Here is a 114695-nt window from a genome sequence, read left to right on the forward strand (position 1 = left end):
GGGTGGGCGGCGTGGTGGCCACAGCGGGGGCACCGGCATCCAGGGGGGCGTGGGCCACGCTGGCGGCGTCGGCGTCCAGGTCGAGCAGCGCGGGCTCCAGCGTCACGATGTCGGCGCGGTTCACGCCCCGGCTCAGGGCCTTGAGGGCGGCGCGGCTGACCACATGCTCCAGCTCGCGGATGTTGCCCGGCCAGGGGTAGCGGCGCAGTGCATCCTGCGCGCTGGCCGACAGCCGCAGGCTGCGCAGGCCCAGGCGGGCACGGTTCAGTTCCAGAAAGCGGCCTGCCAGCAGCAGCACATCGTTGCCCCGTTCGCGCAGCGGCGGGATGGGCACGGGGTACACCGACAGCCGGTGGTACAGGTCGGCGCGGAACGCGCCGTCGCGCACCTGCTCGCGCAGGTTGCGGTTGGTGGCGGCGATCACGCGCACGTCCACGCGGCGCGGTCGGTCGGCGCCCAGGCGCTGGATCTCGCCGTTCTGCAGCGTGCGCAGCAGCTTGGCCTGCACGGCCAGCGGCAACTCGCCCACCTCATCAAGGAACAGCGTGCCGCCCTCGGCCGCTTCAAAGCGCCCCGGCCGGTCGGCCACTGCGCCGGAGAACGCACCGCGCACGTGGCCGAAGAGCTCGCTCTCGGCCAGCGACTCAGGCAGCGCCGCGCAGTTCACGTGCACCAGCGGGCGGGCAGCGCGCGTGGACTGGCGGTGCAGCAGGCGTGCAAACAGCTCCTTGCCCACACCGGTTTCGCCCAGCAACAACACGGGCAGGTCCGAGCCCGCCACCACCGTGAGCTCGTGCAGCAGCCGCAGCAGGGGCTCGCTCTGGCCGACGATCTCCATGTCGCCATCGCCCGCGCGGGTGGTGCGCTCGTCGTCGGCGCTGCGGGTGTGGGGGGCGCTGCGCAGCGCCTGCACCTCGCGCTCCAGCCGCGAGATGCGCACGGCCGCCTCCACCAGCACCTTGCAGTCGGCCAGGGCGGCGCGTGCGGCATCGCCGAAGGTGCCGGTCTGCAGCGCGTCCAGCGTCAGCACGCCCCAGGCCTTGCCGTCCACCCACAGGCTCACGCCCATGCAGTCGTGCACGGGCAGGGGCTCGCCCACCAGGGTGTCGAGCAGGCCGTCGTAGGGGTCGGGCAGGGTGCTGTCGTGGTCGAAGCAGGTCACCTCGCGCCGCGCCAGGATGGCCGCGAGCCGGGGGTGCTGGCTGACCACAAAGCGCCGGCCCAGCGACTCGCGCACCAGACCCTCCACGGCCACGGGGCGCAGGTGGTCTTCTTCCAGCTGCAGCAGGGCCACGGCGCCGCAGTGAAAGCGGGTGCGCAGGTGGTCGGCCAGCCGCTGCAGGCGCACGGCCTGGGGCAGGTCGGTGGCCAAGTCGGCCAGCAGGAGGCTATGGTCCATGGTGATATTTACCTTCAGTGGGTGAATTAAACCCCATTTGGGAAGGGTCACAAAAACCATGGCCGGTGTAAGTGGTTGATTTGACAGGCCTGCAGCCCTGGCCCGGCGCTTGCGATGTGGGCAGGGACATCGATTCACTCGTTCAGAAAAGCCATGACCACAAGACCCCGACCCCACGCCGCCAGCGCACGCTGGCGCAGCCCCTTCGTTGTTGTTCTGTTGAAGCAGGAGGCCCGCCATGGGTAACTACCGCAAGCTCTGGTTCACGCTGATTGGCGTGCTCATCGTCACCTTCAGCCTGCTGGGCTACTACGGCGCCGAGGTCTACCGCACCGCGCCGCCCATCCCCGCGAAGATCGCCACGGCAGGGGGTGAAGTGCTTTTCACCCATGACAGCATCCTCGACGGACAGACCGCCTGGCAGTCGGTGGGCGGCATGCAGCTGGGTTCCATCTGGGGCCACGGCGCCTACCAGGCGCCCGACTGGACAGCCGACTGGCTGCACCGCGAGCTGCTCAACTGGCTTGACGTGGCCGCTGAGCGTGCGCACGGCAAGCCCTTTGCCGAGCTCGACGCCGCCGCCCAGGCTGTGCTGCGCGACCGCATGAAGACCGAGTACCGCACCAACACCTACAGCCCCGAGACGGGCGTGGCCACGGTGTCCTCGGTGCGGGCCGACGCGATCGCGATGACCGCGCTGTACTACGACCAGCTCTTCAGCGACGTGCCCGCGCTGCACAAGACCCGCGAGCACTTCGCCATGAAGGAGAACACCCTGCCCAGCCCCGAGCGGCGCGCGCAGATGACGGGTTTCTTCTTCTGGACGGCCTGGGCCGCCGCCACCGAGCGCCCTGGAACCACGGCAACGTACACCAACAACTGGCCCCACGAGCCGCTGGTCGGCAACAAGCCCACGGCCGAGAACATGGTCTGGTCGGTGATGAGCGTGGTCGTGATGATGGCGGGCGTGGGCTTCCTCGTGTGGGGCTGGGCCTTCCTGCGCAAACACGAAGAGGTAGAGCCGACACCACCCCAGCACGACCCGCTCTCGCGCGTGCCGCTCACGCCCTCGCAGCGCGGGCTGGGCAAATACCTGTTCCTCATCGTTGCGCTGTTCAGCTTCCAGGTGCTGCTGGGCGGCTTCACCGCGCATTACACGGTGGAAGGCCAGCAGTTCTACGGCATCAACGTGTCGCAGTGGTTCCCGTATTCGCTGGTGCGCACCTGGCACATCCAGAGCGCGCTGTTCTGGATCGCCACGGGCTTCCTGGCTGCCGGCCTGTTCCTCGCGCCGCTCATCAATGGGGGCAAGGACCCGGCCTACCAGAAGCTCGGTGTGGACATCCTGTTCTGGGCGCTGGTCGTGGTGGTAGTGGGCTCGTTCGTCGGCAACTACCTGGCCATCGCGCAGATCATGCCGCCCGAGTGGAACTTCTGGCTGGGCCACCAGGGCTATGAATACGTGGACCTGGGCCGCCTGTGGCAGATCGGCAAGTTCACCGGCATCGCCTTCTGGCTGGTGCTCATGCTGCGCGGCATCGTTCCGGCGCTGCGCACCCCCGGCGGCGACAAGAACCTGCTGGCGCTGCTGACGGCGTCGGTGGTGGCCATCGGCCTGTTCTACGGCGCGGGCTTCTTCTACGGCGAGCGTACCCACCTGTCGGTGATGGAGTACTGGCGCTGGTGGGTGGTGCACCTGTGGGTCGAGGGCTTCTTTGAAGTGTTCGCCACCACGGCGCTGGCCTTCATCTTCTCGACGCTCGGCCTCGTGTCGCCACGCATGGCCACGGCCGCCAGCCTGGCCTCGGCCTCGCTGTTCATGCTGGGCGGCGTGCCCGGCACTTTCCACCACCTGTACTTCAGCGGCACCACCACGCCGGTGATGGCCGTGGGCGCATCGTTCAGCGCGCTGGAAGTGGTGCCCCTGGTGGTGCTGGGTCATGAGGCCTGGGAACACTGGCGCCTGCAGCACCGCGCGAAGTGGATGGCCAACCTCAAGTGGCCCCTCATGTGCTTCGTGGCCGTGGCCTTCTGGAACATGCTGGGCGCGGGCGTCTTCGGCTTCATGATCAACCCGCCAATTGCGCTGTATTACCTGCAGGGCCTCAACACCACGCCGGTGCATGCCCACGCTGCGCTGTTCGGTGTGTATGGCTTCCTGGCGCTGGGCTTCACGCTGCTGGTGCTGCGCTACATCCGCCCGCAATTGGTGTTCAGCGAATGGCTCATGAAGACGGGCTTCTGGTGGCTCAATGCGGGCCTGGTGCTGATGATTGCCACCAGCCTGCTGCCCATCGGACTGTTCCAGTTCCACGCCAGCGTGAGCGAAGGCCTGTGGTACGCCCGGGGCGAAGCCTTCATGCAGCAGCCCTTCATGCAGACCCTGCGCTGGGTGCGCACCTTTGGCGACGTGGTCTTCATCGTCGGCGCACTGGCCATGGCCTGGCAGGTGGTGAGCGGGCTGTTCGGCTCGCGCGCCCCGGCGCAAGCGGGCCCCTACCTGGCACAGGCCCGTCGCTGAAATGCACTGTGTGCGGCGGCTGCCACAAGCGGCCACCGCGCTCACACACCGTTTGCCCACAAGGACTGACCATGAACCTCGACAAATTCAAACACCAGCACACCGACATCCTGCGCAGCATCGCCACCTTGCGCGCCCTGGCCCAGGCGGGCGTGGAGGCCAATGCCAGCGCCATCGCGCACGGCATCGTGGCGATGAGCGGCACCATCAAGCTGCACCTGGCCGTGGAAGACCAGGTGCTGTACCCCGCACTGCAGCGCGGCGGCAACGCCGAACTGGCGCGCCTGGGCCGCCAGTACCAAAGCGAGATGGCATCGATCGCCAGCGCCTACGACGCGTTTGCGCGCCGCTGGAACACCGCCGAGGGCGTGCGCCGCGATGCCCAGGGCTTTCGCAACGAGGCCAACGTGGTGCTGCGCCGTGTGTTCGAGCGCATGCAGCGCGAAGACCATGACTTCTATCCGCGCATCGAGGAGGAAGAAGCCACCGCCTGCCATTGAGCAGCACCCTCCTGCACCCCACTGCATGCCTGCGCATGCACCTCTGATCCATCGGTAGGGCCTGACGGCACCTTCCTTTCTGCCGGCCCCTGTGCCGGCATTTTTTTACCCCTGCTTACCGCCTCGATTGTGTTGAATCAAACTACCTATGGTGTTTGGTGGGTATCGTGGACACCATAGGTAGTGTTTTTAACCCGTTCCACAGATTGGTCGAACCCATGGCGTCCACCCTTGCCACCTTGCCCCGCGAAGTCGTTTTGCGCAGTGGCCAGCGCGTTCCTTTTGATGCCGAACGCATCCGCGCTGCGCTGGCCAGCGCGGGCCAGGCTTCGGGTGAATATGGCGCCGAAGAAGCGGCGCTGCTCACCGCGCAGGTCACCAAGGTGCTGATCCACCGCTTCCAGGGCGAGGCCCCCACCATCGAGCAGATCCAGGACGTGGCCGAGCAGACGCTGATCGCCGCCAACCACCTGGCCACGGCGCGTGCCTACATCGTCTACCGTGAGCAGCACGCCACGCTGCGCGCCGACCGGCAGACGCTGGTGGATGTGGAAAGCTCCATCAACGAATACCTCACGCGCGCCGACTGGCGGGTGAACGCCAACGCCAACCAGGGCTACTCGCTGGGCGGGCTGATCCTGAACGTGGCGGGCAAGGTTACGGCCAACTACTGGCTGTCGCACGTCTACACGCCGGAGATCGGCGAGGCGCACCGCAATGGCGATATCCACATCCACGATCTCGACATGCTCAGCGGCTACTGCGCGGGCTGGTCGCTGCGCACGCTGCTGCACGAGGGGCTCAACGGCGTGCCGGGCAAGGTGGAGGCGGGGCCGCCCAAGCACATGAGTTCCGCCGTGGGGCAGATCGTGAACTTCCTGGGCACGCTGCAGAACGAGTGGGCGGGCGCGCAGGCGTTCTCGTCGTTCGACACCTACATGGCACCCTTCGTGCGCAAGGACGGCATGGACTACGCGCAGGTGCGCCAATGCATCCAGGAGCTGGTCTACAACCTCAACGTGCCCTCGCGCTGGGGCACGCAAACGCCGTTCACCAACCTCACCTTCGACTGGACCTGCCCCGAAGACCTGCGCGAGCAGGTGCCCGTGATCGCGGGCCAGGAGATGCCCTTCGCCTACGGCGACCTGCAGGCCGAGATGGACCTCATCAACCGCGCCTACATCGATGTGATGACCACCGGCGATGCCAAGGGCCGGGTGTTCACCTTCCCCATCCCCACCTACAACATCACCAAAGATTTTCCGTGGGAGAGCGAGAACGCGCAGCTGCTGTTTGACATGACAGCCAAGTACGGTCTGCCGTACTTCCAGAACTTCATCAACTCCGAACTGGAGCCGAACATGGTGCGCTCCATGTGCTGCCGCCTGCAGCTGGATTTGCGCGAGCTGCTCAAGCGCGGCAACGGCCTGTTCGGCAGCGCCGAGCAGACGGGCAGCCTGGGCGTGGTGACGATCAACTGCGCACGCCTCGGGTATTTGCATGCGGGCGATGAAGCCGGTCTTTTTGCCGCGCTGGACCGCCTCATGGAGCTGGGCAAGCAGAGCCTGGAGACCAAACGCAAGCTCATCCAGCGCCTCATGGACCAGGGCCTGTTCCCCTACACCAAGCGCTACCTGGGCACCTTGCGCAACCACTTCAGCACGCTGGGTGTGAACGGCATCAACGAGATGGTGCGCAACTTCACGGCAGACCAGCACGACATCACCAGCGAATGGGGCCATGCGTTTGCCGTGCGCCTGCTCGACCACGTGCGCGAGCGCATGACCGCCTTCCAGGAAGAAACCGGCCACCTCTACAACCTGGAGGCCACGCCCGCCGAAGGCACTACCTACCGCTTCGCCAAGGAAGACAAGAAGCGCTGGCCCGCCATCCTGCAGGCGGGCACGGCCGAGCAGCCGTACTACACCAACTCCTCGCAGCTGCCCGTGGGCTTCACCGACGACCCGTTCGAGGCGCTGATGCGGCAGGAGGCACTGCAGGGCAAATACACCGGCGGCACCGTGCTGCACCTGTACATGGGCGAGCGCGTTTCCAGCGGCGTGGCCTGCCGCGAGCTGGTGCGGCGCGCGCTGACGAACTTCCGCCTGCCCTACATCACCGTCACGCCCACGTTCTCCATCTGCCCCACGCACGGCTACCTGGCGGGCGAGCACCCGTTCTGCCCGCGCTGCGACGAAGAGCGGCTGGATGCCAAGCGGCGGCGCCTGGCCGCCTGACGCCGAATATCAAGCTTGATTGGCATCAATCGCATGTCCATCAAGCGCATGAAGCTATTAAAAAGATAGCAAATTTCTCAACCCTGAAGGAGTTTTCGTGAGCCATTTTTCTACCCCCGAACAGGCCGCTCTGGCCGCCGTGCAACTCACCGACGACGAGCGCCAGCCCTGCGAGGTCTGGACCCGCGTGATGGGCTATCACCGCCCTGTAGCCAGCTTCAATACCGGCAAGCAGGGCGAACATGCCGAGCGCCGCTTCTTCGCCGAGCAGGGCCGTGGCTGCAGCAGCAACGCCTGCTGAGGCACGGGCACCCGCGTCCGCGCTGCGGCTGGGCGGCATGACACCGCTCACCACCATCGACTTCCCCGGCCGCCTCGCGGCCGTTTTGTATTGCCAGGGTTGCCCCTGGCGTTGCGGCTATTGCCACAACCCCGAACTGCTGGACGCCACTGCTGCGGGGGCGCTGCCCTGGGCGCAGGCGCTGGCCTTTTTGGAAAGCCGACGTGGCCTGCTGGACGGCGTGGTTTTCTCGGGCGGCGAGCCCACGCTGCAGGCGGGCCTGGGCGTGGCGCTGAACGCAGTGCGCAGCCTGGGCCTGCAGACCGCCCTGCACACCGGCGGCATGTACCCCGAGCGGCTGGCGGCCGTGCTGCCGCAACTGGACTGGGTGGGTCTGGACATCAAGGCCCTGCCGCAGCGCTACAACGCCATCACCGCCACGCCCGGCAGCGGTGCGCGCGCCTGGGCCGGGCTGGAGGTGCTTCTGGCCTATGGCACCGACCACGAATGCCGCACCACCTGGCACGCGGGCCTGTTTGGTGTGGATGAGTTGCTGGACCTGGCCCAGGCCCTGGCCGCGCGCGGCGTGCGCCGCTGGGCGCTGCAGGAATGCCGCGCACCTGGCGCACCGGCCTGGGCGCTGACCACGGCGCACCAGCAGCAACTGGCCGCGTGGTTCCCCTCCTTCACGCTGCGCCGGGCCTGAGCGGGCGGGGCTCCGGGTTTGGTCGGTGCTTCGCGCAGATTTGTTGCGCTTCTAGGTCGAAAACAGAACGAATCTGCGAACTCGCGCTAGGAGTCGCTGGGTTTGATGCGCATCAGAGCCGCCTTGGTCACGCCGCGTGGATCATCCGCCACCGCCGCACAACGGCATCACCCGCAAGGAACACGTCCATGACCCCCCTCGGCCTCCAGCTGCTGCACGCGCTCAAAACCCATGGCGCGCGCGAAATCTTCGGCATCCCCGGCGACTTCATCCTCCCCCTGTTCAAGCAGATCGAGGAGAGCGGCATCCTGCCCCTGGTCACGCTCAGCCACGAGCCCTCGCTGGGCTTTGCCGCCGATGCCGCCGCGCGCATGCACTGCGGCCTGGGCGTGGTGGCCGTCACCTACGGCGCGGGCGCGCTCAACGTGGTCAACGCCGTGGCGGGGGCCTATGCCGAGCGCTCGCCGCTGGTGGTGCTGGCCGGCTGCCCCGGCGAGGTCGAGGCGCACTCGGGCCTGGTGCTGCACCACCAGGTGCGCCATGTCGATTCGCAATGGCGGATCTTCCGCGAGATCACCTGCGACCAGGTGCGCCTGTCCGACCCTGCCACCGCGCCCGCCGAGCTGGCCCGCGTGCTGCGCAGCTGCCGCGAATACTCGCAGCCCGTGCTCATCGAGGTGCCGCGCGACATGACGCTGCACCCCATGGCCGAGGTGCCCCTGCTGCCGCCCAGCACCTTCAATGAAGCCGCCGTGGCCGAGTGCGCCGACGAATGGATGGCCCGCATCCAGGCAGCCCAGCGCCCCGTGCTGGTGGTGGACGTGGAGGTGCGCCGCTTTGGCCTGGAGGCCCGCGTGGCCGAGCTGGCGCGGCGCCTGCAGCTGCCGGTGCTCACCACCTTCATGGGCCGGGGGCTGCTGGCGGAGGAGGGCGTGCACTCCGGCGTACAGCTGCACGGCACCTACCTGGGCGTGGCGGGCGCGCCCGAGACCAGTGCGCTGCTCGACGACTCCGACCTGCCCGTGATGCTGGGCGCCATCCTGTCGGACAGCAATTTCGGCGTGAGCGCCCAGCGCATGGACTTTCGCCGCGCGCTCATCGCCGCGCACCGCGAGGTGCGCGTGGGCCACCACCTGTACCCGAACATCCCGCTGGCCGCGCTGGTGGAAGCGCTGCTGGCTCGCGCCCCGGCCGCAGGCGCCAAGCCGTCGCGCGCCCTGCCGCCCCCGCCCACTTGCCCCGAAGGCCTGGTGGCCGACGATGCGCCCGTGTGTGCGGCCGACCTCTCCCGCGCGCTCAACGACCGCATCCGCGCGCACGGCCCCATGAACATCGTCGCGGACATTGGCGACTGCCTGTTTGCTGCGATGGAGCTGCTGCCCACCCCGCTGGTGGCGCCGGGCTACTACGCCTCCATGGGCTTCGGCGTGCCGGCCGGCATCGGTGCGCAGGTGGCCACGGGCCAGCGCAGCCTGATCCTGGTGGGCGACGGCGCCTTTCAAATGACGGGCTGGGAGCTGGGCAACTGCCCGCGCCTGGGGCTGGACCCCATCGCCATCGTGCTCAACAACCAGACCTGGGAAATGATCCGCGCCTTCCAGACCGAATCGCGCTGCGCCGCCCTGGGCGACTGGCACCTGGCCCAGGCCGCCGATGCGCTGGGCGGGCGCGGCCACCGGGTGCACACGCGGGCGCAGTTCAAGGCGGCACTCGATGCCGCGTTTGCCGAGCGCGGTCGCTTTCAGCTCATCGAGCTGATGGTGCCACCGGGCGACAGCACGCCCACACTGCGGCGGTTTTCGGAAGGCATCCGGGCGCTGCGGGCGCGGGCAGCGTCGGCCGCCTGAGCGCGAAGGATCTGTTCACGTAGGCCCGCACGCATCGCATCGCGGGGCAGCAAAGCGCGGCAGCGGGGCTACCCCGCGCGCACCACGCGCAGCACGTCTGCCCCGTACGCCTCCAGCTTTTTCGCCCCCATCCCGCTGATGCCCTGCAGGTCGTCGAGCGTGCCGGGGTTGCGCTCGGCAATCGCGGCCAAAGTGGCATCGTGAAAGATCACATACGCAGGCAGGTTGTGCTCGCGTGCCACCTCGGCGCGCCAGGCCTTGAGGTTGATGAAACGCACCTGCGCATCGGGGCCAAGATTGGCGGCCGCGGCGGGCGGCGCGCTGCCCGTGCGGGTGCGCGTGCGTTTGGCCGGTGCGGACGACACCGACTCGCGCAACTGCACCGGCACCTCGCCCTTGAGCACCGCGCGCGAACCCTCGGTGAGGCACAGCGTGTCAAAGCTGTGGCCGCTGTCCAGCATCACCTTCTGCAGGCCTAACGCGCCGGTGGCGATCAGCTGGCGCAGCACGCCGCGCAGCTGGGGCTCGGTCAGGTCTGCACCAATGCCGAAGGTGGAGATTTTTTCGTGCCCGAACTGCGCGACCTTCTCGGTCTTCTTGCCGCGCAGGATGTCCATGATGTGTCCCGTGCCAAAGTTGATGCCGCTGGCCTGGTTCACGCGGTAGATGGTGGAGAGCAGCTTGCGTGCCGCATCCGTGGCGTCCCACACCGCCGGTGGGTTCAGGCAGTTGTCGCAGTTGCCGCAGGGCGTGGACTGCTCCCCAAAGTACGCCAGCAGCCGCACGCGGCGGCAGTCGGTGGCCTCGGCCAGCGCCAGCAGCGCGTCGAGCTTGCCGCGCAGCGCCTGCTTGAACTCCTCGCCCGCCGGGCTTTCGTCGATCATGCGGCGCTGGTTGACCACGTCGTTCAGGCCATACGCCATCCAGGCATCGGCGTTCAGCCCGTCGCGGCCCGCGCGGCCCGTTTCCTGGTAGTAGCCCTCGATGTTCTTGGGCATGTCCACATGGGCCACAAAACGCACATCCGGCTTGTCGATGCCCATGCCGAACGCGATGGTGGCCACCATCACGATGCCTTCCTCGCGCAGGAAGCGATCCTGGTTCTTCTGACGCACTTTCGTGTCCAGACCCGCGTGGTAGGGCAGGGCGGTGATGCCCGCGTCGCTCAGCGTGGTGGCCAGCTCTTCCACGCGCTTGCGCGACTGGCAATACACCACGCCCGCCTCGCCCGCATGCTCGCGCTCGATGAAGCGCAGCAGCTGCGTGGTGGCGTCCTTCTTTTCCTCGATGCGGTAGCGGATGTTGGGCCGGTCAAAGCTGCTGATGAACAGCCGTGCATCCTGCAGCTGCAGCCGCTCGACGATGTCCTCGCGCGTGAGCGCATCGGCCGTGGCGGTGAGCGCAATGCGCGGTGCTTGCGGGTAACGCTCGTGCAGCAGCGTGAGCGCGCGGTATTCGGGGCGGAAATCGTGGCCCCACTGGCTGACGCAGTGTGCTTCGTCGATGGCGAACAGGCTCAGGTGGCCGCCGCTGTACAGGCTGTCGAGCAGGCCCAGGAAACGGGGCGTGTTCAGCCGCTCGGGCGCGGCATACAGCAGCGTGAGGTCGCCTGTCTGCAGGCGCAGCTCCACGTCCTGGGTCTCGTCGTAGCTCAGCGTCGAGTTCAGGAACGCGGCGTCCACCCCCGCCTCGTGCAGCGCGCCCACCTGGTCGTGCATCAGCGCGATCAGCGGCGAAATCACGATGGTCACCCCGCGCCCCTGCTGCTGGCGCACGATGGCCGGCACCTGGTAGCACAGCGACTTGCCTCCGCCCGTGGGCATCAGCACCAGCGCGTCGCCGCCGCCAATCACATGCTCGACGATCGCTTGCTGCGGGCCGCGGAACTGTTCGTAGCCGAAGACATCCTGCAAGACAGACTGGGCAGGGGACAACACGGAAGACGGGCGAGACACCAAGCGAATACTCTTAAAATGAGAGCGCCCCACGCTGAACCCACCTGCGCTGGACGCCAATAAAGCCAAAAATTTGTGTGCGGGCCCGTGCTACGAACCGTGCGATGCAAGGCCCGTATTGTGCGCTGCGGGCCTGCGCCGACGGTTGCGGGTCAGCGCAGCGCGCGGACAGCGCTTTCGATCACCTCAGGCGGGATGGCGGCAAAGCCCAGCCGCCATCCCGCGATGGGAGGCGCTGCATGGTAGAGCTCGCTGAGGCTGGGGGTTGCAATGCCGCGCGCCAGCGCGCGGCGCGTTTGCTGCCGCTCGCTGCCCTCGGTCAGCCACACGGCCATCTGCAGCCCGCCCCGGCTGTCCAGGGGCTCGGCCCAGGGCAGGTGGGTGTGCAGCGCCTGCAGCAAGGCGTCGCGTCGGCTGCGGTACAGCTGGCGCATCAGCCGCAGGTGGGCGGCAAAGTGGCCCTGGTCCATGAAGTCGGCCGCCACCGCCTGCATGGGCTGCGAAGGGTGGCCGTCGTAGATGGTGCGGGCGGTCACCAGGGGCTTTACCAGCGGTTCGGGCAGCACCATGTAGGCCAGCCGCACCGAAGGAAACAAGGACTTCGAGAACGTGCCGATGTAGAGCACGCGGCCGTGCGCGTCGAGGCCCTGCAAGGCGGGCGTGGGCTGGTGGTCGTAGAGGAATTCGCTGTCGTAGTCGTCCTCGATCAGCCAGGCCCCCGTGGCCTGTGCGTGGTCGATGAAGGCCAGGCGGCGCTGCAGGGACATGGCGCGCCCGGTGGGGAACTGGTGCGATGGCGTGAGGTAGATCAGGCGTGGCGGCGTCTGGGCGGGCACCAGCTGGGCGCCTTCGCCGTCCAGCGGCATGTCCACCACCTGGGCCCCGCTGGCGTGGAACGCGGTGCGCGCGCCTGCGTAGCCCGGGTCCTCCATCCAGACGGTATCGCCTTCGTCCAGCAGCGTCGCGGCCAGCAGCTGCAGGGCCTGTTGCGAGCTGGTCAGCACCAGCACCTGGCCCGCATGGCAACGCACGCCGCGCGACTGCGCGAGGTAGCGCGCGATGGCCTCGCGCAGTGCGGGCAGGCCTTGGGGGTCACCGTAGAACAGCAGGGGCCCGGCGTCCTGGCGCAGGCGGCGCTGCATCAGCTGGCGCCACAGATCGACCGGGAAGGCCCCCAGGTCCGGGCTGCCCGCCACGAACGCGCGGGCGCGGTCGGGCTCGGCGCAACCGCCGGTATCGACCATGCGCTGCCCGCGCCGAGACAGCGCGGGCAGTGCCGCCGCCGGGGCCATATGGCCCGCCCGGGACCGCGCCGCCCCGGCACGCTGCATGTCGATGGCCACGAAGCTGCCCTGGCCGACATGCCGGTGCAGGTAGCCCTCGGTTTCCAGCTGGGCGTAGGCCGCCTCCACCGTGACCCGTGAAAGACCCAGGTCGCGCGCCAGATCGCGGGTGGAGGGCAGGCGTTCGCCCAATACGGCCTGGCCGGTGCGCACGGCCTCGCGCAGCGCCGCGCACAGGCGCTCGCGGCGGCTGCCTCCGTGGGCGTCCTCCAGCAGCGTGAGCAACAGCCGTGGTTTCATCGGTAATTGGTCTTATCTGTGATGGAGGATTGGCATTATCAATCAGGCCAAATCGTCGGAAACTTCCTCCCATCGCAACACCACACAGCCACACGAGAGGACTTTTCCATGACCCACGCAGCCCCCGCCTCCGCCCCCGCCTCCGCCGTCCTGGCGTTCCCCGCGCCCAGCCCCGAGCAGTCGCGGGACTTCATGGCCGCCAAGCTCAGCTACCACGCCGATGCCTGGGACGTGGCCGAAGACCTGCGCAACGGCATCGACGCCATCGTGGTGGTCGACACCCGCTCCACGGCGCATTACGAACAGGGCCATGTGCCGGGCGCCATCAGCTTTCCCCACCGCACCATGGACGAGCAAAGCACGGCGCACCTCGACCGCAGCAAGGTCTATGTCACGTACTGCGACGGCATCGGCTGCAATGGCTCGACCCGGGGCGCGTACAAGCTGGCGCGGCTGGGCTTCACGGTCAAGGAGATGCTGGGCGGGCTGGACTTCTGGATCCGCGACGGCCAGCCTGTAGCCACCGGCCCGGAGCGCGGCGCCATGCCGTCGGCCCGCCCCGCCATCGAGTGCGCATGCTGAGCCATCCGCCGCATCGCACCGGCTGGACCCTGCGCGCCGCAGGCGCCGCTGACGCGCCCGCGCTGGCCGACCTGTGCGCCGCCCACGCGGCGTACGAGCGCATCCCGTACAGCGCCGACGGCCACGCCCACCGGCTGGCCCAGGGGCTGGAGGCGGGGCGGTTGTTCGCCTGGCTGGGCTATTGGGGTGAGCAGGCAGTGGGATATGCCAGCGCCACGCTGGACTATTCGACTCTCGCCGCGCGCTCTTACCTGCATCTGGACTGCCTGTACCTGGAGCCTGAAGCGCGTGACTGCGGCCGGGGCGCCGAGATGATGGCCGCTGTGCAGCACCGCGCCCAAATGCTGGGCTGCGAGGCGATGCAGTGGCAGACGCCCTTGTGGAACGAGGGCGCCATCCGCTTCTATGACCGCCTGGGCGCAACGCGGCTGGCCAAGCAACGCTACACGCTCGTGTGTTGAGCCAGGCGCGATGGGTCCGTGGTGAACTCCGCTCCAGGTCATCCGGCGGTGGCGCTATCTTGCCCCACCATCCAGCCGTATCGCCTTCAGCCGCCGATACAGCGACCGCTCGCTGATCCCCAGTTTGGCAGCCAGCTCCGGCTTGGTTCCTCGGTGTTGTGACACGGTCGCCAAAAAGGCCGCGTTGTCCGATTCCCTCAGTGTTGGGTTGCGCAGAAGTGCTCGAGCTGCGGGTGGTGCAACGACCGCATCGCGCCCCTGCAAGACCAGCGAGGCCCCCAGCGCCATGTCTACGTGGGCCGCCGTGGCCACGTCGCCCTCGCACAGCAGGGTCAGCCGCTCCAGCACGTTGCGCAGTTCGCGGATGTTGCCCGAGAAGGGGTAGCGCATCAGCTGGGCCATTCCCTCTTCGGAAATGCTGAATGCACGGTCGGGCGCCACGCGGCTGAGCAGGGATTGCACCAGCAGGGGCAGGTCTTCCATGCGCTCGCGCAGCGGCGGCAGCCGGATGGGGAACACACCCAGCCGGTGCAGCAGATCCTCCCGGAAGAGGCCCGAGGCCACGCGGGTGGCCAGATCACGGTGGGTGGCGGACACGATGCGGATGTCGGCCTGGCGCAGGGCGGTGCTGCCCACCCGGCGGTAGGTGCCGGTTTCCAGCAGGCGCAGCAGCTTGACCTGCATCGACAGCGGGATGTCCCCCACCTCGTCCAGAAACAGGGTGCCCCCGCTGGCGGACTCCACCAGCCCGGCCTTGCTGGCAGTGGCACCCGTGAAGGCGCCCCGTTCGTGCCCGAAGAGTTCGCTCTCGAACAGGGTTTCGGTCAGGGAGGAGCATTCCACCACCACCAGCGGGCTGCGCGCCCTGGGGCTCGCCTCATGGATGGCGCGCGCGACCAGCTCCTTGCCGGTGCCCGACTCGCCCACCAGCAGCACGGCGGCTTTGGAGGGGCCCACGCGGCTGACCAGCTCCAGCATCTTGCGGAAAGCGGGCGAGCGCCCGACCAGTCCGTGCTGGCTCTGCATGCCTTCGGCCCCATGCAACTCCTCCATCTTCTCCACGAAAAACGCCTGTTCGCCCTGCGCGTTGGCCAGGGGCACGAGCTCGATGTTGACGTAGGCCTCGCCATGGGCGGTGTGGTGCAGGTGCAGCACCCGTTCGCGCTGCCCGGATTCCCTGGCCATGGCCATGGGGCAGCTTTCGCCCGACTGGTCGCAGGGGCGCTCGAAGTGGTGCGACACCTCATGGCAGGTGCGCCCGATGACGGAAGCGCCTGTCCCGAACTGCCGCCGGTAGGCCGCATTCGCAGCCAGGATGCGGTAGCGCGGGTCGATGAGGATGTGCGGCGTGGGCACGCTTTCGAGATAAGAGACCAGCTCGGGCGGTGGGGTGGACATGCTGCGCTCCTTGGCAGAGATACTGCCAATTTGGCAGTCATTGTCTGCCAAGTTGGCGCAGTCATGGCCTAAAACCAGGCTAAGTCATTGATTCATATCACGGATGGCGCTGGCACGGAACTTGGAACAACCCAGGCGTGAACTTGAACGACCGCCGCCTCCTGCGCTACCTCGTCCACGCCGTGCTGATCAAGCTGGCGGTGTTGACGCTCTTGTGGCTTGCCTTTGTCCGCGACGCCCGCGTGGCGGTGGACGCCGACGCCGCAGCGCGCCAGGTGGGAACAGCGGCGGTTTCTACCGAAGGAGCTTCCAAGTGATTTCCGAACAACTGGTGGATTTGTCGCGCTTGCAGTTCGCGGCCACCGCGATGTACCACTTTCTCTTCGTGCCGCTGACGCTGGGCATGGTGTGGCTGCTGGTCATCATGGAGAGCGTGTACGTGATGACGGGGCAGGCGGTGTGGAAGGACATGACCCGTTTCTGGGGCAAGCTCTTTGGCATCAACTTCGCGCTGGGCGTGACCACCGGCATCACGCTGGAGTTTCAGTTTGGCACCAACTGGGCGTACTACTCGCACTACGTGGGCGACATCTTTGGCGCGCCGCTGGCCATCGAAGGGCTGATGGCTTTCTTTCTGGAGTCCACCTTCATCGGGCTCTTCTTCTTTGGGTGGGACCGCCTGAGCCGCACCCAGCACCTGATGGTGACCCTGCTGATGGCGATTGGCACCAACCTCTCGGCGCTGTGGATCCTGATCGCCAACGGCTGGATGCAGAACCCCGTGGGCGCCGAGTTCAGCTACCACACCATGCGCATGGAGATGGTGGACTTCTGGGCCGTGGTGTTCAACCCCGATGCCCAGGCCAAGTTCGTGCACACCGTGTCGGCCGGGTACGTCACCGGCGCCATGTTTGTGCTCAGCGTGTCGGCCTGGTACCTGCTCAAGGGCCGGGACATCGAATTTGCTAAGCGCAGCTTCCGTGTGGCGTCGGCCTTTGGGCTGGCCTCGGTGCTCAGCGTGATCGTGCTGGGCGATGAATCGGGCTACACGGTGGGCGAGGCGCAGCAGACCAAGATGGCCGCGCTGGAGGCCATGTGGGAGACCGAGCCCGCACCCGCCGGACTGAAGCTGGTGGCAGGCATCAATGAGGCGCAGCAAAAGAACGACTGGGAGATCGAAGTGCCGTACGTGATGGGGTTGATCGGCACGCGGTCCACCGACAAGCAGATCCCCGGCATCCACGAGATCAAGGCCAAGAACCGCGAACGCATCGTGCGCGGTATCGATGCCGTCAAGGCCCTGGAGGCGCTGCGCGCCAACCGCGAGGACGCTGCGGCGCGCGAACGCTTTGATCAGCTGAAGGCAGACCTCGGCTTTGGCCTGCTGCTGCGCAAGTACACCAACGACGTGAGCCAGGCCACGCCCGAGATGATCCAGAAAGCCGTGGACAGCACGGTGCCCCGCGTCACGCCCATGTTCTGGTCGTTCCGCGTGATGGTGGGGCTCGGGTTCCTCATGCTGGCGCTGTTTGCGCTGAGCTTCTGGTCCACGCTGCGCGGCGCCTGCATGCAAAAGCGCTGGCTGCTGCGCTGGGCACTGTTCATGCTGCCTGCGCCGTGGATTGCCTGCGAGCTGGGATGGTTTGTGGCCGAGTACGGCCGCCAGCCGTGGACGATCTACGGTGTGCTGCCCACGCATCTGAGCGTCTCCAGCCTCAGCGTGGAGAGCCTGTACGGGTCGCTGGCGGGCTTTGTGGGCTTCTACACCGTGCTGCTCGTCGTAGAGATGTTCTTGATGGTCAAGTTTGCCCGCATGGGGCCGGGGAGCCTGGGCACGGGGCGCTACCTGAACGAGCCTGCCCACGCGGCTGCCCACTGAATCTTGCACAGGAGTCAACAAAATGCTGGACTACCCCACACTCAAACTGATCTGGTGGCTGCTGGTGGGCGTGCTGCTCGTCGGGTTTGCCATCATGGACGGGCACGACATGGGCGTTGGCACCCTGCTGCCCTTCGTGGGCCGCAGCGACGTGGAACGCCGCGTGGTCATCAATACCGTCGGCCCCCACTGGGACGGCAACCAGGTCTGGTTCATCACCGGCGGCGGCGCCATCTTTGCCGCCTGGCCCCTGGTGTATGCCACGGCCTTCAGCGGCTTTTACTGGGCCATGCTCGCCGTGTTGTGGGCGCTGTTCTTTCGGCCCGTGGGCTTTGACTACCGCAGCAAGATCCACCACCCGCTGTGGCGCTCCACCTGGGACTGGGGCCTGTTCATTGGCGGCGCCGTGCCCCCCGTCATCTTTGGCGTGGCGTTTGGCAACCTGCTGCAGGGCGTGCCTTTCCGGTTTGATGACTACCTCATGCCCACCTACAGCGGATCGTTCTGGGCCCTGCTCAATCCGTTTGCGCTGCTGGCAGGCGTGGTGAGCAGCGCCATGATCACGCTGCAAGGCGCCACCTACCTGGCCCACCGCACCGAGGCACAGATCCAGCGCCGCGCCGTGGCAGCGGGCATCGGTGCTGCATTGGTGCTGGTGGTGGGCTTTGTGGGGGCTGGCATCTGGCTGCAGGGCATTGACGGCTACCGCATCAGCTCGGCCGTGCAGGCCGCCGCGCTGCCTGACCCGCTGAGCAAAACCGTGGTGCGCGAGGTGGGCGCCTGGATAGCCAACTACACCACCGCACCGCTGCTGTGGCTGCTGCCTGGGCTGGGCGTTGCCGGTGCCCTTGGCGCAGCAGCGTTGCTGGCGGCCCGCCGCACGCTCAGCGCGTTCGTTGCCTCTTCACTGGCGGTGGTGGGCGTGATTGGCACGGCCGGGGCCAGCATGTTCCCGTTTGTCATGCCCTCCAGCACCCACCTGGCCTCCAGCCTCACGGTGTGGGACAGCGTCTCCAGCCACCTCACGCTGGGCATCATGTTCTGGGCCACGCTGATCTTTATGCCCCTTATCGTGGTCTACACCAGCTGGGCCTACCGCGTGATGCGCGGCAAGGTGACCGAGGCGTACATCCGCGAGAACGACCACGCGGCCTATTGAACGCCTCTCAGCGCCCCTGAACGCCTTCTGAGCAATTTTTCAAGGAGTACATCGATGTGGTATTTCGCATGGATTCTGGGTGTGGGGTTTGCCGTCCTGCTGGCCATCCTCAACGCCATGTGGGGCGAGACGGAAGCCACGCGCCACCAATCGCACCGCGCCCGCGACGAGGCTTGAGATGCAAAAGCCCATCCCAACGCCTGCCGAAAGCGCTGACGCCAACACCTGCGCCACCACCGGCTCCATGCCGGGGGCGTCCACCCATTGGCCGAGCCTGACGGCCGCAGTGATGATCATGGTCATCGCCACCCTGGACCCGCGCCTGCTGGCCCATCCCAGCGGCGCGGCCGACCACCTGCTGGCCAGTTTCCTGTTTCTGGCCATGTCCGCCGGGTTTGTGCGGGGCGTGGGGTTCATTCCCCGCTGGTGGTTGTGGCGCGTGCTTTTTTCGGGCTGGACCTGCGCCCTGGGCCTGGCGCTGGCGGCTGCCGCCAAGTGGGTGCACTGACGGGGCCCGCGCCATGTATTTCCGCATGCTCCATGACGATGGCAGCGGCCTCATCACCTACCTGCTGGCGGACCTGGATGCGCGCGAGGCGGTCCTCATCGACCCCCGGCTCGCAGACGCGGCGGTGATCCACGCCATGCTGTCCGAGCACCACCTCCAGCCCGTGGCGGTGGTCCATACGGACGACCACGCTGCCGACCACATTGCTGATGGGCCGCACGCACCCGCGCTGCCTTCTGCTCTTGCCCCCACCCCCTGGCCCGCGCCAGCGCGGATGAACGATGGCGACCTGCTCACCTTCGGCGCGCAGCACCTGCGCTGCCTGGACACCCCCGGCCACACCCGGCAAGGGCGCAGCTACCTCTGGCGCGACCGCCTTTTTTGCGGCGGCGTGCTCAGCCCCTGGCTGTGCCCCGAGGCGGCGGGGGTGGACAACCCAGCGCAGCTGTGGGAGAGCATCATGGCCCGTGTGTTCCGCCAGCCTGCCGAAACGCTGCTGTTCCCCGGGCACTCCTGCGCGGGCTGGACGGTGAGCAACGTGTTCACCCAGCGCAAACACCACCCCTGGCTCAGCAGCAAAAGCCGGGACGAAGCCCTTCAAGCCATCGCACAAGGCCCATTGCATGACAACCTCCACCCACCCTCTGCACCCCCTGATAGCGAATGAACTGGACGTATTGGCCGCACTCTGGCCGGCGCCCATCGGCCGCGTGATCGAACTGGGCTGCGGCGCGGCGCGCATGGCGCGCGCCATGGTCGAACGCTGGCCCGCACTGAACTACCTGGGGCTGGAAGTGGACACCCGCCAGCATGCGGCCAACCTGGCCGAGCCGCACCCCCGCATGGAATTTCGCCTCGAAAGTGCCGAGAAGATCCATGCGCCAGACCACCGCTTTGGTCTTGCCCTCATGCTCAAGTCCCTGCACCATGTGCCGGTGGAGCGCATGGACGCGGCGCTGCGCGAGGTGGCCCGTGTGCTGCGCCCGGGGGGATTTTTGTATGTGTCCGAGCCCGTGTTTGACGGCAGCCTGAACGAGATCGTCCGCCTCTTCAATGACGAGCAGGCCGTGCGCCGGGCCGCGCAGCAGGCGGTGGACCGGGCCACGACCGGCCCGGACGCGCCCTTTGAGCAGATCGAAGAGCGGCGCTTTGACATGCCCGCGCATTTCCAGAACTTTGACGAGTTTGAACGCCGCATGATGCGACCGACCTTTGCGGACCACGCGCTGGACGCCGCCAAGATCGCCCGCGTGGCCCAGGCATTTGCACCCCACCTGGGCGCGGGCGGGGCGCACTTCACCCGCCCCATGCACGTGCGCTGGCTGCGCCTGCGTGCGTGAGCCGCAGAGAAACCCATCCAGAAAGCCCCCATGCAATCCTCCCCCCACATCTGTGTGCTTGGCACGGGTTTTGGCGCCTTGGCCACCGTGCGCGCGCTGCGCAAGCAAGACCCCAACGTCGCCATCACGGTCATCGCGGCACGGCCGGAGTTTCACTACCTGCCCAGCATCATCTGGATCCCCTCCGGGCTGCGGCGTGCGCAGGACCTGGTGGTGCCCCTGGCGCCATTCTTTGAGCGCATGGGGGTCCGTTACGTCAAGGCGGACGTCACGGGCCTGTCGGACGGCGGGCGCACCGTGCTGACCAGCGCGGGCGAGGTGCGCAACGACGCCCTGGTCATTGCCACGGGCGGCCGCTTCATCCGCAAGCTGCCAGGCATCGAGCATGCGATCACCCCCTGCGAAGGCATTGCTGCGGCAGAGCAGATCCGCGACCGCGTGCGTGCCATGGCTGGCGGCTCCATTGCGCTGGGCTTTGCGGGCAACCCGCAAGAGCCCCAGTCCATGCGCGGCGGCCCGATCTTCGAGTTCCTGTTCGGGCTGGATGCCCAGCTGCGCCGCGAAGGGCGCAGAGACAAATTTGAACTCACCTTCTTCAGCCCCGCTGCCGAGCCCGGCGCCCGCCTGGGCCCCGGCGTGGTGCAGCACCTGTTGGCAGAAATGGCCCGGCGCGGCATCCACACCCACCTGGGGCACCCGCTGGTCCGGTTGGAAAGCGACAAGGTTGTGACCCAGGGCGGCGAGATCGCCAGCGACCTCACCCTGTTCATGCCCGGCCTCACGGGCAACCTGTGGTTTGACAACGCCCCGCTGCTGCGCTCACCGGGCGGATTGGTGCAGGCCGATGCCCACTGCCGCGTGCCGGGTCTGCCCGGTGTCTATGTGGTGGGAGACTCCGGCAGCTTTCCCGGCCCGGAATGGATGCCCAAACAAGCCCACATGGCCGAGTTGCAAGCCAAGGCCGCAGCGCCCAACCTGCTGGCAGACCTGCGCGGCGACGTGTGCAACGCCACGTTCGAGGCCGAGCTGGCCTGCATCGTGGACGCGCTGGACAGCGGCACCCTGGTGTACCGCACGCCCACCCGCCACTTCATGCTGCCGCCTTTGAGAGCCCTGCACTGGGCCAAGAGGGCGTTCGAGTGGAACTACCTGCGGCAGCTGCGCTAGTGTGGTATTGCGCGCTAGCCACGGGTCCACGCGGGTTACCGCCGCGCCCTGGCGGCGGCGCGGCCCGGCTTTCTACAATAGCGGGCTATGCAAGCCCTTCATTACACCCGCGCCGCGCAACTGCCCGACATCCTCGCCCAACGCATCGTCATCCTCGACGGCGCCATGGGCACCATGATCCAGCGCTTCAAGTTGGGCGAGGCGCAGTATCGGGGCGAGGGCTACACCGGCCCGGATGGGGCGGGCGACCGGTTCAAAGACTTCCCGCGTGACGTGAAGGGCAACAACGAGCTGCTCAGCATCACCCGCCCGGACGTGATCCGCGACATCCACGAGCGCTACCTGGCCGCAGGCGCCGACCTGATCGAGACCAACACCTTCGGCGCCACCACCGTGGCGCAGGAGGACTACAAGATGGCCGATCTGGCGCGCGAGATGAATCTCAAGTCCGCCCAGCTGGCCCGCGCCGCCTGTGACAAGTACAGCACGCCCGACAAGCCCCGCTTTGTCGCAGGCGCCCTCGGCCCCACGCCCAAGACGGCCAGCATCAGCCCCGACGTGAACGACCCCGGCGCGCGCAATGTGGACTTCGAGCAGCTGCGCGCCGCTTACTACGAGCAGGTGGAAGCGCTGGTCGAGGGCGGCTCCGACGTGCTGCTGGTCGAGACGATCTTCGACACGCTCAACGCCAAGGCCGCGCTGTTCGCCATCGACGAGTTCTTTGAAAACAGCGGCGAGCGCCTGCCGCTCATCATCAGCGGCACCGTCACCGATGCCTCGGGCCGCATCCTCTCGGGCCAGACGGTCACGGCCTTCTGGCACAGCGTGCGCCATTCCCGCCCGCTGGCCATAGGCCTGAACTGCGCCTTGGGTGCCACGCTGATGCGCCCCTACATCCAGGAGCTGAACCGCGTGGCCGAGGACACCTTCATCAGCTGCTACCCCAACGCCGGCCTGCCCAACCCCATGAGCGACACCGGCTTTGACGAAACGCCTGAAATCACCAGCCGCCTGGTGCATGAGTTCGCGGCCGAGGGGCTGGTCAACATTCTGGGCGGCTGCTGTGGCACCACGCCGGACCACATCGGCGCCATCGCCAAGGCAGTCGAGAACGTGCCCACCCGCAAGATGTTCTACCCAGCAGAAGCCTAGAGTAGCTGCCCCCCTGAGTCGCCTGCGGCGCCTTCCCCCAAGGGGGACGCCGCCAGCGCGGCGGGGCGGCCCTTGCGCGGCGGCCTTTGGTCTGGGCCGCGCCGGTTCCGCGCGCTGCGGGTTTTGCAACGCCCACCCAAGGGTGAGAGATTCGCGCTGAATGAACGGTTTGTAGGAAAATTGGCACCTGGCGCTTGATGGTCAAGTGTCAGGTGCTATCTAATTAATAGCGATTGTTGCCGCTCTGAAGTGCGGCAACGCAGTGCCGTTCCAGGCAGCCCACCATGATCGACAACGCTATCTTGCCCGCCGACACGGCACCTGCCGACGATGCTGCTCAAAAAGCCGCCGCCCACGCCGCGCTCAAGCTCGAAAAGCGCCTGGTGCGCCAGGTCGCGCAGGCCATCACCGACTTCGGCCTTATCGAAGACGGTGACAAGGTGATGGTGTGCGTGTCGGGCGGCAAGGACAGCTACGGCCTGCTCGACGTGCTGCGTTTGCTGCAGCAGCGCAACGGCCACAAGTTCGAGCTGATCGCCGTCAACCTCGACCAGAAGCAGCCCGGCTTTCCGGCCCATGTGCTGCCTGAGTACCTGACCCAGGTGGGCGTGCCCTTTCACATCGAGACGCAGGACACCTACAGCGTCGTCAAGGAGCACATCCCCGAGGGAAAAACCATGTGCAGCCTCTGCAGCCGCCTGCGCCGGGGCATCCTCTACCGTGTGGCCGACGAGCTGGGCTGCACAAAAATAGCGCTGGGCCACCACCGCGACGACATGCTGCAGACGTTCTTCCTCAACATGTTCTTCGGCGGCAAGCTCAAGGGCATGCCGCCCAAGGTGCAGAGCGACCGGGGCGACCACCTCATCATCCGCCCGTTGGCTTATGTGGCCGAGGACGACCTCACCCGCTGGGCCGAGCACCGCAACTTCCCCATCATCCCCTGCACCCTGTGCGGCAGCCAGGAGAACCTGAAACGCAAGCAGATCGGCCAGATGCTGCGCGACTGGCAGCAGCTCTACCCCGGCCGCATCGAGAACATGGCCGTGGCGCTGCGCAACCTGGTGCCGTCGCACTTCATGGACCCGCGCCAGTTTGACTTCAAGGCGTTGGTACCCAACGGCGTGGCCGACGCCGATGGTGACAAGGCCTTTGACGCCGAAGAACTGCCTGCGCAGGCCGTGGGCATGCTCGCGGGCCTGCCCCTGATGCCCCGCTGAACCCGACCCCCGACGATTTTTAGATTGGGCCACCCCATGACCACCCTCAAAGCCCCCGAACTGCTCCTGCCCGCTGGCTCGCTCGACAAGATGCGCGCCGCCTACGACTTTGGCGCCGACGCCGTGTACGCAGGCCAGCCGCGCTACTCCTTGCGCGCGCGCAACAACGAGTTCCGCCTGGAGCAGATCAAGCAAGGCATTGACGAGGCCCACGCACGCGGCAAGAAGTTCTTTGTGACCAGCAACCTGATTGCGCACAACGACAAGATCCGCACCTACCTGCGCGACATCGAGCCCGTGATCGACTGCAAGCCGGATGCCCTCATCATGGCCGACGCGGGCCTGATCATGATGGTCAAGGAAAAATGGCCCGAGCAGGTGGTGCACCTCTCGGTGCAGGCCAACACCACCAACTGGGCGGCGGTGAAGTTCTGGCAGAAGATGGGTGTGGAGCGCATCATCCTCTCGCGCGAACTCAGCCTGGACGAGATCGAAAAAATCCGCCAGGAATGCCCCGACATGGAGCTGGAAGTGTTCGTGCACGGCGCGCTGTGCATTGCGTACTCGGGCCGCTGCCTGCTCAGCGGCTACTTCAACCACCGCGACCCCAACCAGGGCACCTGCACCAACGCCTGCCGCTGGAACTACGCCACGCACGACGCCGACATCGACCCCACCACGGGCGAAGCCATTGCGCAAAAAATGGAGGGCGACTTCAACTTCGAAGCCGCGCAGCAAAAGGCCGAGCAGGCCTTCGCATCGACCACCGGCAACGGCGAGCGCCACCCCAAGGCCGACAAGGTCTACCTGATCGAAGAGGCCGGCCGCCCCGGGCAGATGATGCCCATCATGGAAGACGAGCACGGCACGTACATCATGAACAGCAAGGACCTGCGCGCGGTGGAGCACGTGGCGCGCCTGGCGCAGATCGGCGTGGATTCGCTCAAGATCGAAGGCCGCACCAAGAGCCTGTACTACGTGGCCCGCACCGCCCAGGTCTACCGCCGCGCGATTGACGATGCCGTGGCCGGTCGCCCCTTCAACCCCGAGCTGCTGATCGAGCTGGAAGGCTTGTCCAACCGCGGCTACACCGGCGGCCTGCTGGAGCGCCGCCCCAGCAACGACTACCAGAACTACATCAGCGGCCACTCGGCCACACAGCGCAGCCAGTACGTGGGAGAGGTGCTGGGTGCAGAGGGTCAGGCCGATGTGGGCTTGCAAGGTGACTGGGTGCAGGTGGAGACGAAGAACCACTTTGCCGTGGGAGACCTGATTGAGGTGGTCCACCCGAGTGGGAATATCACCGTACGGCTGCAGGAGATGCGCAATGTCGAAGGCCAGCCGGTCAACGTAGCCCAGGGCAGCCCCGTGCGTGTGTGGATTGCGCTGCCAGCGCACTACAGCGGGGCCTTGCTGGCGCGCGTGATCGAAGCGCAACCGCTTGCACCAGCGGCTGCCGAGCCTGCCCTGGCTGCATAGCCTGCCAGGGCGCTGCCTGTTTGCTGTCCGTTGGCTGCTGCCGTTGTGTGAGCAGATTGGACGGCCTACCAGGCGGCTATCACATGCACCGTGGCCCAGGCCATGACACCGTAGGCGCCCATTGCCGCCAGGGTGGTGGCCTTGGATGCTTGGCGGTCTCGCAGCAAGACCCAGAGCGCAAGGAATGACATCGCATACATCACCGCAGACAGGATGTAGGCCTCGGGCGCCGGTACGAAGGTGGACGGCCCGCCGCGCCGTGGTGATGTCGCAAAGCCTGCGTGGGCCACGATCAGCGATCCGCCCAGCAGACCCAGCACCGCGAGCGCGGCGATCGAAATCTTGGCGGGTAGGTTCAACGGGGTAGACGATGGCATGGTGAGGGCGCCACAAGGTGGCGCGGTGGTGGGGTCGGGCTTCTGGGGGGGCGGGTTTTTGGTAAATTGCCTGATAGCGCTTTACTGTATTGGATTTGTTGCTATCAAAATAGAAGTAATTGCCCTGGCGTGCAATAGCCTGCCCGTGTTCAACCGGGGCACATCGCGCCAGGCTCGGGCTCTTTGCCGATGGTCAACACGTCAAGCACACCGCGCACACCGAGCACATGCTCGATGAAAGCACGACAGGGATGTGAGCTATCCGCCCACACCGCCGCTTTCACCAACACACCCAGAGGGCCCACGTCCTGGGGTTTCCACGACAAGACGGCCAGATTTTTGCGCCGCACCAAGGGCCGCACAAGGCTCGCTGGCACGCAGACGAGCATGTCGCTGTCCGCCAGCATGGCGTAGATGATTTCCGTCGAGCGGCTCGACACGCGACACAGTTCCGGCACCCCGCCTAAATCGTCGAACAGGCTATCCACCTGTTGTGGGCCCAGCCCTGTGAGTGGTGGGCTCAGCCAGCGTTGTGACAGCAGCTCGGCGGACGTGACGATTGCCTGTTGCGCCAAAGGGTGCTCAGGGCGGCAAGCGATGACGAATTCATCCGGCAGCGCGGCGTGAAACTCGAACCCCTGCGGCAGCGGGGTCGGTTCGCGGCAGATCGCCAGGTCCAGGGTTCCTTCCTGGATGCTCTCCAGCAGGTTGTCGATGGTGACTTCGTGGACATCAATGGCGGCGTCTGGGTGCAAGGCGCAGTAGGCCGGGATCGCCTGCGTCAGTACCCCGTGGATGCCCGCCGCGATGCTGCCGATGCGGATCAGCGCGGATGCGGCACCTTGCTGCATCAGCGCCGCGTTGCCAGCAGCCGCTTGCAGGGGCACCAGCGAAGCGCGCAGCAGCGGTAGGACCGTCTCACCCAGGCGGGTCAGGCGCATGCCCTTGGCGTGCCTTTCAAAGAGGGCGCCGCCCATAGAACTCTCCAGCTCCGCCAGCGCATGGGTCGCTGCGGGCTGGCTCAGGCCAATGGCAGAGGCCGCGCGGTGCAGGCTTTGCAAATCGGCAATCGCAATCGCCAACTGCAGGTGCTTGAGGCGCACACGGCCCAGGATGCGATTGAACAGGACGGATGGCGTCAGGTCTGGCATGGGGTATTCAAAATTTGAATCATGTTGAAAAAGAAGCATTGGCCCTGTGTTGCCTGCTGTGCAACCATCGCTTGCCTTCGGTTGGGCGCGAGCCTGCCCTGGGGTCATTCAACTAACGAATCTTATTCCCGCACCGTGTGCAAGCCAGTGCGCAGGAACTCAGGAGACAAAACTTCATGCCGTCATTGCAGCGCCCCACCTTGGGCGAGAACACTTCGCGCCCGTCCCGTTTCCTCATCGCCCCGGTGATGGCGGCCATCTTCGCCATGGGCCAGGCCAACGCCGCCGATACCCTCGACACCGCGTGCAAGACCACGGCCGAGTGCCAGGCGCAGGTGGCCAAGATCCAGGGGGTGGTCAAAGGGGACGCCACCAGCGCGCTGTCCAAGTCGCAAGACACGTTCTACTGGTTCGGTCGCATCAACATGGCATCGACGGTGGTGAATGCCGAGCAGGGCATCATCCCCAAGGCCCAGGCGGGTCGCATCGCGCGTGGTGTGGAGCATTCGATCACCCAGGCCGCTACGCCGGGTGGCAAGCGCCCCACCGATGTGCTGCAGGTCGAGAAGATCATCACGGACGCCGTGGGCCCCGAGGCAACGCTGATCCACACCGGGCGCAGCCGCCAGGACATCCACTCCACCCTGAATGCCGCGCAGTTGCGTCTGGAAATGCTGGACTTTGCCGATGCGCTGGACCAGGTGCGCGCACGGCTCATCACCACGGCGCAGGCACACACAGCCACCTATGTGCCCGCCTACACCAACGGCGTGCAGGCTATGCCCATCAGCTACGGGCACTACCTCATGGCCTGGGCCGACTCGTTCGCGCGCGACTCGGCGCGCATTCGCGAGGCCTACGCCCGCATCAACCTCAGCCCCATGGGCACGGCGGTGCTGTCCAACTCCAGCTGGGGGATCAATCGGGAGCGCCTGGCGCAGTTGCTGGGGTTCGACGGTCTCATCGTGAATTCGCTGGATGCAGGGCAGATCAGCACCTACGACATCCCCATCGAAGCCACGTCCATCGCCGGCTCCACCGCCATCCGCGTGGGGGCCTTCATGCAGGATGTGCACACCCAGTACCACCAGACGCGGCCTTGGCTGCTGCTGGCCAGCGGCAAGACCTACACCAGCAGCGCCATGCCGCAAAAGGCCAACCCCGGCATCATCCAGAACACGCGGGCCAAGGCCAGCGATGTGGTGGCCTCAGCCCAGGCGTCGCTGTGGCGGGCGCATAACGTCACGCCCGGCATGATCGACTACAAGAACACCTGGAGCCCGGCCAGCGCCAAGACCTTTGTGCAGGGCGTGGAGATGCTGCAGCAGTTTGCCGATGTGCTGGACTCATTGCGCATCGACCCCGCACGCGCGTTGGACGAACTCGAATCCGAGTGGACCACCTCGATGGAGCTGGCCGAAGCGCTGCAACGCAGCCATGGCGTGCCGTTCCGGGTGGGGCACCACTTTGCGTCGGATGTGGTGCTGTTTGCCAAGGAGCGCAACATTCGCCCCAAGGATTTTCCGTACGCCGAAGCCGTGCGCATCTACCGCGAAGCGGGCAAGAAATACGACCTCAAGGACCAGCGTCTGCCGCTGGGTGAAGCCGCATTCCGCCGCGCTTTGTCGCCCGCAGACATGGTGACCACACGCACCGGCACAGGCGGGCCGCAGCCGCAGGAGGTCACGCGCATGGCGACCGTTGCCAAGGACACCCTGGCCAAAGACCGCGTGTGGTCGGGCGAAGCGCGGCAGCGGCTCCTGGGGGCTGAGGCTGCCTTGAATGCGGCTTTTGAGGGTGTGAAGTCGTTGCCTTGAGTGTGGGTTCGGGGGCTGTGTGCTTCAGACAGGCCGAAGGGCTCGACCGGAGTGGGTCTCTCGGGCGGGCGATACTCACGCCCATCGCGAAGGGAGTCAACACACATGAGCACGACATCGAAAGCCCAGCAACGCTTCCGAGTTCCCGCCGCGTTAGCGGTCGCCATAGCGGCTGCGGCGGTTGCCGCGCTGACGGGCGCCAGCGCGTGGGCCCAGGCCCCGGCTGTAGCACCCGCCAAGCAGCGCTATGTGCAAGGCTCGTGGGTCAACCTGCGCGAGTCGGCTCAATCCCAGGCCCGCATCGTCGCCCAAGTACCCGCCAACACCGTGCTGCAACAGCTCACCGAGCGCGACGGCTGGTGTGCAGTGCTCTATGCGGGCGATGCCCGCCTGGGGACCCCGCTGGCAGAGCCGCTCCAGGCTCACATCGCCTGCAATTTGCTGGCCGACCAGCCCCTCACCCTGGCCCAGGCGGGCAAGGACGCGGCCCGTGCCTTCTGGGTGGCGCCGTCACCCAACCGCCTGCGCGCCTACGGCAACGCTCTGCCGCGTCCGCCAGCCCTGCAACTGCCTGCGCTGGTCAAGAGCCACGCGCATGAAATGCCGGTGCAGTACCCCACCCGAGCTGAGTGGGAAGCTGCCAAGAAGCTCATGCGCGCTGGCGTGGTGCTGCGGCCCGAGCAGGAGATCGACCGGGGCCGCCCCGTCAACCCGCTGGACGACCTGAAGCTGGCCACCCGCGCCGTGGACCACATCCCCGCCGTGGCCCCTTTGGCCGCCAAGCCGACCTTGCCGACGATTGCCCCGTCGTACTTTCGCAGCCACACCAGCGTGGCCCTGCTGCACGAGACCGATGCCGACGGTCTGGCCGCCGTGGCGGGCGCCCGCATCAGCGTCATTCCTACCGGGGCGCCCGTGGGCCGGTTCAACCGCCACAATGGGCCTGAAATCGAATACATCACCGGCTTCTGGGACGTGGGCTCTGCCGACCAGGCCTTTGCCCCTGCGCTGACCCTCTATGCCATCACCCACCAGGGCCTGGTGGGGGCCCACACCGTGCGCCAGCGCTATTGGGACATCAGCAACGAAGACCATTACTGCGGCGGCCACTACCCCGGCCGCGGGTTCAACGACCCTGGCGAAGAAGCCCAGCCCGTACGCGGCTATGCCAGGCTGTCCGACAGTGCCGAGGTGCTGACCCGCCTGGTGCTGCCCGGAAAGCTGCCGCCTGATGCGGTGAAGGTGAAGACCCGGCGATATTCCACGAGCTGGATGCAGCCCGCCGACCCGCCCATCCGGGACAAGCCCCAGCGCAAGAGCACTGCCGTGCTGGTGCACGAGATCGACCTGGACCGTGACGGCGTGGCGGACATCCTGCGCATCGACACCCCTTCGCCCGGCGGCATGAGCTTCGAGCCGATCTTTGAATGGCGCTGGTACCTCAATATCGGTGGCCAGTGGTTCCGGGCGGGGCACTGGGTGGATGAGGAGTGCACTTGATGGCTGAGCGAGGTGTGTGGGTGCCTCGACTCATTTTTGCGCTCCCTCGAAAGTCCTGCGATATCTGACTTCGCGGCCAACGATGTTGTCGTTCACCACGAACTCCGATGTTTCCGCAGAGACGAGCGTAAAAGTGGCGTACCGCATTCGTCCGCCAGAAAATTGACGTCCGTTCTCCTGCAGAAATCGGCGTTTGAGGCTTTTCCCGTCATAAGACCATTCGCCAGAAAGCTCAGTGCGCTCTATGCGGCCCTCTGAATTTGACATTGAAATGCTGTCGACGAATTTGCCATCGGCGCCTAGATGGAGCAATCGGAGCGACTTTTCCCCGTCCGTACCATCGTCCCTCAGCCAAGTACCGACTAATTTGCTTCGTGTTTCCTCAATGCGCAAACTATCAGCGTTTTCGCACCCTGCTACGAGAAATAAAGCAGCGATAGATAGGAAAAGAGCACGTGCCATCGACGTTCCTGTGTTGAAGAAAAACGTACGCAATGCAGCTATGTGCGGCCGACAACGGGGCAGAGCGACCGTTGCCTTGGCACGAACCGCTCGCATGCAAAGTATCCGATGCGCGTACGGGAAGGTGGAAATTCGCATACAGATTCCGGTTAGACAGCTGCCGTCGTTTGGCTTGTCCTGGTGACCGCCGGTTGCCGCAACAACGCTCCCAGGACCAGTGCCTCCGCCATCACCTCCAACGCTTCTTCCAGCGTAGCCAGCAACTCCGGAACCTCTGGTAACCAGGGCCAATACGGCTGAACCGCGGGCCATTGGTCCACCGCAATGGCCGCTAGCCCCACGGCAAACCCTGCCCACAGCAGGCAGCGGGTGCTGCGGTGCGACAGTGCCCAGTGCAGCCGGGCCAGCGTGACCAAACCCACCAAGGGCACCGCCAGCATCGGCACCTCGCGCACGGCGCTCCAGCGGCATGCATCCATCCATTCGTGGCAGCGGAACTTCCACAGCTCGTGCAGCATGAACTGTTCGTCCAGCGCCAGCGCGCCAAAGGCCAGCACCAGCCACACACCCAGCCGCCAGGGCAGACAGCGTTCGGCCGTGAGGCGCAGCGCGGTGACGCACAGCGTGAGCAGCAGCGCACTCGATAGCCACGATGCGGGCGAGTTGTCGGAGCGGAATGCGCGCTCCCAGCCCGGTGCAAAGATCCACGCGCTGAACAGCAGAAATCCCGCCACCGCGCCCAGCAGGGCGGGTGCGACCCAGCGGTGAGGCGCTGGTCTGGGGCCTGGCGTGTTGTCGGATAACCGGAGGGTGGGGTGCTGGGGCATGGCGGGGTTTGGAACCACGGGGTGCTGGCGTCGGGCAGGCAGGCGGGGCGATAAGATTTTGAATCAAATAGGCCGCTGGCGTTTTACTGTATTGTATTTTATGCTATCTATTTAATAGCGCATTAATGAGCTGCCGCACTGTGGGCAGCGCGCCCTGTTCACACTGGCGGAATCGCTACAGAATCGGGCATCCCTTTGCACGTACGGTATGTCCCTCCCCATCGACCCCTCCCGCAACGCGCTTCCGCCCGTGGCCCAGTTTCTGGCCGAGGCGGCGCTGCAGCGGCAGAGCGCACTGCTGGGGCTGGACAAACCCACGCCTGCGCCCGCACCGCTGCCCACGGCCGACCCGAGCGCGCCGCCGCCCACAACCACCTCGCCCAGCCCCCCCGCTGGGCCTTTGCCCGCACCGGCCGACAAGGCCAGCATTTCAGCCCAGGCGCGCGAGCAGTTGGGCGCGGGTTTTGACCCACGGCGCGAAGTAGCGGGCCATGCTGCCGCTTCAGGGGTGAAGGCGGGACCTGCGCCGCGTGGGCCGTTACTGCCGCTGGCGCCGCCCCCACTTCCCGTGGGGGCGCCAACGTCGGCACCCGCCGTGTCCACCCCTTCGGCGGCATCGTTGTCAGGCGTTGACTGGCCTGCCACGGGGCTGGGTGCGCCGCTGCTGCGTTTGGTGAGCGCGCTCGTGGCGCAGGTCACGGCCCAGGCCGGGGTGCCGCAGCGCGTAGTGGCCGCGCAGCCCTGGCCCATCGGCATGGCGCAGGCGCTGGAGAGTGGGGCGCTGGATGCCGACCAGCCGCCGCTGCAGACCTGGCTGGTACGTCAGGGGGTGGTGTTGACACCCGAGGGGCCGCGCGGGCTGGCGCTGACCTTGCGTGCACCGGTGCCATGGCTGGCGACGCAGGCGTCGCCAGCGACCGGTGCAGCCGCAGCACAGGCCAGCGCAAACGCCAGTGCTGCAGGCGCCGCGCTGCAGGTGCCGTTTGCCGGGGGCGGCCAGCCGCTGCAGTCGGGCGTGATGGCTTTGGTGTTGCAGGGCATGGACGCCGCCGCACCGCGCACCAGTGCGCTGCTGGTGCTGGACTTGCAGCCGCAACTGGCCGCCACGGTGTACGGCCGCGACATGCTCCAGCAGGCTACGGGCCGTCTGGACCCGTGGACGCAGATGGCCGTGCTCCAGGCCAGCGGCCAGGTGCCGCGTGAGGATGAGCGTGCGCGCAATGGCGCATCCGGCCTGTGCGAAACGGTGGGCTGCCCCTATGCCGCGCGGGCTGAATGTGTGCAGCCGTTTTGCCTGGCAATGCGCGGCGTGCTGCCGCCCGATCCGGTGGGCCCGGCGTCCAGCGCTTGATGGCAATCCGGGCGCCAGTCAGGCTCATTGCACACAGGCCATTTGCAAGCAATGGCCTGTGTGAGGTCAAATCCAGCCCAACCCCCTTGTTTGGCGAATCGAACGGAGAATTCTGGCCATGCGCGTGCTTCCCCTCTCCCCGTCCAATGCCTCTTTCCCCGTCGATTTCGTCCCGTTGGGCGGCACTCCGAAGGACTGCGAGGATTGCGGCAAGGCCGTCGGGCTGGGGTTTCAGTTTGACTACGCGTACCAGCCCATCGTGGACGTGGAGCGCCGAGTGGTCTTTGCGCACGAAGCACTGGTGAGGGGGCCGGGTGGCGAGGGCGCGATGACCGTGTTGGCGCAGGTCAACGACCACAACCGCTACCGCTTCGACCAGGCCTGCCGGGTCAAGGCCATCAAGGGCGCAGCAGAGCTGGGGATGGCGCAGCCGGTGTCGATCAACTTTCTGCCCAATGCGATCTACAAACCTGAGGTGTGCATCCGCACGACCCTGGAGGCTGCCAGGGCAAACGGTTTTCCGCTCTCTCAGATCATCTTTGAGGTGACCGAGGGCGAGCGCATTGAAGACGGCCCCTGGTTTGCCCAGATCCTGCGCGAGTACAAGCGCTGCGGTTTCCAGACCGCCATTGACGACTTCGGTGCAGGCTATGCGGGCATGAAGCTGCTGTCGGATTTTCAGCCCGACATCATCAAGATCGACATGGACCTGATCCGCAACGTGGATGCCAACCGCGCCCGCCAGGCCATCGTGCGCAGTCTGGTGCGGCTGTGCGAGGAAATGGACATCAAGGTCGTGGCCGAAGGCATCGAGACACCGGCCGAGCGTGACTTTCTGTTCGATGTGGGGATACACCTGATGCAAGGCTATCTGTTTGCCAAGCCGGCTTTTCGTTCGGTGGCCACGGTGGACGCTTCAGCGTACGGCAGCGTATCGCGCTGAACGCCCTCAGGCGGTTCACGCCGTCACCACGCGGTTTCGCCCGGATTTCTTGGCGGCGTACAGCGCTGCGTCCGCCCGTGCAAAGAGGCTGCACGCGCTCTCTGCATCCCGCAAGCTGGCCGCACCAATGCTGATGGTGGTGGGCTGGCTCAGCCAGCCCGCCTGGGCCACCGCAACACGCATGCGCTGGGCAACTTCGTGGGCGCCCTGTGCATCGGTGTGGGGCAGGATCACGGCAAACTCCTCGCCGCCCACCCGGGCCACGATGTCGATGATCCTGACGCAGCCACTGAGCACCTGCGCGATGGACCGCAGCACCTTGTCGCCAGCCTCGTGGCCGAAGTTGTCGTTGATCTGCTTGAAATGGTCCACGTCCAGCATGAGCAGGCTCAGGGGCGACTGCGTGCGCTCCACCACGGCCAGTTCCAGCTCCAGGCTGTCGTCAAATGCGCGCCGGTTGCGCAGGCCGGTGAGCGGGTCGGTCCGGGCCAGCTCGTTGAGCGCCAGGTTCAGTGCGTCCACCTTCTGGATTTGTTCGACCAGCTGCTGGTTGAGCACCTCGGCGTCGCGCAATGCCCGGCGCAGCCGGATCTCGCGCATCGTGGAGTGGGCCAGTTCGACCAGGATTTCGATGTCCTTTTCCGTCCACTGCTTGGCCTTGAAATCCACCGCACAAAAGCTGCCCAGAACCTCGCCCGCTTCGGTTTTCAGGGGGATGCCTGCGTAGGCGCGCACCCCCAGCGATGCCACGGTGGGCACGTCGCGGAACACGGGCAACTGCGTGGCATCTTCCAGCACCAGGGGCCCGTCAGACACCATGGAGTAGTGGCAGAACGTCCGCCCGGTGAGCTGTCGCAGCGTGCTCAAAGGCTCGCCCATGCCAAATGTGCTTTTGTAGAAGTCGCGGTGCGCGTCGAGCAGCGAGATGAAGGTGACGGGAGCGCCAGTGATCGTGGAGGCCAGCCGGGTCAATCGGTCAAAGCTCTCTTCGGCGATGCTGTCGAGCAAGCCGGTTTCGCGCACCGCAGCCAACCGCAGCGTGTCGGTGAGCGCCGCCTGTATCCGGGCGTCGTCGGCAGGCAGGGGAGGCGGCAATTCCGTCATGGGTGTCGTACCGGGTACCGAGTTGAGCTACCGAAAGTTACACGATCCCCTCTGGCTGCGGTGCTCTTGCGCGCAAAGACCCTCCACCCATGCCCCATCCCGGGTATTCGAAGTCCGTTTGAAGTCCCTTCGGGCGGATTCGGCGATGGGTTTTGAGGGGTTTTTTCCGAGCGGGCCACCGGGCAAGGCCAGCGCTGACACACTCGGCGTATTGGAGACACACATGTTGATACAACTGATCTACGCGAGCCGTTCTTCGCGTGTGCTGGGGCCTGCAGACGTGAAGGACATTTTGGGGGCCTCGCAGCGCAACAACACCCGCACCGGGATCACGGGCGCCCTGTGCCTGAACAACGGCATCTTTCTGCAGCTGCTCGAAGGTGACCGGGCTGCCGTCAACGCGCTGTACCACCGCTTGCTGAAAGACGGCCGCCACCGCGACACGGCGGTCCTGGACATGAGCGAAATTCCTTGCCGGCGCTTCACCGGTTGGTCGATGGGGCTGATTGCGTCACTCGAATCCAATCGCCAGCTGTTCCTGAAATACTCAGGGACTGCAGATTTCGATCCCTACAGCATGTCTGCAGTCACCTTGCGCAGTTTCTTCGACGAGATTCTGCTGAACGTACGCTGGCTGGAATGACCTGGCGACCCACTGCCCGCAACAGGCCGTGTAGGGCGGGGCGATTGCCGGGGCTCAGTGCCTGCCACTGCGCTCCAGTATGTCTGCGTGGCGTGACCGGGTGATCGGATAGGCCACCAGCAGCGGAATGGCCAGCACCAGGCACACCGCCGGCAGGATGCCCGTCATCAGCGTGATGCCCTGCAGCGCCGTGGCGGACTGCGCCACGTTGGGCACATAGCCCGTCACGTCCAGCATGCCAGCCACCAGCACGGTGGCCAGCGTGCGTGCCAGCTTGTCCATCAGGCCGTACAGGCCGTAGTACATGCCGGTCTTGCGTTCGCCCGTTTGCATGTGGCCGTGATCGATGGTGTCGGGCACCATGGCAAAAGGCACGATCCAGTGGGCTCCCATGCCGATACCGACCACCACCAAAATGGCGGTGACCAGGCGCTGGTCACCCGGGCCCACCCAGTACAGCGCCACCAGCCCGGCCGCGCAGAACACCAGGCCCAGGATGTAGGCCAGGTTCTTTTCCCAGCGGTCCACCACGCGCTTCCACATGAACAACGAGAGGCCCACCACGCCCAGCAGGGTGCCCATGAAGCGCGGCAGGTCGCCCTTGTCGCCCTGCAGCTGGTAGATCACGAAATACGCGAGCGAGGCCTGCACGAGCGTGAGGCCCAGGCGCACCAGCGTTGCAGCGCCCATCAGCATCAGGAAGGGGCGGTTGTGCAGCGTGGTCCGCAAGGTCTCGCGCACCGACTCCCACATTGCGGGGGTATCGGCATCCACAGGCCGCACCGCCTGTTCCGCCACACTTTCTGCCGGTTCGCGCACGCGCCAGGCCACCACGGCGACGGCTACGCCCGCGACCAGCCCGAAACACGAGCCCGCCAGCGCATAGCCCGTGCGGGCGTCCGGCGCTGCCCGGACCAGCATCGGCATGAACACGCTGCCCGCAAAAAACCCCAGCAGGGCGCCCATCGACGCGTAGGCTGTGAGGCTGGTGCGCTCGTCGTAGTCGCGGGTCATGTTGGCGGCCATGGCCTGGTAGGGCAGCTGCACCAGGGTCATGAGCGTGTCGAACACGGTGTAGGTCAGGGCGATCCACAGGAACGCGGCCCACGGGCTGAGGCCCGGGGGCACCATCCACACCGCTGCTGCTGCGATGGCGAGCGGAGCCGCACCATAGATCAGATAGACCCGGTGGCGGCCAAGGCGCGAGCGGGTGCGGTCGGTCATCCAGCCAAACAGCGGGTCGTTGATGGTGTCCCACACCTTGCCCACCAGCAGCGCCGCGCCAGCCACGGCAGGCGCCACCAGGGCCACGTCGGTGTAGAAGATCATGAGCATGAAGTTCATGGCGGCAATCTGCATCTGCAGGCCGACATTGCCGGTGGCATAGCCCAGCTTGGTGCCCAGCGAGAGCCGGGTGGCTGGGGCCGTCATGGATGCGCGGCCGAAAGAGACGCCGTCGGGCTCGCGGTGGTGGGGGCAGGGGCCATGCGGGGCGGGGCGGCCTCCAGCATCAGGCGCACCTCGCGGCGCAGCATCTTGTTGAGGAAGCTGCGCGGGATCTCTTCGACGATGCGTACATCGTCCGGCTGGTGGTCGGCGGGCAGCTTGTGCGCCAGATACTGGGCAATGTCGTGCTCCAGCGCTTGCCAGTCATGCCCGGTGCGCCAGCTCTGGCGCAGGCTCAGCACCAGCACAGCACGGGCACCGTGCTGCACCAGGCAGGCCTCCTTGACGGCGGGGTGGGTGTGCGCCACCTCTTCCACCTCGCGGGGGTTGAGCCACTGCCCGTGGCGCAATACGCGGTCGGCGCTGCGGCCCAGCACATGCAGGTAGCCAGCCGCGTCGAAATAGCCCACATCGCCCATCACCACCCAGCCGTCGCGCAGCGTCTCCTGGGTTTTTTCGGGGTCGAGCCAGTAGCCGTCAAAACGCACCGGCGTCAACACGGTGATGAGGCCCATCTGGCCCAAAGGCAGGGGCGCAAACTGTTCGTCGCGGATGACCACCTGCACCCCGGGCATCAACCGGCCCACGGTGGAGAGGATGTCATTGCCCAGTGGCTGGCCCTGCGCGTCCACATGCTGGTGAGGCAGCAGCCAGGTGATGGGCGGCAGCGCCTCCAGGCAGCCGTAACCTTGCTGGAAGATCGGCCCGAAACGGCGGATGGCCTCGGCAATCTTGGGCGCCGGCATCATCTCGGAGCCATAGGGCACGTGCGTAAGGGACGAGAGGTCGTACTGGCCCAGCGTGGGCTCGTCGAGCAGGTCGATGATGGCCGAGGGCGACAAAAAGGCGCGGGAGACGCGGTGCTTCTGGATCAGCGCGGCCAGCGTGGCGGCGCTGAAGTCTTCGGGCATCACGAGCGTGGCGCCCGCCAGCAGGGTGGGCAGCACCAGGCCCGAGCCAGGGCCGGTGAGGGGCAGGCCCAGCATGTTCACATCCTGGCGGCTGGCGGGGGGGCGGAAATCGATGGACTTGGAGATCAGCCGCACGCTGTCGAGGTACTTGCGGTTGCTGTAGCCGATGGACTTGGGCAGCCCCGTGGTGCCCGAGGTCATGTGCAGCGCAAAGATATCGTCTTCGTGCAGCGCGGCCGTGCCGGGGGCAGGCGCATGCTGCGCCAGTGCCTGCTCGTAGTCTTCGCCCAGCGCCAGCAGGTGTATCCCTGGCAGTTGTTCGCGCACGGCCTGGAGGATGGGCGCGCTCAGCAGCGGGTCGTGGATGAGCACCGCCGGCCGGACGCGGACCATGGTGGCCAGCGCCGCATCGGCCGGCAGGTGTTTGTGAAAGCTCGCGAAGATGGTGCCGTTCTCGAACGTGGCGAGCCGGGCTTCGTACTGTTCACCGGTCTCGGGCAGCAGGGTGAACACAACGTCGCCCTTCTTCACGCCCTGCGCCTGCATCCAGGCCTGCAGCCGCTGCACGCGCTCTTGCAGCTGTGCGTAGGTGAGGGTGCCACGCCGGTCGATGAGCGCGGGTTTGTGGGCATGGCGGCGGTAGGCCAGGCGTGCCACCGACCGCGCCGTGCGCAGGCGGCTGAGCAGAAAGCGCACCACCAGGCTGCGCAGGGATGGAAAGGCCACGGAAGTCTCCGACAGAAGGCATGGCCAGCCAGTCTTTCATGTACGCAGGTTGCAAGCCGCCACAATTTGTATGTGCACGTATCTTGTTGTTGCTGGCGTGGCTGTGCGGTCGGTTTGGACCAGCCAACGGCACACGGCATCCCGGCACCGTCGCTGCGGCGCCACAGCGCCACAGCGCATGTGTGCCAACACGGAGAAAAGCAAAAACCGCCAGGACCGGATCGCGGTGCTGGCGGTTTTGAAAGGGACTCGCCGCCTGGATGGGCGTGGCCTTTGCGGGGCGCGCAGCCCTCACACCAGTGCACCCGTGGAACTGGCTCCGCCAGGCCACCGGGTGCGTCCCCCTCGGGGGAAGCGGCGCAGCCGCTCAGGGGGGCTTACGGATACAGTCCGCGCATTTCGCGCGCATGGAGAATGCGCTGGCAGGCCACGATGAAGGTGGCGGTGCGCAGGCTCACCTTGTGCTCTTGCGCCACTTGCCAGATGCCCGCAAAGGCCTCCTGCATGATGCGCACCAGGCGGGCGTTGATCTCGTCTTCGCTCCAGAAGAAGCTGGAGAAATCCTGCACCCATTCAAAGTAGCTCACCGTCACACCGCCCGCGTTGGCGATCACGTCGGGCAGCACCAGCACGCCCTTGTCGTGCAGGATGTCATCGGCCTCGGTGGTCGTGGGGCCGTTGGCGCCTTCAATCACGAGCTTGGCCTTGATCTGGCCTGCGTTGTCCTTGGTGATCTGGCCTTCCAGCGCAGCAGGGATCAGGATCTCGCAATCCACGCCCCAGAACTCCTCGGCCTTCATCACATCGGCGCCGGCAAAGCCGCCCACGCCGCCACGGGTCTTCACATGCGCCAGCAGCGCGGGCACATCGAGGCCCTTGCTGTTGAAGATGGTGCCGGTGTGATCTTGCACAGCCACCACCTTGGCGCCTGCTTCGGCGAACAGCTTGGCCGCAATGCCGCCCACGTTGCCAAAGCCTTGGACTGCGATGCGGGCACCTTCCAGCGCCAGGCCGGTCAGCTTGGCGGCTTCCACGCCCACTGTGTACACGCCGCGGCCGGTGGCCTCGACGCGGCCCAGCGAGCCGCCCAGGTCCACGGGCTTGCCGGTCACCACGCCGGTGGCGGTGGCGCCGGTGTTCATCGAATACGTGTCCATCATCCAGGCCATGATCTGGCCGTTGGTGTTCACATCAGGCGCAGGGATGTCCTTGGACGGGCCGATCAGCAGGCCGATCTCGCTGGTGTAGCGGCGCGTCAGGCGCTCCAGCTCACCCATCGAGAGCTTCTTGGGGTCCACGCGGATACCGCCCTTGGCGCCGCCGTAGGGCACGTTCACCGCAGCGTTCTTCACCGACATCCAGGCCGACAGGGCCATCACTTCCGACAGCGTCACGTCCTGGTGAAAACGCACGCCGCCCTTGCCGGGGCCCCGGCTCAGGTTGTGCTGCACGCGGTAGCCTTCGTAGTGGGCGATGGTGCCGTTGTCCAGCTCGATCGGCACGTCCACGATCAGGATGCGCTTGGGACGCTTGAGGGTTTCCACCCAACGCGCCAGGCTGCCCAGGTAGGGGGTGACGCGGTCTACCTGCTGCAGGTAGTTGCCCCAGGGGCCGAGGTGGTCGGCCTGCAGGTACGAGGGCAGGGGGTGGGATTGTGCGGCAGGGGCGCCGACGGGTTGCGACATGGTGAATTCCTTGTGGGATCAGTTCAGGCTGCGAAGCTTATGCCTGCCGCTGCACGCTGTCTAAGGCCGTAGTGTTTTGGTGCTATGCAATTAATGCATAACCACGGGAAAACACCGCCCAATGCGGCACTGCAACAAAAATGTGGCCAGTGAAAACGCCGAGAAGGCAGCGTGCTGCACCGCCGCACGAGCGGTCATTTCACCGTGAAGCCGGCCAGCGCGGGGTCGCCAGCTGGGTAGCGCAGGTCCAGCTTCTGCAGCACCTCGCGCAGCACCGTGGCGATCATCAGGTTGCGGTGCGTCTTGGAGTTGGCGGGCACGATGGTCCAGGGCGCCCAGGGCGTGTGGGTGGCAGCGAGCAGGGTGCCATAGGCATCTTGGTACTGCGCCCACTGCTTGCGCACTTCAATGTCGCCCATGCTGAACTTCCAGTGTTTGGCCGGGTCATCCAGGCGCTCTTGCAGCCGCTCGCGCTGCTCATCAAACCCGATGTGCAGCAGAAACTTGAGCACGATGGTGCCCGTCTCGCTGAGCATGCGTTCAAAGTCGTTGATGTGCGCCAGACGCTGCTGGTGCTGCTCCGGCGTGATCCAACCGTTGACCACGGGCACCAGCACGTCCTCGTAGTGGCTGCGGTTGAACACGGTGATGTCGCCCGCCTGCGGCACCTGCTGGTGGATGCGCCAGAGGTAGTCGTGTGCGCGCTCGGTTTCGGTGGGGGCCTTCCAGCCCACAGCGTGTACGCCCAGGGCGCTCATGCGGCCAAACACGCCACGGATGGTACCGTCCTTGCCCGAGGTGTCGGTACCTTGCAGCACCACGAGCAGCTTGTAGCGCTTGTCGGCGTAGAACAGGTTCTGCAGTCCGTCCAGTTCCACCGCCAGGTCTTCGACGGCTGCCTTGTCCTGGGCCTTGTCGCCCAGCGAGAAGGGTTTGGCGCCGGGATCGAAGTCTTCCAGTGACACGGTGTGCCGTGGGGGCTCGCGGCGCCGTTCTTCGGTCGCAGGCTTTGCAGGCGCAGGCTGCCAGGGCAGCAGGCGCTGCATCAAAGAGGACTTGCTCGGATCAAGCGGAAAAGGCATGGAGACTCCAGGCAGGGCAGCGGCAGTGGCGCTATTGGAACACTGCGGGGCCCTCAAAGATATCCGCTGTGCGCAGGTGCCTGCTGCCACTGGTCGTGCAGCCCGTCCACCCGCACGATGGCCAGGCGCGCAAGGTCTTCGTCGGTCAGGCCATTGATACATCCCACGTTCACGCCGTGCATTTCGCCCATCGGTGTGTCGGTGCCGTGGCCGAACACGCGCACGCCGCAGTGGCGGCAGAAGTAGTGGTGGTTCTTGTGGGTGCCGAAGGTGTATCGCGTGAGGTCGCCTTCGCCCTGGGTGATGCGAAAGCCCCCGGGCAGTGCCACGGAAGGCCAGAAGCGCGTGCGGCGGCAGATGCTGCAGTTGCAGCGGTAGGTGGGCTGGGCCAGGTCCAGCGTGGCCTCGACTTCGACGGCGCCGCAGTGGCAGGTAGCGGTGTAGGTGGAAGCAGGCATGGGTGTTCGTCCTGTCGTGGTGCTAAGAGTTGATGCAGAGGGAGCGGGGGCATGATCGCAAACTTTGCGCTCGGCGGCATCCTCCTTGTGAACGATCCCGTGCGCTGGCTGCACCCGCCCCTGCACCTTCACCCGTGCGCCATGCGGTAGGCCAGCGGCGTCTGCCCCGTGGCCTGCTGAAAAGCGCGGTGCAGGCCCGCCTCGCTGGCAAACCCCAGGTCCTCGGCAATGCGCTTGAGCGGCAGGGGTGTGTCGCACAGGGCCTCGCTCACCTGCCGCAGCTTGATGCGCCGCATCCAGTGCGCGGCAGAGAGCCCCGTGTGCGCCTGCACCCGCCGCGCCAGCGTGCGGGGCGACAGGCCCAGCGCCTCGGCCAGTGCGGGCAGGCGCAGTGCGGTGGCGGGGCAACGCTGCACCCAGAGCATCGCGCGCCGCAGTTCGGCGTCGGCCACTGCCATGAGGTCGTGCCCCGCAAACGCCGGGTGGGTGGTGCGCGGGCGGGGCAGCATCAGCAGCGACTGCAGATCTGCCAGGGCTTCAGCGTCCAGCCGCGTTGCCAGTGCGTGCAGCATCAGCGGCAGGTAGCCGTTGGCGCCTGCCGCGGTGGTGATGGGGCCGTCTTCCACCAAAGGTTCGTCAAAACGCCAGTGCACCGCGCCAAACTGCTGTTGAAGCGGGGCCCGCAGCCACCAGGTGGCCGTGGCGCCACGCCCGCGCATCCGGCCGCTGGCCGCAGCCAGCGCTACGCCCGCGCAATAGCTCCACACCTGGGTGCGGCGGGGCAGGGCGCGCAGTGCCGCGATGGCGGGTGCGATGTGCTGTTGCTGCTGCGGCGCCTGCAGTCCGTCGGGCGAAGACAGCCACAGGCCTGGCACCAGCACCGCGTCCACCTCGGCCTGCACCAGGCTGACGCTGGGCGTGAGGGCGGGGCCTTGCCAGGTGGGCACAGACTGCAGGTCTGCACCGGCCCAGCAGGTGGTGATCACCGGCCGCTGCGCGCGCAGGTTGGCGGCGCGGGCCAGGTCGGCGGTGGCAAAGAGGCCTGCGGGCATGCAACCGGGGTACAGCAACAGTGCCAGGCGCAAGGGTGGTGCAGGTGGTGCGGTGGTGCGGCGCATGGTGGCGGGGTAGTTTGGCTAGAAATGGAAAGAAATTGTCAAACCAGGCCATTCTCGCCGGGCGTCCGATTCCCAACAATCCACTGCATACCCACTGGCTTCGGAGCCCACACCATGCAGATCACCCAATTGCGCAACGCCACCGTGCTTCTTGAATTCCAATCCCAGGGACGCCCCGTGGGCCTGCTGGTGGACCCCATGCTCGCCCCCCGGGGCAGCCTGCCCGCGCTGCGCTATCTGGGCAGGGGGCGCCAGCGCAATCCCATTGTGGAGCTGCCCGGGGGCACCGATGCGCTGCTGGAGCGTGTGACCCACGCCCTCATCACGCACTGCCAACGCGGCCATTTCGACCACCTGGACCGAGCTGGCAAGCGCTTTCTGCGCGAGCGGCAGATTCCGGTGATCTGCATGCCACGCGATGCTGACTACCTGGCGCAGCGCGGCCTGCTGGTGTGGCCGCTGGCGGGGCCAGCGCGCCAGCCGTGGGCGCTGGGCGGCCATGTCACGCCGATTCCGTGTGTGCACGGTACCGGCTGGGTAGGCCGCTTCATGGAGCACGGCCACGGCTACCTGCTGGAGCTGCCGGGCGAGCCCAGCGTCTACCTGGCGGGCGATACCATGCTCACGCCCACGGTGCGCGACTGCCTGGCGCGCCTTCAGCCTACGGTGTCGGTGTTGCCTGCGGGCGGGGCCCGGTTCGATGTGGGGGCAGAAATCCTCATGGATGCCGCCGACATGGCCGAAGCCGCGCAGCTGGCCCACGGCACGCTGGTGGTGAACCACCTGCAGGCGCTGGACCACTGCCCCACCACGCGCGCAGCGGTGTGCCAATTGGCGGTGGACGGTGGCTGGGCAGACCGCCTCTGGGTGCCGGAGGATGGTGACAGCAGAAGTTTTCCTTGTCGTGCAGTAGTTGATTGCTATTAAATGTATAGCTATTAGCGCTTGATAAACAAGCGCTAGAGCCCTATTTGGCTCAAAAAACCACCTGCACCCCCGCCACCACCTGGCGCCCCAGGCCCGGGATCACGGTGAGTGCGCCCCACGAGGCCGTGTAGTACGCCTTGTCGAACAGGTTGTGGACGTCCAGCGTCAGGCGCGTGCGCTTGTCGATCTGCCAGTAGCCGGTGATGCGCGCCGTGGTGTAGGCGGGCAGGCGGTAGGTGTCGGTGGCGGTGCCCGTGCGCTCGCCCACATGCACCAGGCCGCCGCCGATGCCGTAGCGGCCGCCCCAGGGCGCCTGGTCTTCGCGGATGGCAAACAGCCCGGCGCTCACGCGCGGCACATTCAGCAGGCGCTTGCCCAGCAGTGCGGGGTTGTTGTCGCGGGTCACCTCGGTGTCGGTGTAGGCCATGTTGGCCGTCATGCGCCAGTGGGTGTCTATCTGCCCGGCCACATCCAGCTCCAGGCCCCGGCTTTGCACCTCGCCCGCGGCGATGCTGAAGTTGGCGTTGGTGGGGCTGCGCGTGAGCACATTGGTCTTGCGGATATCGAACAGCGCCACGCTCGCGGTCAGGCGCTGGTCGGCCGACTGCCATTTGGCGCCCAGCTCCAGCGCTTGGCCCTTTTGCGGGTCAAACGCCTTGCCGCTTTCATCGGCGCCCGCGTTGGGGCGGAACGAGCGCCCGGCCGAGGCATAGACCGAGGTGTTGGGGTTGATCAGGTATGTCAGCCCGATGCGCGGCGTGGTGGCCGAATGCTCCTGCACTTGGCGGGTGGCGGCCAGGCGGTTTTCGCTGTCCTGGTGAAAGCGGTCAAAGCGCACGCCGGCCAGCAGTTTCCACTTTGCGCTCAGATCGATCTGGTCCTGCACAAATACGCCCGTGGCGCGGGTGCGGTCCACCAGGTCAAAACCCGGCGTGAGGTTGCCCACTGGCTGGTTGTAGACCGGGTTGTAGATGTCGATGGCAAACGGCTGGCTGGCCAGGCTGGAATAGCGGATGTCCTGCGCCGCAGTGAGCCGCCAGGTCTCCACACCTGCCAGCACGGTGTGGCTGAAGCCGCCCGCTTGCAGCTTGCCTTCGACTTCGCCCTGCAGCGATGCATCGCGCGCTGGCAGGCTGCGCCAGCTGTCGCGGCGGGTCAGGGTACGGCCGTCGGCGGCCAGGGTGCCGGTCAGGTCCACGGCGGCGCCATACAGGTCCGTCTCGCGGTACGACGCACCCACGCGGGTTCGCCAGCCCTGGCCCAGGTCGTGGTCCAGCGTCACCTGGTGTGTGTCGCCGTTGACATGCAGGTTCTCGCGGCTGGGGTCGCCCAGGTAGCGGTCGGACGGCAGCGCGCCCACGTTGCCTCGCACCTGCACGATGCCCCGGTCCAGCGGGGTGCGGATGCGGATGAACTCCGCCTCGTAGTTCAACACGGTGTTGGCGCCCAGGTTCCAGGTGAGGGACGGGGCCACCACCATCTTGCGGTTGTCCACCAGCGCGGTACGGCTCGCGCCGTCCTCGGCCGCCACGTTCAGGCGGTAGGCAACGTCCGTGCCCAGCGGGCCGGTGGTGTCGAGCGTGGCACGGCGGTAGCCATGCCCGCCCACCTGCACACCCGCCTTGTGCGCGGGAGTGAACTGCGGCTTTTTGGTGACGATGTTGAGCGTGCCGCCCGGCTCGCTGCTGCCATACAACGCTGCCGCCGGGCCTTTGAGAAATTCAATGCGCTCGACCGAGCTCACGTCGCGCTGCGGGCCATAGCCCCGGTTGGAGGCAAAGCCGTTGAGCAGCTGGCCGCCGTCGGTGTTGCTGAAGCCACGGATCGCATAGTTGTCCCAGGTGCCGCCAAAGTCGTTCAGGCGGGTGATGCCGCTCACATAGTCCACGGTGTCGGCCAGGCGCGTGGCGCCCAGGTCTTCCATCAGCTGCTGGGGCACCACGCGCACGGACTGCGGGGTTTCGATCAGCGGCGTGTCGGTGCGTGTGGCTGCGGTGTTGCGCTGCGCGCCCTGGTAGCCGGTGGTGGCGCTGCTGTCACGCACCTGCACTTCCGACAGGGCGGGGCTGGTGGGGACGGCGTCGGTCGGTAGAGCCGATGAAACAGGGGGTGCCGTCTGGGCCATGGCGGCGCTGGCGGTAAAGGCGCACAGCGCCAGGGTGGCGCGGGCCGTAGCAGTCGGCCGGGCGGGCCGGGGAATCGAGGGATGCATGGTGCAGATCGGTAGAGAGAAAACGGCGGGGCTAGCTCCCGCGCGCCGTGCAAACCGCCGCACGGGAGAGAGGTCGCGTTGAACGGGGCACGGGCGGGGTGCAAATGAAAGGCCGCCATTATCCATGCAAATGCAAACAATTCGCATTTGCTTTTGCGGCAACGCTCCCTTGCCTTCTGGGTGCGCATGGGGGCGGGCAGCGCCTGCCTTGCAGGAGCGCTCAGCGGGGTGCTGCCTTGGCCGCCGTGGCCATCAGCGCCACAAACCGCGCCGCGCCCAGGCCCAACGGCCGTTCCTTCGACCACACCACATCCACCCACAGTGCGGTGCCGTTGCTCAGGTTCTCAAACGGCATCTCCACCAGCCGCCCCGCCTCGATGCGCGGCTGCACCAACGCCCGGGGCTGCCAGCCCCAGCCCAGGCCTGCTTCGATCATGCCCAGCGCGGCCAGGTGGTTGTCGGTGCGCCAGTGGTGACGGGCAAATACAAAACGTGGGTCGGTTTGCCCCAGGTCACGGCTGGCCACCACGATCTGGCGCGTGGTGGTCAGGTGTTCTTCGCGCAGCATGGCGCGCTCGGGCGGCTCGCCCCGGGCCAGGGCCGAGGCGCGCGCGCCCTGCAATACCGCATGGTCCGGCGCCATCACCGCCACCAGGGTTTCGGTGCCCACCTCCTGAAAACCCTCGCGCCCGTCGATGCTGGGCCGCTCGAACACCAGCGCCAGCTGTGCGCGGCCGCTGTGCAGCAGGGCCAGCGCATCCACCTGCGGGGCGGTCAGCACCTCCACCTGCAGCAGCGGGTATTCCGACGCCAGCGTGGCCAGGGGGCCTGTCCAGCGGGCGGCCAGCAGCTCGGGCGCGATGGCCAGCGTCAGCCGCTCTTCCAGCCCCTGCGTCAGCGCCAGCGCCTGGGCGTTGAGCTGCTGCAGCTGCCCGGCGAGCAACCGGGCCTGCGGTTCCAGCGCGCGTGCGGCGGCGGTGGGCCTGGGCTCGCGACCGCTGCGGTCAAACAGCTGCACATCCAGCTCGGCTTCCAGGTGGGCAATGGTCATGCTCACGGCCGACGGCACCCGCGACAGCGCCCGCGCCGCCGCCGAAAAAGAGCCGTGGTCCAGCGCTGCCAGGAACACCTGCACGCTATCTGAAGAGAAGGCCATGGGTGTGATCTATCAAATAACCTGAAACAAGCTGACTTTATATATCAGCTGCAGGCACATAAAGTCGCCACCATGGACAAGCAACCCACCCTTTTCGGCCTGCAGGGCCTCAAGCGCCGACTGATCTATGTGAGCCTGTACGAGCTGATCGCCATCGCGGCGGCCACGGCCGGGCTGGCCTTGCTCTCGGGCCAGGGTGCGGGCCATTCGAGCGTGGTGGCCGTGGCAGCCTCGGTGATTGCCATCGTCTGGAATATCGTCTTCAACTGGGCGTTTGAGCGCTGGGAAGCTCGCCAGCCCGTGCGCGGTCGCAGCGTTGCGCGGCGCGTGGCGCATGCCATCGGTTTTGAAGGCGGGCTGGTCTTCACCCTCGTGCCGCTGTTTGCCTGGTGGTTCGACATCACCCTGTGGCACGCGTTTGTGATGGACCTGGGGCTGATCGTGTTCTTCCTTTGCTACACCTTTGTTTTCAACTGGGTGTTCGACCACCTGTTCGGCCTGCCGGCGTCGGCCATGGAGCCGGTGTCTGTTTGAGGTTGCAAAATAATGTGCTATTGATTTAATAGCTTCGAGTCCTCTTCAGACAAGCGCCAGATGCCAATTTGACCCATAAACCACCTGATGTGGCGCTGGCTCAGGAATATCGGACGAATCGTTCGCCCTGAGCCCGTCGAAGGGCCCTGGCTTTGGCAGGCTCAGCTCGCAGGGACGGGGCAGGTGTGGCCCATCCGGAAAATCCGAACTCAGGCCTGTAGTAGCTGCCCCGCAATGGCCGCAGCGGCGGTGCGTGTCTCCACCCCCAGCTTTTCAAAAATGTGCTCCAGGTGTTTGTTCACCGTGCGCGGGCTCATGCCCAGGATGTCGGCGATGTCGCGGTTGGTCTTGCCCTTGCTCAGCCAGGACAGCACCTCGGTCTCGCGCGGGGTCAGTGCCACCTGCTGCAGGTGGCGCGGGGCGATGGCCTCGGGCGTGGTGTGGCTGAGCAGCAGCATCGACTCGGCCAGGCCGCTTGCGCCCAGGTGGCGGGCCAGCAACTGGCGGCCGCCGGCCAGCGCCAGGGTCTGGTCGCCGGTGGCTTGCGCGCGCACCAGCCAGGCAGCGGCGGCATCTGCGGGGGCGGGGTCGGCGGCAAAGGCGGCTTCCAGCCAGCGCAATGCCTGGGGTGAGCGCCAGGCCACGCGGCCTTGCCCGTCCAGCACCACCACACCCAGCCCGGCCACGTCCACCGCCTCGCGCGCCAGCCGCGTGGCCTGGGCGTTGCGCACATGGGTGGCGAGCCGGGCCAGCACCTCGGGGATGCGCAGGGGCTTGACCACATAGTCCACCCCGCCACTGGCAAAGCCCCGCAGGATCTGCTCGGTGTCCGACAAGCCCGTCATGAACACCACCGGCACGTGCGACCAGGGCGGCGTGGCCTTGAGCTGGCGGCATAGCGCAAAGCCGTCCATGCCGGGCATCACGGCGTCCAGCAGCACGCCGTCGGGCACGGTCAGGTCAAAACGCTGCAGGGCTTCTTCGGCGTCGCGCGCGGCCAGCACGGCGTAGCCCTCGGCGGCCAGGGCGTCGCACAGCATGCGCAGGGTGTCGAGCGCGTCGTCCACCACCAGGATCACGCGCTGGCTGACCTGCTGGCCTGGATGGGATTCGTCGTTCATAGGGTTCCCTCTTCGGGCTCGCGCAGGTGGTGGGCCAGGGTCTCAAAGTCGAAGCGGTCGGCACTGGCCTGCAGCAGCGCCAGCGTGGCAGCGTGGCCGGGCAGGTCGACGCGTGCGCGCCGCAGCCGCTCGCGCAGCGCGGCGGCCTGGCCAGACCGCGCCAGGCGGGTCAGGTCTTCGCGCAGTTCGTCGGGCAGCGTGGCCGGGGTGTCGTTCGGGTTGACGGGGCCCGCGGCGGGCTCGGGGCTGGGCGCAAGCGGCGTGTTGTCGCGCACCCATTCGAGCTGCAGCGCGTGCTCCAGCGCCTGGAGCAGTTCGGATTCGATCACCGGCTTTCCGACAAAGGCCTGGCACTGCTGCGCCGCCAATCGTGAGGCCTCGTGCTCGAACAGATTGGCCGAAACGAACACGATGGGCAGCTCGGACGCAGGCCGCAACTCGCGGAGCAGGGCGGCGGTCTGCCAGCCGTCCAGGTCGTCCATGGTGATATCGAGCAGCACCAGGTCGGGCGGTGTCTGGCGCACGATCTCGATGCATTCGCGCCCGCTGGCGGCCTCGCGCACCTCAAAACCCAGGGGCACCAGCAGGCCGGCCAGCAGCTGGCGCTGCAGGGGCTGGTCGTCCACCACCAGCAGCGTGCGCCGGGGCGCCAGGTAGCCGATGACGGGGCGCAGCGTGGCGCGGCTGGGCGTGGTCCAGGCCGGGTCTACCGCAATGCTGGGCAGGTACAGCCGCACGGTGAAGGTGCTGCCCTGGCCGGGGGTGCTGGTTAGCGTGAGCTGGCCACCCATCAGTTCGGCAAGCAGGTGCGTGATGGTCAGGCCCAGGCCCGTGCCCGCCTCGCTGGCGCGGCGCCCGGCGCTGCCGCGTTCAAACGGCACAAAGATGCGCTCCAGGTCTTGCGGCTCGATGCCGATGCCGGTGTCGATCACTTCAATGCGCGAGACATGCTGGCGAAAGTCCATGCGCAGCCGCACCTCGCCGCGCTCGGTAAACCGCACGGCGTTGGACAGCAGGTTGATCAGAATCTGCCGCAGCCGCTTGGCGTCGGCCCGTATCCAGCCCGGCATGGTGCCCAGTGTCTCCACCACAAAGTGCAGGCCCTTGGCCTCGGCCTGCGGGCGCAGCATGGCTTCGATGTTCTCGATCAGCTCGGGCAGTGGCAGGGGGGCCATGTCCAGCCTCAGGCGCCCCGCCTCGATGCGCGCCAGCTCCAGCGATCCATCGATGAGCGCATGCATGTGCTGGCCGCTGTGCTGCATGGTGGACAACGTCTCGCGCATCCAGCCCTCGGTATGCGGGTTCTTGAGCAGGATCTGTGTGTAGCCCAGGATGCTGTTGAGCGGCGAACGCAGCTCGTGCGTCATGCCTGCCACGTAGCGCGTCTTGGCCTGGTTGGCGGACTCGGCCTGGTCCTTGGCCGCCTGCAGCTCGGCGTCGGTGCGCTTGTGGGCTTCGATCTCCTGCAGCAGCAACTGGGTCTGCCGCTCCGACTCGTCCTGCGCCATGCGCCGGCTGTCGGTGCTCAGCACCACCCACCAGGCGCATACGGCGGCCAGCAGCGCCAGCAGCGCAAACACCTTGAGAAACGGCATCTGCAGCATTTGCCCGGGCACCGGGGTCTGCAGGCTTTCCTGCACATACACCACGCCCACCAGAAACGCCATCACCGCGCACAGCGACACCATCACCATCAGGTACTGCCCCAGGCGAAAGTTCACCTTGATGGCCCAGCGCTGCGGCAGCAAGGCTTCCACCACATTGCGCAGCTGGTCGGCCGCGCGCGAGCCGGTCTTGCAGCGGTCGTGGCAGCGCGATTCGAGCGAGCAGCACAGCGAGCAGATGGGCGCGGCATAGGCCGGACAGCGCGCCATGTCTTCGGACTCGAACTGGTTCTCGCACACGGCGCAGCGCACGATCTCGCCGGGCCGCCACTCGTTGCCGGGAGCGCGCGCCAGGTAGTAGCGGCCCTGCGTCAGCCAGGCCAGCAGCGGCGCCAGCGCCATCGACAGCACCAGCGCAATGAAGGGCGAAAACGCGGCCGCCTCTTCGCCCAGCAGCCCTGCATAGGCACAGCAGGCCACCGTGGCCGCCAGCACCATGGCGCCCAGGCCCACGGGGTTGAAGTCATACAGGTGCGCGCGCCGAAACTCGATGCCTTTGGGCGACAGGCCCAGCGGCTTGTTGATGACCAGGTCTGCCACCAGCGCACCCACCCAGGCAATGGCCACGTTGCTGTACACGGCCAGCACTTTCTCCAGCGCGCCAAACACACCCAGCGTCATCAGCAAGGTGGCGATCAACACGTTGAACACCAGCCACACCACGCGCCCCGGGTGGCTGCGGGTGACGCGCGCAAAAAAGTTGGACCACGCCAGCGAGCCCGCGTAGGCGTTGGTGAGGTTGATCTTGATCTGCGAGACCACCACAAACACCACCGTCACGGCCACCGCCAGGCCCGGCAGGCCCAGCGCCTGCATGACCTGGTGAAAGCCTGCGAGGAACATCTGCGTGGGCTCGGCCGCGCGCTGGGCGCCCACCTCGAACTGCAGCGCGGCAAACGCCAGAAAGGCCCCACCCGCCATCTTGAGCATGCCCATCACCACCCAGCCCGGCCCCGCCACCAGCACCGCGCCCCACCAGCGCAGGCGGTTGGCGGCAGTGCGCTCGGGCAGAAAGCGCAAAAAGTCCACCTGCTCGCCAATCTGCACCACCAGCGAAAAGATCACCGCCGCGGCTGCACCAAACATGAGCGGGTCGAACTGGCTGCTGCCGCTCTTGAGGCCCGACAGTCCCGCAAAGTCGCGGTACAGCTGCGGCTGGGCCAGCGCAATCCACACAAAGGGCAGCAGCAGCAAGAACAGCCACAGCGGCTGCGTCCACGCCTGCAGGCGCGATATGAGTGTGATGCCGCGCATGGCCAGGGGCAGCACCACCAGCGACGACGCGATGTAGCACCACTCTAGCGGCCAGTCCACCACCATCTGCAGCGCCAGCGCCATGATGGCAGCCTCCAGTGCAAAGAAGATGAACGTGAACACTGCGTAGATCAGCGAGGTGATGGTGGAGCCCAGGTAGCCAAAGCCCGCACCGCGCGTGAGCAGGTCCATGTCCAGCCCATAGCGCGCTGCGTAGTAGGCAATGGGCAGGCCGGTCAGAAAGATCAGCAAGCCCACGGTGAGGATGGCCCACATGGCGTTGCTGAAGCCGTAGTTCAGCGCAATCGCGCCACCAATGGCCTCCAGTGCCAGGAATGACAGCGAACCGAACGCCGTGTTGGCCACGCGGAATTCGCTCCAGCGCCGAAAGCTCTTGGGCGTGTAGCGCAGCGCGTAGTCCTCCATGGTCTCGTCGGCCACCCAGGCGTTGTACTCGCGCCGGAAACGAAAAATCGTTTGTGGTGCGCTCTGGGCATCGGGTGCTTGTGGTGAGGCCATGCCCAGCACAAAGCAAGAAGCGTTCTAGGCGCGCACCGCGTTGGGGCGTTGCACGGGCACGCGTTGCCATGGGCAGGTCCATGTGCAGGTGTATTTGCAGTGCATGCACCGGGGTGCGTACGCAGCCCTACGTTAATTGACGTATGGGCGCATTCAAGGGTTGTCCCTAACCTTCATTCCACAGCGCACACAACCCGCTTTGGTCCCGTCCCTTCATTCACACCGATCCTGCAAGGAGCGTCTTCATGAGCCACCCCTCCGACCCCCGCTTTAGTGACTCCGCCCAGGCCGAACCCGGCCGCCGTCGCATCCTGCAGGCGCTGGGCGCCGCATCCGTGGCGGGCCTGCCTGCCTGGTCGTTTGGCCAGCCCACGGCGCAGGTCAACACCACCAAGCTGGCCATCACCGACACCGAGGTCACCGTGGGCCAGTTGCACTCGGCCACCGGCACCATGGCGATTTCCGAAACCGGCTCCATCCAGGCCGAACAGCTGGCCATTGACCAGATCAACGCCATGGGCGGTGTGCTGGGCCGCAAGATCAAGGTCATCAAGGAGGACGGTGCCTCCGACTGGCCCACGTTTGCCGAAAAGTCCAAGAAGCTGCTCATCAACGACCGCTGCGCCGCTGTGTTTGGCTGCTGGACCAGCGCCTCGCGCAAGGCCGTGCTGCCGGTGTTCGAGAAAGAAAACGGCCTGCTCTACTACCCTACCTTCTACGAAGGCCTGGAGCAATCCAAGAACGTGATCTACACGGGCCAGGAAGCTACCCAGCAGATTCTGTACAGCCTGGAATGGGCCAAGACCGAGAAGAAGGCCAAGACCTTCTTCCTCATCGGCTCCGACTACATCTGGCCCCGCACCTCGATGAAGATTGCGCGCAAGCACATCGAGAACTTCCAGAAGGGCAAGGTCGTGGGCGAGGAGTACTACCCGCTGGGCAGCACCAACTTCGGCTCGCTGATGAACAAGATCAAGGTGCAAAAGCCCGACTGCCTGTTTGTGGCGGTGGTGGGCGGCTCCAACGTGGCGTTCTACAAGGCGCTCAAGGCCGCGGGCATCACGGGCGACAAGCAGCTGCTGGTCACGCTGTCGGTCACCGAAGACGAAATGACCGGCGTGGGCGGCGAGAACTTCAACGGTTTCTACTCGTCGATGAAGTACTTCCAGTCGCTCGACAACGAGAACAACAAGAAGTTTGTGGCGGCCTTCAAGGCCAAGTACGGCAAGGACGCCGTGATCGGCGACGTGACGCAGGCGGGCTACCTGGGCCCCTGGCTGTGGAAGGCGGCGGTCGAAAAAGCCAAGAGCTTTGACGTGGACAAGGTGGTGGCCGCATCGCCCGGCATCGAGCTGACCACCGCACCCGAGGGCTATGTGAAGGTGGACGCCAACCACCACCTGTGGAGCAAGTCGCGCATCGCCATGGGCATGCCGGATGCTTCGTTCAAGGTGGTGTCCGAGTCGCCTGCGCTGATCAAGCCGGATCCATTTCCCAAAGGTTATCAATAAACACCCCCTGAGGCGCTTCGCGTCTTCCCCCCTCTCTCGCTGCGCGGGAGGGGGACGACACCCTCGGTGCGGGGCGGCCCTTCCTCGGTGTCCCTCGCAAGAGGCCGCCCCATGGCACCGCTGTTCGTTTTCCAACGCTGCCCACGCAGGAGCTGCAACATGACCTTTTCCGAAATGATGAACATCGGCCTGATGCAGGGCTTTGCGGGCCTGAGTCTGTTTGCCGTGCTGCTGCTCATGGGGCTGGGCCTGGCCATCATCTTTGGGCAGATGGGCGTGATCAACATGGCCCATGGCGAGTTCATGACCATTGGCGCCTATACGATCTACCTGGGCTCCACCCTCGCGGCCAACCATGCGCCGCAAATGATTCCGTATTACTTTCCGCTGGCCATCGTGGCGGCGTTTGGGTTTGCGTTTGTAGCGGGCTGGCTGGTGGAATGGGGGCTGATCCGCCACCTGTACAAGCGCCCGCTGGACACCCTGCTGGCCACCTGGGGCATCAGCCTGGCCCTGCAGCAGTGCTTTCGCACCTTCATCGGCCCCAAGGAGGTCAGCCCCACTTTGCCCGACTGGCTGCTGGGCTCGTGGGCGCCTGCTGAGGGGTTGGACATCCCGATCAATGGCCTGTTTGTGCTGGCGTTGACGGCGGTGGTCACGGGGGGCGTGCTGCTGGCCCTGCACAAGAGCCGCTGGGGCCTGCGGGTGCGCGCCACGGTGAGCAACCGAGTCATGGCCAACGCCATTGGCATCGACACCCAGAAGACCGACCGCCTGACCTTCGCCATCGGTTGCGGCATTGCCGGTGTGGCGGGCGCGGCGTTTACCACCATCGGCTCCACCGGCCCCACATCGGGATCGCTCTACATCGTGGACGCCTTCCTGGTGGTCACCTTTGGCGGCGCGGCCAGCCTTTTGGGCACCGTGGTGTCTGCCTTCGGCATTGCGCAGACGCAGTCCATCACCGAATTCTTCATGGCGGGCTCCATGGCCAAGATGATCACGCTGTCGCTGATCGTGCTGATCCTGATGGTGCGGCCACAGGGCTTGTTCGCCTCCAAAGTTCGCCGATGAAATTCGCCCAACTGTCCATTTCCTTCGAGCCCACCGGAGTCTCCGCATGAACGCCCTCAAAGCCTGGATCCTGCGCTACCAGCTCGCCAGCCTGGTACTGCTCACCGTGCTGCTGGCCGTGGTGCTGCCGCTGGCACTCGACATCTTTCGGCTGAACCTGGTGGGCAAGTACCTCACCTATGCGTTCGTCGCTATCGGCCTCGTGATGGTGTGGGGCTACGGCGGCGTTCTCAGCCTTGGGCAGGGCGTTTTCTTTGGCCTGGGGGGCTATGCCATGGCCATGTTCCTCAAGCTCGAAGCGTCTGACCCCATCAGTACCAAGATCCAGTCCACGCCCGGCATCCCCGACTTCATGGACTGGAACCAGATCACCGAGCTGCCCAGCTTCTGGATTCCGTTCAAGAGCCTGCCGTTTGCGCTGGCGGCGGTCATCGTCGTGCCCACGCTGCTGGCCTGGATCATCAGCTTTGCGATGTTCAAGCGCCGCGTGGGCGGTGTGTATTTCGCCATCATCACGCAGGCCGTGGCGCTGATTCTGACGGTGCTCATCATCGGCCAGCAGGGCTACACCGGTGGCGTGAACGGCATGACGGATCTGAAGACCCTGTGGGGCTGGGACACGCGCACCGACAGCGCCAAATACATCCTGTACTACGTGTGCGTGGCGCTGCTCATAGGCTCGATCATCCTGTGCCGCTGGATACAGACCGGCAAGGTGGGCACGCTGCTGCTGGCCATGCGCGACAAGGAAGACCGCGTGCGGTTTTCGGGCTATGACGTGGCCAATTTCAAGGTGTTCACCTTCTGCCTGGCCGCAGCGCTGTCGGGCATCGGGGGCGCCATGTTCTCGCTGCAGGTGGGCTTCATGTCACCCAGCTTTGTAGGCATCGTGCCATCCATCGAGATGGTGATCTACGCCGCCGTGGGCGGGCGCATGAGCCTGGTGGGTGCCGTGTATGGCACCTTGCTGGTGAACGCGGGCAAGACGTATTTCTCGGAGAGCTTTCCCGAGCTGTGGCTGTTCCTCATGGCCGGGCTTTTCATCGGCGTGACCATGGCCTTCCCCATGGGCCTGGCGGGCCTGTGGGAGAGCCATGTGGTGCCCTGGTGGAAGGGCCGCCGCGAAGCGCTGCGCCAGGCATCGGTGCAGCCGCGGCTGGTGGCAGAGGCCTCGCCAGCCGCATCTGCTCCATCTGCATCGCCAGCCAGCACAACACCTGCAGCCCTGCCCGACGGCGTGAGCCGCCAGGGCGCATGACGCGCAACCACCGCTGGAGCACCCCATGAGCAATACCGACTTCGCCCTCGCCGTGGAAGACCTCACGGTGTCGTTTGACGGCTTCAAGGCCATCGACGCCCTGACCCTGTACATCGACAAGAACGAGCTGCGCGTGATCATCGGCCCCAACGGCGCGGGCAAGACCACGCTGCTCGATCTGATCTGCGGCAAGACCCGCGCCACGGGCGGCAGCATCAAGTTCAAGAACGAAGAACTCACGCGAATGGCCGAGCACCAGCGCGTACGGCTGGGCATTGGCCGCAAGTTCCAGACGCCATCGATTTACGAGAACCTGTCGGTCTTCCAGAACCTGGAGGTGTCTTACCCCGCAGGCCGCTCGGTGCTGGGCGCGCTGGCGTTCAAGTGCACCGATGAAGTCAAGGCGCGTGTGCAGGTGGTGGCCGAGGACATCGGCCTGGGGGACAAGCTCGACACCGAAGCGGGCCTGCTGAGTCACGGGCAAAAGCAGTGGCTGGAGATCGGCATGCTGCTGATGCAGGAGCCCGAGCTGCTGATGCTGGACGAGCCCATTGCCGGCATGAGCGCGCGCGAGCGCGAGCTGACGGCCGAGCTGCTTCAGCGCATCTGCAAGAACCGCGCGGTGATCGTCATCGAGCACGACATGGAGTTCGTCAAGCGCATTGCGCACAAGGTCACCGTCATGCACCAGGGAAAGATCCTGGCCGAAGGTCCCATGGAGAAGGTGCAAGCGGATCCCAAGGTCATCGACGTGTACTTAGGTCATTGACTTCCATACCCCATCGAACCCCACAGGAGCATCGCATGCTGGAAGTCAAAGATCTGTTTGTGGCCTACGGCCAGAGCGAGGCGCTGCACGGCATCTCGTTTGACGGCCGTGCCAACGAGACCGTGGCCATCATGGGCCGCAATGGCATGGGCAAAACCACGCTGTTCAAAAGCCTCATGGGTGTGATGCCCGTCAAGAGCGGCCAGATCACCGTGGCAGGCCAGGACGTGACGAAGGACGAGAGCTTTCGCCGCGTGGCCAAGGGCATCGCCTATGTGCCGCAAGGCCGCATGATCTTCCCGACCCTCACGGTCGAAGAGAACATCGAGACCGGGCTGGAAAACTCCAAGACGCGACAGATTCCCGAAGACATCTACGCACTGTTTCCCGTGCTGTGGGACATGCGTCGGCGCAAGGGAGGCAACCTATCGGGCGGGCAGCAGCAGCAACTGGCCATTGCGCGAGCGCTCGTCACCGACCCCAAGGTGCTGCTGCTCGACGAGCCCACCGAGGGCATCCAGCCTTCCATCATCAAGGACATCGCCAAGGCGCTCAACGAGATCCGCAAGCTGCGCCAGATCACCATCGTGGTGAGCGAGCAGGTGCTGTCGTTTGCCATGGACGTGGCCGACCGGCTGTTCGTTATCGAGGGCGGCCGCCTGGTGCATGAGACAGCGCGTGCCGACACCGACCAGCAACGCATCAAAGCTTATTTGTCTGTATGAGGCACCCCTGTGTCGCTTCGCGCCTTTCCCCTCTCTCGCATCGCTGCGCGCTGCGGGAGGGGGGCACCCCCAGCGCGGGGGCACTGGCCTTCGCCGTGACAGTTTCGCAGGCCGCTTGCCGTGCAAGCCCTGGACTCTCTTCCCCCACTTTTTCCTCTGTCCACCCACCCCTTCCAAGGAGCACGCCATGGCTGAAACCCTGATCAAGGTCGATCTGAGCAAGTCGCCCACCGAGAACGAAAACATCCACAACCGCTGGCACCCAGACATTCCCATGGCCTGCTGGGTCAACCCGGGCGATGAGTTTGTGCTGGAGACGTTTGACTGGACCGGCGGTTTCATCCAAAACAACGACAGCGCGGACGACGTGCGCGACATTGACCTGACGACGGTGCACTACCTCAGCGGCCCCGTGGGCGTGAAGGGGGCCGAGCCCGGTGACCTGCTGGTGGTGGACCTGCTGGACATTGGCGCCAAGCAGGACAGCCTGTGGGGGTTCAACGGCTTTTTCAGCAAGAACAACGGCGGCGGCTTCTTGACCGAGCACTTCCCGCAGGCGCAAAAGTCCATCTGGGACTTTCATGGCATGTTCACCAGCTCGCGCCATGTGCCGGGCGTGAAATACGCCGGGCTCATCCACCCCGGCCTGATTGGCTGCTTGCCCGACCGCAAGATGCTGGAGCAGTGGAATGCGCGCGAGCAGGCGCTCATCGACTCAGACCCCACGGCTGGGCTGGCCAACCCACCCTCGGTGGGCACCGCGCACATGGGCCGCCTCACGGGCGATGCCAAGGCCAAAGCGGCTGCCGAAGGCGCCCGCACGGTGCCCCCGCGCGAGCATGGTGGCAACTGCGACATCAAGGATTTGTCGCGCGGCGCCAAGGTGTTCTTCCCGGTGTATGTAGACGGCGCCGGGCTGTCGGTGGGCGACCTGCACTTCAGCCAGGGCGACGGCGAGATCACCTTTTGCGGCGCCATCGAGATGGCAGGCTGGGTGCATATGAAGGTCACGCTCATCAAGGGCGGCATGGCCAAGTACGGCATCAAGAACCCCATCTTCAAGCCCAGCCCCATCACGCCCACCTACAACGACTACCTGATCTTCGAGGGCATCAGCGTGGATGAGAGTGGCAAGCAGTACTACCTGGACGTGAACGTGGCCTACCGCCAGGCCTGCCTGAACGCCATCGAGTACCTCAAGAAGTTCGGCTATTCGGGCGCGCAGGCGTATTCCATCCTGGGCACAGCCCCGGTGCAGGGCCACATCAGCGGCGTGGTGGATGTGCCCAACGCCTGCGCCACGCTGTGGCTGCCCACGCAGATCTTTGACTTTGACATCAACCCGAGTGCGGCGGGGCCGATCAAGCACCTGGATGGCTCGGTGGCCATGCCGCTGTCGCCCGACCTGGTCTGACAGTCAAACACCATTGCTGCAGAAGGACCCGCCATGCCCACCTACGACTACGCCTGTGCCCAGTGTGGCGGCTTTGATGCCTTTCGCCTGCTGGCCGACCGCAACGAACCCGCCGCCTGCCCAGACTGCGGCGCAGCATCGCCGCGCGTGTTTGCCACCGCACCGCGCCTGGCGCTCATGAGCGCGTCCGCGCGCAGCGTCATCGCCACCAACGAGCGTGCGCGGCACGAGCCGCAGCGCTCGGGCGACTACGCCCGCCTCAAACACCCTGCAGGCTGTGGCTGCTGTTCGTCATCGCAAAGCCGCAAGGCCACGGTGACGGCGCCCAGCGGCGCCAAGGCGTTTCCGAGCAAACGGCCCTGGATGATTTCTCATTGATAGGGATGCTTCACCATGATTCACGGCGATATTTCAAGCAGCAAGGACACCGTCGGCGTGGCGGTGGTCAACTACAAGATGCCGCGCCTGCATACCAAGGCCGAGGTGCTGGACAACGCGCGCAAGATCGCAGACATGCTGGTGGGCATGAAGACCGGCTTGCCCGGCATGGACCTGGTGATCTTTCCGGAGTACAGCACCCACGGCATCATGTACGACGCCCAGGAGATGATGGACACGGCGGCCACCGTACCGGGTGAAGAGACCGAAATCTTCGCCGCCGCCTGCCGTAAGGCCAAGGTGTGGGGCGTCTTCTCGCTCACCGGCGAGCGCCATGAGGAGCACCCGCACAAGGTGCCCTACAACACCCTGATCCTCATGAACGACCAGGGCGAGATCGTGCAGAAGTACCGCAAGATCATGCCCTGGACCCCCATCGAAGGCTGGTACCCCGGGGACACCACCTACGTCAGCGACGGCCCGAAGGGCCTGAAGATCAGCCTCATCATCTGCGACGACGGCAACTACCCCGAGATCTGGCGCGACTGCGCCATGAAGGGTGCCGAGTTGATCGTGCGGTGCCAGGGCTACATGTACCCCGCCAAGGAGCAGCAGATTCTGATGAGCAAGGCCATGGCCTTTGCCAACAACACGTATGTGGCCGTGGCCAATGCCGCCGGGTTTGACGGCGTGTACAGCTACTTCGGTCACAGCGCCCTGATTGGCTTTGATGGCCGGACGCTCGGTGAATGCGGCGAGGAGGAATACGGCGTGCAGTACGCCGCGTTGTCGAAGAGCCTGATCCGCGACTTCCGCAAGAACGGGCAGTCTGAGAATCACCTCTTCAAGCTGCTGCACCGGGGCTACACAGGGCTGATCAACTCCGGCGGTGGAGACCAGGGTGTGGCCGCCTGCCCGTATGACTTTTACACCCGCTGGGTGACTGACCCCGAAGGCACGCGCAAGGCCGTGGAGGCCATCACGCGGCCCATGGTGGGCACCGAGGAGTGCCCGATCGAGGGTATCCCCAACCCCGACAGCGCAGACCGCTGCTGAGGCAACGGGATTCAGGGCCGTGGACTGAGATCTTCAAACAGTGTTAACCGGCTGTGAGGCGCCCACACTGCGCCCGATAATCGGCCCCCATGCGTGGGCCGTTCCTTTCTCTCCTGTGGATGTCATCGTGTGCACTGCTGTGCACCGTGCTCGCTGGCTGCGCGGCGAATGCGCCCACGCCACGCGGCGAGGTCAAGGGTGCCGCCACAACGCCCGCCGAGCTGGCCCAGTCCGACATGAACCGCGTGGCCACGCTGGCCATGCACGAGAACCTGGAGGGCTTGTTCCGCCTCATGGACAAGCTCTACCGCCGCAACCCCGCCGAATGGCGCAAAACCAGCGCCACCAGCCGCGAGCACGCCGCGGAGCAGGTGCGCACAGCCATCCTGCAGCGCCAGCCCTGGGCACCACTGCAGGGGCGGCGCGACATTGCCGCGATGGGCTTCGCGTTCGCGCCGGAGTTCAACGGGGACCGCGTGGCAGCCTTCATCCATGCCACGGCCGACATGATCATCACGGCCCATGGCGGAAAGATCGAATTCTTCTTGCTCGACGGCATGGATGCCCAGCACCTCTACAACGCCGCCCGCAATGTGGAAAGCGCCGTGTGGCTGCTGGCGGACGAGATCGGCCCCCAAGGCCGCAACCTGAGCTTTGAGCGCGAGTTTGGCAAGATCATCGCGCGCCTCGACCTGCTGGCTGCCCTGACCACCGAAAAGTACCGCCGCGCCGCCATCAGCTATGTGCAGGGCATTGTGGGCGGCACGTTCCTGCAGTTCCTGCCGGTGCGTTGAGAGCGATTCAGCCGCTTCAAACGCGGGACGCGCGGTCAGCGCGTGCCGCCATGCACGAAGATTCCGGGTGGAAACGTGGCGTTACACTTTGGTCACCCCTCCACTTCGAATCGGGACTTCGCCATGCTCCAACGTGTTTTGCTGTGGCTCACTGCGCTCTTGTTGGCCATGGTGGCTGCGACCACGGCGCATGCCCAAGATGCGGACCTGTCCATCACGAAGACCGATGGTGTGGCCACGGCCGTCCCGGGCGGGTCGGTGACCTACACCATCACCGCCAGCAACGCAGGGCCGGACCCCGTCGTCGGCGCCACGATTGCGGACACCTTTCCCGCCGTGCTCACCGGCACCTGGACCTGCGTGGGCGCGGGCGGTGGTACCTGCACCGCCGCAGGCAGTGGCAACATCAACGACAGCGTCAACCTGCCAGCGGGGGGATCGGTCACCTACACGGTGAGCGCCACGATCAACGCTTCTGCGACCGGAACACTGACCAACACCGCGACAGTGACGTCCGCCGTGAACGACCCGGTTCCCGCCAACAACAGTGCCACCGATTCCGACACGCTCACGCCACAGGCCGATCTGGCCATCACCAAGACCGACGGGGTGACCACGGCCACGCCGGGCGGATCGGTCACCTACACCATCACCGCCAGCAACGCGGGGCCATCCAATGCGCCGGGGGCCACGGTGGCGGACACCTTCCCCGCATCACTTACCGGCACCTGGACCTGCGTGGGCGCGGGCGGCGGCACCTGCACGGTAGCAGGCAGCGGCAACATCAACGACACCGTCAATCTGCCCGCCGGAGGATCGGTTACCTACACCGTCAGCGCCACGGTGAGTGCAGCGGCCACAGGGACGCTGGTCAACACCGCGACGGTCGCGGCTCCGGGCGGTGTAACCGACCCCAACCCGGGCAACAACAGCGCCACGGACTCCGACACCATCACGCCGCAGGCCGATCTGTCCATTACCAAAACGGACGGCGTGACCACGGCCATACCTGGCGGCTCAGTCTCATACACCATCACCGCCAGCAACGCGGGGCCGTCCAATGCGTCGGGGGCCACGGTGGCGGATACCTTCCCCGCAGCGCTCACCGGCACCTGGACCTGCGTAGGCGCGGGTGGCGGCACCTGCACGGCAGCGGGCAGCGGCAACATCAACGATAGCGTCAACCTGCCCGCCGGTGGATCGGTGACCTATACGGTGAGCGCAACAGTGAGTGCTGCGGCCAGCGGAACGCTGGTGAACACCGCGACGGTGACAGCGCCGGGCGGGGTGACCGACCCCAATCCGGGCAACAACAGCGCCACGGATTCCGACACCATCGCATCGCAAGCCGACCTGACCATCACCAAGACCGATGGCGTGACTACGGCCAACGCTGGCGGCTCGGTGACCTACACCATCACCGCCAGCAATGCCGGACCGTCCAACGCCCCTGGCGCGACGGTGGCAGACACCCTGCCCGCCGTGCTGACCGGCACCTGGACCTGCGTGGGCTCCGGCGGCGGCACCTGCACGGCGGCGGGCAGCGGCAACATCAACGACGTGGTCAATCTGCCTGCGGGCGGATCGGTGACCTACACCGTCACCGCCACGGTGAGCGCGTCGGCAACGGGGACACTGGTCAACACCGCGACGGTCGCGGCCCCGGGTGGCGTGACCGACCCTAACCCCGGCAACAACAGCGCCACCGATACCGACACCATCACGGCAGTGGCCGCGAGCGCGATTCCGTCGTTGTCCGAGTGGGCTTTGTGGCTGATGGCGGGCTTGATGCTGCTGGCCGCACTCCGGGGCCGCCGCCCAGTGCGCTGATCCCGCGCGGGCAACTTACAATCGCCCCTCGGCCCAAGGAGCGTTGCAGCGACTTGCCATGCCCGGCTTGGTGCATGGCGATTCGTCAGGCTTGGGCCCCGCGCACCCCACCGTACACCGCAACGACGCTCACCTGTTTTTCTGCTGCCCCTGCACAGGTGAGTGAGTCCTATGTCTGCTGTATCCCTGCCCCCCATGAAGCTGTCCGGTCTGGAGCCCGTCTCCATTGGCGAGGGCACCTTGTTCGTCAACATCGGCGAGCGCACCAACGTCACCGGCTCCAAGGCGTTCGCGCGCATGATTTTGAACGGCCAGTACGAAGAAGCCCTGGCCGTGGCGCGCCAGCAGGTGGAGAACGGCGCCCAGGTCATCGACATCAACATGGACGAGGCCATGCTCGACAGCAAGGCCGCCATGGTGCGCTTTCTGCAGCTCATCGCGTCCGAGCCCGACATCGCGCGCGTGCCCATCATGGTGGACAGCTCCAAGTGGGAGGTGATCGAGGCCGGTCTGCGCTGCGTGCAGGGCAAGGGCATCGTCAACTCCATCTCCATGAAGGAGGGCGTGGACAAGTTCAAGCACGAGGCGCGCCTGGTGCGCCGCTACGGCGCCGCTGCCGTGGTCATGGCGTTTGACGAAAAAGGCCAGGCCGACACCTACGAGCGCAAGATCGAAATCTGCGAACGCGCCTACCGCATCCTGGTCGATGAAGTGGGCTTCCCGCCCGAGGACATCATCTTCGACCCCAACATCTTTGCCGTAGCCACCGGCATTGAAGAGCACAACAACTACGCCGTCGATTTCATCGAGGCCACGCGCTGGATCAAGCAGAACCTGCCCGGCGCCAAGGTGTCGGGTGGGGTATCGAACGTGTCGTTCAGCTTCCGCGGCAACGACCCGGTGCGCGAAGCCATCCACACCGTGTTTCTGTACCACGCCATCAAGGCCGGCATGGACATGGGCATCGTCAACGCGGGCATGGTGGGCGTGTACGACGACCTGGAGCCCGTGCTGCGCGAGCGCGTGGAAGACGTGGTGCTCAACCGCCGCCCGGATGCTGGTGAGCGCCTGGTCGAGATCGCCGAAACCGCCAAGAGCGGCGCCAAGGACGAAAGCAAGAAGCTCGAATGGCGCGGAACGCCCGAGCACCCCAAGACCGTGGGCGAACGCCTGTCGCACGCGCTGGTGCATGGCATCACCGACTTCATCACCGAAGACACCGAAGAGGCATACCGCGAGATCCTGGCCAAGGGCGGCCGCCCGCTGCACGTGATCGAAGGCCCGCTCATGGACGGCATGAACGTGGTGGGCGATCTGTTTGGTGCGGGCAAGATGTTTTTGCCCCAGGTGGTGAAAAGCGCACGCGTGATGAAGCAGGCCGTGGCCCATCTCATCCCCTACATCGAGGAAGAAAAGCGCCAGGACGAACTGGCCGGGCGCGACGTGCGCAGCAAGGGCAAGATCGTCATCGCCACCGTGAAGGGCGACGTGCACGACATCGGCAAGAACATCGTCACCGTGGTGCTTCAGTGCAATAACTTCGAGGTGGTGAACATGGGCGTGATGGTGCCCTGCCACGAGATTTTGGCGCGCGCCAAGGTGGAGGGGGCCGACATCGTGGGCCTGTCGGGCCTGATCACCCCCAGCCTCGAAGAAATGCAGTATGTGGCGGGCGAGATGCAGAAGGACGAGCACTTCCGCATCAAGAAGATCCCGCTGCTGATCGGCGGCGCCACCACCAGCCGCGTGCACACCGCCGTCAAGATCGCTCCGCACTACGAAGGTCCCGTGGTCTATGTGCCCGACGCCTCGCGCAGCGTGAGCGTGGCGCAGAGCCTGCTGGGCGACGGCGTGCAGAACTACGTGGACGAGCTCAACGCGGACTACGACAAGGTCCGCACCCAGCACGCCAACAAAAAGGCCACGCCCCTGTGGCCCCTGGCCAAGATCCGCGCCAACAAGACGCCGATCGACTGGTCGGCCTACCAGCCCACCGTGCCGCGCGCGCTGGGCCGCCGCGTGTTCAAGAACTTCGACCTGGGCGAGCTGGCCAAGTACATCGACTGGGGTCCGTTCTTCCAGACCTGGGACCTGGCCGGCCCGTACCCCGCCATCCTCACCGACGAGATCGTGGGCGTGGAAGCCACGCGTGTGTTTGCCGATGGGCAGGCCATGCTCAAGAAGATCATCGAAGGCCGGTGGCTCACGGCCAGCGGCGTGATGGCCCTGCTGCCCGCCAACAGCGTGAATGACGACGACATCGAGTTCTACACCGACGACACCCGCACCGAAGTGGCCATGACCTGGTACGGCCTGCGCCAGCAGGCCGAAAAACACACCATCGACGGCGTGACCCGCCCCAGCCGCTGCCTGGCCGACTTTGTAGCGCCCAAGGAAAGCGGCATTGCCGACTACGCCGGCATGTTCGCCGTGACGGCGGGCCTCGGGATCGAGAAGAAGGAAAAGGCCTTCATCGACGCGCTGGACGACTACTCCGCCATCATGTTCAAGAGCCTGGCCGACCGCCTGGCCGAAGCCTTTGCCGAGGCCTTGCACCACCGCGTGCGCACTGACCTGTGGGGCTACGCCGCGGGCGAGGCGCTGAGCAACGACGACATGATTGCCGAGAAGTACCAGGGCATCCGCCCCGCGCCCGGCTACCCCGCCTGTCCGGACCACAGCGCCAAGACCGACCTGTTCCGCGTGCTGCAGGCTGGCGAGATCGGCATGTCGCTCACCGAAAGCCTGGCCATGATGCCCGCCGCCAGCGTGAGCGGCTTCTACATCGGCCACCCTGATGCCGTGTACTTCAACGTCGGCAAGATCGGCGAAGACCAGCTGCACGACATGGCCCAGCGCCGGGGCATGGATGAGAAGGTGTTGGAGCGGTTGCTGGCGCCTAATCTGTGATGCCATTGGATGCATATTGCTACTAATTGTGTAGCAATTTACGCTTGCAGAAAAAGCGCTGGAGGCTGATTCGGCTTGATTTTGAGGACCTTGTGACAACATGTCGCACCCGTTGCCCTCGTCCTTTGTCCCGCCCGTTTCCCCCCGCCCGTTCGGGCTGGCCCTGTCCAAGCCAGGGCGTCTCCGCTGAACAGCCCCTCGACAGGCAGGGCGAAAGCTCGGGCTGCCCGATCAAGGCTCCTGGCCAGACTTTCCGCTAGATCGAACGCAGGGCTCCGTCCCGAGCCCTTGGTGTGGCCGGGCGGTTCTTCTCTCTGTGGGTAGGTGTTCTTCCCAACTAGGGAGATTCCTAGCTAGGAATCGCCTGTATAGCTATACGAAGGTAAAACCGGTTCAATCACGTTCATCCCCCATGGCTGCATCAAGTGGCAGATGCCCCAAGGGATGGCCTGAGGCCCACTGCCCATCGTGCCCAGGGATGGATCAATACCGACAGCTCTTCACCATGCAAATCACTACCAACACCAGTACTTGGGCACTGTCCGGCAGTGGCGCTGCTGCAGCGCCTACGGACCCCAGTTTGTCTCAGGAGACGGGCTTTGCTAACGAAAGCACCGCGACGTCTTTGCAATCCGGCTTGATGCTGGCGCAGGCCGACACCCTCAACCCCACCGCCAGCAGCAACACCGCGCAAAGCGCCAACTCCACGCCGTTCTGGGGGGCTGGCACCGTGCCTGCGCCCAATGCCCTGACAGCGTTGCGGAATGCCGAGCGCGACCGGACCGATCCATTGCGCCTGGGCGTGAACGAGATTTACCGCGACGCCATTACCCTGGCTGCGGATCGCACGGGCTACCCACGCGCCACGATTGCGGCCGTGATATCTGCAGAAGCGGGCCCGCTGCGCGGCAAGCGTCTGGACGATGCCACCAACCAGCGCTTTTTTGGCGAGCTGCATCCGCAGCTGGACCCAAAAGCCAAGCTGGACAAGGCGGGGGCCGCCGAGTGGAAGGCCCTGCGCCGTGAACTCTCGGCCACCTGGGACCCGCAGAGCTACAACACCACCAGCAAGGCTGGGGGCTTGACGCAATTTCTGGAAAGCACCTGGATCGAATCGGCCACCAAGCCGGGCAGCTACGTCAATGAACAGGCCAAGTCCCTGGGGCAGGTGAACAATGCCAACCAGGTGGTGGACCGGGCTGCGCTGCTGGACTTGCGCTTTGACGCCACCACCTCCATCGTGGCTGCGGCTGAGCTGGACAAGGGTTACTTCACCCAGCTGAGCGCCCGCACCAACGACGATGGCACCCCTCTGGTGCCTGCCGATCTGCCCGCAGACAAGAAAGCGCAGTACATCTATCTGGTCCACCACGAGGGGGCGAATGGTGCCGCGCAAATCCTCAAAGGCACGCTGACCGATGCGCGCGCTGAAGGCCTGCTGAAAAACCACGTGGCTGATGCCGACAAGCGCCGGGCGATGATCGACGCCCACGACGGCAGTGCAGCCAAGGCTTACACGGCTTACCTGTGGCAGTACATTGAGCAGCGCATAGTGCCCGCCAACTTCCGTTGAAACGCCCGACTTCTGCCATGACTTGTTCCTTGTCCGCTCGACTTCGCTCCCTTGTACGTTTTGGTGCCGTGGCGCGGAGCGTGGCGTGTGCTGGAGCACCAAAAGCGCTGTGGGCCGCGCTGGCACTGGCCCAGCCCGTCTGCTGGGCCCAGGCCCAGGCGCCTGCTCTTGCCGCCAGTTCGACCTTGCCAGCCAGCCGCCTCGCGGCGCAGTGGGAAGGCCCGGCCTTGGTGGGGCAGTTGCAGTTGCGACTCATCGTGTTGGATGCTGAACGCGGCGCGGTGGCGGCAGCGCTCACGGTTGGATCGCCGCAGTGCAGCGGCGGTCTGGACAGCCTGGGGCAGTGGCAACGAGGCACCTTGGTGCTCAAGCCCTACCGGCCCGAGCCCGACGCTGCTGCTTGCGAGGTCCAGGTGCGGGTGGATCCCGACGGGCGCCGGGCCAGGGTGTCCGAGACGGGTTGCGGTGCCTATCGGGGCGCTGCCTGTGTGTTTGAGGGGCAGTTGCAGGCGCGGTAGGGGGGCTGCTCGCTGCTGCAGGGGGCATGAAAATGGCGGCTAGCGCTTGCCAGTAAAGCGCAAAAAGCTATTGATTTAATAGCAATTGATTCAAGAGCGGTCGGCGTGCGGCGTGCCCGCAGAGGTTGGGGCATCGGACGCGCCGTGCGGCACTTGCTCCCCCTGTGCCCCCGCCGCCATCTCCAGCTGCATCATGATCATATTGACCAGCGTGTGCACAGTGGGGCGGCCGGTTTCGATGACGTAGTGGGCGGTTTCGCGGTACAGGCCATCGCGCTGGGCGTACAGGTCGCGCAGCTTGTCCATGGGGTTGCCGCCTTGCAGCAGGGGGCGGGTCCGGTCGTGTTTGACGCGCCGGTAGATTTCTTCGGGCGAGGCGCGCAGGTACAGCACGTTGCCAAACTGGCGCAGGGTTTCGCGGTTTTCGGGGCGCAGCACGGCGCCGCCGCCGGTGGACAGGACCATGCCACCAGCTTGCCCGGCCACGTCGGCCAGGGCCTGCGACTCCAGATCGCGAAAGCGGGCTTCGCCCTCGGCCTCGAAGAAGCTGCGGATGGTGGTGCCGATGGTCTGTTCCAGCCGGTGATCCAGGTCGATGAAGGGCACCCCCGCCCGGTGGGCCAGCTGGCGGCCGATGGTGGATTTGCCGGAGCCGGGCATGCCGACCAGTGCGCAGCGGATCTGCATAGGTTCAAAAAAGAGGTCTGGGAGACGGGTATGCGTGCTGCGGGTGGAGCTGCGTCGCGTGCCGTGATTGGGCGTTGAGTGTAAGCCGTGGCCTCCGTTGCCATGCGCAGCGGTTGCAGCTGGCGCTGCCCCGGCCTGGGACGCAGCTCCTCAAGGAGGTGTGCTCATCAAAGCGCCGCGTACACCAGCGCCGGATACAGCTCGCACAGGGTGCGCAGTTGGCCCGGCGCCTGGGTGAGCAGGATGGCGAACAGGTCTTCGGCGGGGTCTACCAAAAAGAAGGTGCCGCCCAGTCCGCTCCAGCTGTAGGTGCCTGCCGAACCGGGGCTGGATGCCAGGCCGGTGGCCTTGCGAACGGCCACGCCCAGGCCAAAGCCGTAGCCTGCGGGCAGGATGTCGCCCGCTGTGGGGATGCCGCCCAGATGGTCGGCGGTCATGAAACCGACGGTGGCGCGGCTGGCCAGGCGGATGGTGTGGCCGTCCGGGCCTTGTACGGTGCCCTGGCCCAGCATCAGCTGCAAAAAGCGTGCGTAGTCGCTGGCGGTGGACACCAGCCCGCCGCCAGCGGATTCAAACGCGGGCGGGGCCGAGACATCGATCAACGCCACCTCGGCCCCGGTCTGCGGGTCGCGCGCGAACGGCTCGGCCAGGTCGGCCAAGCGGTGGGGCAGTACCGAAAACCCGGTGTCGTGCATGCCCAGGGGTTCCAGAATACGGCGTTTCAGGAGGGTGCCCAGGCTCTCGCCTTCGACCACCTCCAGTACCGCACCCAGCACATCGGTGGCGCGGCTGTATTCCCAGCAGCTGCCAGGCTGGTGCACCAGCGGCAGCGGGCCGAGCGCGGCCACCAGCTCGGCATTGCTGTGGCGCCGCGAGCCGACGCGGGCCGCCCGGTATTGGTCGGGCACCGTGCCGGCCTCCCACGCATAGCTCAGCCCTGCGGTGTGGCGCAGCAGGTCGTGCACCGTGGCTTCGCGCTGCAGGGGGGCGGTGGTGCCGGTGGCTTCGTCGTACACCCGCTGGCCTGCAAACGCCGGCAGGTAGTGCGAGACAGGGTGCGACAGCAGCAGGCGGCCTTCTTCCATGAGCATCAGCGCCGCCAGCGAGGCGATGGGTTTGGTCATGGAATAGATGCGGAACACGGTGTCGGGCGCCATGGCGGGCGCGCCTGCCCCGGGCCGCTGGGCGCCCACGGCTTCGTGCAGCACCGTGCGCCCTTGGTGGTGCACCAGGGCCACTGCGCCGGGCAGCAGACCCTGGTCGACGTGGGTCTGGAGTGCGGCGCGCAGGTGGGCAAAGGCGTGGGGGTGCATGGGGCGGTGTCTCCGGGTGGATGGGTGTCGGCCCTGAGAATATCCGCGCGCGTGGGGGTTGGCGGGTCACCTGGGCAACAGGCAGGGCCACTGTTGCAGGGGGCTATGGGATCGATGTGGGATCGGGCCTACCGCAGTTGCAGCGAAACGCGGGTGGACGCGCGGGGGCTGCCGCCGTAGGCTAGCCGCATATGGCAGCACCCTCCCTGAAGCGCCGCGCACTGCGCCTTGTCAAACCCGTGTGGACCCTGCTCCAGCCTTTCTGGCGCGCCACCACGCTCTGGCTGGACGCCGACGGGCTGCGCATGAGCGCCGCCATGTCGTTCTACGGCATGCTCAGCCTGGCGCCCCTGTTGCTGTTGCTGGTGGGGGTGCTGGGCTGGTGGATGGACCGCAGCTATCTGGAAAGCAATCTCATCGCGCAGGTGCAGGCTGTGATGGGGCAGCAGGTGGCCGACGTGGTGCGGCAGGCGATGGCCAGTGCACAGGCCCCGGCCGAGGGGCGGCTGGCATCGCTGGTGGGGTTTGTGGTGCTGGTATCAGGCGCCACCGGGGTGTTTGTCGAGTTGCAGTCGGCACTGGAGCACCTGTGGCGCGGCGAAGGCCCTGTGCCGCAGCGGGCCGCCTGGTGGCGCATGGCGTCGCTGCGCCTGCGGGGGCTGGCCTATGTGCTGGCGCTGGGTTTCTTGCTGCTGGTGTCGCTGGCGCTGTCCACGCTGATCCACCTGTTGGCGGGCTGGGCGGGCTCGCGCCTGGCGCTGGCGCCGCTGGCACCGGCCATGCAGCTGGTCAATGAAGTGGTGGCCTTTGGCTTTGCCGTGGCACTGTTTGTGGGCTTGATGCGCATTGGCGCCGGGGCCAAGCCGCCGCCGCGCTGCATCATGGCTGGGGCCGTGGTGGGCGCCACGCTGTTCACGGTGGGCAAGCAGCTGCTGGCCTGGTACCTGGCCACGGCGGCAGTGGTGTCGGCCTATGGCGCAGCGGGGTCGCTGGTGGTGCTGCTGATGTGGATCTATTTCTCGTCGGCGGTGCTGTTGTTTTCAGCCAGCTGCGCCCGGGCTTTTCAGGAGCTGGGTGCGCTGCCTGCAGCGCGGGGGCGTCTGCATGTGCCGCAATAGGCTGGTTCTTAAACAGGTTCTTACGTCCTTTACAGACGCTACGCCCGGATTTCCGGGCTGGCTGGTTACGCTGGCGGCCATTCATCCAGAGCTTTCTGGATCTTCCGGAGAAAAATCATGAGTCTTATCGTTTCGCCTTCCACCAACACTTCCGCCGTTCCTGTGGCACAGGCTGGCGCCTTTGGCGGCGCGGCCAGCCCTTCCCTCAAGTGGCTGTGGGTCGCTATCGGCGTGCTGGGCGTGAGTGTGGTGGCGCTGGGCACGACCCTGGTGGTGCAGAACGCGGGCAAGCCCGCCTCCGCCGACGCGCAATCCTTGGCCATGACGGCGCAGCCTGCGCCAGGAGCGCCAAGAGCTGAGAATTTGCAAAAAAAACCGGCGCCAGCGCTTGTTGGTAATAGAAACATTGCTACTAATAATGTAGCAAATCAACCGCCCGCAGCTTCGCAAGGTTATGCCGGGCAACCCCCGCAGCAATACCAGCCACAGCAGCAGCCACCGCTGCGCACTGCCACACAGGCTCCCCTGTGTGCCACCTGCGGCCGCGTCGAGTCGGTGCAAGCCGTGCAGCAGGCGGCCCCGGCCACAGGCGTAGGGGCGGTGGCGGGCGGTGTGTTAGGGGCCGTGGTGGGCAACCAGGTGGGCAAGGGCTCGGGCCGTACGGCCGCCACTGTGCTGGGCGCCGTGGGCGGCGGCTACGTGGGCCACAAGGTGGAAGAGCGCACGCGCACGCAGACGGTCTACCAGATCGCGGTGCGTATGGAAGACGGCTCGGTGCGCCGCTTCACCCGCGCACAGCCCACCGCCGTGGGCACGCCCGTCGTGCTGCAGGGCAAAGGCTTCCGCGTGGACGATGGCGCCGCCATGCGCGCTGAAGAACCTTACCCGCGTGCACAGCCCGGCGCGGTGCGTGTGGCGGACACGTATTGATTCGACTGCACCTCTCCCAACAGAAAGCCCGCTGATTGCGGGCTTTTTTGTGGGATGAGCGTGGGCTACAGCACCACCGGGATCTCGGTCGCGGGTGGTGTATTGCGGCTGCGCCCGCAGCGCACCAGGCCGTCGATCATCACCATGCCGATGCCCGGGATGTCGCCCAGCTGTACGCTTTCGAGCAGCGTGGCGCCGGCGGTGTGCTGGGCGCGGTCCATGAAGACGAAGTCGGCCGCGCGGCCTACCTCGATGAGGCCGCAGTTCAGGTTGCGGATGCGCGCCGTGTTGCCCGTGGCAAAGCAGAACACCAGCTCGGCGGGGATGTCGGCAAAGCTCGATATCAGCGCAATCATGCGCAGCATGCCCAGGGGCTGCACGCCCGAGCCAGCCGGGCCGTCGGTGCCCAAAATCACGCGGTGTGGGCACTTGAGCTCGATGGCCGCGCGCGCGGCCTGGATGGCGATCTTTTCGTTGCCGTTGTGCACCAGCTCGATCGCGCGGGACGACTTCTCGCACAGCTCGCACACATGCTTCCAGGGCAGCGCGGTGTGGCCGCCGTTGATGTGGCCGATCACGTCGGCATCGGCCTCCAGCACCACGTCCTTGTCGATCAGCCCAGAGCCCGGGATGGACGGCCCGCCCGTGTGGATGGTGCTCTGGATGCCGTGCTTGCGCGCCCAGGCCACCATCTGCTGTGCCTCGTAGCCCGCCTTGACGGAGCCCAGGCCCACCTCGCCCAGCAGCGTCACGCCCGCGTCGGCCAGGTCCTTGAAGTCCTGCTCGGTCATGCCTTTCTCGATCACCGGGGCGCCTGCAATCACCTTCACGCCGCCGGGGCGGAAGTTGTCGAAAGAGCGCTGCGCCGTGATGGCCAGCGCCTTCAGGCCCACGATGTCCTTGGGGCGGCCGGGCAGGTGCACTTCGCCGGCCGACACCATGGTGGTCACGCCGCCGTTCATGGTGGAGTCGATCCAGCCGATCTGGTTCTGGCGCGGCGTCCAGTCTCCGAACACGGGGTGCACATGGCTGTCGATCAGGCCCGGCGCCACGCAGGTCTGGCGTGCGTCGATCACGGTGTTGGCGTGGTCGGTGTCGCAATCCTTGTAGCGGCCCACGGCCACGATGAGGCCGTCATTCACCACGATGGTGTCGGCGTCGAGGATGGGGCGGTCCAGGTCGCCCGACAACAAAAGACCGATGTTCTGGATGACGACCTTGCCCGATTTGCCGCCTGCTGCTGGTTCTGCCATGGATTCTCCTCGTGGGGTGGTGGGCGGGGCACCACGCGGCACCCCGCAGGGAAAAATCTCTAGTTGATTCAGGCCGCTGCGACCCTGCCCTTGGGCAGGCTGGGGCCGGGCGCCACAGTGCGCAGCACGCTGTCGATGACAAACGATTCCCAGTGCGCCAGCGCGTCGGGCGTCTCCAGGTCTTCGCCCAGAAAGGCCGACAGCGTGTGCCGGTTGGACATGTAGAAGTAGCCCGTGGCGGCAATCAGCAGGTACACATCGCGCGCCGACACGTCCTTGCGAAACAGCCCCTGCGTCTGGCCGCTTTCGAGCACGCGGCGGATCACCTCGATGGCGGGCGACGAGTATTCACGGGCCCGCATGGACTTGGAGATGTGCTTGCCCTTGTGCAGGTTCTCAGTGTTGAGCAGCGTGATGAACTCGGGGTTCTTGCGGTAGTAGCCCACCACAAAGCGGATTACCGCCTGCAGCGCCTCCACCGGTTTGGCGGTGTCCAGGTCCAGCTTGGATTCCGCATCGTTCATGCGCCGGTAGGTTTCCTCCAGCACCTCGATGAACAGGCCTTCCTTGCTGCCAAAGTAGTAGTAAATCATCCGGTCGAACGACTTCGCCGCCTTGGAGATCTTCTCCACGCTGCCGCCTTCGTAGCCGTAGCGGGCGAACACTTTGGTCGCCGCCTTCAGGATGTTGTCGCGCGTGGTCTGTGCGGCCTGCTCGCGCACGCCCGTCTTGCGGGCAGAGGCGGCGCGGGGGGACGCGGTCCGGGTCTTGGTGGGAGTGGCAGACATGGCGGGTCCTGGTGGATGAGGCGGGCCCCCGGTGCGGGGGCCGCCGGGGGATCACTGCTCTGCGAACGCGCGTTCGATCACGAAGTCGCCAGGCTTCGTGGTGTTGCCTTCCTTGAAGCCACGCTCTTCCATCATGTGCTTGAGGTCGCGCAGCATCTCGGGGCTGCCGCAGATCATCACGCGGTCTTCCACGGGGTTGAGCGCGGGCAGGCCCAGGTCGCGGGCCATCTGGCCGTTTTCGATCACGGTGGTCACACGGCCCTGGTGCTTGAAAGGCTCGCGCGTCACGGTGGGGTAGTACTTGAGCTGCTTGGTGACCATCTCGCCCAGGAACTCGTGTTGTGGCAGCTCCTGCGTGATGTAGTCGTGGTAGGCCAGCTCCTTCACCTCGCGCACGCCGTGCACCAAGATGACTTCCTCGAATTTCTCGTAAGTCTCGGGGTCGCGGATCAGGCTCAGGAACGGGGCCACGCCCGTGCCGGTGGACAGCATGTACAGGCGCTTGGCGGGCAGCAGGTAGTCGATCAGCAGGGTGCCAGTGGGCTTCTTGCCGACCACGATGGTGTCGCCCACCTTGATGTGCTGCAGGCGCGAGGTCAGCGGGCCGTCGGGCACCTTGATGGACAGGAACTCCAGGTGCTCTTCGTAGTTGGGGCTCACGATGCTGTAGGCGCGCAGCAGGGGTTTGCCGTTTTCGCCACGCAGGCCAATCATCGTGAAATGCCCGTTGGAAAAGCGCAGCGCGGTGTCGCGCGTGGTGGTGAAGGAGAAAAGTCGGTCCGTCCAGTGGTGGACCGTCAGGACGCGTTCGTCAAGAAAGGCGCTCATGGTGCGTTAGATGGAAAAGTTGGAAACAAATAAGAAATCTGGCTGAAGCTGGCTCAGATTCAGGGCCCCAAGCGCTCTACAGCGCAATGTTCAGGCCTGAAAGCTTGTGGCTCACAACCCTCCATTGTTCCGCATCTGGCAAAGCCGCTTTTCTTTTGGTGATTGTGGGCAGCGTGGGCGCCAGCTTTTTGTTGAACTGCAGGAAGATTTCCATGCCCTCGGGCAGGTCGTCTTCGGCATAGATCGCATTGGCCGGGCACTCCGGAATGCACACCGCGCAGTCGATGCATTCGTCAGGGTCGATGACCAGGTATTCCGGCCCTTCCTTGAAGCAATCCACGGGGCACACATCGACGCAGTCGGTGTACTTGCACCGAATGCATGCGTCCGTCACAACGTGCGTCATTTTGGGGCTCCTCATGCACCGTTTTTGGGGGTGCGAAAACACCATTGCAGAGTCTGGTTGATTCCGCTACATTGACATCAAATGTAGTGTTCACAACATTTAAGTTAAGTGAATGCTACACAAAATGCAAAGCGCATACAAGCACTTGCAACAAAGCAATGAATGGGTTGCCACGATGACTGAACACACCAAGACCGATGGGCTGCCGGGCATGGATGCGCCAGATCTGCCGCAGGTGCTCGAGCGCGCCCGGCCTCGCAATGAGCGCATGAACGCTGCCAAGGTCGAGTGCAATGCGTGCCCGGTGCTGTGCCAGATCTCCGAAGGCCGCGCAGGTGCTTGCGACCGTTATGCCAACCACGCGGGCGTACTCGTACGGCTGGACCCGGTGGTGTTGCTGCGCAAGACGCTGGAAACGGGCGAGGCCACACTGGTGCCGTTTGCGGGCCGCGCCCCCGCTGCAGAAGGCGCTGAGACCGAGGTGACTCCAGAACCCGCATGGAACGGCGATCTGCTGCTGTCTGAAGAGGTGTTCGTGACGGGCGTGGGCTCATCCACCACCTACCCCGACTACAAGCCCGCGCCCTTCATCGTGGGCTCCAAAACCGATGGTGTGGACATGGTCACGGTGGTCACTGAGGGCATCTTCAGCTACTGCAGCTTCAAGGTGAAGATCGACACCGATCGCTTCCTCGGCTCCGAGCAGGCCAACGTGCGTTGCAAGGGCGAGGTGGTGGGCCACGTGACCACGGCGGAATATGGCTCACAGATGCTGTCGCTCGGCGGCGTGCACCACCTCACGGGTGGCACCAAGAAGGAGGGCCGCATCACCGCTGAGATGATGCAGGCGCTGGGCAACAAGCAGGCCGTGGAGTTCACCATCGACGGCGGCTCGCAGCTCGTGATCCAGGCAGGGCGCGCACCCATCGTCAACGGTGTGGCCGAACAGCGCATGCGCGTGGGCTGCGGCTCTGCGGCCATTGGTATCTTTGCGCGCCAGTTCTTCGGCCATGCCGACGAGGTGGTGGTGGTGGACGACCACATCACCGGTGTGCTTACTGAACACCAGGCGGGTCGCTGTCTGGACATGAAGCCTTCGGGCATCCAGATGCGCGGGCGCAAGTCCACGCCGGGCCGCTACTTTCAGGTGGCCAACCCGGGCACCGGCTGGGGTGGCACCGACATTGCCGATCCGCTGTCCATCATCGAGGGCTGGGACGAATCCGTGGCCTGGCCGGGGCTGCGCTTGTTGATGACCTCTACCACCGGGGAGCATGCCTCCTGGTACGTGCTGGACGAGCAATTGAATCCGGTGGAAGCCGAGATGCCCGTCGAGGTGCGCCGCATCGTGGACCGCATCGGCGAAAACTGCGAGCCTTCGCTGGCGTCAGTGTTGTTCCTCGGCGGAGCCGGCGGTAGCCTGCGCGCAGGGGTCACAGAGAACCCGGTGCTGCTCACGCGCTCCATCAAGAACGCGCTGGTCAATGTGACCTGTGGCGGTGCCCCCGCCTATGTGTGGCCGGGCGGCGGTATCACCGTGATGGCCGACGTGCTGCGCATGCCGGACAACAGCTTTGGCACCGTGCCCACCCCCGCCATCGTGGCGCCCATCGAGTTCAGCATGCGCCGCGCGGACTACGAAGCGCTGGGCGGGCACACCGAACAAATTCGCAGCCTGCGCGAAGTGCTGGAGCGCGGTGCGTGGCACAACGACGGTGCGCCGCAGGCGCGCGTGTGGCAGACCTTGCCCGCGGCCAATCCGTGGCCGCTGGGCCGCCCACCCCTGCTAGGCTGAGTGAGCCGCGCTGTGAACGCTTGCCGCAAACTCCTTTCCGACGGCCGCTGGCACTTCCAGCATGGCCCGATGGACCTCATCCTTCAGGCCGAAGGGGCGCGCGACGCCGTGGCCCAGGCGCACGAACGCGCCTGGCAACGTTTTGAAGGGCTGCTGCAGGAGCTGGTGCGTGAACTCCCCAGCCTGCGGGCGCCGGTGGGTGCGCACTGCACGTTGCAGGGCGTGGTGGCGCGCCGCATGTGGGCGGCCTGCAGTCCCTACCGCGCAGGCTTCATCACATCGATGGCGGCGGTGGCGGGTGCGGTGGCCCAGGAAATTCTGGCGTGCTACGACCAGCAAGGCATAGACCGCGCCTGGGTCAACAACGGCGGCGACATTGCGCTGCACCTGGCGCCCGGCCAGTCGGTCACGGTGGGGGTGTACGCTGATATCGCCGCACTGAATGCTGCACAGTTGCGCAACGGTTTGGTGCTGGATGGGCAGATCTGCATCGACAGCGCCATGCCGGTGCGCGGTGTGGCCACCAGCGGCTGGAGGGGGCGCAGCCAGTCGCTGGGCATTGCGGACAGCGTGACGGTGCTGGCGCGCACGGCCGCGCAGGCCGATGCGGCAGCGACCATTGTGGCCAATGCGGTCAATGTGCAGAACGCGCGCATTGGTCGCATGCCCGCGTGGCTGGTGCGGGACGACAGTGACCTGGGTGCCATTCCTGTCACCGTGGATGTGCCTGACTTGCCCGAAGAGCAGGTTCGCCGGGCTTTGCAGCAGGGGTTGCAAAAAGCGCAAGAATTGCAGTCCAGCGGCCTGCTGTGGTTTGCGCTGCTGGCGTGCCAGGGGCAGTTTCTGGCGACCGCCACACCGCAAGCCCTGGCCGGTGCTGTGTGGTCCCCACAAGCGGTGATGAAATCGGAAGTTGGTTCAGTATTTGCTTAACGAATTGCACAGGTCTCCAAAATGATCCAGATACGACGCGTTTTCACCCATCTTGAGGAAATCCGGCACGAATTCGGGCCGGTGGCTGAGGTGCCGCTGCTGCGTGGTGCCATCGGCGCGGTGCTGACCAACCCGTTTGCGGGCCGGTACGAACCCGACATCCTCCCCATGATGGATGCCCTGCAGGACGTGGGGCTGGACATGGCCCAGCGCCTGCTCAAGGCCATGGCTGTGCCCTCCGAGCGCATCGAGACTTACGGCAAGGGCGCCATCGTGGGGGCAGCTGGCGAGCTGGAGCACGGCGCGCTGTGGCATGTGCCTGGTGGTTATGCCATGCGCGAGCTGCTGGGCTGGAAGGGTGACCGCAACGCCTACGCCAAAGGCCTGGCCGAAGAGAAGACCGGGCAACCCGCCAATGCACTGTCTATCGTGCCTTCCACCAAGAAGGTGGGTGGCCCGGGCGCGGCGCTGGATGTGCCGCTCACCCACATCAACGCGAGCTACGTGCGCAGCCATTTCGATGCCATCGAAGTGCGGGTGCCCGGCGCACCCACATCGGATGAAATCGTCTTCATCCTGGCCATGTCCACCGGCGCTCGCATCCATGCACGCGTTGGAGGCCTCAAGGCCGCAGACATCAGCCAGTGGAACGGCCTGCGCTGATCCACTGCCAACCACAAGACCCTAGGAGACCCACACATGTCCGCCAAGATCCGCAAGATCATTGTTCAAACCGACGAAGTCCGCGTGGAGATGGGGCGCGACGTACAGCCGCCTGTGCGCAAGGCCCTGGCCATGGCCGTCATCGAGAACCCCTGCGCGGGCCGCTATGTCGAGAACCTCGACGAACTCGTGGCCATCGGTGAAGAGCTGGGCGCACTGCTGGGTGCCCGTTGCGTCGCAGCCCTGGGCATTGAACCTGGCCAGGCACAGAGCTACGGCAAGGCCGCCATCGTGGGCGAGGCGGGCGAGCTGGAACATGCCGCCGCCATCCTGCACCCAAAGCTGGGGGCGCCACTGCGTGTGGCGGTCGAGAAAGGCGCTGCCCTGGTGCCGTCCAGCAAGAAGATCGGCGGCCTGGGCACCGCCATCGACGTGCCCCTGGGCCACAAGGATGCCGCCTATGTGCGCAGCCACTTCGACGCCATGGAGGCCCGCGTGGCCGACGCCCCCCGCGCCAACGAAATCGTGGTCGCCATCGTCGTGACCGACAGCGGCCGTCCGCTGGCACGCATTGGCGGCCTTCAGGCCTCCGAAATCAAAGGCGAGGATGGACTGCGCTGATCTGAGCGCGCACTACCATCCCGAGCAGGCTCACCAGTTCCCCTTCCCCAACCCACCTTTCAGGAGTTTCCCCATGACGATGCGACGAAACCTCATGCGTGCCACGGCCGCAGCCGCGCTGGCATTCACGCTGGCCCCTGTGGTGCACGCCCAGGATGTCATCAAGATTGGCGAGATCAACAGCTACAAGGCGCAGCCCGCCTTCCTGGAGCCCTACAAGAAAGGCATGGAGCTGGCGGTCGATGAGATCAACGCATCGGGTGGGGTGCTGGGCAAGAAGGTCCAGCTCATCATCCGCGACGACAACGCCAACCCTGGCGACGCCGTGCGCGCTGCCGAAGAACTGGTGTCGCGCGAAAAGGTCGATGTGCTCACGGGCTCGTTCCTCTCGCACATCGGGCTGGCGCTGACCGACTTTGCCAAGCAAAAGAAATTCTTCTTCCTGGCCGGTGAGCCACTGACCGACAAGATCGTCTGGCAAAACGGCAACCGCTATACCTACCGCCTGCGTCCCTCCACCTACATGCAAGTGTCGATGATGGTGCCCGAGGCTGCGGCCCTCAAGAAAAAGCGCTGGGCGCTGGTGTACCCCAACTACGAGTATGGCCAGTCGGCCGTGGCCACGTTCAAGCAGCTGCTCAAGGCGGCCCAGCCCGATGTGGAGTTTGTGGCCGAGCAGGCGCCCCCGTTGGGCAAGGTCGATTCGGGTAGCGTGGTGCAGGCCCTGGCCGACGCCAAGCCGGATGCGATCTTCAACGTGCTGTTCGGTGCCGACCTGTCCAAGTTTGTGCGCGAAGGCAACACGCGTGGCCTGTTCCAGGGCCGTGAAGTGGTCAGCCTGCTGACGGGCGAGCCCGAATACATGGACCCGCTCAAGGACGAAGCGCCGAACGGCTGGATCGTCACCGGCTACCCCTGGTACGGCATCCAGACGCCTGAGCACAAGGCCTTTCAGACTGCCTACCAGGCCAAGTTCAATGACTACCCGCGCCTGGGCTCCATCGTGGGCTACAGCGCCATCAAGTCGCTGGCCGAAGGCATAAAGAAGGCCGGCTCCACCGACACTGAAAAGCTTGTGGCAGCGTTCAAGGGCTTGCAGGTGCCCACGCCGTTTGGCCGCATCACCTACCGCCCTGAGGACAACCAGTCCACGATGGGCGGCTATGTGGGCCGCACCAAGAACGAAGGCGGCAAGGGTGTGATGGTGGACTACCGCTATGTGGATGGCAGCAAAGTCCAGCCCTCGAACGACGAAGTCAAGAAAATGCGCCCCGCCGACTGACGGCCGCGCAAGGCCGGGGAGGGCTCCCTCCCTGCCAACTGCCCCTGATCTCTGAACCATAGCGCAGGCGCCGACCTGCAGGGATGGACCTTGCCGTGACCCCGAAGGATGTGGAATGAGTTTTTCGAGTTTTATCGTTCAGCTGCTCAACGGACTGGCGGGGGCCTCCTCGCTGTTCCTGGTGGGCGCCGGGCTGTCGCTGATCTTCGGTGTCACGCGCATCGTCAACTTTGCGCATGGCTCGTTCTTCATGGTCGGCATCTATGTGGCCTATTCGCTGGTGGCCAAGCTGGGCACCGGCCTGGGCTTCTGGCCCGCGCTGCTGCTGGCGGCGGTGGTGGTGGGGGCGCTGGGCGCTTTGGTGGAGGTGGTGCTGCTGCGCCGCATCTACAAGGCGCCCGAGCTGTTCCAGCTGCTGGCCACGTTTGCACTGGTGCTGGTCATCAAGGACGCAGCGCTGTGGTTCTGGGGGCCGGAAGAACTGCTGGGCCCGCGCGCGCCGGGGCTGTCGGGCTCGGTCAACATCCTGGGGCGGCAGTTCCCTTCGTATGACCTGTTTCTGATCGTCGTAGGCCCGGTGGTGCTGGGCCTGTTGTGGCTGCTGCTCACCCGCACACGCTGGGGCACGCTGGTGCGCGCTGCTACGCAAGACCGCGAAATGGTAAGCGCGCTGGGCGTGAACCAGGCCTGGCTGTTTACGGCGGTGTTTGCCCTGGGCGCGCTGCTGGCGGGCCTGGGCGGTGCGTTGCAGCTGCCGCGCGAACCCGCCACGCTGGAGATGGACCTCAACACCATCGGCGCAGCGTTTGTGGTGGTCGTGGTGGGGGGCATGGGCTCCATTCCGGGCGCCTATGTCGCGGCCCTGTTGATCGCCGAAATCAAGGCCATCTGCATCTGGCTGGGCGTGGTGGACATCTTCGGTTTCAGCGTGTCGTTCTCCAAGCTCACGCTGGTGGTGGAGTTTCTGGTGATGGCCGTGGTGCTGGTCTGGCGCCCCTGGGGCCTCATGGGCAAGCCGCAGGGCGTGAGCCGCAACACCGGCCTGCCCGAGGCGCCTCTGCGCCAGCCCGAGCGCTGGTTCAAGCTCGGTGGCGCGGCGTTGGTGGTTGCTCTGGTGCTGTTGCCGTTGCTGACGACGGGCTCGCCATACCTCACGGTGCTGATGATCGACCTGCTGATTGCCGCGCTGTTTGCGGCCAGCCTGCACTTCATCATGGGCCCGGCGGGCATGCATTCGTTCGGCCACGCTGCGTACTTTGGCCTGGGCGCCTATGCCGCAGCGCTGCTGGTGCGCTCGGCGGGTATCCCCATGGAGCTGGCGCTGGTGCTGGCGCCGCTGGCGGCGGCGGCGGGCGCGCTGCTCTATGGCTGGTTCTGCGTGCGCCTGTCGGGCGTCTACCTGGCCATGCTGACGCTGGCGTTTGCCCAGATCACCTGGGCCATCTGCTACCAGTGGGACGGCTTCACGGGCGGCAGCAACGGCCTCACGGGCGTATGGCCGGCCGAGTGGCTGTCAGACAAGCGCAACTACTACTACCTCACGCTGGCCCTGGTGGTGGGTGGTGTGCTGTTGTTGCGCCGCGTATTGTTCTCGCCGTTTGGTTACGCGCTGCGGGCCGGGCGGGATTCCGTGCTCCGGGCCGATGCGATCGGCATTGACGTCAAGCGCATGCAGTGGACGGCTTTCGTCATCGCCGGCCTGTTCGCCGGCCTGGGTGGTGCGCTGTTCGCGTTCTCCAAAGGCAGCATCTCGCCCGAGACGCTGCATGTGGGCCGCTCGGTCGATGGCCTCGTCATGGTGCTGCTCGGCGGCATCCAGACGCTGGCGGGCCCTGTGGTGGGCGCGGTCACCTTCACCTGGCTGCACGACACCGTGGCGCGCAACACCGACTACTGGCGCGCCATGCTGGGCGCCATCATCCTCATCCTGGTGCTGCTGTTTCCGCAGGGTATTGCGGGGGCCATCAAGCAGATCTTCGACAACAAGCGCGAAGCCAAGAACATGAAGGAGGGCACGGCATGAGCCTGCTCAAAGTCTCTGGCCTGGGCAAGTCCTTTGGCGGCGTGAAGGCAGTGGATGGCATCCACTTCGAGCTGGCTGCTGGCGAGCTGCTGGCGCTGATCGGCCCCAACGGCGCGGGCAAGTCCACCACCTTCAACATGGTCAACGGCCAGCTGCCAGCCGATGCAGGCTCCATCCAGCTCAATGGCCAGGAGCTGGTGGGCCGCAAGCCGCGCGACATCTGGCGCATGGGTGTGGGCCGCACTTTTCAGATCGCTGAAACCTTTGCATCGCTCACGGTGGTGGAGAACGTGCAGATGGCACTGATCTCCAACGACAACCGCCTGTTTGCGATGTGGCGCAAGGCGGCAGACCACAAGCGCGACGAGGCCCTGGCGCTGCTGGACCAGGTGGGTATGAAGTCGCAGGCCGACCGCCCCTGCAGCGTGCTGGCCTATGGCGATGTGAAGCGCGTGGAGCTGGCCATCGCCATGGCCAACAGCCCCAAGCTGCTGCTCATGGACGAGCCCACCGCCGGCATGGCGCCCAAGGAGCGCAACGAACTCATGGCGCTGACCAAGCAGCTGGTGATCGACCGCAACATGGCCGTGCTCTTCACCGAGCACAGCATGGATGTGGTGTTTGCATACGCCGACCGCATGATCGTGCTGGCGCGCGGGCGCCTCATCGCTGAGGGCAAGCCGCTGGAGCTGCGTGACCACCCCAAGGTACAGGAGGTCTACTTCGGCACCGGCAAGACGTTTGAGAAGAAAGCCGCAGCCAATGCGGAGGCGGCATGACCATGAAGACCAACGAACCCAAAGAACTGCTGCTCCAGGCCAAAGGGCTGCAGGCCTGGTATGGTGCGGCGCAAATCCTGTACGACGTGGATCTGGACGTGCGCCGTGGCGAAGTCGTGGCCCTGATGGGCCGCAACGGCGCAGGCAAGTCCACCACGCTCAAGACGCTGATGGGCATGCTGGCCAAACGCAAGGGCAGCATCCAGTTCATGGGCAAGGACATCTCCAAAAGCGACCCGCACGATGCCGCGCGCCTGGGCCTGGGCTTTGTGCCCGAAGACCGCCGCGTGTTCACCGACCTCACGGTGATGGAGAACCTGGAGGTAGGCCGCCAGCCCGCCCGCACCTGGCCCGACGGCATGGCCGCCCCGGTGTGGACGCCCGAGCGCCTGTTCAAGCTCTTTCCCAACCTGGGCGAAATGCCCCAGCGCCCCGGCGGGCGCATGAGCGGCGGCGAGCAGCAGATGCTCACCGTGGCGCGCACGCTCATGGGCAACCCCTACCTGGTGCTGCTGGACGAGCCCTCCGAAGGTGTGGCGCCCGTCATCGTGGAGCAGATGGCGCACATGATCCTGGAGCTGAAGGAGCAGGGCGTCAGCATTCTGCTGTCCGAGCAGAACATGCACTTTGCCGAGCTGGTGTCCGACCGCGCCTATGTGCTCGAAAAGGGCCAGATCCGCTACCAGGCCAGCATGGAAGAGCTGGCCGCCAACGAAGAGGTGCGGCGCGCTTACCTGAGCGTGTGATGCACCTGCGCAGCCGTGCGATGTGGTGCGCCGCACACGGGTGCTGTTGGTTACAAAAAACACCTCTTCAAACACTTGCGCGATGCGAGCACAAGCCCCGAAACTGGCGCCTTTGATGTAAGGAGCACTACATGAAGTGTCGAGGAGTGGAGGATGGATGCATCGACCGCCGGACTGCCATGGCGGGGCTGGTGGCAACAGCGGGATGGGCCTGGGCGGGGCCGGCCGCTGCCGAGACCGGAGTGACGGACACCCGCATCAAGGTGGGACAGTCGGCCGTGTTTACCGGGCCCGCCAAGGATTTTGGGGTGGACTACAAGGCGGGCATCGCGCTCTACTTCGACAAGGTCAATAAAACGGGTGGCGTGTTGGGGCGCACGCTGGAGCTGGTGTCCCACGACGACGCTTACGACCCCAAGAAGACGGCCGAGAACACGACCAAGCTGATCGATGAGGACAAGGTGTTCGCCCTCATCGGCTACGTGGCCACAGGCAACCTGATCGCTGCCATGCCCATTGCGGAGAAGGCCGGTGTGCCCATGTTTGCCCCGCTGGTCGGCACCACATCGTTTCGCACCAACCACAACCGCTACCTGTTCCACGTGCGTGCCAGCTACGAGGCTGAACTGCGCAAGATCGTGGGGCACCTGGCCACGCTGGGCATCCACAACATTGCGGTCATCTACCAGAACAGCGCATTTGGCAAATCCAACCTCGACACCTGCCTGCAGATTGCACAGGGGCTCAAGGTCAAGGTGGTGGAGTCCGTGCCCATGGAGATCGCCGCCACCGACGCCAAGGCCCAGGTAGCCTCGCTCACCAAGGCGCAGCCTGGTGCGGTGGTGATGATCATGGCGGGCAAGATGGTGGAGGTGTTCCTGCGCGACTACCGTGCCGGGGGCGGCGCCTCGCCGCTGTACACGATATCGGTGGGCATCACGGATGCGCCGGGCTCTGCGCAGCGCTTGAACGGCGGCATCGAAGGGCTGGTCACGGCCAGCATCGTGCCCTCGCCACAGGCCAGCCGCCTGCCCATCGTGGCGGACTACCGCAAGGACCGCGTTGACGCGGGCGAGAAGATCGACAGCTACACCATGCTGGAGGGCTACATTGCCGCCCGCGTGTTTGTGGAGGGCCTCAAACGCGCGGGCAAAGCGCTCACGCGCGAAGGCTTCATCAAGGCCATGGAAGACATGGGCACCACCAAGATCGGTGACTTTCCGCTGCAGTACGGCCCGGGCAACCACAATGGCTCCAACTTTGTGGATCTGGAGATGTACACGCGCACCGGCAGTCTCCGGCGCTGAGGGCACCCCAAAGAGACATGCACGCGCCCGCTTCGCTTCACACCATGGTCGTCAACGGCCAGCCTTGTGCCTTGCCAGCAAGTACCTCCACCCATGCCACGCTGCTGCACTTGCTGCGCAATGACCTGTCGCTCAACGGCCCCAAATACGGCTGTGGCCTGGGGCAGTGCGGGGCGTGCACGGTGCTGGTGGACGGCATTGCCGCGCGGGCCTGCGTGATCCCGGCGCAGGGCGTGGCAGGCCGCGAGGTGACCACGCTGGAAGGCCTGCCCGGCCGCTGCAGCCGCACCGAAGGTCTTCACCCGGTCCAGCAGGCCTTTGTGGATGAACAGGCCGCGCAGTGCGGCTACTGCCTCAACGGCATGGTGATGACGGCCGTGGCCTTGCTGGAGCGCGACCCAGACCCCGACGAAGCCGCCGTGCGCCGCGAGCTGTCGGGCAACCTGTGCCGCTGCGGCACACATGTCGAAATCATTCGCGCCGTGCTGCGCGCGGCCCAGCTGATGCGCGAGGCCCAGGCATGAGCGCCACACCTGACAACGCCGCGCCCCTGCGCGCCCACAGCCCGCTCACCCGCGCCGACTTCCATGCCGCCCAGGGCGTGCTGCTGGTGGTGCGCAACCCGCCGCCCGCACCGCCGCCCGTCAGGGGCCAGCCCGCCCTGGTGGCGGGCAACCCGGCCGAGGGCGTGGAGATACTGATCGCCGTGTGGGACGACGGCAGCGTGACCGCACTCAACGGCCATGTGGACCTGGGCACCGGCATCCGCACCGCACTCGCGCAGATCGTGGCCGAAGAACTCGATGTGCCGCTGGCCCAGGTGAACATGGTGCTGGGCGACACCACCCGCGCGCCCAACCAGGGCGCCACCATCGCCAGTGCTTCCATCCAGATCCACGCCAAGCCCCTGCGCACCGCCGCCGCGCAGGCGCGCCACTGGCTGGTGGCGCAGGCCGCAGAGCGGCTGGGCGTGCCGGTGGATCAATTGCAGGTGCGCGCGGGGGTGGTGCAGGTCACTGCAGACCCTTCGCACCAAGTGGCCTACGCCGCGCTGCTGGCGGGCGCTCACACCACGCTGGAGCTGGTGGATGCCACGGCCACCAAGGCCGCCGCCGATTACACCTTGGTCGGCCAATCCGTGCCGCGCGTGGACATCCCCGCCAAGGTCAATGGCGAGCTGGTGTTTGTGCACGACATGCGCGTGCCCGGCATGCTGCACGGCCGCGTGGTGCGCCCGCCGTATGCGGGGGCGGACCATGGCGACTTCATCGGCAACACGCTCGAATCGGTGGACCAGCAGTCCATCGCCCACATCCCCGGCATCCGCGCCGTGGTGGTGATCCGTGACTTTGTGGGCATCGTCGCCGAGCGCGAGGAACAGGCCGAGCAGGCGCTGCGCGATCTGAAAGTGCGCTGGAAGGACTGGCCCGGCTTCCCGCGCCAGGACAGCACCGAGGCGCTGGAACAAGCCATCCGCGCCAACCCCGCCACGCAGCGCCGTCTGGTGGACGAAGGCGATGTAGAGGGTGCCCTGGCCGCGCTGTCTGCCAACGGCCGGCCCATGCCGCGCACCTATGTGTGGCCCTACCAGATGCACGGCTCCATCGGCCCGTCCTGCGCGGTGGCCGAATGGCGCAGTGATGACAGCACGGGCCGCCCGCGCATGGCGGTGTGGGCGGGCACGCAAAACCCCCATGTGCTGCGCGCCGACCTGGCCCGCCTGATGGGTCTGCCCGATGTGGACATCGACCTCATCCGCATGGAGGCCGCAGGCTGCTATGGCCGCAACGGTGCCGACGATGTGGCGGCCGATGCCGCGCTGCTCTCGCGCGCGGTGGGCGCCCCGGTGCGCGTGCAGCTCACGCGCGAGCAGGAGCACCAGTGGGAGCCCAAGGGCACGGCGCAGCTCATGCAGGTGCGCGGCGGGCTCAAGGCCGATGGCACCGTGGCGGCGTATGACTTTGAAACGTCCTACCCCTCCAACGGCGCGCCCACGCTGGCCCTGCTGCTCACCCGCACCATCGAGCCCGTGGCCCAGGCCTACGAGATGGGCGACCGCACCGCGCGCCCGCCCTACCAGTACGACAACCTGCGCGTGGCCGTCAACGACATGCCGCCCATCGTGCGCGCGTCGTGGCTGCGCGGCGTGTCGGCCCTGCCCAATTCGTTTGCGCACGAGTCGTATGTGGACGAGCTGGCCACTGCTGCGGGGGTGGACCCGGTGCAATTCCGCTTGCAACTGCTGAACGACCCGCGCGCCGCCGAGCTGGTGCAGGCCACCGCCGAAAAGGCGGGCTGGATTCGCCGCACCGGCCCGCAGCAGCGGCCGCTGGGTGGAGACTGGGTGCAAGGCCAGGGCTTTGCCTATGCCCGCTACATCCACAGCAAATGGCCCGGCTTTGGCGCCGCCTGGGCCGCCTGGGTGGCCGATGTGGAGGTTAACAAAAAGACCGGCGAGGTGCACGTGCGCCGCGTGGTTGTGGGGCACGACGCTGGCCTGATGGTGAACCCCGCCGGGGTGGAGCAGCAGGTGCACGGCAACGTGCTGCAGACCACCAGCCGCGCGCTCAAGGAGCAGGTGACGTTCGAGCCCGTCAAGCAGGCCGTGGACAACCGCGAGTGGGGCAGTTACCCCATCCTGAGCTTCCGCGAGGTGCCGGTCATCGAGGTCATGCACATGCCCCGGCAGGACGAGGCGCCGCTGGGCTCGGGCGAGTCGTCGTCCGTGCCGGGAACGGCGGCCATTGCCAATGCAATCTTTGATGCGACGGGCGTACGCTTCCGCGCGCCGCCCTTCACACCCGAGGTGGTGCGCGCCGGGCTCAACCCCTTGCCCGGCGGCGCAGGCGAGGCGGCTGCAGGCAGCACCCCACCCACTGAGCAGGCCGAGGTATTGCCCACGCTGGAACTGCCCGCACCCACCGTGCCCACCAGCGCCACATGGCCCGCCCAGCGCAGCCCCTGGGCCCGCGCCTTGGCCCTGGCCGCTGGTGGCATCGCCGTGGGCGCGGCGCTGCTGGGCTGGCGCCCCTCCATCGCGCCCGTGGTGCAGACGGCGGGCGCGTCGGTTTACAACGCCGCCACCATCGAGCGCGGCCGCCTGCTGGCTGCTGCGGGCGACTGCGTGGTGTGCCACACCGCCCCCGGTGGCATGCCCAACACGGGGGGCCGCGCCATGGACACCCCGTTCGGCAAGGTCTACACCACCAACCTCACGCCCGACGCCGAGACCGGCATCGGCCAGTGGTCCTTCAGCGCTTTCCAGCGCGCCATGCGCGAAGGCATCTCGCGTGACGGCAAACACCTGTACCCCGCGTTCCCCTACACGTCGTTCGCCAAGATGAGCGACGACGACCTGACCGCGCTGTACGCCTACCTGATGGCGCAACCCGCCGTGCGGGCCGAGGTGCCCAAGGCCGAGTTGACCTTCCCCTTCAGCGTGCGCCCGCTCATGGCGGGCTGGAACGCGCTGTTCCACGAGGCGACCCCGTTCAAGCCCGACCCGACCCGCCCGCCCGAATGGAATCGGGGCGCCTACCTGGTGCAGGGCGTGGGCCACTGCGGCGCCTGCCACACGCCGCGCAATGCGCTGGGGGCTGAGCTGGGTGGCGCTGCGTTTTTGTCGGGCGCCATGGTGGATGGCTGGGAGGCGCCTGCACTCACCGGCCTGTCGAAGGCGCCCGTGCCCTGGACGGCCGATGCGTTGTATGGCTACCTGCGCCACGGCCACAGCCCGCAGCACGGCAGCGCCTCCGGCCCCATGGCGCCCGTGGTACGCGAGCTGGCGCATCTGCCCGACGACGACATCCGCGCCATGGCGGGCTACCTGGCCTCGTTCACCGCTACGGAAGCGGCTACCCAGCCAGCCACCCTGCCTGTGTCTGACCCGCAGCAGCGCGCCCAAACCGCCGTGGCCCAGGCCGCCGCGCTGGCCCCGCAGCCCGGCCAGGCCCAGCGCCTGTTCGACGGCGCCTGCGCCGCCTGCCACCACGACGGCGACGGCCCGCGCCTGCTGGGCGTGAACGTGCCCCTGGCGCTGAACAGCAACCTGCACAGCGACCGGCCCGACAACCTGCTGCAGGTCATCGTGCACGGCATCCGCGAGCCCGCCGCGCGGGGCATCGGCTTCATGCCCGGCTTTGGCCACGCGCTCAGCGACGCGCAGATCACCGAGCTGGCGGGCTACATGCGCCAGCGCTACGCGCCGGGCCGCCCTGCGTGGCGTGATGTGCCCGAGGCGCTGGCGCGTGTGCGGGCGGGGCCCGCACATCCTTGATCATCAAGTTTTGAAGTGTTTTAGGCCGCTAGCGCTTGTTGGGTAATCGCTAGATGCTATAAAAATTCGAGCATCTGCAGGCGCAGTGTTCAGCCCGACAATCGGGCCAGCAACACCTGCACACACCATGACACAAGCCCTCGCATTGCCATCGCACAGCGCCTTGCGCACCCCGCACCGGCGCGCGCAGCGCATAGGCGGGGCCGCAACGCTGGCCCTGTGTTGCCTGGCCCTCACGGCCTGCGGGCCGGACGTGCAGGGGTCGCCCAAGCCGCCCCCGGCGTTTGGTCCCGTGCAGAGCAGCTGGTTCGGCTGCCCATCCCTGCAAGGCGTGTACGCCTGGCCGCCGGTGGAGCCTGCGGGTGTGCGGGGCCGCCTGCCGTTTTTTACTGGCTCGGCCGAGATGCAGGTATGGGTGCAGCAGCAGCGCGGCGAAACCACGCTGCGCACACGCACCATCAACCGCGCGCGCAACGTGCGCACCTCGCTCACCCGGCAGTGGAGCCTGGTCACCTACGGCGGCGCGCAGGCCCGCTGCAGCTCCGGCATGCTCGACCTGGCTCCGCAGACCGCGCCGTCCGGCAACGAGCCGGGGACCTCCGGCGTGCTGCAGGGTTTCAGGCTGGCGCTGCTAAAGGACGGCGGGCTGGCCGTGGGCAAGCGCACCGTCAGCACGGGCAACAAGGGCTCGTACTTCTCGTGGGGCGGGCAGTCCTACGGCAGCTACGACGCGCCCGATGTGGAGACCTGGACCTGGCTCAAGCTGGCCCGCACCGCTGCGGGGGACAGCGAGCCGCCGGTCATCGACGCCTATGCGCCAGGGGCCCCCGCTCCTTAGGCGCATTGGCAATGGAGCGGTGCGCAAAAAAGGCCGCGAACTTCCCCATTTATCGCGCCACCGCCTGCGCCGCCACCTCGGCACAGTGGCATCGGGGCTTGGTCCATGGTGGGGCAGGCCCGGGCGCCCGCATTGTTGTGGCAGGCGCCCACGTCATCGGCCTGCCCAAGCAGCGGCCGTCCACTGTCGTTCAAGGAGAAGACCATGCCCGCTAGTGAACTGGAAATCCACGAGATCGTGCTGCGATTGCTGCGTGAAGGCTATGCCGCCCTGACCGCCGCCCAACGCAGGGTGGTAGACACGCTGATGGCGGTGTGCTGACGCGCCACGCGGCCATTCAAAGTCAATTTTGAGTCTTTTAGGGCCCTAGCGCTGGTCCCGATTGCACTGGTAGCTACTAAAAATGTAGCAATTGCAATTCGGCTCGCATGGCCCGCGCAATGAGGCGCATGTCGTGGTCGCTCACGGCAAACAACCCAAAGCGGAACTTGCTGCTCCAGCGCTGGCGGTCGTCCACAAACTCCAGCGCGTCCAGCAGCGGCGCAATCGCCGCCTCACGTGCAGGCACATAGGCCACGTCCCGCCGCGACGGCACAAACCCGCCGCCCATGTCAAACGCATACGGCGCGCCCGACTGCACGATGCCGATGGAAACAAACGCCTGCAGCCGGTCCTTGCCACCCATCGTGATGGTGGGCGCGTAGTACGCCACGCGGTCGCCGGGCCGTATGCGCTGCAGCGGCGCCACCTTGCCATGGCACACCTGCATGTAGCCCGCGCCAGGCGTGGCGCAGCCCCGGCGGGCGTGCTGGGCGCAGGCCACGGCAATCCAGTTGCGGCGCGTGGTGGCTACGGGGGGCGCTGCCGACACAGGCATGTCGTTGCGCGCAGGCTCGGCATCCGGCCAAAGGGGGTGTTGCAGCACGGCGTCGGTCATGAGAAAGCTCCTGGTCAGAGAAGCCACCGATGGTGCAGACGTGCTGCTGACACCGCAGTGTCAGTACCTTTGCAGCATCCCTGTCAGCAGCGCACGGGTTCTCAGACCAACTGCCCCCACTGCCACAGTGCAAACCCGCCCAGCAGCAGGGCCGACGCCCGGTTGATGCGCTGGCGCCAGGCGGGCGTAAAGCGCTGCCGCTGGTAGGCAATCGCGCCGGTCAGCAGCAGCCACCAGGCGGCAGAGCCCACCAGCACGCCCGCCACCATCCAAAGCGGCGACGGCAGGCTGGGTCGACCTGCCCCCAGCGAGCCAAACACCGCAATGAACGACACGATGGTGGCTGGGTTGGCCAGCGTCAGCGCAAACGTGCCTGCCGCCAGGCCCAGCAGCCCCCGCGCATCGCGCGCCGGGGCGGCGCTGTGGGCCACCGGCGCGTGCCAGGTGCGCCACGCCAGCACCAGCAGCAGTGCGCCGCCGCCCAGCGCCAGCGGCGTCTTGGCCTGGGTCAGCCCATCGATGAGCCAGCGCACGCTGAAGGCACCCACGGCGCCATACACCGCATCGGCCGCAGCGGCGCCCAGGCCGGTGGCCAGCCCGGCCGCCAGGCCCCGCTCCAGGGTGCGTTGCATGGTCAACAAGCCAATGGGGCCCACGGGGGCCGCGATGAGCACGCCGATGACGGCGGCTTGCAGAAACACGGTGATTGAGGTCAAGTCCATGCACCAATGCTAGGTCGGCGGCGGGCGGTGGAGAATGCAGAAAATTCGGCGAATCCAGAATTGGGTTTCGTTTTTTTCTGTGCCAACCGATAAAGGCTTTTATGGAAGTCGATGACAAAGCCTGGCGCTTGATCAGCGCGCTGCAGGCCGATGGCCGCGCCTCGCTCAAGGAACTGGCCGAGGCCGTGGGCCTGTCGGTGCCCGCCACGCTCGAGCGCCTGCGCCGCCTGCAAGAGGCGGGCGTGGTGCGCGGCGTGCATGCCGACATCGACCCCGCCAAGGTTGGCTACGGCGTGCGCGCCGTGGTGGGCATCAACGTGCCGCAGCCCGGCAAGAAGGCGCTGATCGACAAGCTGCGTCAGTCGCCCCAGGTGCTCGAATGCCACCATGTCAGCGGCAACGACTCGTACGTGATGCAGGTCGTGGCGCGCGACCTGCCCGATCTGGAGCGCTTTCTGGGCGACATCAACGGCTATGGCGAAACACGCACGTCCATCGTGTTCTCCACGCCCATCCCGCTGCGCGGCCTGGCCCGCCCGGAGGCGGGCTGATCCACCCCTCAGAACGTGATCTTCACCGACGCCGCACTGCGCTGCGCGTCGCCATGGAACACGGCCTCGATGTTGTTGCCATCCGGGTCCAGCACAAAGGCGGCGTAGTAGCCGGGGTGGTAGGGGCGTTCGCCCGGTGCGCCGTTGTCGGTGCCGCCGTGGGCCAGCGCGGCTTGGTAGAAGGCATCCACCATTGCCCGGTCCTGCGCCTGAAAGGCCAGGTGCGTGCGGCCGGTGAGGTGGCCTTGCGCAGCAAGGCTGTCGGCTGACGACACAAACAGCTCGTCCGCCCAGAAATAGCCCTCGTCCGCGCCACCCATCGGCACCTTCAGCGCCCCCAGCGCGGCTGTGTAAAACGCCTGGCTGGCCGCCAGATCGCGCACAACGAGCTGGATGTGGTCAATCAGCCGGCCCCGGTGCAGTTCCTGTGTTTCCATGCGGTTGTCCCTTCTTCAAGAAAGTGCGTGCAAACCCACGCGGTTGCCATCCAGGTCATGGATGTGCGCAAAAAATCCCATGCCCGGCGGCAGGGCCTGGCGCGGCAGGGCCACCTGGCCGCCCTGCGCCACCACGCGCTCCAGTGCGGCGTCGAGCGAGGGCGATGCGTCCAGGTACACCAGGGTGCCGCTGCCCGATACCTGCGGTGCCGTCGGGCCCATCATCAACGCGCCGCCCACGCCGTCTGATGCGCCGTCGTAGGGAAACACAGCACCTTCGCTGGGCCCCATGTTCTCGCGGCGCAGGGGCTGGCCCAGCACGGTTTCATAAAAAGTCTGGGCGCGGTCGAGTTGGGTGGTGGGGATTTCAAACCAGGTGATGGCGTTTTTCATGCAAAGGCTCCTTGTGTGTGCAAACTCAAAAAAGAAGCCTTGATGGTCGCGGCGGCCTGCTGACAGCGCAGTGTCAGCAGCGTGTCACCGGGCTCACGCGCTCCGGCCCGGGCTTGATGCCGCAACCTGCGCGCGAAAGCTGCGCGGCGACAAGCCTGCATCGCGCGTGAAGGCGCGGGTGAAGTACGCCGGGTCGGCATAGCCCAGCGTGTAGGCAATGGTGGCCACGCCCAGGTGCGTGTAGGCCAGGTTGCGCCGCGCCTCGCGCATCAGGCGCGCTTCAATCAGCCGCTGGGCCGATACGCCCGTGGTGGCCCGTGCCACGCGGCTCAGGTGCGTGGGCGACACGGCCAGCGCGCGCGCATAGTCCGCCACCTGCCAGTGCTCCAGAAAATGCGCCTCAATTAGCGCCTCCAGCCGCTGCACCAGGCTGGACTCTGGTGCAGCGGTGTCGCCCGGGCTGTGGTCTTCAATGGCCCGTGCCACCCAGCCCAGCAGCGTGGCGCTCAGGCCCCGCAGCACCAGCGCACGCGCCTTGGCGCGGCCCGAGAACTCCTGCCAGATCTGCCCCATGGCCTGGCTGATGGGTGGGCTGGCGGTGACCACGGCGGGCCGCGCCAGATCGCGACGCACATCGCCCACGCGCACAAAAATTTCGTCCATCAATTCATCGGCCAGCGTGGCCACCCAGCCCTGTGTGTGCTGCGTGAACCGAAACGCGTGCACATGGCCCGGCGGCACGTTGATGAGCGCACCGGCGGCCAGCGCGTGCTGCTCGCCATCCAGGTGCGCCACGCCGCCGCCCGATTCGATCAGCAGCACCTGGTGCAGCCGCGTGTGCCGGTGCGGGGCCAGCTCCCAGTCGTGCAGCACCGATCGCGCGGCAATCGTCTCGCAGTGCAGCACATCGGGCAGGTGCTGCGACTCGCCGAACAGGCTGTACGACTGGATGCTGCTGTGGTTCTCCGCCATGTTCGAAAAGTGCATGTTCTGGCTCCATCCGTCCATTCAACGCGGCGACTGTGCCACGTATCTTTGGGTGGTCCGTTTGACCCATGTCATGAACGCACCAACCACACCAGGAGACACCATGAAAACCCAGGTTTGCATCATCGGCGGAGGCCCCTCGGGCCTCATGCTCTCGCAGCTCTTGCACCTCAAGGGCATCGACACCATCGTGCTGGAGCGCCAAAGCCGCGAATACGTGCTCGGCCGCATCCGCGCCGGCGTGCTGGAGCACGGCTTTGCCGCACTGATGCGAGAGGCCCAGTGCGGCGAGCGCATGGACAAGGAAGGCGAGATCCACGACGGCTTCATCATCGCCCACGACGGCAAGATGGACCGGGTCGATTTGCACAAGTACAGCGGCGGCAGCTCCGTAGTGGTCTACGGCCAGACCGAGCTGACGCGCGACCTCTACGAAGCGCGCGACCGCATGAAGGGCGTCGTCATCCACAACGCCGAAGACGTGCAGCCCCACGACCTGAAAAGCGCCAACCCGTATGTCACCTACCGCAGTGGCGACGAAGTGGTGCGCATCGACTGCGACTTCGTCATCGGCGCCGACGGCTTCCACGGCGTGAGCCGCAAGTCCATCCCGCGCGACGTGCTCAAGGAATACGAAAAGGTCTACCCCTTCGGCTGGCTGGGCGTGCTCTCGCGCACCAAGCCCGTCTCGCCCGAGCTGATCTACGCCAAGCACGAACGCGGCTTTGCGCTGTGCTCGCTGCGCTCGCAGGTGCTGAGCCGCTACTACATCCAGGTGCCGCTGACCGACACGGTGGAAGACTGGTCCGACGAAGCCTTCTGGGCCGAGCTCAAGCGCCGCCTGCCCGCCGAGGTGGCCGCACAGCTCATCACCGGCGCATCCATCGAAAAGTCCATCGCCCCCCTGCGCTCCTTCGTGGCCGAGCCCATGCGCTACGGCAACCTGTTCCTGGCGGGCGACGCCGCCCACATCGTGCCGCCCACCGGCGCACGGGGCCTGAACAGCGCGGCGTCTGACATCTACTACCTGTACCACGCCATGGTGGCGCACTACAAGGATGGCGACAGCACCGGCCTGGACAAGTATTCCGAAAAGGCCCTGGCCCGCGTGTGGAAGGCCCAGCGCTTCTCGTGGTGGATGACGACGATGCTGCACACCTTCCCGGATTCCATCGCGTACGACCAGAAGCTGCAGGACACGGACCTGGCGTATCTGTTCTCGTCGGAGAAGGCGCTGGGGTCGCTGGCGGAGAACTACGTGGGGTTGCCGTTCTGAGCATCCGGCATTCGTACTGCCACCCAATCAAAGGCTTGCATGGGGTTCTCTCATGCAGGCCTTTTTTGCGCCCAGATCGGCATTCGGTGCAGGCAGTCGCGTTGGGCAGCGGTCTCCATCTGCTACGCAAAATTTAGGCGGAACTGATGCTTACGCCCGCACAGCAGGCCCGATAGCATCGCACCAAGTTTTCAGATCATTTGCCCAGTGCTGTCGATGTGAGGTTCGACGATGGCTTGAACACGATGAAGCTGCCGATGCAGCGTTTTAAGGCAGTGCACTTCACATCCGATGGTGCCAATCAGCAGCCAGGAAAATCTCAAAAATGGATTGGGTCCCGATAGTCTTCATTGTGTTCAAGGTGGTCGTTTTCGGCACCGGCATGTTCTTCGCCATCAAGTGGCATTACGACCAAGGGAAGAAGGCGAAAGAAGAAGCTCGCAGATTGCAGACGGCGGCTGAGCGCGCGCCGGGGACGTTGGAGTAGGCGGCTGCCGCCCCGCGTTCGGAAGGCCCAGCCTTCTCGTGGTGGATGACGACCATGCTGTATCCCTTCGCCGATTCGCTGGTCCCCCTCGGCATGCTGTTAGACTATTTTTTTAGCTGTTTCAATTCGTTTCATGATCACCACGGCAACCTCGATTGAGCGCCGAGCCGAATTCGCGACCGAGGCGGAATTCGTTGACCGCTTCATCGGCAAGCTTGCTCAAGGCAGGACCACGTTTGGCAAGGTGCAAATCACGAAGGAGTGGGATCACCACACCGGATTCGTTGATGTCCTTGTTCGACATCGTCGAAAGACCCTGGTGGCCTTCGAGGCCAAGTTGGATAACTGGAAGAGAGCGTTTCATCAGGCGTATCGCAGTACAGCGTACGCCAACAAGTCATACGTCATCGTCCCTGCTCATGTGGCCATCAGAGCCCTCAGGGAGCGAGGTGAGTTCGAGTTGAGAGGGGTGGGACTATGTTCATTCGACGGGAAGTCCGTGCAAGTGCTCATCGAAGCATCCGAGCAGGGCGCGCTATTGACATGGCTGCGCGCGCAGGCGCACGAGCATTTCGACGCGCTGGAAGATGAGCGCCGCGTTGAACCTCGACGCAGCTGCCGCTCAGCTTTGCCAGCAATGCGGGTTTGAGTTCCGAGGGCTCCTCGGCAGGGGCGCCTTCAAAAGTGCCTATCTCGCGGTCTATAACGGCGCTCCGTTTGCTCTGAAGCTCGCCGCTGTTTCAGGTGGGACGGATCGGCTCGTCCGTGAGGCGGAGGCTCTCCGGGACTGTGAGCATCCTTCCCTCGCCAAGCTATTTCAGGCCTTCGCACATAGCCACGCTGGTCACCAACTCTGGGTGGTTTACGAGGAGTATCTCGGAGGAGGCACTTTGGAAGCGGGCCTTAAGCAGTGGCCTATCACGCCTGATTCAGTACGCTACGTCGGGATCGGCCTCGCGGAAGCCCTGGAGCATCTACACGATAAGCGGTTGGTCCATCGCGATATCAAGCCCGCCAACATTATGTTTCGGGGGGGTAGTGACAAGCGCCCGGTGTTGACAGACTTCGGCATTGTCCGGATGTTGGATCAGCCTACGTTGACTCATGCGTTCATGCAAATGGGCCCCGGGACACCTGCATATGCAGCACCTGAGCAACTCAACAACGAAAAGAGCTTGATCGACTGGCGGACTGACCAGTTCGATCTTGGGCTCGTGCTCGCGGAGTGTCTCTTGGGGCACCACCCTTGGGCCGCGTCTGGCAAGTCAATCCATGACGCCATCCTTACGGTTGCTTCCCGCCAGGAACTACCGGCAGCAAGCGCGCAGCGTCTGCATGACCTCGGCTTCGCCAGCTTGACCCAGGCACTCAAAGTCTGGCCTGTAGCACGCTACCGAAGACCCACGGATTTCATCGACGCCTTGAAACGCAATTGAGAGGAGTAGCGCTATGGCTGCATATCTACAACTGGGTCACAACTCTTGGAACCTCTTCGAAGAACCTGACATTGGTAGGTACGCGGGGATGGTGCTCAGCCCGGTAAACGATAGTCCTGCCGACGTTGCTGCAGGGCTAACCAGGCTTGGGGATTTGCGCCCCAACCTCGACGTCATCCTCGACCCACAGCTATACAACCCCGCAGTAGACAAGGGGCTTATGGATCGGTGGTCGTACTTCCCCTCGGATTTCGCGACTGCCAACCATGCTGATGCGGCATGGTGGATTCGTCGTGGAATCGAAGTGGTAGAGGAGGGGGCCAAGTTAGGTGTAAACGCAATTTGTTCACCAGCTCTGCTACCTAGGCGTTTCGAAGACGCGTACTACAGCCTTATGGTCGAAATAGCAGACGCTACGTGGCAGGAAGCGTCTATTCATGGGCTCCAGACGCTACTAACAGCAATCGTTAGCCTAAGCGACCTAGCCAATCCATCCAGGGCTTACGCGATTGCATCCGTCTTATCGCGTAGCCGCTGTGACCGGATTTATCTCACGTTCCTCAACGAAGACGTCAAGCAGCAGCGCGAGCCACTTGCTGACCCTGCAGGCCTTCCTACTGCGGTGCACCTCGTCAAGCTGCTCTCCGCCCAGATGCGCGTCCACGTCGCCTTCGCGTCTCACGACTTGGTGATGTGGAAGTACGCTGGTGCGACGGATATCTCTTCGGGTAAATACATGAACCTGCGACGGTTCTCGCCCGGACGGTGGCAAGAGGAGAAGGGTGGAGGGCAGCAGGCCGCCTACTGGACGGAAGGAAGCCTGCTGACCTTGCTTCGCAGCGCCGACGTTGAACGCCTTCGGAGAGACGGTTGGTTTGGCGATAAGGACCTTTCTGACAACCCGGCCAGCGGCCGGATCATGGAGCTGATACAGACGGGCTCTACGAAGCTTTGGGTGAAGGAGTCCTGGCTCCAGTATCTCCGCTGGATCAGCAATGCAGAGGCCTCCTGGCATGGAAGGCCAGATGCTGCTGAGCAGTTCTTGGAGCAGTCACACCGCTTGTGGGGCGACATCGTCAACGTTCGTCGAATTCTGTTCCAGGATTGGTTCAATGAGCACGGTACTCATGTCAAGAACTGGCTGAATGCGGTGCGCGAGGGCAGCGCTCGCTGACAGGTGTTGCCACCGGCGGAAATAGGACCCTGCAGATCATTGGTAAGCAGAAAACCGCTCAAGCCCTGCGACGTCAGCATGAGGGGCTTTTAGCTGCCCCTTCGCACAAACAAAAAGCCCGGCATCAGCCGGGCTTCGTATTTTCAATCTCCCCTCACTTACAGCTAAAACTGCTCGCACTCTCCACATCCCCCGTCCCGTTGTACCTCGCCACTTTCGGGTACACACACAGCGGCCGGGTGCGGTTGGCAGACCAGCTGGCAGGCAGTTCGGCGTTGACCACCTTGGCCCCCGCACCACGTGCCTTCGCCGTCACGCTCTCCGGCGCCTTACCCTGTTCCACCCAGGCCACCAGCGGCGCCAGCATGTCGAACTGGTCGGTGGCGGGGCCGCCGGAGCAGTGGTTCATGCCGGGCACCAGGTACAGGCGGGCAAAGTCGTCGGCCTTGCCACCGTGGTGGGCCTGCACGCGGTCCATCCAGTTCGCGGTGTCGATGGGCGAGAACACGCCGTCGGCCACGCCGTGGTAGACCATCATCTTGGCGCCCCGGTTGCGCAGGGCGCTCAGGTCAGCCGCGTTGGGGGGAGTCATGTACGACCAGGATGACTCGGTGTAGACCGGTGTGGTGGCGAACATCTTGGGGTAGTCCGCGTCCATGCTGAAGTTCATTGCGTACTGCAGGCCGGTGGTGGCCTTGAAGGCGTCCAGGGTGGAGGGCGGTGTGGTGAACAAGAAGGCCACGGCACCCGCGTCGCGCGTGGTGGGCGCGTTGAAGTGCCAGAACGCAAAGTTGCTGCCTGCCACGCCGGGGTCGAACCAGGTGCCGGTGTACAGGGCTTCGCCCTTGCTGTTTTGGGGCCCGGCAAAGATGCTGGCCAGCACGTTCTTTTGCTCGGCAGAGATGCACGACCCGTCCCGCGCGGTGTTGGCAGCGGTACAGGTGGGCACGTCGCGTTGCAGGTTGAAGGCGGCTTGGCAGGCTTGCACGTCGTTCACCTGGCCGTCGGTGGCGCCGTCCAGCGCGTCGCAGCGCTCCACGATCTTGCGGCCGATGAGCTGGAATTCGGCGGGGCTCACGGCCTTGGTCAGGTCGGGCTGGCCGTTGGCGTCCTTGGTGGCCACCTTGGCGTACTGTTGGGCCTTCCACAGCTGCGCGGTGGCGGCCTTGGGCAGGCTGAAGCCGGGGTTACCCGCCAGCACGCCGTCGTACTGGTCGGCATAGCGCGATGCGGCCACCATGGCGTGGCGGCCGCCGTTGGAGCAGCCGGCGATGTACGAGCGGTCGGGGCCCTTGCCGTAGGCGCCCTTGATCAGGTCCTTGGCCATGGGGGTGAGGGTGCCCACGGCCTGGTAGCCATAGTCGCGTCGGGCCTGGGGGTCCAGGCCAAAGAAGGGCGTGGGCGCGCCGTGGCCCGCGTCAGAGCTGAGCACGGCAAAGCCTTGCACCAGGCCGGGGGCCACGGGGGCGGCGCCGCTCACCGCGCCGAGTGCAGTCACCACGCTGCCGTCCAGCCCGCCGTTGGCCTGGTGCAGAAAGCGGCCGTTCCAGTTGACGGGCATGCGGATCTCAAAACCGATGGCGTAGCTGGCGCCGTCCACGGGGCCGGTGCGCTCTTTCATCTTGCCTTTGACGAGGCAGTGCGCCGGTGCCTGGGTGGTGTTGCCCTGCAGCGTGATTGGGCCCTCGGCCACCATCTCTGCCGAGGTGATGCGCGTGTCGGGCAGCGCAAGGCTCTGGGCCAGGGTGGTGCAGTTTTTCAGCGTGGCGGGTGTGGCGGCGCCCAGCTGCGGCGGGGGCGTGGTGCGCGGCGCATTGGCGCAGCCCGCCAGCAGCGTGGCGGTGCCCAGAGCCATGGCCAGGGCCGAAAAAGGGAGGGTGCGCGGGAGGGGGTGTGGCATGCGATGTCTCCAGGTGGGCGGGGGAAGGGCGCAGTCAAAAAAGGCCCTGGCCGCAGTGGCCAGGGCCGGGGCACTACTTGCAGCTGAAGCTGCTGGCGCTTTCGATATCACCCGTGCCGTTGTAGCGCGCCACCTTGGGGTAGGCGCACAGCGGGCGGGTGCGGTTAGCAGACCAGCTGGCGGGCAGCTCCAGGTTGGCACCGGCGGCATTGCCAGCGCCGCGCGCCTGGGCGATCACCTTGTCGGGGGCCTGGCCCTTTTCGACCCAGTTGACCAGCGGGGTCAGCATGTCGAACTGGTCGGTGGTGATGCCGCTGCCGCAGTGGCCCATGGCGGGCACGGGGAACAGGCGCGCAAAGTTGCTCGCATCGCCCTGGTTGGCAGCGGCCACGCCCTTGTACCAGTTCACGGTGTCGTCGTACGAGAACACGGCATCGCCCGTGCCGTGGAACACCATGACCTTGGCGCCACGGCCTTTCAGCTTGGCCAGGTCGGTGGGGTTGGGCGGCGTCATGAACGACATGGACGATTCGGTGAACGTGGCGTTGGTGGCAAAGATGGAGGCGGCCAACTGGTCAATGTTGGCCGTGGCCAGCGTCTGCTGCACGGGGGGCGTGCTGAACACGGTGCCCGAGGACAATGGGTCCAGCACCTGGCCGATCACGAACTCCCAGGTCGCCCAGTCCTGGTTGGCGATGCCGGGGTCCAGCGGGAAGGTGCTGTAGATGGCGGCGCCTGCCGATGTCTTGGCCCCGGTGTGGATCTCGGCCACCATCGTCTTTTGTTCGGCAGTGAGGCAACTGCCATCGCGCGCGCCGGTGCAGGTGGGCACGTCGTCGTTCAGCTTGAACTGGGTCTGGCAGGCCGCCACATCGCCGACGATGCCGTCGGTCACGCCGTCCAGCGCATCGCACTTGGCCAGGATGCGGTTCGATACCAGCGTGCGCTCGGCGGGGGTGAATGCGGTGCCGATGTCGGGCACCGGAAAGCCGCCCAGCCAGGCGGGCGCGGTGGTCATGGCGCCGGGCGTGGCCAGGGCCGCGTACTTCTTGGCGCCCCACACCTGGCTGACTGCTGCCTTGGGCAGGTTGAAGCCTGGGTCGCCCGCGAGGAAGCCGTCGTATTCATTGGCCAGCCGCGACATGGCCACCATGGTGTGGCGCCCGCCGTTGGAGCAGCCGCCGAAGTACGAGCGGTCTGGCGCGCGGCCATAGGCCAGCTCGATGGCGTTCTTGGCCATGGGTGTGAGCTTCTGGGGCGCCTGGTAGCCGTAGTCCAGGCGGGCTTGCGGATCGAAACCGAAGGTGTTGTTCTGTGCGCCGGTGTGGCCGGCATCCGAGCTGATGACCGCAAAGCCTTGGAGCAAGGCGCTGGTCACCTGCACGCCCGAGCTGTAGCTGCCGGTGGCGGGCACCACGCTGCCGTCCAGCCCACCGTTTGCCTGGTAGTAGAAGCGGCCGTTCCAGGCGTTGGGCAGGCGCATCTCGAAACCGATGGCGTAGTTCTTGCCATCCACAGCGCTGACGCGCGAGTGCATGGTGCCGGTGATCTGGCAGTGCGCTGCCACGGGGGTGCCCGCCACGGTCAGCGTACCTGCCGCTACGGGGCTGGCCGCCGTGATGGTGGTGTTGGGAAAGTTGATGCGTGCGGCCAGGTCGCTGCACGATTTCAAGGTGCCCGGGTTGGCGGCTGCCAGCTGCGGCAGCCCTGCATCTGACGATCCCCCTCCGCACCCGATCAGCAGGGCTGCCGGCAGGGCCGACAGGGCGAGGGGGTGGATGCGCATTCTTCTTTTCGTAATGGTCATGCTGTTGTCTCCGTTTGTTATCTGAGGCCCAGGGAAACCCGCAGCGCGGCCTCAATGCACTGCAGGAGTTGGTGCAGCCCTACCAGCGATTGCTACTGATGTTGTAGCTGTTAGCGCTTGTCCATCAAGCGCTGGCGGCCAATTTGTTTTTGATTTCCAGAGACTGTGCAATGCGTTGGCGCAGGATGGCGGCGCGCATGTCGAATTCGGGCAGCACCCACTGGGTGAGTGCCTGGGCAGGGGCGTTCCAGCGCTCGCCGTGGCTGGCCGCGCCGATCTGGCACCAGGCCCAGTCCAGCAGCACCAGCGCCACGGCGCGCAGGTAGTCGTCGGCCACCCAGTAGGGCAGCTCGGCGTCGGACTGGGCGGCAATCGCCAGCGTCTGTGTGATCTCCACCAGCGCATGGCGTCGTGCGCTGGCCGCAGGGCTGGGCGCTGTGCCGGGCAGTGTGGCCAGCAGCGCCGCCAGGCCCTGGCCGCCATCGGCCAGCACCTTGCGCACCAGCAGGTCGATGGCCTGGATCTCGTTGGTGCCCTCGTAGATCATGGCCACGCGCGCATCGCGCACGATCTGCTCGATGCCCCATTCGCGCACATAGCCGTGGCCGCCAAACACCTGCAGGCAGGCGCTGGCGCCGTGAAAGCCCTGGTCGGTGAGCGCGGCCTTGAGCACGGGCGTGACCAGTGCACACCAGCGCTGGGCGGCGGCGCGCTCGCCCGCGTCGGTGCTGTGTTTGGCCACATCGAGCTGCAGTGCCGTGTGGTAGGCCAGCACACGGCCGCCGTCGATCCAGGCGCGCTGGGTTTGCAGCGTGCGGCGGATGGCGGGGTGGTCCTGGATGAGGCTGGTGTCTTTGGCGCCGGGCGCGCGCATCTGGCGGCGCTCTGCCGCGTAGGCGCTGGCCTTTTGCCATGCGGCTTCCAGCAGGCCGATGCCTTGCAGGCCCACATGCAGGCGCGCGGCGTTCATCATCACGAACATGGCGTTCAGGCCCTTGTTCGGCTCGCCCACCAGCCAGCCGGTGGCGTCGTCAAAGCGCATCACGCAGGTGGGGCTGCCGTGCAGGCCCATCTTTTCTTCGATGCGCTCGCACACCACGGCATTGCGGCTGCCGTCTGGGAGCACTTTCGGTACGAGGAACAGCGACAACCCCTTGGGCCCCGCCGGTGCATCGGGCAAGCGCGCCAGCACCAGGTGCACGATGTTGTCTGTCAGGTCGTGCTCGCCGCCAGAGATAAAAATCTTGCTGCCGTTCACCCGCGCGCTGCCATCGGGCTGCGGCACACCGCGCGTGCGCACCAGGCCCAGGTCGCTGCCCGCGTGGGCTTCGGTCAGGCACATGGTGGCCAGCCATTCGCCCGTGGAGACCTTCTCCAGGTACTGCGCCTTGAGGGCATCGCTGGCGTGGTGCTTGATGCATTCGTACGCGCCATGCAGCAGGCCGGGCGCCATGGTCCAGCCATGGTTGGCACCGGCCAGCCATTCAAACAGCACACACTCCAGCACCGCAGGCAGGCCCTGGCCGCCGTCGTCGGGTGCGCACGACAGCGACGGCCAGCCCGCCTGCCAGAAGGCCTGGTAGGCATCGCGAAATCCTGCGGGCGTGTGCACTTTGCCTGCGGCAAACCGGCAGCCTTCCTCATCGCCCGTGCGCTGCAACGGGGCGATGGCGTTGTCGACGAACTTGGCTGCCTCGTCCAGCACCTGCGCAGCCAGCTCGCCATCGGTGTCGGCAAACGGCGCCAGCGCCTGCCAGCGGCTGGGCGCCTGCAACACGTGGGTCAGCAGATGCTGGATGTCGGCAAGGGCTTGGCGTGCTTGCATTAAATGCTCACTATTTGATAGCTATTGGCGCTTGATGGATAAGCGCTGGAGGCCGTTTTCTTCTGAATTTCGTCTGCACAAGCCTGGTGGCTGCTTGCGCGCTGGCTTCGACAGGCTCAGCCCGAACGTGTGAGGTGGGTCGCTGCAGTGATGGCGCAGTGCCCTGTGTAGTGACCCAAGCCGCAAACACTGTCGCGGCCGAGGCCAGCGCCACCGTGGAACTGGCTTTGCCAGGCCACGGGTGGCGTCCCCCCTCAGGGGGGAAGGCGCGTCAGCGCCTCAGGGGGGAATCAAGAATCTGCGGTGAAACCAATCTTCTTGATCAGCGGACCCCAGGTGTCGTACTCGGCCTTCTGCCAGCGCGCTTGTTCCTCGGGCGTGGAGCCGTGGGGCATCAGGCCCACGATGGCCAGACTGTCGATGACAGACTTTTCCTTCAGGGCGGCGTTGATGGCAGCGTTGGCGGCGGCAATCACGGGCTTGGGCGTGGCGGCGGGGGCGTAGAAGCCAAACCATTCTTCGGTGGTCAGCTCGGGGAAGCCCTGCTCGGCGAACGTGGGCACATCAGGAACGTACTGCGAGCGCTTGGGGCCCGAGGTGGCCAGGATGCGCAGCTTGCCCGCCTTGTAGTTGGCAATGAAGTCACCGTGCGGCGTGACCATGGCAGCCACCTGGCCGCCCACCACGTCCGTCACGCCGGGAATGGAGCCACGGTAGGGCACGTGGCGCAGGTCCACGCTGCTGTTGATGCCCAAGAGCGCACCCAGGAAGTGCGGCGTGGAGCCCGCGCCGGGCGAGCCGTAGCTGGCGTCCTTGGGGTTGGCCTTGGCCCAGGCCAGGAAGTCCTTCACGTTCTTCACGCTGGCGGGCACCATGGGGCCCACGGCCAGTCCGTGGTGCATCACGGCGGCAATCGACACGGGCGCGAAGTCCTTGTCGGTGTAGTTCATCTTGCTGTAGATGTGCGGGTAGTTGGCAATGGCCGAGACCTGCGCCAGCGCCAGCACCGAGCCGTCGGCGGGTGCTGCCTTCAGCGTCTCCAGCGCAATGCGGCCGCCCGCGCCGGGCTTGTTCTCCACCACGCCAGCGTTCTTGCTGAAGGCGCTGCCGCCCCACTTTTCTGCCACGCGGCGGGCCACGGTGTCGCCCGAGCTGCCAGCGGGGAAGCCGAAATACACCTTCACCTGGTCCACCTGGGCGTGGGCAGCAAAGGGGTGCAGGGCGCCCAGCGCGGCGCTGGCGCCAAAGGCCTGGACGAGTTGTCGGCGGGTGATGGTCATGGTGTTGTCTCCTGGTATGACGGGGTAAAACTCAAAAAATTGGAACGGGGCTTTTCACGCCCTCTCGTTATCTGGCAAATGGCGACGCATTTCCTGAGGCGCTCCAAACGGGCGCTGCATAAGCCAGCGCCACCGTGGAACTGGCTTTGCCAGGCCACGGGTGGCGTCCCCCAGGGGGGATGGCGCGAAGCGACTCAGTGGGGCTTCTCATCTCGGCGCCATGCGCAGTGCGCCATCGAGGCGGATGACTTCGCCGTTGAGATGGCCGTTGGTCACGATGTGGCAGGCCAGCTCGGCAAACTCCTCGGGCTTGCCCAGGCGTGGCGGGAAGGGGATGCTGGCGGCCAGCGACTGCTGCACGGCCTCGGGCAGTTCCTTCATCAGCGGCGTGGCAAACAGGCCGGGCGCCACGGTGCACACGCGGATCGCGTGCTGTGCCAGGTCGCGCGCCATGGGCAGGGTCATGCCCGCCAGGCCCGCCTTGGAGGCGCTGTAGGCCTGCTGGCCCACCTGGCCGTCAAAGGCGGCGACGGAGGCGGTGAACATCATCACGCCGCGCTCGCCGTTGTCCAGCACGTCGAGCTTGCTGCAGGCGGCGGCAAACAAACGGCTCACGTTGTAGGTGCCGATCAGGTTGATGTTGACCACGCGCACAAAGTCTTCCAGCGGCGCGGCACTGCCGTCGCGCTGCACCACGCGTTTGGCGCTGCCGATGCCTGCAACATTCATGAGAATGCGCGCGGGGCCGTGGGCGGCGGCGGCCTTGTCGATGGCGGCCTGCACGCTGGCGGCGTCGGTGATGTCGCAGGGGCAGGCTATGCCACCAATGTCTGCGGCGACTTTTTCAGCCAGTTCGGCATTGCGGTCCAGCACCGCGACCTTGGCGCCCTGGGCGGCCAGTGCGCGTGCGGTGGCTTCACCGAGGCCCGATGCGCCGCCGGTCACGAGGGCGGCTTGTCCTTGAATCTGCATGGTGGTGTCCTTGGGTAGTCGTTCAGTTCAGGTCAATTCATTTCTGGGGCACGAGGGTGAATGGCAACTTGCCTTCGTGCATGGCTTCCACCAGGTCGGCGCGGTGCTTGAGCACGGCGCGCTGGTTGATGGAGCCCTTGTCGGTGACCTCGCCCTTGTCGAGCGAGGGCGGCTCGGCCATCAGGTGCATGCGGGCCACACGCGTGGCACTGCCAGTGGCTTGTGCGGCCAGCTGGTTGATCACCTGCTGAAAGTGCTGCTGCACGGGCGCGCTCTCCAGCACCTGTGGCAGGCTGGCGTCGCTGGGCAGCCCCGCCAATGTGCGGATATGGGGCGTGGGGATCAGCAGCGCGCCCACTTCCTTGAGGTTGATGCCGGTGATGACGGCATCCTGCACATAGGGTGCGCAGGCCGCGATGATCTTGGCGCGCATGGGGCCCACGCTCACGAAGGTGCCGGTGGAGAGCTTGAAGTCCTCGGCAATGCGGCCGTCGAACTTCAGGCCCTTGTTGTGGTCGGCCTCGTCGATCCACTTCACGGCGTCGCCGGAGCGGTAGAAGCCTTCTTCGTCGAACGCCTCTTGCGTGGCCTCTGCGTTGCGCCAGTAGCCCTGCGTGATGTTGGGGCCGCGATAACGCACCTCGACCTTGCCATCAATCGGCACCAGCTTCAACTCCAGCCCCGGCGTGGGCACGCCGATGTCGCCCGCCTGCACGTTGGGGCTGTTCACGGCCACGCAGAAGGGGCAGCCCTCGGTCATGCCCAGGCCAGTGTTCATCACGATGCGCTCGCCCACCTCCTGCTCGGCCACCTCAAAGAGGGCATCCCAGATGGGTTGCGAGAGTGCGGCAGCGGCAAAGAAGAACATCTTCACGCGGCTGAGCAGGTTCTTGCGCAGCTGCGCGTCGGTCTTCATGGTGTGCGCCAGCACCTCAAAGCCCGTGGGCACGTTGAAGTACACCGTGGGCGCGATCTCGCGCAGGTTGCGGATGGTCTCGGCCATGCCCGCGGGCGTGGGGCGGCCTTCGTCCAGGTACAGCGTGCCGCCGTTGTAGATGACGATGCCGAAGTTGTGGTTGCCGCCGAAGGTGTGGTTCCACGGCAGCCAGTCCACCAGCACTAGATCTTCCTCGGCCAGCACGGGCATGGACTGGTTCATCTGCTGCAGGTTGGCGGCCCACATGCCGTGCGTGATGATCACGGCCTTGGGCGCCTTGGTGGAGCCCGAGGTGAACATGAACTTGGCGATGCTGTCGCCCGTGATGGCGGCGTGTGCGGCATCCACGGCGGGCGTGGCCTCGGTGGCCAGCAGCGCGCTGAATGGGGTGGTACTGCGGCCGGGCAGTGTGCCCTCGATCAGCGCCACCTCTACGTCGGCGCCCACCGTGGCGTTGATGGCGGCGGCAAAGCGCTCGCCGCTGCTCGCAAACACCAGGCCGGGCGTGAGGGTGTCGATGGCGTGGCGCAGCTTGTCGTAGTCCTTGCTCACGGTGGAGTAGGCGGCCGACACGGTGCACTGCGGCACGCCCGCCACCAGGCAGCCCAGCGACAGCAGGGCGTGCTCCAGGTCGTTTTCGCTGAGCATGACCACGGGGCGGTCGGCACTCAGGTTGCGGTCGAGCAGCGCTTGCGCAATGCGGCGCGCACTGTCCCATGCCTCGCGGTAGCTGATGTGCCGCCAGTCGCCCAGGCTGCCGTCGGCGTTCTTCACACGCTGCGCCATCCAGGTGCGGTCGGGCGTCGTCTGCGCCCAGTGCGCCAGGCGGTCGGTCAGGCGCACGGGGTGGGGCTGCAGGTCTTGCGTGGCGCGCACATAGACCACGCCGTTGTCGCCCTGGCGGGTGGTGACCTCGGTCACGCCAAAGCGCAGCGGCCGGTAGCGGGGGGTGGGGGCGGTTGCCATCATGGGTGCTTTCAAGAACTCACTGGCGCGGGCGGGGGCTCGCATCTTCAGGCCTTCTGGACCTTGGCTGCCTTGCCGTCGAGGAAGGCGCGCACGCGGGCCTTGGCTTCGGGCGCGCTCTGGGCAATGGCGGCCATCATGGCTTCGGTCATCAGGCCCTGGTCGGACGGCTGTTCGGCAATGCGGGGCAGCGCGTGCATGAGTGCGTAGTTGGTCAGCGGTGCGTTCTGCGCAATGCGCTGGGCCAGCTCAAAGGCCTTGTCGAATGCGGTGCCGGTGGGCACGAGGTATTGGGCAAAACCCACACGCTCGCCGTCCACGGCGTTGTAGACGCGGCCGGTCATCATCATGTCGGTCATGCGGGCCGTGCCGATCAGGCGCGGGATGCGCACCGCACCGCCGCCGCCCACGAAGATGCCGCGCGAGCCTTCGGGCAGCGCGTAGAAGGTGGATTCATCGGCCACGCGGATGTGGCAGGCGCTGGCCAGCTCCAGCCCGCCGCCCACCACCGCGCCGTGCAGCGCGGCCACCACGGGCACGGGGCCGAACTGCACGCGGTCCAGCGCTGCATGCCACATGCGCGAGTGGTGCAGGCCCTGGCCCGCGTCGCGCTCTTTCAGCTCCGAGAGGTCGAGGCCCGAGCAGAAGTGTTCGCCATCGCCATCGATCACGGCGGCGCCCACGCTGGCGGGCAGGTTGTCCATCACGTCGCGCAGAGCCAGGATCAGGCCGTCGTTCAAGGCATTGCGCTTGGCGGGGCGGGTGAGGCGGATGACCGCGATTTCCTCGCGTTCGCCACGGATTTCAAGGGAGATGTCGGAGTTCTTGGTCATGGTGGTGTGAGTGAGTTAGGGAAATTATGGTTATCAAAAATAACTAAAACAAGGCCGCAAGGCCGCTCTTTGCTAGGGGGTTTCCCTAGCTTTTCAAGCGACTCATATGGTTATGATAAATAACTAAAATTGGTGCGCAATCCAAGCAAGGACCCTGTCATGAACGCCTTCATCCCCTACGGTATCTACTGGTCGTCCCCGTTTGCCAAGTGGCAGGGCACGCTGGCCAACCTCAACGCGCTGCCGCTGGCCGCCGCCGTGGGCAAGCAGGCGCTCGCCGCGCGGGGCTACGACCTGGCCGCGGTGGACCTGGCGATCCTCGGCATCACCAACCCGCAAAAGGGCAGCTTCTACGGCCTGCCCTGGGTCACCGGCATGATGGGTATCGACCGTGTGGCCGGGCCCACGGTGCAGCAGGCCTGCGCCACCAGTGTGCGCGCGCTGCAGATGGCCGCGCAAGAAGTGGCGTGCGGCACGGCCACCAGCGCGCTGCTGGTGATGGCCGACCGCCAGTCCAATGGCCCGGTGGTCTACTACCCCGACTCCAGCGGCACCGGCGGCTACGGCATCACCGAGCACTGGGTGCCCGACAACATGGGCCACGACCCGTACGCCAAAAATCCCATGCTGCAGACCGGCGAGAACGTGGCCGCGCGCTATGGCATCAGCACCGAAGAGCAGCACGCCCTCAAGCTGCACCGCTACCACCAGTACCAGGAGGCGCTGGCCGACGACCGCGCCTTCCAAAAGCGCTACATGGCCGATGTGCCCGTCACCGACTCCAAGTTCCGCAAGCAGACGGGCACGCTGAGCACCGATGAAGGCATCTTCCCGACCACCGCCGAAGGCCTGGCCAAGCTCAAGCCCGTCAAAGAGGGTGGCACGGTGACCTTCGGCGGCCAGACGCATCCGGCCGACGGCAACGCGGGCGCCATCGTCACCACGCGCGAACGGGCCCGTGCCGTGGCGACCGACCCCGGCATCGAGGTCGAGATCCTGGGCTTTGGCATGGCGCGCGTGGAGGCGGGCTACATGCCCATGGCGCCGTCGCCTGCCGCGTTCAACGCGCTCAAGAACGCGGGCCTTTCCATCAGCGACGTGGCGGCCATCAAGACGCACAACCCCTTTGCCGTGAACGACATCGCCCTGGCGCGCGACACCGGCTTTGCCTGGGAGCGCATGAACAACTACGGTAGCTCCATCATCTGGGGCCACCCGCAGGCGCCCACCGGCATGCGCGCCATCATCGAACTGATCGAAGAGCTGGTGCTGCGCGGCGGCGGCGTGGGCCTGTTCACCGGATGCGCTGCGGGCGACACCGGCTATGCCACCGTGCTGCGTGTGACCGACACCAAAACCACTTCCAAGGCCTGACCATGACTACCACTTCGACAAGCTCTTTCTCCGCGCCCCTGAACGCCTGGCTGGTGGACGGCGTGCGCACGCCCATGGTCGATTACTGCGGCCCGCTGGGCCATGTGTCGCCCACCGACATGGGTATCAAGGTGGCGCGCGCCGTGCTGGAGCGCAGCCGCGTGCCCGCAGCCGATGTGGGCTCGGTCATCACCGGCTCCATGGCGCAGGCCGATTTCGACGCCTTTGTGTTGCCGCGCCACATTGGCCTGTATGCAGGCGTGCCGCAGGCCGTGCCCGCCATCCTGGTGCAACGCATCTGCGGCACGGGCTTTGAGCTGTTCCGCCAGGCCGCAGACCAGATCGCGCTGGGCTACACCGACGTGGCGCTGGTGGTGGGCACCGAGTCCATGACGCGCAACCCGATTGCGGCCTACACACACCGCACCGGCTTCAAGCTGGGCGCGCCCGTGGAGTTCAAGGACTTCCTGATGGAGGCATTGATCGACACCGCAGGCCCGGTGACGATGATCGAGACGGCCGAGAACCTGGCCAAGAAATACGGCATCACCCGCGAGGACGTGGACGCCTACGCCTCGCAGTCCTTTGCCCGCGCGCTCAAGGCGCAGGAGGATGGCTTCCTGGCGGGCGAGATCGTGCCCGTGACCAGCGAAAAGTTCGAACTGGCAGGCTACGCCACGCGCGGCATTACGCTGCCGCGTAAGGTCGCGCAGCTCGACCGCGACACGCACCCGCGTCCTTCGCCGGTCGAGGCCCTGGCCGCGCTGCGCACCGTGTACCCGGGCGGCGTGCAGACCGCCGGCAACAGCTCGGCCCTGGTGGACGGCGCCGTGGGTGCCGTGGTGGCCAGCGATGCCTATGTGCAGCAGCGTGGCCTCAAGCCGCTGGCGCGCCTGCGCGGTGTGGCCGCTGTGGGTGTGGCGCCCGAGTACATGGGCATCGGCCCGGCCCCGGCCATCCGCGCGCTGCTGGCGCGCACCGGCCTCACGCTGGATGACATCGGCCTGTTCGAGATCAACGAAGCCCAGGGCGCACAGACCCTCGCCGTGGGGCGCGAGCTGGGGCTCGACCTGAACAAGCTCAACGTGAACGGCGGTGCGATTGCCCTGGGCCACCCGCTGGCCGCCACCGGCGTGCGCCTGACCGTGACGCTGGCGCGCGAACTGCGCCGCCGTGGCCTGCGCTACGGCATCTCCAGCGCCTGCGTGGGCGGCGGTCAGGGCATTGCGCTGCTGATCGAGAACCCCGACGCCTGAACCCTGAACCCACATTTTGCAAAGCACACCATGAAAATCATCACCGCAGCCCAGGCCGGGGCACTCATCCCCGACAACGCCACCATCTTCCTGGGCGGCTTGGCCGTCTCCAGCCTGCCCGAGGAAGTGCTCAAGGGCATTGAGAAAAACTTCCTCGACCACGGCAGTCCGAAGAACGTGACCACCTGGGCCTGCGGCGCCATTGGCAACAGCAAGGACGCGGGCATGGTGCACTTTGCCCACCCCGGCATGATCAAGCGCACCGTGGCGGGCCACTTCGGCCAGACGGGCGCCGAGATGATGAAGATGGTGTTTGACGGCGAGGTGGAGGCCTACAACTTCCCGCAGGGCAGTCTCTCGCACCTCACGCGCCACATTGCCAGCCGCAGCCCCGGGCTGCTGACCAAGGTGGGCCTGGGCACGTTTGTGGACCCACGCATCGAGGGCGGCAAGCTCAACAGCAAGTCCACCGAAGACCTGGTCAAGCTCGTTGAATTCAACGGCGAGGAGTGGCTGTTCTACCCCGCGCCCAAGGTCGATGTCGCCATCATCCGCGGCACGCTGGCCGACGAGAACGGCAACATCACGCTCGACAAGGAAGGCGTGCTGCTGGAGCAGATCAACATCGCCCACGCGGCCAAGGCCTGCGGCGGCATCGTGATCGCGCAGGTGGAGCGCATCGTCAAGGCGGGCAGCCTGCACCCCAAGTCGGTCAAGGTGCCGGGCGTGTCGGTGGACTATGTGGTGGTCGGCCAGCCCGAGAACCACATGCAGACCATCACCACACAGTTCAACGCCGCGCTGTGTGGCGACGTGCGCGTGCCGGTGAACTCGCTGGCGCCCATGGCACTGGACGAACGCAAGGTCATCGCACGCCGCACCGCGCTGGAGCTGAAGCCGGGCGCCATCACCAACCTGGGCATCGGTATTCCGGCCGGTGTGCCGTCGGTGGCGGCGGAAGAGGGCGTGGCGGACCAGTTCACGCTGAGCGTGGAAAGTGGCATCACCGGCGGCATTCCGGCGCAGCTGGGCGACTTTGGCACGGCCTACAACGCCGACGCGATCATTGAGCAGTCGTTGCAGTTCGACTTCTACGACGGCGGCGGGCTGGACGCGAGCTTCCTGGGCCTGGCGCAGGCCGACAACCACGGCAACGTGAACGTGAGCAAGTTCAACGGCCGGCCCGTGGGCTGTGGCGGCTTTGTGAACATCACGCGGTCCACCAAGAACCTGGTGTTCTGCGGCACCTTCACGGCAGGTGGCCTGGAGGTGAAGGTGGCCGACGGCCAGCTCACCATTGTCAAGGAAGGCCGCTCGCGCAAGTTCATCGAGAAGGTCGAGCAGATCACCTTCAACGGGCTGGATGCTGCCCAGCGGGAGCAGAACGTGCTCTTCGTGACCGAGCGCGCCGTGTTCCACCTGACCACCGAAGGGCTGGAGCTGACAGAGATTGCGCCCGGCATTGACCTGGAGCGCGACGTGCTGGCGCACATGGGCTTCAAGCCGATCATGCGCAATGTGAAGACCATGGACGCGGGCCTGTTCCACGAAAAGTGGGGCGGGCTGGCGGCGGCCATGGCCGCGAAGTCTGAGACCGTGGCACCGGCGGCCGCAGGCCTGTAACCGGGGCGCAGAAGCTGCCCGAAGCCGGGCACAAAACCAAAGACCAAGGGGCGCTGGCTGCAGCGCCACTTTTCTTTGTCAGGCCCCGTCGCGGGCGTAGACCTTTTGCAGCAGGCGGATCAGCGTCTTGCGTTCGGCGGCCGTGAGGCCGGCGGTGGCGTCCACCTCCAGCTGCGCGGCGGTCTGCTCGGCCTGGGCCGTCAGCTCCACACCGGCGGGCGTTAGGTGCAGGCCCATGGCGCGGCCGTCGCTGGGGTGGGGGCGACGCTCGATCAGGCCGCGCCGCTCCAGCGCAGCCACCAGGCCCACCAGGTTGGGCGGCAACACGCCCAGCGTCACGCACAGCTGGCGCGAGGTCACGCCCGGGTTGTGCGCCACCAGCGACAGCACCGAGAAATCCACCACCTTGAGGCGGTACACCGCCATGCGCTCCATGAACACCTCGATCACGGCCAGCGATGCGCGCCGCGCGTTGTAGCCCACCAGGGTGCGCAGAAAGCCGGTATCCACCGATTCGGGTGCGGGCGCCGGGTTGGCTGGAACCATGGAGGCGGTGGTCTTTTTGGTGGGGCGAACGCTGGACATGGGGTGATTGTGGCGGGGGGTGGGCGGGTGTTGGCAGCAGGTTGCGCGGAAATTTGATTCAAATCAGCCGCTAGCGCTTATTTGACGGATATTTATTGCTATCATAATTATAGTATTTGATGTGTGGCAGGCGACACACACGGTGCAGCATCGGCGCTTGTGGCTCTCAGACGGGGCTGC

Annotated in this window: 101 protein-coding genes and 1 riboswitch (2 of these 102 running past the window's edge); of the genes, 62 read left to right on the plus strand and 39 right to left on the minus strand. The window is 66.0% G+C overall.

What is annotated here, in order from left to right:
• Positions 1-1399, minus strand: the 5' portion of a protein-coding gene (gene norR, locus C8C94_RS19290) for a nitric oxide reductase transcriptional regulator NorR (protein WP_121421853.1). Its footprint begins 167 nt before the window's first position; the window shows 1399 of its 1566 coding nt (coding positions 1-1399); the start codon lies at positions 1397-1399; the stop codon falls past the left edge of the window.
• Positions 1400-1637: 238 nt separating this feature from the next.
• Here norR and C8C94_RS19295 point away from each other — a divergent pair, with 238 nt between their 5' ends.
• The 6 genes from C8C94_RS19295 to ipdC all read left to right on the plus strand — a co-directional run bounded on the left by C8C94_RS19295 (position 1638) and on the right by ipdC (position 9490).
• The gene (locus C8C94_RS19295) at positions 1638-3920 is read left to right on the plus strand and encodes a nitric-oxide reductase large subunit (RefSeq protein WP_121421854.1); all 2283 of its coding nucleotides are present in this window, start codon (positions 1638-1640) and stop codon (positions 3918-3920) included.
• A 71-nt stretch (positions 3921-3991) separates the two neighbouring features.
• Positions 3992-4420 (plus strand): hemerythrin domain-containing protein, encoded by a 429-nt coding sequence (locus C8C94_RS19300; protein WP_121421855.1) that lies wholly within the window; start codon positions 3992-3994, stop codon positions 4418-4420.
• A gap of 218 nt (positions 4421-4638) precedes the next feature.
• On the plus strand, positions 4639-6657 hold the full coding sequence (locus C8C94_RS19305) for a ribonucleoside triphosphate reductase (protein WP_121421856.1): 2019 nt from the start codon (positions 4639-4641) through the stop codon (positions 6655-6657).
• Positions 6658-6754: 97 nt separating this feature from the next.
• Positions 6755-6958 (plus strand): anaerobic ribonucleoside-triphosphate reductase, encoded by a 204-nt coding sequence (nrdD, locus tag C8C94_RS19310; RefSeq protein WP_055402467.1) that lies wholly within the window; start codon positions 6755-6757, stop codon positions 6956-6958.
• A 37-nt stretch (positions 6959-6995) separates the two neighbouring features.
• On the plus strand, positions 6996-7643 hold the full coding sequence (locus C8C94_RS19315) for an anaerobic ribonucleoside-triphosphate reductase activating protein (protein ID WP_199731456.1): 648 nt from the start codon (positions 6996-6998) through the stop codon (positions 7641-7643).
• 188 nt (positions 7644-7831) lie between these two features.
• Positions 7832-9490 (plus strand): indolepyruvate/phenylpyruvate decarboxylase, encoded by a 1659-nt coding sequence (gene ipdC, locus C8C94_RS19320; RefSeq protein WP_121421858.1) that lies wholly within the window; start codon positions 7832-7834, stop codon positions 9488-9490.
• 68 nt (positions 9491-9558) lie between these two features.
• On the opposite strand, the gene recQ is transcribed toward ipdC, so the two are convergent.
• Positions 9559-11424 carry a DNA helicase RecQ gene (gene recQ / locus C8C94_RS19325; protein ID WP_121422983.1) on the minus strand — a complete coding sequence of 622 codons (1866 nt, stop codon included), beginning with the start codon at positions 11422-11424 and terminating at the stop codon, positions 9559-9561.
• A gap of 173 nt (positions 11425-11597) precedes the next feature.
• A complete protein-coding gene (locus tag C8C94_RS19330) occupies positions 11598-13028 on the minus strand; it encodes a PLP-dependent aminotransferase family protein (protein WP_121421859.1) in 1431 nt (476 codons plus the stop codon).
• A 108-nt stretch (positions 13029-13136) separates the two neighbouring features.
• Here C8C94_RS19330 and C8C94_RS19335 point away from each other — a divergent pair, with 108 nt between their 5' ends.
• Positions 13137-13610 (plus strand): rhodanese-like domain-containing protein, encoded by a 474-nt coding sequence (locus C8C94_RS19335; protein WP_121421860.1) that lies wholly within the window; start codon positions 13137-13139, stop codon positions 13608-13610.
• Positions 13604-14071: a GNAT family N-acetyltransferase gene (locus C8C94_RS19340; RefSeq protein WP_121421861.1), complete on the plus strand. Its 468-nt coding sequence runs from the start codon at positions 13604-13606 to the stop codon at positions 14069-14071. The genes C8C94_RS19335 and C8C94_RS19340 overlap by 7 nt, the downstream gene beginning before the upstream one ends.
• Before the next feature lie 54 nt (positions 14072-14125).
• Here C8C94_RS19340 and C8C94_RS19345 read toward each other — a convergent pair whose 3' ends face one another.
• Positions 14126-15469 (minus strand): sigma-54-dependent Fis family transcriptional regulator, encoded by a 1344-nt coding sequence (locus tag C8C94_RS19345; protein WP_121422984.1) that lies wholly within the window; start codon positions 15467-15469, stop codon positions 14126-14128.
• A 137-nt stretch (positions 15470-15606) separates the two neighbouring features.
• Between C8C94_RS19345 and cydP the strand changes: the two genes are divergently transcribed.
• The 11 genes from cydP (at position 15607) to yegQ (ending at position 25373) form a co-directional block, all read left to right on the plus strand.
• Entirely contained in the window at positions 15607-15786 is a 180-nt protein-coding gene (cydP, locus tag C8C94_RS19350) for a cytochrome oxidase putative small subunit CydP (RefSeq protein WP_121421862.1), read from the plus strand.
• Positions 15783-17348 (plus strand): cytochrome ubiquinol oxidase subunit I, encoded by a 1566-nt coding sequence (locus C8C94_RS19355; protein ID WP_121421863.1) that lies wholly within the window; start codon positions 15783-15785, stop codon positions 17346-17348. Before cydP ends, C8C94_RS19355 begins: the two co-directional genes overlap by 4 nt.
• A gap of 22 nt (positions 17349-17370) precedes the next feature.
• On the plus strand, positions 17371-18507 hold the full coding sequence (gene cydB / locus C8C94_RS19360) for a cytochrome d ubiquinol oxidase subunit II (RefSeq protein WP_121421864.1): 1137 nt from the start codon (positions 17371-17373) through the stop codon (positions 18505-18507).
• A gap of 54 nt (positions 18508-18561) precedes the next feature.
• Positions 18562-18684, plus strand: coding sequence for a cytochrome bd-I oxidase subunit CydX (cydX, locus tag C8C94_RS19365; RefSeq protein WP_121421865.1), 123 nt, complete (start codon positions 18562-18564; stop codon positions 18682-18684).
• Position 18685: 1 nt separating this feature from the next.
• On the plus strand, positions 18686-19015 hold the full coding sequence (locus tag C8C94_RS19370; protein WP_233573521.1) for a cyd operon YbgE family protein: 330 nt from the start codon (positions 18686-18688) through the stop codon (positions 19013-19015).
• Positions 19016-19028: 13 nt separating this feature from the next.
• The gene (locus C8C94_RS19375; RefSeq protein WP_147433284.1) at positions 19029-19682 is read left to right on the plus strand and encodes a hypothetical protein; all 654 of its coding nucleotides are present in this window, start codon (positions 19029-19031) and stop codon (positions 19680-19682) included.
• A complete protein-coding gene (locus C8C94_RS19380; protein ID WP_199731300.1) occupies positions 19639-20355 on the plus strand; it encodes a class I SAM-dependent methyltransferase in 717 nt (238 codons plus the stop codon). Before C8C94_RS19375 ends, C8C94_RS19380 begins: the two co-directional genes overlap by 44 nt.
• Positions 20356-20385: 30 nt before the next feature.
• Positions 20386-21522, plus strand: coding sequence for an NAD(P)/FAD-dependent oxidoreductase (locus tag C8C94_RS19385; RefSeq protein WP_121421867.1), 1137 nt, complete (start codon positions 20386-20388; stop codon positions 21520-21522).
• An 87-nt stretch (positions 21523-21609) separates the two neighbouring features.
• Positions 21610-22674, plus strand: coding sequence for a homocysteine S-methyltransferase family protein (locus C8C94_RS19390; protein WP_121421868.1), 1065 nt, complete (start codon positions 21610-21612; stop codon positions 22672-22674).
• Positions 22675-22958: 284 nt separating this feature from the next.
• Positions 22959-23894, plus strand: a complete 936-nt coding sequence (gene ttcA / locus C8C94_RS19395; RefSeq protein WP_121421869.1) for a tRNA 2-thiocytidine(32) synthetase TtcA — start codon at positions 22959-22961, stop codon at positions 23892-23894.
• A gap of 36 nt (positions 23895-23930) precedes the next feature.
• Positions 23931-25373: a tRNA 5-hydroxyuridine modification protein YegQ gene (gene yegQ / locus C8C94_RS19400; RefSeq protein WP_121421870.1), complete on the plus strand. Its 1443-nt coding sequence runs from the start codon at positions 23931-23933 to the stop codon at positions 25371-25373.
• Between the two features lie 65 nt (positions 25374-25438).
• Here yegQ and C8C94_RS19405 read toward each other — a convergent pair whose 3' ends face one another.
• Both C8C94_RS19405 and C8C94_RS19410 read right to left on the minus strand, forming a co-directional pair.
• The gene (locus tag C8C94_RS19405) at positions 25439-25750 is read right to left on the minus strand and encodes a hypothetical protein (RefSeq protein ID WP_147433285.1); all 312 of its coding nucleotides are present in this window, start codon (positions 25748-25750) and stop codon (positions 25439-25441) included.
• A 149-nt stretch (positions 25751-25899) separates the two neighbouring features.
• Positions 25900-26901, minus strand: a complete 1002-nt coding sequence (locus C8C94_RS19410) for a LysR family transcriptional regulator (protein ID WP_199731301.1) — start codon at positions 26899-26901, stop codon at positions 25900-25902.
• 176 nt (positions 26902-27077) lie between these two features.
• On the opposite strand from C8C94_RS19410, the gene C8C94_RS19415 reads away from it, so the two are divergent.
• Both C8C94_RS19415 and C8C94_RS19420 read left to right on the plus strand, forming a co-directional pair.
• Positions 27078-28718, plus strand: coding sequence for an argininosuccinate lyase (locus C8C94_RS19415; protein ID WP_121422987.1), 1641 nt, complete (start codon positions 27078-27080; stop codon positions 28716-28718).
• A gap of 105 nt (positions 28719-28823) precedes the next feature.
• Positions 28824-30218 carry an SH3 domain-containing protein gene (locus tag C8C94_RS19420; protein WP_121421873.1) on the plus strand — a complete coding sequence of 465 codons (1395 nt, stop codon included), beginning with the start codon at positions 28824-28826 and terminating at the stop codon, positions 30216-30218.
• A gap of 30 nt (positions 30219-30248) precedes the next feature.
• On the opposite strand, the gene C8C94_RS25500 is transcribed toward C8C94_RS19420, so the two are convergent.
• Both C8C94_RS25500 and C8C94_RS19425 read right to left on the minus strand, forming a co-directional pair.
• Complete coding sequence (locus tag C8C94_RS25500) at positions 30249-30680, minus strand: hypothetical protein (RefSeq protein ID WP_147433286.1); 432 nt, start codon at positions 30678-30680, stop codon at positions 30249-30251.
• Positions 30681-30829: 149 nt separating this feature from the next.
• Positions 30830-31507: a DUF1109 family protein gene (locus C8C94_RS19425; protein WP_121421874.1), complete on the minus strand. Its 678-nt coding sequence runs from the start codon at positions 31505-31507 to the stop codon at positions 30830-30832.
• 208 nt (positions 31508-31715) lie between these two features.
• Here C8C94_RS19425 and C8C94_RS19430 point away from each other — a divergent pair, with 208 nt between their 5' ends.
• Positions 31716-32858, plus strand: coding sequence for a hypothetical protein (locus tag C8C94_RS19430; protein WP_121421875.1), 1143 nt, complete (start codon positions 31716-31718; stop codon positions 32856-32858).
• 118 nt (positions 32859-32976) lie between these two features.
• Positions 32977-33801, plus strand: coding sequence for an EAL domain-containing protein (locus tag C8C94_RS19435; RefSeq protein WP_121421876.1), 825 nt, complete (start codon positions 32977-32979; stop codon positions 33799-33801).
• Between the two features lie 15 nt (positions 33802-33816).
• On the opposite strand, the gene C8C94_RS19440 is transcribed toward C8C94_RS19435, so the two are convergent.
• Positions 33817-34905: a sensor domain-containing diguanylate cyclase gene (locus tag C8C94_RS19440; RefSeq protein WP_055398778.1), complete on the minus strand. Its 1089-nt coding sequence runs from the start codon at positions 34903-34905 to the stop codon at positions 33817-33819.
• Positions 34906-35128: 223 nt separating this feature from the next.
• Between C8C94_RS19440 and C8C94_RS19445 the strand changes: the two genes are divergently transcribed.
• Positions 35129-35548 (plus strand): BLUF domain-containing protein, encoded by a 420-nt coding sequence (locus C8C94_RS19445; RefSeq protein WP_121422988.1) that lies wholly within the window; start codon positions 35129-35131, stop codon positions 35546-35548.
• Between the two features lie 54 nt (positions 35549-35602).
• Here the strand turns inward: C8C94_RS19445 and C8C94_RS19450 are convergent, their stop codons facing one another.
• The 6 genes from C8C94_RS19450 to C8C94_RS19475 form a co-directional block, all read right to left on the minus strand.
• Positions 35603-36979, minus strand: coding sequence for an MFS transporter (locus C8C94_RS19450; RefSeq protein ID WP_121421877.1), 1377 nt, complete (start codon positions 36977-36979; stop codon positions 35603-35605).
• Complete coding sequence (locus C8C94_RS19455; RefSeq protein WP_121421878.1) at positions 36976-38631, minus strand: class I adenylate-forming enzyme family protein; 1656 nt, start codon at positions 38629-38631, stop codon at positions 36976-36978. Before C8C94_RS19455 ends, C8C94_RS19450 begins: the two co-directional genes overlap by 4 nt.
• 377 nt (positions 38632-39008) lie before the next feature.
• A complete protein-coding gene (locus C8C94_RS19460) occupies positions 39009-40316 on the minus strand; it encodes a Glu/Leu/Phe/Val dehydrogenase (protein ID WP_055398770.1) in 1308 nt (435 codons plus the stop codon).
• A gap of 194 nt (positions 40317-40510) precedes the next feature.
• Positions 40511-41398, minus strand: coding sequence for a PPK2 family polyphosphate kinase (locus C8C94_RS19465; RefSeq protein ID WP_121421879.1), 888 nt, complete (start codon positions 41396-41398; stop codon positions 40511-40513).
• Positions 41399-41451: 53 nt separating this feature from the next.
• Entirely contained in the window at positions 41452-41856 is a 405-nt protein-coding gene (locus C8C94_RS19470) for a GFA family protein (RefSeq protein WP_121421880.1), read from the minus strand.
• A gap of 128 nt (positions 41857-41984) precedes the next feature.
• On the minus strand, positions 41985-42974 hold the full coding sequence (locus C8C94_RS19475) for a GlxA family transcriptional regulator (protein WP_121421881.1): 990 nt from the start codon (positions 42972-42974) through the stop codon (positions 41985-41987).
• A 114-nt stretch (positions 42975-43088) separates the two neighbouring features.
• Between C8C94_RS19475 and C8C94_RS19480 the strand changes: the two genes are divergently transcribed.
• A complete protein-coding gene (locus tag C8C94_RS19480; RefSeq protein WP_121421882.1) occupies positions 43089-43901 on the plus strand; it encodes an MBL fold metallo-hydrolase in 813 nt (270 codons plus the stop codon).
• A gap of 49 nt (positions 43902-43950) precedes the next feature.
• Here the strand turns inward: C8C94_RS19480 and C8C94_RS19485 are convergent, their stop codons facing one another.
• Together C8C94_RS19485 and C8C94_RS19490 are read right to left on the minus strand one after the other, a co-directional pair.
• Positions 43951-46113 (minus strand): TonB-dependent siderophore receptor, encoded by a 2163-nt coding sequence (locus C8C94_RS19485; protein WP_233573522.1) that lies wholly within the window; start codon positions 46111-46113, stop codon positions 43951-43953.
• 220 nt (positions 46114-46333) lie between these two features.
• Positions 46334-47269: a LysR family transcriptional regulator gene (locus C8C94_RS19490; protein WP_121421883.1), complete on the minus strand. Its 936-nt coding sequence runs from the start codon at positions 47267-47269 to the stop codon at positions 46334-46336.
• A gap of 72 nt (positions 47270-47341) precedes the next feature.
• On the opposite strand from C8C94_RS19490, the gene C8C94_RS19495 reads away from it, so the two are divergent.
• On the plus strand, positions 47342-47803 hold the full coding sequence (locus tag C8C94_RS19495; protein ID WP_199727052.1) for a PACE efflux transporter: 462 nt from the start codon (positions 47342-47344) through the stop codon (positions 47801-47803).
• Positions 47804-48012: 209 nt separating this feature from the next.
• Here the strand turns inward: C8C94_RS19495 and C8C94_RS19500 are convergent, their stop codons facing one another.
• Both C8C94_RS19500 and C8C94_RS19505 read right to left on the minus strand, forming a co-directional pair.
• A complete protein-coding gene (locus C8C94_RS19500) occupies positions 48013-48924 on the minus strand; it encodes a response regulator (protein WP_121421884.1) in 912 nt (303 codons plus the stop codon).
• Entirely contained in the window at positions 48921-52361 is a 3441-nt protein-coding gene (locus C8C94_RS19505) for an ATP-binding protein (RefSeq protein WP_121422991.1), read from the minus strand. Before C8C94_RS19505 ends, C8C94_RS19500 begins: the two co-directional genes overlap by 4 nt.
• 245 nt (positions 52362-52606) lie before the next feature.
• Here C8C94_RS19505 and urtA point away from each other — a divergent pair, with 245 nt between their 5' ends.
• The 13 genes from urtA to C8C94_RS19570 all read left to right on the plus strand — a co-directional run bounded on the left by urtA (position 52607) and on the right by C8C94_RS19570 (position 68171).
• The gene (gene urtA, locus C8C94_RS19510; protein WP_121421885.1) at positions 52607-53872 is read left to right on the plus strand and encodes an urea ABC transporter substrate-binding protein; all 1266 of its coding nucleotides are present in this window, start codon (positions 52607-52609) and stop codon (positions 53870-53872) included.
• A 159-nt stretch (positions 53873-54031) separates the two neighbouring features.
• On the plus strand, positions 54032-54946 hold the full coding sequence (urtB, locus tag C8C94_RS19515; protein WP_121421886.1) for an urea ABC transporter permease subunit UrtB: 915 nt from the start codon (positions 54032-54034) through the stop codon (positions 54944-54946).
• A gap of 46 nt (positions 54947-54992) precedes the next feature.
• Positions 54993-56204: an urea ABC transporter permease subunit UrtC gene (gene urtC / locus C8C94_RS19520; RefSeq protein ID WP_121421887.1), complete on the plus strand. Its 1212-nt coding sequence runs from the start codon at positions 54993-54995 to the stop codon at positions 56202-56204.
• Positions 56205-56229: 25 nt separating this feature from the next.
• Entirely contained in the window at positions 56230-56973 is a 744-nt protein-coding gene (urtD, locus tag C8C94_RS19525; RefSeq protein ID WP_099742696.1) for an urea ABC transporter ATP-binding protein UrtD, read from the plus strand.
• 35 nt (positions 56974-57008) lie between these two features.
• On the plus strand, positions 57009-57698 hold the full coding sequence (gene urtE, locus C8C94_RS19530) for an urea ABC transporter ATP-binding subunit UrtE (protein ID WP_057228091.1): 690 nt from the start codon (positions 57009-57011) through the stop codon (positions 57696-57698).
• Between the two features lie 187 nt (positions 57699-57885).
• Complete coding sequence (fmdA, locus tag C8C94_RS19535) at positions 57886-59112, plus strand: formamidase (protein WP_057228093.1); 1227 nt, start codon at positions 57886-57888, stop codon at positions 59110-59112.
• A 33-nt stretch (positions 59113-59145) separates the two neighbouring features.
• Entirely contained in the window at positions 59146-59490 is a 345-nt protein-coding gene (locus C8C94_RS19540; RefSeq protein WP_121421888.1) for a zinc ribbon domain-containing protein, read from the plus strand.
• Between the two features lie 15 nt (positions 59491-59505).
• Positions 59506-60546, plus strand: a complete 1041-nt coding sequence (locus C8C94_RS19545) for an aliphatic amidase (protein WP_121421889.1) — start codon at positions 59506-59508, stop codon at positions 60544-60546.
• Between the two features lie 89 nt (positions 60547-60635).
• The gene (locus C8C94_RS19550) at positions 60636-61340 is read left to right on the plus strand and encodes a hypothetical protein (protein ID WP_121421890.1); all 705 of its coding nucleotides are present in this window, start codon (positions 60636-60638) and stop codon (positions 61338-61340) included.
• A gap of 123 nt (positions 61341-61463) precedes the next feature.
• Positions 61464-63170 carry an IPTL-CTERM sorting domain-containing protein gene (locus C8C94_RS19555; RefSeq protein WP_121421891.1) on the plus strand — a complete coding sequence of 569 codons (1707 nt, stop codon included), beginning with the start codon at positions 61464-61466 and terminating at the stop codon, positions 63168-63170.
• Positions 63171-63199: 29 nt separating this feature from the next.
• Positions 63200-63308: riboswitch (S-adenosyl-L-homocysteine riboswitch) on the plus strand.
• 33 nt (positions 63309-63341) lie between these two features.
• A complete protein-coding gene (gene metH, locus C8C94_RS19560) occupies positions 63342-66080 on the plus strand; it encodes a methionine synthase (protein WP_121421892.1) in 2739 nt (912 codons plus the stop codon).
• A gap of 505 nt (positions 66081-66585) precedes the next feature.
• A complete protein-coding gene (locus C8C94_RS19565) occupies positions 66586-67653 on the plus strand; it encodes a hypothetical protein (protein WP_147433288.1) in 1068 nt (355 codons plus the stop codon).
• Positions 67654-67682: 29 nt separating this feature from the next.
• On the plus strand, positions 67683-68171 hold the full coding sequence (locus C8C94_RS19570) for a hypothetical protein (protein WP_147433289.1): 489 nt from the start codon (positions 67683-67685) through the stop codon (positions 68169-68171).
• A gap of 90 nt (positions 68172-68261) precedes the next feature.
• Here the strand turns inward: C8C94_RS19570 and C8C94_RS19575 are convergent, their stop codons facing one another.
• Positions 68262-68858 carry a shikimate kinase gene (locus C8C94_RS19575; protein ID WP_121421895.1) on the minus strand — a complete coding sequence of 199 codons (597 nt, stop codon included), beginning with the start codon at positions 68856-68858 and terminating at the stop codon, positions 68262-68264.
• Positions 68859-69025: 167 nt separating this feature from the next.
• Positions 69026-70171: a serine hydrolase gene (locus C8C94_RS19580; protein WP_121421896.1), complete on the minus strand. Its 1146-nt coding sequence runs from the start codon at positions 70169-70171 to the stop codon at positions 69026-69028.
• Positions 70172-70362: 191 nt separating this feature from the next.
• Here C8C94_RS19580 and C8C94_RS19585 point away from each other — a divergent pair, with 191 nt between their 5' ends.
• Complete coding sequence (locus tag C8C94_RS19585; RefSeq protein WP_121421897.1) at positions 70363-71289, plus strand: YihY/virulence factor BrkB family protein; 927 nt, start codon at positions 70363-70365, stop codon at positions 71287-71289.
• Positions 71290-71406: 117 nt separating this feature from the next.
• Complete coding sequence (locus C8C94_RS19590; RefSeq protein WP_121421898.1) at positions 71407-72219, plus strand: glycine zipper 2TM domain-containing protein; 813 nt, start codon at positions 71407-71409, stop codon at positions 72217-72219.
• A gap of 65 nt (positions 72220-72284) precedes the next feature.
• On the opposite strand, the gene C8C94_RS19595 is transcribed toward C8C94_RS19590, so the two are convergent.
• The 4 genes from C8C94_RS19595 to fdxA all read right to left on the minus strand — a co-directional run bounded on the left by C8C94_RS19595 (position 72285) and on the right by fdxA (position 75494).
• The gene (locus C8C94_RS19595; RefSeq protein ID WP_121421899.1) at positions 72285-73472 is read right to left on the minus strand and encodes an amidohydrolase family protein; all 1188 of its coding nucleotides are present in this window, start codon (positions 73470-73472) and stop codon (positions 72285-72287) included.
• Positions 73473-73540: 68 nt separating this feature from the next.
• The gene (locus tag C8C94_RS19600) at positions 73541-74260 is read right to left on the minus strand and encodes a TetR/AcrR family transcriptional regulator (RefSeq protein WP_121421900.1); all 720 of its coding nucleotides are present in this window, start codon (positions 74258-74260) and stop codon (positions 73541-73543) included.
• Between the two features lie 51 nt (positions 74261-74311).
• A complete protein-coding gene (locus C8C94_RS19605; protein WP_121421901.1) occupies positions 74312-75088 on the minus strand; it encodes a ferredoxin--NADP reductase in 777 nt (258 codons plus the stop codon).
• A 76-nt stretch (positions 75089-75164) separates the two neighbouring features.
• Positions 75165-75494 (minus strand): ferredoxin FdxA, encoded by a 330-nt coding sequence (gene fdxA / locus C8C94_RS19610; protein WP_056057161.1) that lies wholly within the window; start codon positions 75492-75494, stop codon positions 75165-75167.
• A gap of 175 nt (positions 75495-75669) precedes the next feature.
• Between fdxA and C8C94_RS19615 the strand changes: the two genes are divergently transcribed.
• The 12 genes from C8C94_RS19615 (at position 75670) to C8C94_RS19670 (ending at position 90757) form a co-directional block, all read left to right on the plus strand.
• The gene (locus C8C94_RS19615) at positions 75670-77289 is read left to right on the plus strand and encodes a 6-hydroxynicotinate reductase (RefSeq protein ID WP_121422992.1); all 1620 of its coding nucleotides are present in this window, start codon (positions 75670-75672) and stop codon (positions 77287-77289) included.
• Between the two features lie 12 nt (positions 77290-77301).
• Complete coding sequence (locus tag C8C94_RS19620; protein ID WP_121422993.1) at positions 77302-78222, plus strand: UPF0280 family protein; 921 nt, start codon at positions 77302-77304, stop codon at positions 78220-78222.
• Positions 78223-78243: 21 nt separating this feature from the next.
• Positions 78244-78885: an amino acid synthesis family protein gene (locus tag C8C94_RS19625; RefSeq protein WP_121421902.1), complete on the plus strand. Its 642-nt coding sequence runs from the start codon at positions 78244-78246 to the stop codon at positions 78883-78885.
• A gap of 36 nt (positions 78886-78921) precedes the next feature.
• Entirely contained in the window at positions 78922-79506 is a 585-nt protein-coding gene (locus C8C94_RS19630) for an amino acid synthesis family protein (RefSeq protein WP_121421903.1), read from the plus strand.
• Positions 79507-79579: 73 nt separating this feature from the next.
• Positions 79580-80788, plus strand: coding sequence for an ABC transporter substrate-binding protein (locus C8C94_RS19635; protein WP_121421904.1), 1209 nt, complete (start codon positions 79580-79582; stop codon positions 80786-80788).
• A 115-nt stretch (positions 80789-80903) separates the two neighbouring features.
• Positions 80904-82811, plus strand: coding sequence for an ABC transporter permease (locus C8C94_RS19640; protein ID WP_121421905.1), 1908 nt, complete (start codon positions 80904-80906; stop codon positions 82809-82811).
• Positions 82808-83590 carry an ABC transporter ATP-binding protein gene (locus C8C94_RS19645; protein WP_121421906.1) on the plus strand — a complete coding sequence of 261 codons (783 nt, stop codon included), beginning with the start codon at positions 82808-82810 and terminating at the stop codon, positions 83588-83590. The genes C8C94_RS19640 and C8C94_RS19645 overlap by 4 nt, the downstream gene beginning before the upstream one ends.
• 2 nt (positions 83591-83592) lie before the next feature.
• Positions 83593-84336, plus strand: a complete 744-nt coding sequence (locus C8C94_RS19650) for an ABC transporter ATP-binding protein (protein WP_121422994.1) — start codon at positions 83593-83595, stop codon at positions 84334-84336.
• Between the two features lie 131 nt (positions 84337-84467).
• A complete protein-coding gene (locus C8C94_RS19655) occupies positions 84468-85643 on the plus strand; it encodes an ABC transporter substrate-binding protein (RefSeq protein ID WP_199731302.1) in 1176 nt (391 codons plus the stop codon).
• Between the two features lie 17 nt (positions 85644-85660).
• A complete protein-coding gene (locus tag C8C94_RS19660; RefSeq protein WP_121421908.1) occupies positions 85661-86167 on the plus strand; it encodes a (2Fe-2S)-binding protein in 507 nt (168 codons plus the stop codon).
• Positions 86164-89919 carry a molybdopterin cofactor-binding domain-containing protein gene (locus C8C94_RS19665; protein ID WP_121421909.1) on the plus strand — a complete coding sequence of 1252 codons (3756 nt, stop codon included), beginning with the start codon at positions 86164-86166 and terminating at the stop codon, positions 89917-89919. Before C8C94_RS19660 ends, C8C94_RS19665 begins: the two co-directional genes overlap by 4 nt.
• 127 nt (positions 89920-90046) lie before the next feature.
• The gene (locus tag C8C94_RS19670; protein WP_233573524.1) at positions 90047-90757 is read left to right on the plus strand and encodes a hypothetical protein; all 711 of its coding nucleotides are present in this window, start codon (positions 90047-90049) and stop codon (positions 90755-90757) included.
• A 397-nt stretch (positions 90758-91154) separates the two neighbouring features.
• On the opposite strand, the gene C8C94_RS19680 is transcribed toward C8C94_RS19670, so the two are convergent.
• Both C8C94_RS19680 and C8C94_RS19685 read right to left on the minus strand, forming a co-directional pair.
• On the minus strand, positions 91155-91694 hold the full coding sequence (locus C8C94_RS19680; protein WP_233573525.1) for an EVE domain-containing protein: 540 nt from the start codon (positions 91692-91694) through the stop codon (positions 91155-91157).
• A 101-nt stretch (positions 91695-91795) separates the two neighbouring features.
• Positions 91796-92416: a LysE family translocator gene (locus C8C94_RS19685; protein WP_121421912.1), complete on the minus strand. Its 621-nt coding sequence runs from the start codon at positions 92414-92416 to the stop codon at positions 91796-91798.
• A 101-nt stretch (positions 92417-92517) separates the two neighbouring features.
• Between C8C94_RS19685 and C8C94_RS19690 the strand changes: the two genes are divergently transcribed.
• Entirely contained in the window at positions 92518-92967 is a 450-nt protein-coding gene (locus C8C94_RS19690) for an Lrp/AsnC family transcriptional regulator (protein WP_015012065.1), read from the plus strand.
• Between the two features lie 8 nt (positions 92968-92975).
• Here the strand turns inward: C8C94_RS19690 and C8C94_RS19695 are convergent, their stop codons facing one another.
• The 3 genes from C8C94_RS19695 to C8C94_RS19705 form a co-directional block, all read right to left on the minus strand.
• On the minus strand, positions 92976-93404 hold the full coding sequence (locus C8C94_RS19695) for a VOC family protein (protein WP_121421913.1): 429 nt from the start codon (positions 93402-93404) through the stop codon (positions 92976-92978).
• A 15-nt stretch (positions 93405-93419) separates the two neighbouring features.
• Positions 93420-93797, minus strand: a complete 378-nt coding sequence (locus C8C94_RS19700) for a VOC family protein (protein WP_121421914.1) — start codon at positions 93795-93797, stop codon at positions 93420-93422.
• 93 nt (positions 93798-93890) lie between these two features.
• Positions 93891-94784, minus strand: a complete 894-nt coding sequence (locus C8C94_RS19705) for a helix-turn-helix domain-containing protein (protein WP_121422996.1) — start codon at positions 94782-94784, stop codon at positions 93891-93893.
• A gap of 103 nt (positions 94785-94887) precedes the next feature.
• On the opposite strand from C8C94_RS19705, the gene pobA reads away from it, so the two are divergent.
• The 5 genes from pobA (at position 94888) to C8C94_RS19725 (ending at position 99157) form a co-directional block, all read left to right on the plus strand.
• A complete protein-coding gene (gene pobA / locus C8C94_RS19710; RefSeq protein ID WP_121422997.1) occupies positions 94888-96060 on the plus strand; it encodes a 4-hydroxybenzoate 3-monooxygenase in 1173 nt (390 codons plus the stop codon).
• Positions 96061-96385: 325 nt separating this feature from the next.
• A complete protein-coding gene (locus C8C94_RS25765; RefSeq protein WP_199731303.1) occupies positions 96386-96547 on the plus strand; it encodes a hypothetical protein in 162 nt (53 codons plus the stop codon).
• 133 nt (positions 96548-96680) lie between these two features.
• Positions 96681-97196: a hypothetical protein gene (locus C8C94_RS19715; protein ID WP_121421915.1), complete on the plus strand. Its 516-nt coding sequence runs from the start codon at positions 96681-96683 to the stop codon at positions 97194-97196.
• A complete protein-coding gene (locus C8C94_RS19720; protein WP_121421916.1) occupies positions 97135-97983 on the plus strand; it encodes a serine/threonine-protein kinase in 849 nt (282 codons plus the stop codon). The genes C8C94_RS19715 and C8C94_RS19720 overlap by 62 nt, the downstream gene beginning before the upstream one ends.
• Before the next feature lie 13 nt (positions 97984-97996).
• A complete protein-coding gene (locus C8C94_RS19725) occupies positions 97997-99157 on the plus strand; it encodes a hypothetical protein (RefSeq protein ID WP_121421917.1) in 1161 nt (386 codons plus the stop codon).
• Between the two features lie 154 nt (positions 99158-99311).
• Here C8C94_RS19725 and C8C94_RS19730 read toward each other — a convergent pair whose 3' ends face one another.
• The 7 genes from C8C94_RS19730 to C8C94_RS19760 form a co-directional block, all read right to left on the minus strand.
• Positions 99312-101057 carry a tannase/feruloyl esterase family alpha/beta hydrolase gene (locus C8C94_RS19730; protein ID WP_121421918.1) on the minus strand — a complete coding sequence of 582 codons (1746 nt, stop codon included), beginning with the start codon at positions 101055-101057 and terminating at the stop codon, positions 99312-99314.
• A gap of 73 nt (positions 101058-101130) precedes the next feature.
• Positions 101131-102864, minus strand: a complete 1734-nt coding sequence (locus C8C94_RS19735; RefSeq protein WP_233573526.1) for a tannase/feruloyl esterase family alpha/beta hydrolase — start codon at positions 102862-102864, stop codon at positions 101131-101133.
• Between the two features lie 124 nt (positions 102865-102988).
• Positions 102989-104689: an acyl-CoA dehydrogenase family protein gene (locus C8C94_RS19740; protein WP_121421920.1), complete on the minus strand. Its 1701-nt coding sequence runs from the start codon at positions 104687-104689 to the stop codon at positions 102989-102991.
• 290 nt (positions 104690-104979) lie between these two features.
• A complete protein-coding gene (locus C8C94_RS19745; protein WP_121421921.1) occupies positions 104980-105969 on the minus strand; it encodes a Bug family tripartite tricarboxylate transporter substrate binding protein in 990 nt (329 codons plus the stop codon).
• A 207-nt stretch (positions 105970-106176) separates the two neighbouring features.
• Positions 106177-106941: an SDR family NAD(P)-dependent oxidoreductase gene (locus C8C94_RS19750; RefSeq protein ID WP_121421922.1), complete on the minus strand. Its 765-nt coding sequence runs from the start codon at positions 106939-106941 to the stop codon at positions 106177-106179.
• Positions 106942-106978: 37 nt separating this feature from the next.
• On the minus strand, positions 106979-108847 hold the full coding sequence (locus C8C94_RS19755; RefSeq protein ID WP_121421923.1) for a feruloyl-CoA synthase: 1869 nt from the start codon (positions 108845-108847) through the stop codon (positions 106979-106981).
• Positions 108848-108891: 44 nt separating this feature from the next.
• The gene (locus C8C94_RS19760) at positions 108892-109677 is read right to left on the minus strand and encodes a crotonase/enoyl-CoA hydratase family protein (protein WP_055399790.1); all 786 of its coding nucleotides are present in this window, start codon (positions 109675-109677) and stop codon (positions 108892-108894) included.
• Positions 109678-109836: 159 nt separating this feature from the next.
• Here C8C94_RS19760 and C8C94_RS19765 point away from each other — a divergent pair, with 159 nt between their 5' ends.
• From C8C94_RS19765 to C8C94_RS19775, 3 genes are read left to right on the plus strand one after another with little or no spacing between them, the layout of a single operon-like run.
• Entirely contained in the window at positions 109837-111051 is a 1215-nt protein-coding gene (locus C8C94_RS19765) for a thiolase family protein (protein WP_121422998.1), read from the plus strand.
• Between the two features lie 2 nt (positions 111052-111053).
• Complete coding sequence (locus tag C8C94_RS19770; RefSeq protein WP_121421924.1) at positions 111054-112307, plus strand: thiolase family protein; 1254 nt, start codon at positions 111054-111056, stop codon at positions 112305-112307.
• Positions 112308-112337: 30 nt separating this feature from the next.
• Positions 112338-113930, plus strand: coding sequence for an acyl CoA:acetate/3-ketoacid CoA transferase (locus C8C94_RS19775; protein ID WP_121421925.1), 1593 nt, complete (start codon positions 112338-112340; stop codon positions 113928-113930).
• Positions 113931-114008: 78 nt separating this feature from the next.
• Here C8C94_RS19775 and C8C94_RS19780 read toward each other — a convergent pair whose 3' ends face one another.
• Both C8C94_RS19780 and C8C94_RS19785 read right to left on the minus strand, forming a co-directional pair.
• Positions 114009-114515, minus strand: a complete 507-nt coding sequence (locus C8C94_RS19780) for a MarR family winged helix-turn-helix transcriptional regulator (protein WP_121421926.1) — start codon at positions 114513-114515, stop codon at positions 114009-114011.
• A 166-nt stretch (positions 114516-114681) separates the two neighbouring features.
• Positions 114682-114695 carry the 3' portion of a YifB family Mg chelatase-like AAA ATPase gene (locus C8C94_RS19785; protein ID WP_121421927.1) on the minus strand. The gene runs 1531 nt beyond the window's last position, so the window shows 14 of its 1545 coding nt (coding positions 1532-1545); its start codon lies beyond the right edge, outside the window; the stop codon is at positions 114682-114684.

It is taken from the genome of Acidovorax sp. 94, assembly GCF_003634645.1.
GTDB lineage: Bacteria > Pseudomonadota > Gammaproteobacteria > Burkholderiales > Burkholderiaceae_C > Acidovorax > Acidovorax facilis.

Excerpts from the sequence above, each read along its gene's own strand:
- C8C94_RS19550 (WP_121421890.1), top strand. The coding sequence starts at position 60,636 with ATGCGTGGGCCGTTCCTTTCTCTCCTGTGGATGTCATCGTGTGCACTG.
- C8C94_RS19470 (WP_121421880.1), bottom strand. The coding sequence starts at position 41,856 with ATGCCTGCTTCCACCTACACCGCTACCTGCCACTGCGGCGCCGTCGAA.
- C8C94_RS19495 (WP_199727052.1), top strand. The coding sequence starts at position 47,342 with ATGGACAAGCAACCCACCCTTTTCGGCCTGCAGGGCCTCAAGCGCCGA.
- pobA (WP_121422997.1), top strand. The coding sequence starts at position 94,888 with ATGAAAACCCAGGTTTGCATCATCGGCGGAGGCCCCTCGGGCCTCATG.
- C8C94_RS19690 (WP_015012065.1), top strand. The coding sequence starts at position 92,518 with ATGGAAGTCGATGACAAAGCCTGGCGCTTGATCAGCGCGCTGCAGGCC.
- C8C94_RS19740 (WP_121421920.1), bottom strand. The coding sequence starts at position 104,689 with ATGCAAGCACGCCAAGCCCTTGCCGACATCCAGCATCTGCTGACCCAC.
- C8C94_RS19650 (WP_121422994.1), top strand. The coding sequence starts at position 83,593 with ATGAAGACCAACGAACCCAAAGAACTGCTGCTCCAGGCCAAAGGGCTG.
- C8C94_RS19635 (WP_121421904.1), top strand. The coding sequence starts at position 79,580 with ATGACGATGCGACGAAACCTCATGCGTGCCACGGCCGCAGCCGCGCTG.
- C8C94_RS19555 (WP_121421891.1), top strand. The coding sequence starts at position 61,464 with ATGCTCCAACGTGTTTTGCTGTGGCTCACTGCGCTCTTGTTGGCCATG.
- C8C94_RS19295 (WP_121421854.1), top strand. The coding sequence starts at position 1,638 with ATGGGTAACTACCGCAAGCTCTGGTTCACGCTGATTGGCGTGCTCATC.
- C8C94_RS19705 (WP_121422996.1), bottom strand. The coding sequence starts at position 94,784 with ATGCACTTTTCGAACATGGCGGAGAACCACAGCAGCATCCAGTCGTAC.
- C8C94_RS19430 (WP_121421875.1), top strand. The coding sequence starts at position 31,716 with ATGTCCCTCCCCATCGACCCCTCCCGCAACGCGCTTCCGCCCGTGGCC.
- C8C94_RS19575 (WP_121421895.1), bottom strand. The coding sequence starts at position 68,858 with ATGCAGATCCGCTGCGCACTGGTCGGCATGCCCGGCTCCGGCAAATCC.
- C8C94_RS19480 (WP_121421882.1), top strand. The coding sequence starts at position 43,089 with ATGCAGATCACCCAATTGCGCAACGCCACCGTGCTTCTTGAATTCCAA.
- C8C94_RS19630 (WP_121421903.1), top strand. The coding sequence starts at position 78,922 with ATGTCCGCCAAGATCCGCAAGATCATTGTTCAAACCGACGAAGTCCGC.
- C8C94_RS19315 (WP_199731456.1), top strand. The coding sequence starts at position 6,996 with ATGACACCGCTCACCACCATCGACTTCCCCGGCCGCCTCGCGGCCGTT.
- C8C94_RS19780 (WP_121421926.1), bottom strand. The coding sequence starts at position 114,515 with ATGTCCAGCGTTCGCCCCACCAAAAAGACCACCGCCTCCATGGTTCCA.
- C8C94_RS19345 (WP_121422984.1), bottom strand. The coding sequence starts at position 15,469 with ATGTCCACCCCACCGCCCGAGCTGGTCTCTTATCTCGAAAGCGTGCCC.
- C8C94_RS19625 (WP_121421902.1), top strand. The coding sequence starts at position 78,244 with ATGATCCAGATACGACGCGTTTTCACCCATCTTGAGGAAATCCGGCAC.
- C8C94_RS19640 (WP_121421905.1), top strand. The coding sequence starts at position 80,904 with ATGAGTTTTTCGAGTTTTATCGTTCAGCTGCTCAACGGACTGGCGGGG.
- C8C94_RS19595 (WP_121421899.1), bottom strand. The coding sequence starts at position 73,472 with ATGGCAGAACCAGCAGCAGGCGGCAAATCGGGCAAGGTCGTCATCCAG.
- C8C94_RS19765 (WP_121422998.1), top strand. The coding sequence starts at position 109,837 with ATGAACGCCTTCATCCCCTACGGTATCTACTGGTCGTCCCCGTTTGCC.
- C8C94_RS19300 (WP_121421855.1), top strand. The coding sequence starts at position 3,992 with ATGAACCTCGACAAATTCAAACACCAGCACACCGACATCCTGCGCAGC.
- C8C94_RS19775 (WP_121421925.1), top strand. The coding sequence starts at position 112,338 with ATGAAAATCATCACCGCAGCCCAGGCCGGGGCACTCATCCCCGACAAC.
- C8C94_RS19695 (WP_121421913.1), bottom strand. The coding sequence starts at position 93,404 with ATGGAAACACAGGAACTGCACCGGGGCCGGCTGATTGACCACATCCAG.
- C8C94_RS19405 (WP_147433285.1), bottom strand. The coding sequence starts at position 25,750 with ATGCCATCGTCTACCCCGTTGAACCTACCCGCCAAGATTTCGATCGCC.
- C8C94_RS19545 (WP_121421889.1), top strand. The coding sequence starts at position 59,506 with ATGATTCACGGCGATATTTCAAGCAGCAAGGACACCGTCGGCGTGGCG.
- C8C94_RS19385 (WP_121421867.1), top strand. The coding sequence starts at position 20,386 with ATGCAATCCTCCCCCCACATCTGTGTGCTTGGCACGGGTTTTGGCGCC.
- C8C94_RS19340 (WP_121421861.1), top strand. The coding sequence starts at position 13,604 with ATGCTGAGCCATCCGCCGCATCGCACCGGCTGGACCCTGCGCGCCGCA.
- C8C94_RS19500 (WP_121421884.1), bottom strand. The coding sequence starts at position 48,924 with ATGAACGACGAATCCCATCCAGGCCAGCAGGTCAGCCAGCGCGTGATC.
- ipdC (WP_121421858.1), top strand. The coding sequence starts at position 7,832 with ATGACCCCCCTCGGCCTCCAGCTGCTGCACGCGCTCAAAACCCATGGC.
- urtC (WP_121421887.1), top strand. The coding sequence starts at position 54,993 with ATGAACGCCCTCAAAGCCTGGATCCTGCGCTACCAGCTCGCCAGCCTG.
- C8C94_RS19440 (WP_055398778.1), bottom strand. The coding sequence starts at position 34,905 with ATGACGGAATTGCCGCCTCCCCTGCCTGCCGACGACGCCCGGATACAG.
- C8C94_RS19645 (WP_121421906.1), top strand. The coding sequence starts at position 82,808 with ATGAGCCTGCTCAAAGTCTCTGGCCTGGGCAAGTCCTTTGGCGGCGTG.
- C8C94_RS19585 (WP_121421897.1), top strand. The coding sequence starts at position 70,363 with ATGGCAGCACCCTCCCTGAAGCGCCGCGCACTGCGCCTTGTCAAACCC.
- C8C94_RS19605 (WP_121421901.1), bottom strand. The coding sequence starts at position 75,088 with ATGAGCGCCTTTCTTGACGAACGCGTCCTGACGGTCCACCACTGGACG.
- C8C94_RS19375 (WP_147433284.1), top strand. The coding sequence starts at position 19,029 with ATGTATTTCCGCATGCTCCATGACGATGGCAGCGGCCTCATCACCTAC.
- C8C94_RS19475 (WP_121421881.1), bottom strand. The coding sequence starts at position 42,974 with ATGCGCCGCACCACCGCACCACCTGCACCACCCTTGCGCCTGGCACTG.
- C8C94_RS19745 (WP_121421921.1), bottom strand. The coding sequence starts at position 105,969 with ATGACCATCACCCGCCGACAACTCGTCCAGGCCTTTGGCGCCAGCGCC.
- C8C94_RS19425 (WP_121421874.1), bottom strand. The coding sequence starts at position 31,507 with ATGCCCCAGCACCCCACCCTCCGGTTATCCGACAACACGCCAGGCCCC.
- C8C94_RS19665 (WP_121421909.1), top strand. The coding sequence starts at position 86,164 with ATGAGCGCCACACCTGACAACGCCGCGCCCCTGCGCGCCCACAGCCCG.
- C8C94_RS19450 (WP_121421877.1), bottom strand. The coding sequence starts at position 36,979 with ATGACGGCCCCAGCCACCCGGCTCTCGCTGGGCACCAAGCTGGGCTAT.
- C8C94_RS19670 (WP_233573524.1), top strand. The coding sequence starts at position 90,047 with ATGACACAAGCCCTCGCATTGCCATCGCACAGCGCCTTGCGCACCCCG.
- C8C94_RS19760 (WP_055399790.1), bottom strand. The coding sequence starts at position 109,677 with ATGACCAAGAACTCCGACATCTCCCTTGAAATCCGTGGCGAACGCGAG.
- C8C94_RS19655 (WP_199731302.1), top strand. The coding sequence starts at position 84,468 with ATGAAGTGTCGAGGAGTGGAGGATGGATGCATCGACCGCCGGACTGCC.
- C8C94_RS19685 (WP_121421912.1), bottom strand. The coding sequence starts at position 92,416 with ATGGACTTGACCTCAATCACCGTGTTTCTGCAAGCCGCCGTCATCGGC.
- fdxA (WP_056057161.1), bottom strand. The coding sequence starts at position 75,494 with ATGACGCACGTTGTGACGGACGCATGCATTCGGTGCAAGTACACCGAC.
- C8C94_RS19600 (WP_121421900.1), bottom strand. The coding sequence starts at position 74,260 with ATGTCTGCCACTCCCACCAAGACCCGGACCGCGTCCCCCCGCGCCGCC.
- C8C94_RS19725 (WP_121421917.1), top strand. The coding sequence starts at position 97,997 with ATGGCTGCATATCTACAACTGGGTCACAACTCTTGGAACCTCTTCGAA.
- C8C94_RS19715 (WP_121421915.1), top strand. The coding sequence starts at position 96,681 with ATGATCACCACGGCAACCTCGATTGAGCGCCGAGCCGAATTCGCGACC.
- urtA (WP_121421885.1), top strand. The coding sequence starts at position 52,607 with ATGAGCCACCCCTCCGACCCCCGCTTTAGTGACTCCGCCCAGGCCGAA.
- C8C94_RS19390 (WP_121421868.1), top strand. The coding sequence starts at position 21,610 with ATGCAAGCCCTTCATTACACCCGCGCCGCGCAACTGCCCGACATCCTC.
- C8C94_RS19660 (WP_121421908.1), top strand. The coding sequence starts at position 85,661 with ATGCACGCGCCCGCTTCGCTTCACACCATGGTCGTCAACGGCCAGCCT.
- cydB (WP_121421864.1), top strand. The coding sequence starts at position 17,371 with ATGCTGGACTACCCCACACTCAAACTGATCTGGTGGCTGCTGGTGGGC.
- C8C94_RS19485 (WP_233573522.1), bottom strand. The coding sequence starts at position 46,113 with ATGCATCCCTCGATTCCCCGGCCCGCCCGGCCGACTGCTACGGCCCGC.
- C8C94_RS19460 (WP_055398770.1), bottom strand. The coding sequence starts at position 40,316 with ATGTCGCAACCCGTCGGCGCCCCTGCCGCACAATCCCACCCCCTGCCC.
- C8C94_RS25500 (WP_147433286.1), bottom strand. The coding sequence starts at position 30,680 with ATGGCACGTGCTCTTTTCCTATCTATCGCTGCTTTATTTCTCGTAGCA.
- C8C94_RS19770 (WP_121421924.1), top strand. The coding sequence starts at position 111,054 with ATGACTACCACTTCGACAAGCTCTTTCTCCGCGCCCCTGAACGCCTGG.
- yegQ (WP_121421870.1), top strand. The coding sequence starts at position 23,931 with ATGACCACCCTCAAAGCCCCCGAACTGCTCCTGCCCGCTGGCTCGCTC.
- C8C94_RS19720 (WP_121421916.1), top strand. The coding sequence starts at position 97,135 with ATGAGCGCCGCGTTGAACCTCGACGCAGCTGCCGCTCAGCTTTGCCAG.
- C8C94_RS19435 (WP_121421876.1), top strand. The coding sequence starts at position 32,977 with ATGCGCGTGCTTCCCCTCTCCCCGTCCAATGCCTCTTTCCCCGTCGAT.
- C8C94_RS19335 (WP_121421860.1), top strand. The coding sequence starts at position 13,137 with ATGACCCACGCAGCCCCCGCCTCCGCCCCCGCCTCCGCCGTCCTGGCG.
- C8C94_RS19380 (WP_199731300.1), top strand. The coding sequence starts at position 19,639 with ATGACAACCTCCACCCACCCTCTGCACCCCCTGATAGCGAATGAACTG.
- C8C94_RS19580 (WP_121421896.1), bottom strand. The coding sequence starts at position 70,171 with ATGCACCCCCACGCCTTTGCCCACCTGCGCGCCGCACTCCAGACCCAC.
- C8C94_RS19615 (WP_121422992.1), top strand. The coding sequence starts at position 75,670 with ATGACTGAACACACCAAGACCGATGGGCTGCCGGGCATGGATGCGCCA.
- C8C94_RS19420 (WP_121421873.1), top strand. The coding sequence starts at position 28,824 with ATGAGCACGACATCGAAAGCCCAGCAACGCTTCCGAGTTCCCGCCGCG.
- urtB (WP_121421886.1), top strand. The coding sequence starts at position 54,032 with ATGACCTTTTCCGAAATGATGAACATCGGCCTGATGCAGGGCTTTGCG.
- C8C94_RS19565 (WP_147433288.1), top strand. The coding sequence starts at position 66,586 with ATGCAAATCACTACCAACACCAGTACTTGGGCACTGTCCGGCAGTGGC.
- C8C94_RS19590 (WP_121421898.1), top strand. The coding sequence starts at position 71,407 with ATGAGTCTTATCGTTTCGCCTTCCACCAACACTTCCGCCGTTCCTGTG.
- C8C94_RS19505 (WP_121422991.1), bottom strand. The coding sequence starts at position 52,361 with ATGGCCTCACCACAAGCACCCGATGCCCAGAGCGCACCACAAACGATT.
- C8C94_RS19465 (WP_121421879.1), bottom strand. The coding sequence starts at position 41,398 with ATGCCTTTTCCGCTTGATCCGAGCAAGTCCTCTTTGATGCAGCGCCTG.
- C8C94_RS19305 (WP_121421856.1), top strand. The coding sequence starts at position 4,639 with ATGGCGTCCACCCTTGCCACCTTGCCCCGCGAAGTCGTTTTGCGCAGT.
- C8C94_RS19700 (WP_121421914.1), bottom strand. The coding sequence starts at position 93,797 with ATGAAAAACGCCATCACCTGGTTTGAAATCCCCACCACCCAACTCGAC.
- cydX (WP_121421865.1), top strand. The coding sequence starts at position 18,562 with ATGTGGTATTTCGCATGGATTCTGGGTGTGGGGTTTGCCGTCCTGCTG.
- C8C94_RS19415 (WP_121422987.1), top strand. The coding sequence starts at position 27,078 with ATGCCGTCATTGCAGCGCCCCACCTTGGGCGAGAACACTTCGCGCCCG.
- urtD (WP_099742696.1), top strand. The coding sequence starts at position 56,230 with ATGAGCAATACCGACTTCGCCCTCGCCGTGGAAGACCTCACGGTGTCG.
- metH (WP_121421892.1), top strand. The coding sequence starts at position 63,342 with ATGTCTGCTGTATCCCTGCCCCCCATGAAGCTGTCCGGTCTGGAGCCC.
- C8C94_RS19540 (WP_121421888.1), top strand. The coding sequence starts at position 59,146 with ATGCCCACCTACGACTACGCCTGTGCCCAGTGTGGCGGCTTTGATGCC.
- fmdA (WP_057228093.1), top strand. The coding sequence starts at position 57,886 with ATGGCTGAAACCCTGATCAAGGTCGATCTGAGCAAGTCGCCCACCGAG.
- C8C94_RS19680 (WP_233573525.1), bottom strand. The coding sequence starts at position 91,694 with ATGACCGACGCCGTGCTGCAACACCCCCTTTGGCCGGATGCCGAGCCT.
- C8C94_RS25765 (WP_199731303.1), top strand. The coding sequence starts at position 96,386 with ATGGATTGGGTCCCGATAGTCTTCATTGTGTTCAAGGTGGTCGTTTTC.
- C8C94_RS19370 (WP_233573521.1), top strand. The coding sequence starts at position 18,686 with ATGCAAAAGCCCATCCCAACGCCTGCCGAAAGCGCTGACGCCAACACC.
- C8C94_RS19445 (WP_121422988.1), top strand. The coding sequence starts at position 35,129 with ATGTTGATACAACTGATCTACGCGAGCCGTTCTTCGCGTGTGCTGGGG.
- C8C94_RS19730 (WP_121421918.1), bottom strand. The coding sequence starts at position 101,057 with ATGCCACACCCCCTCCCGCGCACCCTCCCTTTTTCGGCCCTGGCCATG.
- C8C94_RS19330 (WP_121421859.1), bottom strand. The coding sequence starts at position 13,028 with ATGAAACCACGGCTGTTGCTCACGCTGCTGGAGGACGCCCACGGAGGC.
- C8C94_RS19755 (WP_121421923.1), bottom strand. The coding sequence starts at position 108,847 with ATGATGGCAACCGCCCCCACCCCCCGCTACCGGCCGCTGCGCTTTGGC.
- C8C94_RS19750 (WP_121421922.1), bottom strand. The coding sequence starts at position 106,941 with ATGCAGATTCAAGGACAAGCCGCCCTCGTGACCGGCGGCGCATCGGGC.
- urtE (WP_057228091.1), top strand. The coding sequence starts at position 57,009 with ATGCTGGAAGTCAAAGATCTGTTTGTGGCCTACGGCCAGAGCGAGGCG.
- C8C94_RS19735 (WP_233573526.1), bottom strand. The coding sequence starts at position 102,864 with ATGACCATTACGAAAAGAAGAATGCGCATCCACCCCCTCGCCCTGTCG.
- C8C94_RS19490 (WP_121421883.1), bottom strand. The coding sequence starts at position 47,269 with ATGGCCTTCTCTTCAGATAGCGTGCAGGTGTTCCTGGCAGCGCTGGAC.
- C8C94_RS19410 (WP_199731301.1), bottom strand. The coding sequence starts at position 26,901 with ATGCCAGACCTGACGCCATCCGTCCTGTTCAATCGCATCCTGGGCCGT.
- ttcA (WP_121421869.1), top strand. The coding sequence starts at position 22,959 with ATGATCGACAACGCTATCTTGCCCGCCGACACGGCACCTGCCGACGAT.